Origin of the sequence: Streptomyces pratensis (assembly GCF_037137275.1) — a bacterium.
GTDB lineage: Bacteria > Actinomycetota > Actinomycetes > Streptomycetales > Streptomycetaceae > Streptomyces > Streptomyces pratensis_B.
In genome coordinates this window covers 49,873-165,215 of sequence record NZ_JBBBEN010000045.1, presented here as the reverse complement: position 1 = coordinate 165,215, position 115,343 = coordinate 49,873, and the positions used below count along the sequence as shown (strand labels likewise).

Genomic DNA, 115,343 nt, shown 5'->3' with positions numbered 1-115,343 from the left:
GCGGTCACCCAGACGCCGAGGCCGCTGACCAGGATGACGGTCAGGACGACGGCGGCGAATCTGCGCAGGCCCGCGAGGGCGGCGATGAAGCCGAGGACCAGCAGCGGCACGCTGTTGGAGGCGACGTGCTCCCAGCCGCTGTGCAGGAACGCGGCGGGCACCACGTCCCTCAGCTCGGCCGGGTCGCGCGGGCTGACGCCGTAGGTGTCCAGAGCGTTGCCCGTGGCGGCGTCGATCCCTTCGAGGACCCACAGCAGGGCGACCCAGCTCAGCATCACCGCCCCGGCCGTCAGGGCTCTGGAGCCGCTGCCGGTGGTGCGGTGCGCGGAGTGGTCGGTGATCCGGAAGTCGTCCATGGCCGTCCCCTGCCCCGGGTTGCCCGTCCTATGGGGAACGCCCGGGAAGCCCGAGCGGTTCCGGATGTGGCGTGCGGGGGCGTGCCGGATAGGCTCGCGCGTGTGAATTCCGGGACTTCAGAGACTCAGCAGCAGCGGCGGCCTTGGATTGTCGGGGTGTCCGGCGCTTCGGGTACCCCATTCGCGGCAGCCGTGCTGCGGGGGCTCCTGGCAGCCGGCGAGAGCGTGGATCTGGTGGTGAGCCGGGCCTCCCGCCTCACCCTGCTCGACGAGACCGGCATCGGCTTCCGCGACGGGCACTGGCAGGAGGATCTGCGGACCTGGCTGGCGCGGGGCGCGGACGGGCGGCCCGACACCTTCACGGTGGCCGGGGCGGAGCTGGACCGCGTGCGGCACTGGCCGGCCGGGGACCTGGCCGCCGGGCCGTCCTCCGGGTCCTACCCGGCGAAGGGGATGCTCATCGTGCCGGCCTCGACGGCCTGTGTGGCCGGGGTGGCGCTCGGGCTGTCGAAGGACCTGCTCCAGCGGTCCGCGAGCGTGACGCTCAAGGAGCGCCGCCCGCTGGTCGTCGCGGTGCGCGAGACCCCGCTGAGCGGTCAGACGCTGAAGCAGATGGTGGCCCTGGACGAGGCGGGCGCGGTCGTGCTGCCCGCCTCTCCGGCGTTCTACGCGGGCGCCACGCACATCCAGGACCTGGTGGACTTCGTCGCGGGCCGGGTGCTCGACGCGGCGGGGGCGCCGCACGGGCTCTACCGCCGCTGGGAGGGGGAGCTCGGCGGCGGCTCCCGCGCCGCGGGGGACTGACCCGGTGGGGACGAGGGTTCCGGTGGGGCGGCCGGAGCGGCCGCCCGGGTCAGCGCTTCTTGGGCGCGCGCGGGGCGCGGGTCCGGTCGACCCGGTGCGCGGCGGCGGGCTGGTGGGCACGCGAGCGGTTGGCCAGGTCCTGCAGCTCGCGCATCCGGGCGTAGGCCATCTCGATCGTGTACACGGTGAAGTTCACTCCTGAAGATTCGAAAGCTTTTCTTGGATGTTCTAGAAGATCCGCAGGGCTTCAGCCCTACATGCCTTAGATTCTACACGTAAACTCGCGGTACTGCTGAACAATGGAAGGTTCCAGTCATATGGACGCGGTGGACAGGCAGCTCATCCAGGCCCTCAGGGAGAACGGCAGGGCCTCGTACGCCGAGCTGGGGCGGCTCGTGGGGCTCTCCGGGCCCAGCGTCACCGACCGCATCAACCGGCTGGAATCCGCCGGTGTCATCACCGGTTACCGCGCCACCGTCGACTCCGCCTCGCTGGGGCTCGACGTCACCGCGCTCATCGGGATCTCGCTCTCGGACGCCGCCGACCACGAGGACGTGGCGCACCGGCTGAAGGACCTCGCGGAGATCGAGGACTGCTGGTTCATCGCCGGCGACGACTCTTACATGCTCAAGGTCCGGGTCGGCGACGTGGACGGGCTGGAGAAGACGATCCGCCGCCTCAGCGGCACCAAGGGCGTCTCCCGCACCCGCACCACGATCGTGCTCTCCACCAAGTGGGAGAACCGGGTCGGGGAGCTCCCGGAGGAGCCGTAGGCGCCGGGCGCCGGAGCGCCGCGAAGGGCGCGCCTCCCGTCCCGGGGGCGGGGGAGTACCGTAAGGCGGAGTCTGTTGTACGGAGATATGGGAGGCGCCCTAGTGGACGCGGGACTCAAGCGCGAGCTGGAGGAGAAGGTCCGGGCCGGCGAGCGGCTGACCCGCGAGGACGGGATCGCCCTCTACGCGTCCGACGACCTGGCGTGGCTCGGCGGGCTGGCCCACGAGGTGCGGACGCGCAAGAACGGTGACGTGGTGCACTTCAACGTCAACCGTCACCTCAACATGACCAACGTGTGCACCGCTTCCTGCGCGTACTGCTCGTTCCAGCGCAAGCCGGGCGAGAAGGACGCTTACACGATGCGCATCGAGGAGGCCGTCCGCCTCGCCAAGGCGATGGAGGGCGAGAACCTCACCGAGCTGCACATCGTCAACGGGCTCCACCCCACGCTGCCGTGGCGCTACTACCCGCGTTCGCTGAGCGCGCTGAAGGAAGCCCTGCCGGACGTGGCGCTGAAGGCGTTCACGGCGACGGAGATCCACCACTTCGAGACGATCTCCGGCCTCTCGGCCTCCGAGATCCTCGACGAGCTGATCGAGGCCGGTCTGGAGTCGCTGACCGGCGGCGGCGCGGAGATCTTCGACTGGGAGGTCCGCCAGCACATCGTCGACCACCGCACCCACTGGGAGGACTGGTCGCGCATCCACCGCCTCGCGCACGAGAAGGGGCTCAAGACCCCGGCGACGATGCTGTACGGGCACATCGAGGAGCCCCGCCACCGTGTCGACCACGTGCTGCGGCTGCGGGAGATGCAGGACGAGACCGGCGGCTTCCAGGTCTTCATCCCGCTGCGCTACCAGCACGACTTCGTGGACATGAAGGACGGCAAGGTCCGCAACAAGCTCCAGGCGCGGACGACGATGGCGACCGGCGCGGAGGCGCTGAAGACCTTCGCGGTCTCCCGCCTGCTCTTCGACAACGTGCCGCACGTCAAGGTGTTCTGGGTGATGCACGGGGTGCAGACCGCCCAGCTCGCGTTGCAGCACGGCGCGGACGACATGGACGGCTCGGTCGTCGAGTACAAGATCACGCATGACGCCGACGACTTCGGCACGCCGAACAAGCTCGGCCGCGACGACCTGCTGGACCTGATCCGCGACGCCGGTTTCCGGCCGGTCGAGCGGAACACCCGGTACGAGATCCTGCGCGAGTACCCGGGCCCTCAGGAGGGGCGGCGCGAGTCGCCGCAGCCGATGCGGGTCTGACGCCGTCGCCGGCCTCCTCCCCTGAGGAAGTCCCGGACCCCGAGAGCGCCCCGGCCGCCGCACGCGGCCGGGGCGCTCCGCGTTCCGGGCGTGCTGCGCGTTCCGCGTTGCGGACAGAGATTGAGCCCGCCAGCAGTAATGGTTAATCTGCGTCTATGGCGCTTACTTTCGAACTGGACCCCGCGTTCACGCCCGCCCTGCGCGACGGGGTCACCGCCCTGTGGGCCGACGTCAGCAACGCGGGCGGTGCCGTCGGATTCGTCCCGCCCGTCACGGCGGAGGAGATCCGGCCCGAACTGCTCAGGCACCTCGCCGCCATGGAGGACGGCCGCACCCGGCTGCTGGTGGGCCGCGACGAGGACGGGGCCGTCGCCGCCACCGCCTTCCTCGCCCTCAACACCCACCGGCTGATGCGGCACTGGCTGTGGCTCTACACCGTCATGGTCCACCCCCGCCACCAGGGCAAGGGATACGGCCGTGCGCTGCTGGCGGCCGCGGCCGACGCGGCCCGCTCCATCGAGGGCATCGAAGCGGTCCGCCTGACCTGCCGGGGCGGCACCGGGGCCGACCGTTTCTACGCCGCCTGCGGATACCGGGAGGTCGGACGGGTGCCCGCCGCGATCCGGGTCGCCGAGGGCGACGACCGCGACGACGTCATCATGCTGCTCCCGCTGGGACCCGCTCCCGCGCTGGTGTGAGCCGCCCTCGGTATCCCGACGCCACCCGCCCGGTAACCCCGTGAACCGAGTGAATTCGGACCATGCTTCACTGGTCGGGCAGGACCGTAGCGTGAGTTCGCAGGAAGTCACAGGGAGAAGGGGTCAGCCGTGTCCGCTGCCAAGCCGAACGCAATGATCCGTTACACGGCATTGCGACTGCTGATCTTCGTCGGCTGCTTCTTCGTCGCCGGTGTCGCCGTCCACTTCGGGCTGCTGCCCTCCGGTCTCGGAGGCTCCAACATCGTCTGGGTCGTGCTGCTGGGCCTCCTCCTCTCGGCCCCCCTCAGCTACGTGGCCCTGCGCAGGCAGCGCGACGAGATGTCCGCGCAGATCATCTCCACGGTCGACCGGACCAAGGCGCGCCTCGACGCCAACCGCACCCGCGAGGACGCCGTCCAGTAGCGGACGCCGAAGCCCCGGCCCCGGCGTCCGCGCGCCCGGGCCGCCTGTAGTCGCCACGTAAGTTTCCTCACACGCGTGCCGCGCGCACCCGCCGCACGTCGCGGCCCTTCCGCCGGGCCCCGGTACGGAGCAGACCGCTCCGCGCCGGGGCCTGCGGCGTTCCCGCGGGCGTCCGCCGAGCCGCGGAGCCCTGCCCCGCCCTCGCGGAGCCCCGCTCCGAAGCCAAAGAAGTGCTTTGAGGTTCTCAAAGTTCAAGTGTTAACGTGTTCGACGTGAAGACAGCTGTGCGCCTCCGTCATGCCGCGAGCATCCCGCTCGTGGTGCGCCTGCATGTCGATCTCTGCCGCTGTATGTCCGCGGTCTGTTGCCGCAACGTCTGATACGGCATCATGCAGCGGCGCCGCCCCTGACGCGGGCGCCGCGACCCCGTCCCCGTTCCACCGCACGACCGTCCGGGTGCCCCCGTACGTCCCGATGCGTCCCACTGGAGTGTGTCCGTGTCCGCGAACCCCGCGTCCGCCGCCCCCGAGGCCGAGCAGCCCACCGGCTCCGGCCCCGGTCTCCGCATACCCAAGGTCCCCTTCTGGGCCCAGATCGTCGCGGGTCTGGTCCTCGGCGTCCTGCTCGGCTGGCTGGCCCGCAGCCAGGACCTCGGCTGGCTCGTCACCACCCTCGACGAGATCGGCTCCCTCTTCGTCCAGCTCCTGAAGCTGGCCGTCGCCCCGCTCGTCTTCTTCGCGATCCTCGTGTCGATCACCAACCTGCGGCAGGTCAACAACGCCGCCCGGCTGGCGACGCGCACCCTGCTCTGGTTCATGATCACCTCGCTGATCGCGGTCGGCATCGGCCTGACCATCGGCCTGCTCACCAACCCGGGCTCCGGCACCGGTCTCACGCCGAAGGACGGCAAGCTCTCCGAGACCAAGGGCACCTGGATCGACTTCCTGACCGGCATCGTGCCGGACAACGTGATCTCGCCGTTCACCGAGCTGAACGTGCTCCAGATCGTCTTCATGGCCGCCGTCGCCGGCATCGCCGCCCTCAAGCTCGGTGACCGTGCCAAGCCGATCCTCACCCTCAGCCAGGCCGTCCTGGAACTGCTCCAGAAGGCCCTGTGGTGGGTCATCCGCCTCGCGCCGATCGGCACCGTCGGCCTCATCGGCTACGCCATCGCCGACTACGGCTGGGACCTGATCGGCAAGTACGCGACGTTCACCGCCGACGTCTACATCGGCTGCGCCCTGGTCATGTTCGGCGTCTACCCGCTGCTCCTGGCCACGGTCGCCAAGGTCAGCCCGCTCCAGTTCTTCAAGGGCGCCTGGCCCGCGATCCAGCTCGCCTTCGTCTCCCGCTCCTCCGTCGGCACCATGCCGGTCACCCAGCGGGTCACCGAGCGCCTCGGGGTCCCGAAGGAGTACGCCTCCTTCGCCGTCCCGTTCGGCGCCACCACGAAGATGGACGGCTGCGCCGCGATCTACCCGGCGCTGGCGGCGATCTTCATCGCGCAGATCTTCGACGTGCAGCTGGGCATCGGCGACTATCTGCTGATCGCCTTCGTCTCGGTGATCGGTTCGGCGGCCACGGCCGGCCTCACCGGAGCGACGGTCATGCTGACCCTCACCCTGTCCACGCTGGGCCTCCCGCTGGAGGGCGTCGGCCTGCTGATGGCCATCGACCCGATCCTGGACATGATGCGCACCGCCACCAACGTGGCCGGCCAGGCGCTGGTACCGGTGATCGTCGCGGCTCGCGAGAAGATCCTCGACCACGACGCGTACAACTCGGCCTCCGCCTCCCCGATCGACTCCCTCGGCCAGGAGGAGGTCCGCGAGACCGAGCAGAAGGCAGCCGTCCCGGTCGCTGTGTGACCGCACGGCCCCTGCCCACCGGCGCCCCCGACCCCCGCGTTCCGTATGCGGGCCGGGGGCGCCGGTGTGCCGAGAGGGGGCGCGCCGTGCGGGACGGCCGCCCTGCTCGACGGTCACCGGGAGGTCGGCGGACGTGGGGCGCCCCGGCCCAGGCTCCGCCCCGTCAGCCGGCGACGCTGCCGGTCGTGCGGCCGCTCCCGCCCCTGGTCCACGGGCGAGTCCTCGCCGACCGGCCGGTGCGGGCCCCGGCGGCCGCACGGCCTGTCCGGCCCGCTCCGGCGACGCCCGCCGCGTACGACGCCGGGCAGGTCAGCGCCGTACCCTTGCCGGGAGTGGGACCGGGGTGCAGGGCCGCGGGTCGGGGAGGAAGTCGGACGTGGGTGCTGTGAAGGGCAAGCGGATGCCGCGTGCCGTGCGGGAGCGGCAGATGATGGACGCCGCGGTGCGGACCTTCGGGCAGCGCGGCTACCGGGCCGCGTCGATGGACGAGATCGCGGAGCTGGCGGGCGTCTCCAAGCCCTTGGTCTACCTGTATCTGAACTCGAAGGAAGAGCTGTTCTCGGCCTGCATCCGGCGTGAGGCGAGGGCGCTGGTGGAGGCGGTCCGGGCCGGCGTGGAGCCGGGGCTGCCCGCCGACGGCCAACTGTGGGCGGGCCTGCGGGCGTTCTTCACCCACACCGCGGAGAACCCGGACGGCTGGGCGGTGCTGCACCGGCAGGCACGGTCGCACGGGGAGCCGTTCATCAGCGAGGTCGTCGCGATGCGGGACGAGATCGTCGCGTTCGTGACGGGCCTGATCGGGGCCGCCGCCCGCGAGGCGCACCGCGACCCCGCGCTCGTCGACCGGGACGTGGCCGGCCTCGCGCAGGCCCTGGTGGGGGCCGCGGAGTCCCTGGCGGGCTGGGCCAACGACACCCCGGGCGTCTCGGCGAAGGAGGCCGCGGCGACGTTGATGAACTTCGCCTGGGCGGGCCTGGAGAACCTGATGCACGCCCGGCCCTGGCAGCCCCCGGAGGCATGACGGCCCCCGGGTGGACCGGCCTGGCCTCCGGAAGGGGCCGAGGCGGCTCCGGAGAGCGGGCGGCCCGGCTCTCGGGAGGCCGCCTCTGGCCTGTTTCCCCCGGGGCCCGTCAGGGCCGGCCGTCGCGTGCCTGCCGTGCGCCGCTTCAGGAAGCCCGGCTCAGCGCCCCCGTGAGGTGGACGCGGCCACGCGGGCCGGGGCCCCGCAGGGCGAAGGCCGACCCGGACGGGCTCGCCGCGTACGCCACGGTGGCGGGCAGCAGGACGGGGGCCTTGAACTCCGCCCGTACAAAACGGATTCCGGCGGGCTCCCCGACTTCGGCCAGGCAGCGGGCCACCGTCCACATGCCGTGCGCGATGGCCCGGGGGAAGCCGAACAGCCGGGCGGTCAGCGGATACAGATGGATCGGGTTGCGGTCGCCGGACACCGCCCCGTACCGCCGCCCCAGATCGGCGGGAAGCCGCCATTCGGCGAGGGCGGGCAGGTCCGCCGACGGGCCGGGGCCACGGCCGTCCGGCGTGCGGGGCGGGCTCGTTCGCGGCGCGTGGCGGGACAGATAGCCGCTGCGCGACTCCCAGACCAGCTCTCCGGCCACCCGCGCCTCGGTCGCCATCGTGACTTCGGTGCCCCGCCTGTGGGGCGCTGACTCTGCCGCGTAGACGCACAGTTCCAGTGACTCGGTGGGCTGCACCGCTCGGCGCGGGACGATCTCTATCCAGGTGTGGACGAGCCCGAGGACGGGCAGCGGGAAGGACCGCCGCGTCATCAGCCGCATCGCGAGCGGGAAGCCGAGGACGTGCGGGTACGTGAGCGGCACCGGCCCGGACTCCGCGAAGCCGCAGATCCTGCTGTACGCGGCGAGGGGGCCCGGGGGCAGGGGCGCGGCCGGGCGGGTCAGGCGCTCGGCGGGCAGCGTGGCCCCCGGCCGCCCGGCCCGCTTGAACGGGGAGGTGACGGCCCCGCGCACGAGGGAGGCGTTCAGTCCGGTCATCGCGCTCACGCCCCGAGCAGGCTCTGGCCGCAGACCCGCAGCACCTGGCCGTTGACCGCGCCGGAGTCGGGCCGGGCGAACCAGGCGACGGCCTCGGCCACGTCGACCGGAAGGCCGCCCTGCGCCAGGGAGTTCATCCGGCGGCCCGCCTCGCGGATGGCCAGCGGCACCGCGGCGGTCATCCGCGTCTCGATGAAGCCGGGCGCGACCGCGTTGACCGTGATGCCGTGCTCGGCGGCGGCTCGCGGGCCGAGCGAGCGGACGAGGCCGATGATCCCCGCCTTGCCGGCCGCGTAGTTGGTCTGGCCGTTGTTGCCGGCGATGCCCGCGATGGAGGCGGTGGCCACGATCCGCCCGCCCCGGTTGAGGGCCCCCGCCGCCAGGAGCGCGTCGGTGGTGCGGAGCACGCTGTTGAGATTGACCTCGATGACCTGGGCCCAGCGGTCGGCCGGCATGTTGGCGAGCCGCCGGTCGCGGGTGATGCCCGCGTTGTGCACGAGGATGTCGAGCCCGTCCGGCGCGGCGTCGGCGATGCGGGCGGCGGCGTCGGGCGCGGTGATGTCCAGCGGCAGCGCGGTGGCCCCGAGCCGGTCGGCGGTGCGCACCAGCTCCTCGCCCGCTCGGGGCACGTCCAGGGCGATGACCTGGGCCCCGTCGCGGGCCAGCACCGAGGCGATGGCCGCGCCGATGCCCCGCGCGGCCCCGGTGACCAGGGCGGTGCGGCCGGTGAGCGGGGCGTCGGGGTCCCCGGCGGGGCCGGGGGCGGCGGCGGTCAGCTCGACCACCTGGCCGCTGACGTACGCGGACCGGGGGGAGAGCAGGAAGCGGAGGGTGGACCCGGCGCGGGCGACGGCGGTCCGGGAGGCGGCCGCGGTGTGGGGGCCGTCGGCCGCGGACGTGTCAAAGGAGGCGACGCCTGCGGCGGGCAGCCGCAGGAGCTGGACGGTGGACCCCCGCCCGACCTCCTTGGCCAGGGAGCGGACGAACCCCTCCAACGCCTGCTGGGCGGCGGCCTGGTGGTGGTCCTCGGAGGACGGCGGCGTACCGAGCACGACGATCCGGCCGCCCGGTGCGAGCGATCGTACGACGGGGTGGAGGGCGGCGTGCACCTCGGCGAGGCCGACGGCGGAGGCGATGCCGGTGGCGTCCAGCACGATCCCGGCAGGGCGGACGGTCCCGGTGGGGCGGTCGGCCCCGGTGGGGCGAGCGGTGCCGACGGACGGGTCGACTCCGGTGGGGCCGCCGGGGCCGGTGGTCCGGGCGTCGACGGTCGGACCGATCGCGGCGAGCGCTTTCGCCAGCTCCTCCGTGAGGGCCGATGTCCCGGCGGTCAGGTGCAGCAGCGGCCCGTCCAGGCGGGGTGTCTCCAGGGTCCAGCGGCGCAGCGGGGCGGGCTGGGGCAGGCCGAGCCTGCGGGTGAGGAAGCGGCCGGGTGCTGTGCCGGTGAAGTGCAGATAGCGATCGGCCATTGTCCTGACTCCCTGCTCGGTCGTAGATTTACCGTTGAGTAAGGTTACTCAAGAGTCAGGAGCTGGTCGAGATGCGCGATCCGGGACCGACCGAGACGGGACGGCCGCCGACCGACGCGGGGCGGCCGCGGGCCCACGCCGGGGGGTCGCGGTGACGGCTGCGACGCCCCGGGCGACTCCCCTCCCGCTGCCGCTCCCGCAGCCGCGCCGCGTCGCGGTCATCGGCGGCAGCCGCACCCCGTTCGCCCGTTCCGGCGGCCCGTACGCCGACGCCTCCAACCAGGACCTGCTGACGGCCGCACTCGACGGCCTGGTGGAGCGGTACGGGCTGGCCGGAAGCCGGGTGGGGGCGTTCGTCGCGGGCGCCGTCCTCAAGCACAGCCGGGACTTCAACCTGGCGCGGGAGACCGTGCTCGGTTCCTCGCTCGACCCGCGCACCCCGGCGTACGACATCCAACAGGCTTGCGGCACCGGGCTCCAGGCGGTGATCGCCGCCGCGAACGCGATCGCGCTCGGGTCGGTGGACTCGGCGATCGCGGGCGGCTCCGACACCACCAGCGACGCGCCGCTCGGCGTCAACGACGAACTGCGCCGCATCCTGCTCGCCGCCCGCCGCGCGAGGACCCCGGCGGGCCGCCTCAAGGCCCTGGCCGCCGTACGCCCCCGCCACCTCGTCCCGGACATCCCGCGCAACGCGGAGCCGCGTACGGGCCTGTCGATGGGCGAGCACGCGGCGATCACCGCGCGCCGCTGGGAGGTGAGCCGCGAGGACCAGGACCGGCTGGCCGCCACGAGCCACCAGCGCCTGGCGGCCGCGTACGACCGGGGCCTCCTCGACGACCTCGTGGTCCCGTACCGAGGCCTGGAGCGCGACCAGAACCTGCGTCCGGGCTCGACGGTCGAGAAACTGGCCGCGCTGAGACCGGTGTTCGGCCTGGGCCACCCCCACGCCACGATGACGGCGGGCAACTCGACGCCGCTGACGGACGGGGCGGCGACGGTCCTGCTGGCGAGCGAGGAGTGGGCGCGGGAGCACGGCCACCGCCCGCTCGCCCACCTCTCCCTCCACGAGACGGCGGCGGTGGACTACGTGGACGGCGACGACGGCCTCCTCATGGCCCCGGCGTACGCGGTACCGCGCCTGCTGGAGCGGGCCGGGCTGGCGATGGAGGACTTCGACCTGATCGAGGTGCACGAGGCCTTCGCCTCCCAGGTGTTGGCCACGCTCGCCGCCTGGGAGAAGCAGGGCCTGGCCCCGGTGGACCGGTCCCGGCTGAACGTGGCCGGCTCCTCCCTGGCCACCGGCCACCCCTTCGCTGCGACGGGCGCCCGGATCGTCGCCACCCTGGCCAAGCTGCTCGCGGAGCGGGACGGACCGGGCCGGGGCCTGGTCTCGATCTGCGCGGCGGGCGGCCAGGGGGTGACGGCGATTCTGGAACGGCCCTGACGAGCAAGGGCGGCGGCGGCCGTGCGGCCGGCCGGCCGTCCGCACGATGCCCCGGTCGCCGTCGGTGTGAGGGCACACCCGGCAGACGGCCGGGCCGCCCGGGAGGGAGGCCCGCCCACCCCGCACCCTCTGCCCCGCCCGCCCTCGCTCTTCCCTCCGGACCCGCCCTCGCCCCTCCGCCCGAGCCCGCTCCTTCTCCTCCACCAACCCGACCAGCACCGCCCGCTCGACCAGCACTGCCTGCCGGACGGACGACCGGCGAACCGACCCGCCCGACCCCCAGTTGAGGAGCCGCACGTGTCTACGCCCCCTTCCGTACCCGTACCCGCATCCACGGCCACGCCTGTCGCGCAGGCGTCGACGCCCGTCCTGGTGGAACCGACGAAGAGGAGGGGCCCCGACGGACGCGTCCGGGAGGTCTCCGTACCCGAGTTCGCGCCGAGCGTCGAGCGCGGCTCGCTGGCGGAGATCCCGTTCGACAACGCCAGGGAGGCGCCGGCGGACCCGGTGCTCAGCCGCAAGGACGTCGAGGGCCAGTGGCAGGACGTGAGCGCCGCCGAGTTCGCCGCCGAGGTGCTGGCGGTCGCCAAGGGGCTGATGGCGGAGGGGCTCACGGCGGGCGACCGAATCGCGATCATGGCCCGGACGACGTACGAGTGGACGTTGCTGGACTTCGCGTCCTGGGCGGCCGGGCTGGTGACCGTCCCCATCTACCCGACGTCCTCCGCCTTCCAGACCCGCTGGATTCTCCAGAACTCAGGGGCGGCGGCGTGCGTGGTGGAGACCAAGGAACAGGGCCGGCTGATCAGCCAGGAGCGCAAGCAGATCAGCGGCCTCGCGCACCTCTGGCAGTTCGACACGGGGGCGATCGGCTACCTCACGTCCCGCGGCAGGGACATCCCGGACGCGGCGGTCGCCGCCCGCCGGGCCACCCTGGAACCGCACAGCCCCGCCACCCTCGTCTACACCTCCGGCACCACGGGCCGGCCCAAGGGCTGCGTCCTGACCCACGGCAACTTCTTCGCCGAGGTCGACAACGCCATCGAACTCCTCTACCCCGTCTTCAAGTCGGTCTCCAAGGACCCCGCCTCCACGCTGCTCTTCCTGCCGCTCTCGCACGTGTTCGGCCGGATGGTCGCGATCGGCTGCCTGCGGGCCCGGGTCCGCCTCGGGCACGCGCCGTCGATCCAGACGGACGACCTGCTGGCGGACCTGGCGGGCTTCCGGCCGACGTTCCTCCTGGCCATCCCGTACGTCCTGGAGAAGGTCTACAACACGGGCCGGGCGACGGCCGAGAAGATGGGCCGGGCGTCGTCGTTCGACCGGGCGGCCCGCGTCGCCCAGCGTTACGGGAAGGCGGTCGAGGCCGCCGAGCACGGCACGGGGCCGGGCCCCGGCCTCGGCCTGCGCGCCGCCCGCGCCCTGTACGACCCGCTGGTCTACCGCCGCATCCGGGCGGCCCTGGGCGGCAGGGTCCGTTACGTCATCTGCGGCGGCTCCCCGCTGGGCCGCAGGCTCGCCGCGTTCTACGAGGGCGCGGGCATCGGCATCTTCGAGGGCTACGGCCTCACGGAGACCACGGCCGCGCACACGGCGACCCCGCCGCTCAAGCCCCGACTGGGCACGGTGGGCTGGCCGCTGCCGGGCGCGTCGGTACGGATCGCGGACGACGGCGAGGTGCTGCTGAAGGGCGGCCAGGTGTTCCGGGGCTACTGGGACGCCGAGCGGGCGGAGGTGACCCCGGCGGTCCTGGAGGACGACTGGTTCCCCACGGGAGACCTGGGCTCACTGGACGAGGACGGCTACCTCACGATCACGGGCCGCAAGAAGGACATCATCATCACGTCGGGCGGCAAGAACGTCACCCCGGCCCCCCTGGAGGACTGGCTGCGCGCCCACCCCCTGGTCAGCCAGTGCCTGGTGGTCGGCGACAACCGCTCGTACATCACCGCCCTGATCACCCTGGACCCGGACGGCATCCACCACTGGCGCCAGATGACGAAGAAGCCCGACGTGCCCCTGCGCGACCTCGTCCACGACGAGGAACTGCGCACATCGCTCCAGAAGGCGGTGGACGAGGCGAACCGCCTGGTCTCCCGCGCGGAGTCGATCCGCAGGTTCACGATCCTGCCGGTCGACTTCACGGAGGAGGCCGGCCACCTGACCCCGTCCCTGAAGCTGAAGCGGGACGCGATCGCACGGGACTTCACGGCGGAGATCGAGGAGCTGTACCGGAAGTGAGGGGGCCGGGCGGGGGCCGTCCACGTGCAGGTGGGGGCCGCCCGCCACCCGTTGTGGTTCCCGCGCGGGCGGGCGCCGTGTCGGGACGCGTCACCGGGCCGTCGGCGACAGCGGGTGCCCCCCGTGCGGCGGGGTTGCCGCACCGCCGGCGCCCCGTCGTCGAGCCCGGGGGCCGCGGCGCCCTGGCGGCCGGTACGCGACTCGCGTAGATTCCCCGGCACTCAGCGTCCCGCCCACCCGGCTGTCGACACGGAGGGAATCCCCGCCCATGCGCTCGACCCGTACCAGCCTGCTGGCCCTGCTGGCGCTCCTCGGAGGCCTGCTCACCGTCACGGCCACCGCGAGCCCCGCCGCGGCCGCGCCGAACTTCAAAGCGCCCTACGCCTGCGGCCAGCAGTGGACCTACAGCCACCACTCCGCCGAGGTCAGGCGGGCCCTGGACTTCGTCCGCACGGGCGGCGGGACCACCGCCGGCTCGCCGGTCCTCGCCTCCGCGGCCGGGACCGCCTATCGCTACTCGCAGCCGAGCGGCGCGGGGAACTACATCGCCATCGACCACGGCGGCGGCTGGAAGACGTACTACTTCCACCTCGCCGGGTTCTCCGTCGCCAACGGGGCGGGGGTCGCCCAAGGGCAGCAGATCGGCACCACCGGGTCCACGGGGAACAGCTCCGGAGCCCACATCCACTACGAACAGCTCTACAACGGCGTCGGCCAGAACATCGTCATCAACGGCCAGTCCCTCGCCCCGTATCCCGGCTCCTACTACAACAAGTACCTCACCAGCGACAACGGTTGCGGCGGCGGAGGCGGGAAGTACTGGGTCGACACCTTCGCCGACGCCACCGGCTACGCCGCACCCAACACGGCCGATGCCCAGGGCGTCCTGAACGCCGGCACCAACTACGTGTACTGCAAGGTGTGGGGCGCCCGGGTCGGCTCCGGCAGCCAGTACAACCACTGGTGGCTGCGCACCGACCTGGACACCGTGTACGCGGGCAAGAACGGCCGCAACGCTTACGTCTCCGCGTACTACCTCTCCCGGTGGGGCAACGACGAGGCACGCGACAACAACGGCACTGTCATTCCGAACTGCTAGCCCGGGGAGCACAGTTCGGGTCCGCGACCCCCTGATCGGTCGACACACGGTCCAGGCGTCCATCGCCCCCGGACCCAGACCCAGACCCTGGGCCTCCGAGGGCGTCCTCCCGTACGACGACGGGGAGGACCCCCTGGTGGCCTGGCGCAGGCGCGGCCCCGTTCGAACGCCGACGGACCCGTTAGGAACCCCGTGCCGACCTCGACCACGGTCTCCTGCGCCTGGCCTGCCGCATCGTCTGTCTCCGCCGACTGCGGGCACCGTCCCAGAAGGATCAGTAGGGTCGTCGGTGTGCGTGATGTACGAGTGGTCCTGATCGGCGGGACGTCGAACGTCGGGAAGTCGAACGTTGCCCAAGGGGTGGCGGAAGGACTCGGGTTCGAGTGCCTGAGTACTGACACGTTGGCCCGGCATCCTGGGCGACCCTGGAGAACCGCGGAGTGGGAGGTGCCGGCGCACGTCGCCGAGCACTACGGATCACTTACGGTGGACGAGCTGATCACGTCTGTACTCGACCATTACGATCGGCTCTGGCCCCGCGTCGAAGAGCTGATCACGGCTCGTGCGGCCGAAGACCGCGGCAGTCCGGGCCTGGTCCTGGAGGGGTCAGCGCTCTGGCCCGTCCGCGTCGCGAGGCTGCAGGTCCCGCATGCGGCCGCCGTGTGGCTCACCGCCGACGACTCCCTAGTACGCGCCCGCGTTCACGCTGCGGGCTCCTATGAAGCAGCCGCAGAAGCGGAACGGGTCCTGATGGACAAGTTCCTGGCCCGCACGGAGCGCTACCAGGCACTGATGGTCGAGGCCGTCGACAGGCTGGGCCTGGCTCGCATCGACGCGGGTGGTGGGCAGTCCGCCGAGGAAGTGGCTGGCACTGTGCTCGCGGCAGTCGACGCGCAGACCGTGCTGGGACGGTCGTCCACCGGTCGATGACCATGCGTGCCGACTCACCTACGGCGCACCCCGACGCCGAGCGCCCCACCGACCCATGTCGAAATGATCAGTAAAGGAGTTCCAGCTCTGTCAGGTCGCACAGCACGACGAGGCCGGCACCGTTTCTGCGGTCCCCTTGATCGGTGCTCCAGCCGGCCACGCTCATGCCGCGGAGCCTCCTCGGCAACGGCGCTTGTCGAGGAGGAAGGCCATGTCCAGGCCGCCCTCCCGGGCCACGTCCTGTAGCTCGTGCAGGGCGCGCAGACGTCGGTTGCGCTCGACGATCTCACGCAGCGCGGTGTTGATCGTGTCGCGTTTCGTCGTGGTCCCCAGCTCTTCGGCCGCGGCCTCGAGTGCTTCGTCGTCGAGGTCGATGACGGTACGGCTCATATCTCACCTGGCCCCGCGCGTGGCTCCCTATATGTCGATATACATGACCCGACGTATCGAGTGGGGTGTGCGAGCGGGCCGCCCCCCGCCCCCTCAGTGCGGCCAGATCGGCGGGTCGGTGACGAAGTGGCCGCCGAGTCGGGCCTGCGCCGGGTCGGCGGGGTCCAGCTCGCCCTGTTCCGCGATGAGCTTCGCCGCGTACGGCTCCGAGTCGTCCTGTGGTGCGTAGCCCAGGGCGCGGGCCGTCGACAGGTCCCACCACAGGCGGGTGTTGGCGGAGGAGCCGTAGACGACGGTGTGCCCGACGGCCTCTGCGGTGAGCGCCGCGTGGAAGAGGCGGGCGCCGTCGGCCGGGCTCATCCAGAGGGAGAGCATCCGCACCGAGGTGGGCTCCGGGAAGCAGCTCCCGATCCGCACCGAGACGGTCTCGACGCCGTGCTTGTCCCAGTAGAGCTGCGCCAGATCCTCGCCGAAGGACTTCGACAGGCCGTAGAAGGTGTCGGGGCGGTGCGGGGTGTCGGCCGGGACCGGCGGGCCCCCGGGGCGCGGGCGCGGCGTGTAGCCGACGGCGTGGTTGGAGGAGGCGAAGACGACGCGCCCGACGCCCTCTTCGCGTGCGGCCTCGTAGAGGTTGTACGTGCCCTCGATGTTGGCGCGGAGGATCTTGTCGAACGTCGACTCCAGCGAGATGCCCGCCAGGTGGACGACCGCGTCCACCCCGCGCACGGCCTCGCGCACCGCCGCCCGGTCGCCCAGGTCGGCGACGAGGGCCTCCGGTTCGCCCGCGATCGGGGCCAGGTCCAGGAGGCGCAGCTCGTATCCGTAGGCGGGCAGCAGCTCCCGCATCAGGGTGCCGAGGCCGCCGGCGGCGCCGGTGAGCAGGACGGTGCGGGGAGCGGTCATGCGGAGGTCTCCTCGGGGCGAGCGCCGGAGTGCCGGAACGCCGGAACACCCGGACGGGCCACCGGAGCGCCGGGAGGCGGCGTGCGCGGGGTACGGGGCGGACGGGCAGGGCTGAGACGCGCGAAGTGCGCGGGCGTACGGGCAGGGGCTGAAGCGCGAAGTGCGCGGGCGTGCGGGCGGCGGTGCGGTGTCCGGTAGTCGGAGGGGCTCGGGGGCCGGGGCGATGTGACCCCCGCCCTGTCAAAGCCGTGGACCGCATTCACATGCGTGGACAAGTTAGGAAGTCCTCACGGCCACGTCAAGTAGTTGATCCGCCCGAAATATTGTTCTGTCCCAAGCGTTGACGAACCGATCCGGGCGGCTCTAGCTTCATCGCGTCGTACTTCGTACGTCATATATGAGACGCGATATGCGAGATGTGAGAGCCCATCACCCATGACCTTCGCCCCCGCTCCGAACCCGTCCCGGACCCAGTACGTGCTGGAGGCCATCAAGCACGCCATCCTCACGGCGCGACTGCTGCCGGGGCAGGCACTGGTGGAGGCGGAACTGGCCGCGCAGTTCGGAGTGTCCAAGACGCCCGTCCGTGAGGCGCTGAAGACGCTCGCGGGCACGGGGCTCGTGGTGATGAGCCAGTACAAGGGCGTCACCGTGCGGCTCGTCGACGCGACGATGGCCCGCGAGGTGTACGACGTCCGCCTGCTCCTGGAGCCCGAGGCGCTGCGCCGGTCCATCCGGCGCGGGGCGTCGCTGGAGGCGGCCCAGGAAGCGCTGGAGCGGGCCGACTCGGCGCTCGACAAGGCCGACAAGTCGCTGGCCAACCGGGACTTCCACCGTGCTCTGTACCTGCCCTGCGGCAATCCGCTGCTCTCCCGGATGCTCGACGAGGTCCGCGACCAGGCGGCGCTCGTCTCGACCGTCGCCTGGTCGGCCGTCCCCTCCTGGGACCGGGAGGCGGACGAGCACCGCGAGATCCTGCGGCTCGCCCTCGCCTCCGACGAGGAGGCCGCCGCGGGAGCCCTGCACCACCACATCGCCTCCTTCGTGCGCCGCGCCTTCCCCGACGACGTGGACGGGGGCGGACCGGCGTGAACCACCCGCTGGACGCGCACTGCCAGCACCTCGACGAAAGGCCAGTCCGCATGGACCACTTCCCGCTGAAGGCGGCCCTCGCAGACGTGGTGGCGATCCCCGTCACCCCGTTCGCCGAGGACGGGAGCATCGACGCCCCGACGTACCGCGCCCTGCTGCGCCGGCTGCTCGACGGCGGTGTCCGCACGGTCACCCCGAACGGCAACACCGGGGAGTTCTACGCGCTCACCCCCGACGAGCGGCGCACCGTCACCGAGCTGACCACGCAGGAGGTCCGCGGCCGTGCCACCGTCCTGGTGGGGATCGGCCACGACGTGCCGACCGCCGTGGCCGACGCCGAGCACGCCCGGGACGCCGGCGCCGGCATGGTGATGGTGCACCAGCCGGTGCACCCCTACGTCGCGCAGGAGGGCTGGGTCGACTACCACCGGGCGATCGCCGAGGCCGTTCCGGAACTCGGGGTCGTCCCCTACATCCGCAACCCGCTGCTCGCCGGCGACCGGCTCTCCGCGCTCGCCGACAGCTGCCCCAACGTCATCGGCGTGAAGTACGCGGTGCCCGACGCCGCGCACTTCGGGGCGTTCGCCCGCGACGCCGGACTGGAGCGGTTCGTCTGGGTCGCCGGACTCGCCGAGCTGTACGCCCCCTCCTACTTCGCCACCGGCGCCACCGGCTTCACCTCCGGCCTCGTCAACGTCGCGCCCGGCGTCTCCCTCGCCATGCTGGAGGCCCTGCGCGCCGGTGACTACGGCGCGGCGATGAAGGTGTGGGAGCAGATCCGCGCCTTCGAGGAGCTGCGCGCGGAGGAGCAGTCCGCCAACAACGTCACGGTCATCAAGGAGGCCCTGTCCGGGCTCGGGCTCTGCCGCCGCGACGTGCGCGCGCCGAGCCGCGTCCTGCCGGAGGCCCGCCGGGCCGAGGTCGCCGGACAGATAGCCGCGTGGTCGCTGTGACGGCGGCCGGAACCGCGGCAGTCCCGGAGCCCCGCATCGCCCCGGAGGAGCTGCGCAGCCACCAGTGGTACGGCACGGACGGCCTGCGCACGTTCAGCCACCGGGCCAGGACCCGCCAGCTCGGCTACCTCCCCGAGGAGCACCTCGGCAAGCCGGTCATCGCGATCCTCAACACCTGGTCCGACATCAACCCCTGCCACGTCCACCTGCGGGACCGGGCGCAGGCGGTCAAGCGGGGCGTCTGGCAGGCGGGCGGTTTCCCGCTCGAGTTCCCGGTCTCCACTCTGTCGGAGACCTTCCAGAAGCCGACGCCCATGCTCTACCGCAACCTGCTGGCGATGGAGACGGAGGAGCTGCTGCGCTCCTACCCCGTCGACGGCGCGGTCCTGCTGGGCGGCTGCGACAAGTCGACGCCCGCGTTGCTGATGGGCGCGGCCTCCGTGGACCTGCCGACCGTCTTCGTGCCCGCGGGGCCGATGCTGCCCGGCCACTGGCGCAACGAGACCCTCGGCTCCGGCACGGACATGTGGAAGTACTGGGACGACAAGCGGGCCGGCCTCATCGGCGACTGCGAGATGGCGGAGCTGGAGAGCGGCCTCGCGCGTTCGCCCGGCCACTGCATGACGATGGGCACCGCCTCCACGCTGACGGCCGCCGCGGAGGCGCTGGGCGTCACCCTGCCCGGCGCCTCCTCCATCCCGGCCGTCGACTCCGGGCACGACCGGATGGCCGCCGGGTCCGGGCTGCGGATCGTCGAACTGGTCTGGCAGCGGATGAGGTTGTCCCGCATCCTCACCGCCGACGCCTACGAGGACGCCGTCGCCACCGTCCTGGCGCTCGGCGGCTCCACCAACGCGGTCATCCACCTGACCGCCATGGCGGGCCGCTCCGGCGTGGAACTCACGCTGGACGACTTCGACCGCATCGCCCGCACCGTGCCCGTCCTCGCCAACCTCCGTCCCGGCGGGAAGTACCTGATGGAGGACTTCCACTTCGCCGGGGGGCTGCCCGGCTTCCTGAGCCGGCTCACCGACGTCCTGCACCTGGACCGGCCCACCGTCGCGCACCGCACCCTGCGCGAACAGCTCGACGGGGCGCGGGTGCACAACGCCGAGGTCATCCGGGAGCGGACCGACCCGCTGGCGGAGGAGGGCGGGGTGGCGGTGCTGCGCGGCAACCTCTGCCCCGACGGCGCGGTCATCAAGCACATCGCCGCCGAACCGCACCTGCTGCGCCACACCGGGCCCGCGGTCGTCTTCGACGACTACAAGGAGCTCCAGCGCACGATCAACGATCCGGCCCTCGCGCTCACCGCGGACCATGTGCTCGTGCTGCGCAACGCCGGCCCCCAGGGCGGCCCCGGGATGCCCGAGTACGGCATGCTGCCCATCCCGGACTACCTGCTGAAGCAGGGCGTACGGGACATGGTCCGGATCTCCGACGCCCGGATGAGCGGCACCAGTTACGGGGCGTGCGTCCTGCACATCGCCCCGGAGTCCTTCGTCGGCGGCCCGCTCGCCCTGGTCCGCACCGGTGACCTCATCACGCTGGACGTCGAGGCCCGCCGGCTGCACCTGGACGTCGACGACGCGGAGCTGGAGCGGCGCCGGGCCGCCTGGACCCCGCCGCCCGCGCGCTACGGACGCGGTTACGGGGCCCTCTACCAGGATCAGATCACCCAGGCCGATACCGGATGCGACTTCGCGTTCCTGGCCCGGCAGGGAGAAGTGCCCGAGCCGTACGCGGGGTGAGTGGGGCGACGAGGGCTCCGCGCGGCGGGGCGTCCGGCAGACCCAGCGATATGTAGTAAGCGCTTGCTGTCGCGTGCGGCAGCAGGTCCGCACATCCAGCGCGTGAAGCGCGTACCAGAGAAGCGCGTGAAGCGCGTACCAGAGATCGGAGACGTGTCATGGCCCAATCCGCCGCCGTGGCCACACCGCCGCCCAAGGCGCCCCGGCGCCGCACGGCGACCCCCCGCCGCCTGCCGTATCTGCTGATCGCGCCCGCCGGCCTGCTGATGCTGGGCTTCATCGCCTACCCGGTGATCAGCGTCTTCTACTACAGCCTGCAGAACTACAACGTCACCAAGCCGTGGCGGAACGGCTTCGCCGGGTTCGACAACTTCCGGCGGATCTTCACCGAGGACGACCAGTTCTGGTCGACGCTCGCCTTCAGCGCCCAGTGGGTCTTCACCCAGGTCTCCCTGCAACTGGTGCTCGGCCTGGCGCTGGCGCTGATCGTCAACCAGACCTTCATCGGCCGGGGCATCTCCCGGGCCATGGTCTTCTCGCCCTGGGCCGTCTCCGGGGTGCTGACCAGCACCATCTGGATTCTGCTCTACAACTCCTCGACGGGCTTCAGCCGCTACCTCGCGGACGCCGGGCTCGGGGACTACGGCACCTCGGTGCTCTCGGACACCGGGACCGTCTTCTGGGCGGCCACCGTCACCGAACTGTGGCGCGGGGTGCCCTTCTTCGCCATCCTCATCCTCGCCGACCTCCAGTCCGTCTCCAAGGAGCTGTACGAGGCGGCGTCGGTGGACGGCGCGGGCCGGCTCCGGCAGTTCTTCCACATCACCCTGCCCCACCTGCGCGACGCGATCATCCTGGCCACCCTGCTGCGCGGGGTCTGGGAGTTCAACAACGTCGACCTGCTCTACACCCTCACCGGCGGCGGACCGGCGGGAGTCACCACCACGCTGCCGCTCTACGTCGCCAACACCGGCATCGAGGGTCACGACTTCGGGTACGCCTCCGCGCTCACCACCGTCGCCTTCGTGATCCTCCTCTTCTGCTCGATCGTCTATCTGCGCCTGAGCAAGTTCGGAGGCGACCACAAGTGACCGTCGTACTCACGGAGAAGAACGGCGCCGCCCAGCGGTCCGCCCTTCCCAGCGACCCGCCGCCCCCCTCGCGCCGCCGAACCGGGCGGGAGCGCGCCTACGACGACGTACCGCGCTGGCAGATCTACCTGCCGCTCGGCCTCTACCTGCTGTTCACGCTGATCCCGTTCTACTGGATGCTCCTGTTCGCCGTACGGCCCGCAGGCTCCACCTCGCTGGTGCCCTGGCCGATGACCGGGGAGCACTTCTCGAAGGTCTGGAACGAGCGCAGCTTCGCCGTCTTCTTCCAGAACAGCATGATCGTCGGCATCGCCACGCTGATCGCCACCACGCTGGTGGCCCTGGCCGGCGGCTACGCCCTCGCCCGGTTCACCTTCAAGATCAAGGGCGCGTTCATGCTGGCGCTGCTCTGCTCGCAGTTCATCCCCGGCGCGCTGATGCTCGTACCGCTCTTCGAGATCTTCCGGAACCTCCAGATGATCAACTCCCTGTGGAGCGTCGTCATCGCGGAGACCGTCTTCCAGCTTCCTCTGTCGATCATCCTGATCAGCGGGTTCATCAAGAACGTCCCGGTCACCCTGGAGGAGGCCGCCTGGGTCGACGGCTGCTCGCGCTTCACCGCCTTCCGCGCGGTCGTCCTGCCGCTGCTGCGTCCCGGGCTGATCGCCGTGGGGTCCTTCGCCTTCGTGCACAGCTGGAACCACTTCCTGTTCGCGTTGATGTTCCTCAGCGAACAGGACAAGCAGACGATCCCGGTCGGCCTCAACACCCTGATCGGCGCGGACAGCGTCGACCTCGGAGCGCTGGCGGCGGGCGGGGTCATCGCGGCGGTGCCCGTCGTGATCGTCTTCGCGTTCATCCAGAAGTGGCTCGTCACGGGCTTCAGCGCGGGCGCGGTGAAGGGATGAGCGACCTGACCTCCTCCAGCTCCGGCCTGAGGGTCCCCGCGACCGGCCAGAGGGCCCCCGCGACCGAGCTGACCGCCCCCGTGACCGACCCGGCCGCCACCGCCCGGACCGCTCCGGGCTCCGCCGCGCCCGTGCCCGTCGTGCTGGCCGGGGCCCGGGGGCACGGCCGCTGGCACCTCGCCAACCTGCGCCGGCTCCAGGACCAGGGCCGGGTGCGGCTGGCCGGGATCTGCGAACTGGAGCCGCTGACCGCCGACGAGCTGGCCGCCTTCGGCCTCCTGGGCGGCGACGCTCCCGAGCAGTCCGCCGACTTCGGCGCGCTCCTGGACTCCACCCAAGCCCGCGCCGCCGTCGTCTGCACCCCCATCCCGACCCACACCGGCCTGGCCCTGACGGCGGCGTCCCGCGGCGTTCATCTGCTGCTGGAGAAGCCGCCCGCCGCGAGCTGGGCGGACTACGCCCGGATGGCCGACGGCGTCCGGCGGGCGGGCGTGGCCTGCCAGATCGGTTTCCAGTCGTTCGGTTCGCACGCCGTGCCCGCCATCGGGGAGCTGGTCCGCTCCGGGGCGATAGGGGAGGTCACCGGCATCGGCGCCGCCGGGGCCTGGGTCCGCGACGACGCCTACTTCCGCCGGGCGCCCTGGTCCGGCCGGCGCAGGCTCGGCGCCGTGGACGTGGTCGACGGCGTGCTCACCAACCCGCTGGCGCACGCCGTGGCCACCGCGCTCGAACTCGCCGGCCGGGGCGCGGCCGAGGACGTCCTGTCCGTCGAGACCGAGCTGTTCCGGGCCCACGCCATCGAGGCGGACGACACCAGCTGCGTCCGCGTCACCACCGCCGACGGCCCGACCGTCGTCGTCGCCGCCACCCTCTGCGCGGCGCGGGCGGGGGAGCCCTACGTCATCGTCCACGGCGAGCGGGGCCGCATCACCTTCTGGTACAAGCAGGACCGCGTCCTGATCCAGCGCGCCGGCCACGGGCCCGAGGAGAGCGTCCACGGCCGGACCGACCTCCTGGAGAACCTGGTCGACCACCTGGAGCACGGCACGGCGCTCCTGGTGCCGCCCGAGCGCACGGGAGCGTTCATGCGGGTCGTCGAGGCCGTCCGGACGGCCCCCGACCCCGTCGCCCTGCCCGCCGACGCCTGGGAGACCCGCTACGACACCCCCGGCAGAAGCGCGCGGCGCACGGTGCACGGCGTCGACGACCTGGTCGCCGCCGGGGCCGAGTCCCTCGCCCTCTTCTCGGAACTGGGGGTCCCCTGGGCCCCCGGCAGCGAGGTGGCGGCCTCATGACCCGCCCCGCCGCGGCCCCGTCCGCCGCCCTGCCCCCGGAGCTCCTGGAGTGCGCCGGACGCACCGTCGCCCACTACGGCCACCGGTCGGCGGCCGACGGCCGCCCCCGCCTGCACCCCGTCACCACGCTCGCGGGCCGCACCGTCACCCAGGAGCGTCCCGCCGACCACCTGCACCACCTGGGCGTCTCCGTCGCCGTCCCCGACGTGGCCGGCCGCAACTTCTGGGGCGGACGGACCTATGTGCGGGGGCAGGGGCCCACTGCCCTCGACAACCACGGCGTCCAGCGCTGCGTCGGCCAGGAGCGGCAGGGCCCCGGCCGCCTGGCGCAGCGGCTCCTCTGGGAGGCGGACGGCGTCGAACTGCTGCGGGAGCACCGCACGGTGGAGGCCGTCGAACTCTCGGCGGCGGCCTGGGCGTTGGACCTCTCCTTCGCGCTCACCAACCACGGGGCGGACGCGCTGTCCATCGGCAGCCCCGCCACCAACGGCCGCCCCGGGGCCGGTTACGGCGGGTTCTTCTGGCGCGCCCCCAAGGAAGCCGCGCCGCCCGAGGTGTTCACCGCCGAGCGCGAGGGCGAGGAGGCGGTGCACGGCGCGGCGGCCGACTGGCTGGCCCTCGCCGGGGACGGCTGGACGCTCGTCTTCGCCGGGGCGAGCGCCGAGACCCGCCGCGATCCGTGGTTCGTGCGGACCTCCGAGTACCCGGGCGTCGGCTCCTCCCTCGCGGCGGACGAACGGCTCCCGGTGCCCGCCGGAGCCACCGTCGTACGCCGGATCGTCACCGTCGTCGCCGACGGCAGGCTGGACCGGGAGACCGCCGCCGGATACGTCCGACAGGCGGTGACCTCGTGAACCGGCCCTGGACCGCCGACCTCGGCGACGGCCTCTACCGCAACCCCGTGCTGAACGCCGACTGGTCCGACCCGGACGTCGTCCGCGTCGGCGAGGACTGCTATCTCACCGCCTCCAGCTTCGGCCGGGCCCCGGGGCTGCCGCTCCTGCACTCCCGCGACCTGGTCAACTGGACGCTCGTCGGGCACGCCCTGGACCGCGTCGGGCCCGCGGGCGACGCCTGCCCGCCCCGCCACGACGCCGGGGTGTGGGCGCCCTCCCTGCGCCACCACGCCGGCCGGTTCTGGATCTTCTGGGGAGACCCCGACCACGGTGTCCAGCAGATCAGCGCCGAGAGCATCGAGGGACCGTGGAGCGCCCCCCACCTGCTCAAGGCCGGCCGGGGCCTCATCGACGCCTGCCCCCTGTGGGACGAGGAGACCGGCGAGGCCTATCTCGTGCACGCCTGGGCCAAGTCCCGCTCCGGGATCAAGAACCGCCTCACCGGGCACCGCATGAGCGCCGACGGTCGCGAACTCCTCGATGAGGGACGGACGCTGGTCGACGGCGACCGGATACCCGGCTGGTTCACCCTGGAGGGGCCCAAGCTCTACCGCCACGACGGCTACTTCTGGATCTTCGCCCCGGCCGGCGGGGTGGAGACCGGCTGGCAGGGCGCGTTCCGCTCGCGCGACTTCTTCGGCCCGTACGAGGAACGCGTCGTGCTCGCCCAGGGCCGCACCGACGTCAACGGGCCGCACCAGGGCGGCTGGGTGCGGACCGCCGCGGGCGAGGACTGGTTCCTGCACTTCCAGGCGCGCGGGGCGTACGGGCGGGTCGTCCACCTCCAGCCGATGCGCTGGGACGCCGATGGCTGGCCCGTCATCGGCGACGCGGGCGAACCCGTCGCCACCCACCCCAAGCCGGCCGCCCCCGAGCAGCCCGTGGCGGCACCCGCCGTGGACGACGCCTTCCCCGGCGGCGCCTACGGCAAGCAGTGGCAGTGGACGGCCGCCCCCCGGTCCGACTGGTGGACCGAGCACGCCGGTGACGGGCTGCGGCTCACCTGCGTACGCACGGCTGACGCGCACGACTTGCGGCTGCTCCCCAGCGTCCTGGTGCAGCGGCTGCCCGCAGAGGAGTTCGCCGTCGAGGTGGACCTCGCGTTGCACAGCGACGAGCCGGGGGCCAAGGCGGGGCTCGCCGTCCTCGGGGACGCCTTCTGCTGGATCGGCCTGGAGGCGGGGGCGGACGGGACGCCCCGGCTCGTGCACCGCTACGCAGAGGGCGTCGCCGAGAGCGAACGGGACGCGGCGGAGGCCCGCGCGTCCCCCGGCGGGCGGGCCCGGCTGCGCATCGAGGTCACCGCGGGGGCCCGCTGCCGCTTCCTGGCCGACACCGGTGACGGATTCCGGCCCTCCGGACTGGTGTTCGCCGCCACCCCGTGGCGCTGGGTGGCCGCTCTCCTCGGCCTCTTCGCCACCGCGCCGGCCGGGTCGGGACCCGCCGGCACGGCGACCTTCACCGCGTTCCGCGCCACGCCCTGACCGCCCCGCGGTCGTTCCGCACCCCTCGTGCCATTCCGGAGAAGCTCCGCACCACCCCCTGAAACCCCCCGCAGAAGCACGGAACCACCCCGACACATCCGACAGAGAAGAGCCGACCATGAACATCTCGAAGACCCGGCGGGGGCGTACCGCATCCGCCGTCTCCCTCGTCGCAGCCCTCGCCCTGACGGCCGCCGCGTGCGGCGACGACGGCAGCGGAAGCGGGACGGAGGGCAGCGGCAAGGGCGAGATCACCTTCTGGGACAACAACGGCGGGCCGCGCACCGCCATCTGGACCGAGATCATCAAGGACTTCGAGAAGCAGCACCCGGACATCAAGGTCAAGTACGTCCCGATCCCCATCGCCGACGTCCAGTCCAAGTACGACACCGCGATCGCCGGCGGCGGGCTGCCCGACGTCGGCGGGGTCGGCACCGCCTACCTCGCCAACATGGTCTCGCAGGAAGCCCTGGAGCCGATCAACAAGCGGCTGGAGGGCTCCGCCCTGGAGGGCAAGCTCGTCGACACCATGGTCGAGAGCGTCAGGGCGGCCGCCGGCCGGGGCGACGACCTCTACTCCGTCCCGACCTCCGCGAACAACGGCGTGCTCTGGTACCGCACCGACCTGTTCGAGAAGGCCGGACTCGACGCGCCCGACACCTGGGCCAAGTTCTACACGGCGGCGGAGAAGCTCACGGACGCCCGGAACAACGAGTTCGGCTACACCATCCGCGGCGGCGCCGGCTCCATCGCCCAGGCGCTGGACGCCATCTACGGCCAGTCCGGCATCACGGAGTTCTGGGACGGCGACAGGACGACGCTCAACGACCCCAAGAACGTCGCCGCGCTGGAGAAGTACGCCGGCCTCTACAAGAGGACCACGCCCGCGGCCGACGTCAACAACGACTTCACCAAGATGGTGGCCCAGTGGGACACCGGCACGATCGGCATGCTGAGCCACAACCTCGGCTCCTACCAGGACCACGTGAAGGCCCTGGGCGTGGACAAGTTCGCCGGCATCCCGGCCCCCATCGGGGACAGCGGCACCCGTGTGCAGGTCTCCAACCCCGTCGACGGCCTCGGCCTCTTCCGGTCGAGCGACAACAAGACCGCGGCCTGGAAGTTCATCGAGTTCGCCGCCTCCCACGAGTCCAACAGCAAGTGGAACAAGTCGGCGGGCGCCATCCCGGCCAACACCGAGGCGGCCAAGGACCCGTGGATCAACGAGACCGAGCCGACCGCGCTCGCCGCGAAGGCCCTGACCGACGGCTCCACCAAGGTCGTCGACCTGCCGTACTACCTGCCCGACTGGAACAACATCAGCAAGGCGGACAACGAGCCGGAGTTCCAGAAGCTGCTCCTCGGCAAGATCACGGCCAAGCAGTTCCTGGACAAGATGGCCGATGAGCTGAACGCCGCCAACAAGGAGTGGGCGGAGCTGGGCAACGGCTGAGACCCGCCGTCCCGCACGCCCCGCCCCCGATGACGGGAGACCGGCGGCGGTCCGGGTCGCGCCCCGCCGCCGGTCTCTCTCTCCCCGCGCACACGCACACGCCCTTCGAGAGAGGCAGCCTCCCGTGTCACTCACCCGCAGACAGACGGCCACCGCACTGCTCGCCCTGCCCCTCGCCCTCACCGCCACCCCGGCGCTCGCCGACGGGGGCGGGGGCGGGGGCCGCCCCCGCCCCCGTACGCTGCACATCGCCGGCGACTCCACGGCCGCCGAGAAAACCGCCGACGCCGCACCCGAGACGGGCTGGGGCATGGCGCTCCCCTTCTTCCTCGCCCACCGCCTGCGGGTCGCCAACCACGCGGTGAACGGGCGAAGTTCCAAGAGCTTCATCGACGAGGGCCGGCTCACCGCCCTCCTGGACGGCGTCCGCCCCGACGACCTGGTCCTCGTCCAGTTCGGGCACAACGACGAGAAGACCGACGACCCGGCCCGCGGCACCGACCCGTACACCACCTACCAGGAGTATCTGCGCCAGTACGTGAAGGGCGCCCGCGAGCGGGGGGCCCGGCCCGTGCTGATCACCTCCGTCGAGCGCCGCCGGTTCGCCGCCGACGGCACCGCCCGCCCCACCCACGGCGCCTACCCCGCCGCCATGCGCGCCCTGGCGGCACAGGAGGGCGTCCCGCTGATCGACGTCCAGGCGCTCTCCCTCGCCCGCTGGCAGCAGCTGGGCCCGGACGGCACCCTGCCCTGCTTCCTGTGGCTGGAGCCCGGCGAGTCGCCCAACTACCCCGCGGGCGAGGAGGACAACACCCACTTCCGGCCGCCGGGCGCGGTCGACGTGGCCCGGATGACCGCACGCGCGCTGCTCGACGCGGGCGTCCTCGCCCACCGCGACCTCCGCCGCCTCGACGATCCGGTCCCGGGCGACTGGATCACCTGGGACCGGACGGCCTGACCGGGGACGCCGTCCCCTCTCTCCCCCCTTTCCCCTCACTCCGCTTCCTCTGACGACAGAGAAGGATTCGCCATGCCCGCACGCATGCGTCACACCCGGGCCGTCGCCGTCACGCTGGGCTGCGCCTCGATGGCCCTCGCCCTGGGCGTCCCCGCCCACGCCGCCCCGCAGCCGCGCCACCACGGCGCGGGGATCGAGCGCGCCGTCCTGCCCGCCGGAGACGGCTGGGCCTCCGCGGAAGGCTCCACCACGGGTGGCGCGGACGCCGCGCCCGAGCACGTCTACACGGTGTCCGACCGGGCCGAACTCGTCGCCGCCTTCGAGGAGGCGGGCGACGCGCCGAAGATCGTCCGGGTCTCCGGGACCGTCCACGGCAACTCCGACGCCTCCGGCGCCCCGATCGGCTGCGAGCAGTACCAGACCGGCGGCTACACCCTGGAGAAGTACCTCGCCGCCTACGACCCGGAGGTCTGGGGCGCCGACCGGACCCCCGAGGGCCCGCTGGAGGACGCCCGCGCGGCCTCCGCCAAGCTCCAGCAGGCCGCCGTCAACGTCCGGGTCCCGTCCAACACCACCCTGATCGGGGTCGGCGAGAACCCCGAGATCATCGGCGCCAGCCTTCAGGTCAGGGGCGTCTCCAACGTCATCATCCGCAACATCTCCTTCAAGGACACCTACGACTGCTTCCCCCAGTGGGACCCCACGGACGGCCAGGCGGGCGCGTGGAACTCGGAGTACGACAACCTCGTGGTGTACGGCTCCCGGCACGTCTGGGTCGACCACAACACCTTCAGCGACGGCGACCGCCCCGACTCCGAGCAGCCCCACTACTTCGGCCAGGTGTACCAGCAGCACGACGGCCTCTTCGACATCGTGCGCGGCGCCGACCTGGTCACCGTGTCGTGGAACGTCCTCAAGGACCACGACAAGACCATGCTCATCGGCAACAGCGACAAGGCCGGGGACACCGACCGCGGCAAGCTCCGCGTGACGCTGCACCACAACCTGTTCAAGGACGTCAAGGAGCGCGCGCCCCGCGTCCGTTTCGGCCAGGTCGACTCGTACAACAACCACTTCGTGGCCACGCGCGGCAGCTCCTACGGATACACCTACGGCATCGGGGCGGAGTCCCGCCTGGTCGCCGAGCACAACGCGTTCACGCTCGCCCGCGACGTGGACAAGGCCACCGTCCTGAAGAAGTGGTCAGAGGCCCCGCTCACCGCTCAGAACAACTACGTCAACGGGCGCGAGACCGACCTGATCGCCGTGCACAACGAGGGCGTGCCCGACGAGCAGCTCGCCGAGGGCGCCGGCTGGACCCCCGAACTGCGCACGACGGTCCACCACCCCCGGGCCGTCCCCCTGCTGGTCGGCCTGAAGGCCGGGGCGGGCAAGGCGCCCGGCCGCCGATGACCGACGCGCGGCCCGGCGTACGGGGGAACGCGCCCCCGGCTCCCGTGTGAGCCCGCCCCCGTGTCCAGGGGGCGGGGCCCGCGCCTGACCGCCCACTCTCCGTACCCGCGCACCTCTGAACCGGCCGGAGCGGCACCGCATGCTTTCCAGCACCCCGGAGAGCGCCGCTCCGGCCTTTCGCCGCCCACTTCGAGGAGTACCGCCATGCCCACCCGACGTACCGCCCTGTCCCTGCTCACCGGTGCGGGCGCCACGCTCGCCCTCGGTGCGCCGGCCGCCCACGCCCGGCCCGCGCACCCCCGCCCCTTCGGCCGCTACGGCTCACCGGCCCGGCGGCTGGACCCCCGCACGCTGTACGTCGACGCGCACGGGCGGGGCGACCACACCGACGTCCAGTCCGCCGTCGACGCGGCCACCGGGGCCGGACACACCGTCGTGATCGCCGCCGGGGTGCACCGGGCCACGCTCGTCGTCGGCGCGGAACACCGCGACCTCACGCTGGTCGGCGCGAGCCCCGACGCCCGCGACACGGTCCTGGTGTACGACAACGCGGCGGGCACGCCCCGGCCCGACGGCTCCGGGACGCTGGGCACCAGCGGATCGGCCTCCGTCACGGTCAAGGCCGCGGGCTTCACCGCCCGCGACCTGACCTTCGCCAACGACTGGCTGCGCTCCGACAACCCTGAGTACACCGGCGCCCAGGCGGTGGCGATCAAGGTCCAGGGCGACCGGTCGGCGTTCTACGGCTGCCGGTTCCTCGGCCACCAGGACACGCTGTACGCCGACTCCCCGTCCCTGGCCGTGCCCGCCCGGCAGTACTACCGCGACTGCTACGCCGAGGGCGACGTGGACTTCGTCTTCGGCCGCGCCTCCGCCGTCTTCGACCGCTGCCACTTCCGCACCCTCACCCGCACCGACCGGACCGCCGCCCCCCACGGCTTCGTCTTCGCCCCCAGCACGCCCGGGGCCAACCCGCACGGCTACCTGGTCGTGCGCTCCCGGGTGACCAGCACGGCCCCCGACGGCTACTACAAGCTGGCGCGCCCCTGGGTGCCGTCCTCCGACCCCACCGCGCACCCGATGCTCACCGTCCGCGAGAGCCACCTCGGTGCGGGCATCGACGCGTCGGAGCCCTACGGCACCATGTCCTCCGGCTTCCCGTGGCAGGACCAGCGCTTCGCCGAGCACCGCAACTACGGACCCGGCGCCCGGGTCACCGTCCCGGCGAACCGGCCCCAGCTCAGCGCCTTCGAGGCAAGCGCCCACACCCCGGCCCGCTGGCTGGGCGACTGGCGTCCGCGCGGGTGATCCGGGGGCGGTACGCCGGACAGGGCCCGCACTCCCCGTCGTACGGGGGGTGCGGGCCCTGTCCGGTTCGCCGGGCGGGCGCCGCCGGCGCGGCGGCAGGGGCGCTAGCTCGCGTAGGTCTCGTACTCGGCGATCTTCGGGGTGCCGGTAGAGCTGATGATCTCGAAAGTGATCTTGCGCAGCGTGGTCCGGGGGAAGGAGACGGCCCCCGCCCCGTCGCCGGAGGTCAGGACGGCCCCGGTGTCGGCGTCCCGGAGCCGCCAGGCCCCTATGGCGCCGGCGGAGCCCGCCGCCTCCCGGATGACGACCGCGGACACGGCGGTGGGGGAGTCCCACTTGATCGAGGCGTGACCGGTCGGGCCGGCGGGCGACCAGTAGGTGTTCAGGTCACCGTCCCGCAGGTTGCCGTAGCTCGTCCCGGAGGCCTTGCTCGACCCGTCGGAACCGGCCCCGATGCTGAGGTTGGTCCCGCTCGGCGGCGTGGGGTCGGTGGGGCCGGGCGTGGGGTCGGTCGGACCGGGGGTCGGGTCGGTGGGGCCGGGCGTCGGGTCGGTCGGCGGCTGCGTCGAGCAGTTGCCGTCCGACACCTTCAGCCCCTTGCCCGCGCCCGCCGTCCGGCTCACCACGTCCGGCACGCAGCCGGCCGCGTCGGCGGAGTAGGAGTAGGGGATGCTGACCGTGGTGGTCGACTTCATGTCGGGCCCGGCGGGCCTGTTGCCGCTGCCGGGGCTCGACCAGGTCACGTTGTCGAGCGTGTTGCCGCTGACCTGCCAGTAGCCGGCCGCGTCGGTGTAGAAGGTGCCCAGGACGTCCTTGGAGTCCTCGAAGTAGTTGTTCTCCACCTTGGCACGGGCGCCGGCGCGGGAGTTGATGCCGGAGCTGTTCAGCCTCACGTAGTGGTTGTTGTACATGTGGGCGATGCCGCCCCGCAGCAGGGGCGCGCGGGAGTCGATGTTCTCGTACAGGTTGTGGTGGTACGTGATGAAGCCGTTGGAGACGTCGCTCTCACTGGACCCCACCAGGCCGCCGCGCCCGGAGTTGCGCAGGGTGCTGTAGGACAGCGTCACGTACTTGGTGTCGGCCTTCATGTCGAAGAGGCCGTCGTACCCCTGCGACTCGCCGCCCGACGCCTCCAGCGTGGTGTGGTCGACCCAGACGTTGCGGACGCCGGACTCCATGCCGATGGCGTCACCGCCGTTGGACGTGGGCGAACCGGACTTCTTGACGTTCCGGACGGTCACGTTCTGGATGACGATGTTGCTGGACTCGCGTATGTGGATGCCGATCTGGTCGAAGACGGCTCCACCGCCGACGCCCACGATCGTGACGTTGCTGATCTGCTTCAGCTCGATCACGTCGGCGGCGGTGTTGCAGCTGGCGCCCGACACCTTGCTGGTGTTGCCGTGGTTGATGGTGCCTTCGACCTCGATGACGATCGGGGTGCTGGACGCGGCCCGGCCGCACAGGGCCGCGTGGATCGCGGTGCCGGTGGTGGCCCGCACGGTCTGTCCGCCCGCGCCGCCGGTGGTTCCGCCGTTCTGGGTGGCGTAGCCCGTGGCGCCGCTGGTCGCAGCCGCCGCGGTGGGCGCCGTCAGGGCCACGCCGCCCGCGGCCGCCAGGGCCAGGGTGGCCAGTGCCGCTTGCAGTCGCCGTGCGACTGGTTGCCTCATGTTCGTCTCCCCATGCGTCTTCGGATGGTCGGTGATGGCATGCCTGCCATGGGCATGACATATGGGAGCGCTCCTGGAGGAGCGGGTGGCGCCGTGCGGAAGGGGTGGGGCTGCGGCCGCCGGACCGAGGCCGGACGGGTCGCTGTCGAAGCCCGCACCGGATCGGCGGCCGGGGTGCGCGGTGTCACGGCGGGTGCCGTGGCGACCGCTCGATCAGGCCAGGTATCGGTGTGGCCAGAAAGCGCTTTCTCCGCTCTTCTTCAGTGAAGATAGAGGGGGTGGGTGGCTCTGGCAAGGTGCGTGCAGCTGTCGGATTCCCGCCGTCGCCGGGTGCGCTCAGGGCTGCGCAAGGGCGGTGACGGCCAGGTGAGTCGGGGTCGTCCGGGTGACGGGCAGGGGTGAGGCCCGCGCGAGGAGTCTCGGGCGCCGCTCGGGCCGGCGCGCGGGGCGGGGTGGGAAAGGCAGGGCCCCCGAGGGCGCGCATGAGGGCCCGCTGTGGAAGCGCTACCACTGGACTGGCGGGCGCGGTCGGCCCGGGGCGCGGCCTCGTGCGCTCGGCGCGCCCCGGCGTGAGGCGGGCGGCCGTCCGGTCCCGCGGGGGGCTCCCCGGAGGCCGCGCGGGAAAATTTTGAACCGCAACAAAACGGGCAGGGCTGCGATTACCGTACGGCGACACTTCCTCCGGGTCGGCCTGCATTGCAAGGTTTCACGCGAGCTTCACCTTGAATTAGGTGCGCAAGTCTCGCGAGTCGCCCGGCTATCCAAGGGTGAGACGTCGGAGTCTCATGCTCCGGATGTGGATATCGCAGCACATACGGTCCTCCTCATGACTCAGGTGGACGCGCGGCCACGGGCCGGAGACACGGTGACGGGAAGCTCCCCGGCCGACGGCGGTGTACGCGGCAAGGGGCTGGGCGGGAACTCCGTCGGCCTCATGGGCAGTGCCGTCATCGGCGTCTCCACCGTGGCCCCCGTCTACTGCCTGACCTCCACCCTCGGCTCCACCGCCGGAGAGGTCGGCGTGCGGATGCCCGCCGTCTTCCTGGCCGGGTTCCTGCCGATGCTGCTCGTCGCCTTCGCCTACCGGGAGCTGAACAGGGCGATGCCGGACTGCGGCACCTCCTTCACCTGGACGGTGAAGGCGTTCGGCCCCCGCGTCGGCTGGATGTGCGGCTGGGGTCTGGTCATCGCGACGATCATCGTCCTGTCCAACCTGGCGGGCGTCGCCACCTCCTACTTCTGGTTGCTGGCGGGCGAGATCACCGGCAGCGGCGCGGTCGCCGCCCTGGACGACAGCAAGGCCGTCCACATCGCCACCTGCCTCGTCCTCATCGCCGTCGCCACCGCCATCAGCTACCGGGGGATGACCGCTACCAAGGGCATCCAGTACGCCCTGGTCGGCCTCCAGCTCGCCGTCCTCGCCCTGTTCGTGACCATGGCCGTCGGCAAGGCGGACGGCGGCGGGGCCGAGTTCGCGACCTCGCTCGACTTCTCCTGGTCCTGGCTGAACCCGTTCGCCGTCCAGTCCTTCGCCGCCTTCACCGCGGGCCTGTCCCTGTCCATCTTCATGTTCTGGGGCTGGGACGCCTGCCTGACCGCCAACGAGGAGACCACCGGCAGCGAGAAGACCCCAGGCCGGGCGGCCCTGATCGCGATGGTCGTCCTGGTCGGCTCCTACCTGGCCACCGGCATCGCCGCCCAGATGGCGGTCGGCGCCGGCACGTCGGGGCTGGGCCTCGCCCACCCGGAGACCTCCGACAACGTCTTCGCCGCGCTCGCCGGACCGGTGATGGGCCCCGGCCTCGGCGTCCTGCTCTTCCTCGCGGTCCTCGCCTCGGCCGCCGCCAGCCTCCAGACGACGTTCATCCCGGTCGCCCGCACGGTCCTCGCGATGTCCGCGTACGAGGCGATGCCGGCCTCGTACGCCAGGGTCCACCCCCGCTTCAGGACACCCGGCCGGGCGACGGTCACGGCGGGCATCGGCACCGGCGTCTTCTACACCGTGATGACCCTGCTCAGCGAGCACGTCCTGGTCGACACCATCTACGCGCTCGGCCTCATGATCTGCTTCTACTACGCACTGACCGCCTTCGCCTGCGCCTGGTACTTCCGCGCCGAGCTGACCCGGTCCGGACGGGACCTGGTCTTCAAGGGGCTCTTCCCGGTCGTCGGCGGGGCCCTGCTCGCCGCCGTCTTCGCCAAGACCCTCTACGACATGTGGGACCCGGCGTACGGCTCCGGCTCCTCGGTCCTCGGCGTCGGCTCCGTGTTCGTCATCGGGGTCGGGCTGCTGCTCCTCGGCCTGGTGCTGATGGCCGGGATGGAGCGGCGCAGCCCGGCGTTCTTCCGGGGCGAGGTGCTGACGAAGGAGACCCCGGCCCTCGTGGTCGAGGACTGAGGTCTCCCCGGCCCCCCCGCCGTGCGCCGGCGGGCCGCGACGGCCGCCCCGTGCGGCGGCGCGGGCGCGGGGCTAGGGGCGCCAGTAACCCAGGGCGTGCACCCGGTCCTTGGGCAGTCCCAGCTCCTTGCGGAGGTACGCGGCCAGGGTCCGGGTGGTCGTCGTGTCGCAGGCGACCCAGACGTAGGCGTCGGAGTGGTCGTCGCCCAGCAGTCCGGGCAGGGCCGCCTTCACCTCGGAGACCAGGTGCGCGCCCCCCTCGCGGCGCTCCACGTAGTGCACGGTGTGGTGGGCCGGGTCGAGGCGGAAGGGGAGTTTCCGGTCGTCCTCGTGCGCTGTCTCGAACCAGAGCGTCGCCGGGATGCCGGGGACCGCGTCCAGCAGGGAGTTGATCGCCGGCAGCGCCGCCGCGTCACCGATGAGGAAGAGCCGGGACGGAGCAGGGTCGGGCAGGGTGAAGCCGGTGCCCTGGAGCGTCGCGTCGATGGTGTCGCCGGGCTTCGCCGCCCGCGCCCAGGTGCACGCGGCTCCCTCGTGCAGGGCGAACTCAAGGCTGAAGGCGCCGGCCTCCGGGTCCGGGTCGACCAGGGTGTAGGCGCGCTGATGCGGCTTGCCCGCGTTCTCGAACCACAGGCGGACCCACATCGTCGGATGCGCGCCGCCGGTCGCGGCGAGCAGCCCCCCGTCGCTCAGGTGCACCCGGTGGAACCGGTCGGTGACTTCCTCCGCACCGGTCACCGTGAACGTGAAATCACGCCCCCGGAGGATCTTGAGAACGACGCCTTCCCAGCCATGCCCCACGGTGTCTCCTGCCTCGCCCCGCCGCCCCGGCCCAGTGCCAAAAGGGCATTTTAGGTTAGGCTAACCTAAAACTCGAACGCTGGGGAGTGGCTGAAAAGCACCGGGAGTGGGAGAGGCAAGGCTATGACCGCTGATGTCGAGGGCGCCAGACCCGAGGTCACCTGGGATGCCGACGGGTCCTTCGAGGTCTTCCGGGACGACTGGGGGATACCGCATCTGCGGGCCGCCGACGCCATGGCCCTCGCCCACGCCCAGGGCCGCGACGTCGCCCTCGACCGGGCCTGGCAGCTGGAGACCGAGCGGTGCCGGGTGCTCGGCGCCACCGCCTCCCACCTCGGCGCGGAGGCCGTCGAGTGGGACCGGTTCGTCCGGCGGGCCCGGCTCGCCGACACCGCCCGCCGCTGCTTCGCCCGCCTCGCGCCGCAGACCGCGGCCTGGGTGGGCGCCTACGTCGACGGGGTCAACGCGGGGCTCGCGGAAGGGGCCGCCCGCGCCCCCGAATTCGCCGCCGCCGGCCTCGCCCCGGGCCGCTGGGAGCCGTGGACCCCGCTCGGCGTCTGGCTCTCCACACACATCCTGTTCGCCGGGTTCCCGACCAAACTCTGGCGTGAAGAAGTCGCTCGCAGGCTCGGCGAGGACCACATCACCCTCTTCGCGACGGACGGACCCCACACCGCGGGCAGCAACGGCTGGCTGCTCACCGGGGAGCGCACCGCCACCGGCGCCCCCCTCATCGCGGGCGACCCGCACCGCTTCATCGAGGACCCCGGCGTCTACCAGCAGATCCGGCTGGCCTGCCCCGAGTTCGACGTCGTCGGCCTCGCCGTGCCAGGCGTCCCCGGGATCGCCCACTTCGGTCACACCGGGGGAGTCGCCTGGGCGATCACCAACGCGATGGCCGACTACCAGGACCTCTACCGGGAGCGGCTGCGCCGCACCCCGGACGGCGGCGTGGAGGCGCTGGGCCCCGAGGGCTGGTACCGGGCCCACGCCCACACCGAGACCATCGAGGTCGCGGGGGCGGAGGCGGAGACGGTCGAGGTGATCGAGACGGACCGCGGGCCGGTGATCATCGGCGAGGCGCCCGGGGACATACCCGGTGGGGCGCCCTGCGGCCCGCGCGAGGCCCCCCGGCCCGGCTCCGACACCGACGCCGCCACCTCCGACGCGCCCGTCATCAGCCTCCGCTACCCGCCCCGCGTCACCGGCGACCTGGGGTTCGACGTGCTGCCCGCGCTCCTGCGGGCCCGTACGGTCGCCGATCTCGACACCGCCCTCGACCGCTGGGTCGAGCCCGTCAACGTGGTCCTGGCCGCCGACACCGCCGGGGCCACCCTGCACCGGACCGCCGGATACGTCCCCGTGCGCCCGCACGCGAACCGGCTGCGGGTCGTCCCGGCCGACGACCCCGCGTACGCCTGGCGCGAGGGCGCGTCCCTCCCTCTGCCCCGTGCCGGGGCGGACGGCCCCGACGGCATCGCCGTGATGGCCAACGAACGCGGTCTCGCCGCCCCGCTCGGCGTCGAGTTCGCCCCGCCGCACCGGGCCGAGCGGATACGCGAACTGCTCGCCGCCGGGCCGGGCCGGTCGGCCGCCGACATGGCCGCCGTCCACACCGACACCCACCTCGCCTCCGCCCGCCCGCTGCTGTCCCTGCTCGCCCGCGCCAGCGGCCTCGGGCCGAACGCCGAACGCCTCCGGGACCGGCTGCTGCGCTGGGACCGTCATATGGACGCGGACAGCACCGACGCGACGCTCTACGCCCGCCTCCGCACGGACGTCGTCCACCGGCTGGCCGGACACCCCGCCCTGCGCCCCGTCACGGGGGTGGACGACCCGTGGCGCTCGACCGCCTGTCCGCCGCTCTTCCGCCCCTGGCTCGCCGCCGTGCCCCGCATCGGCTACGCCCTGGAGAGCCTGCTCGGCGACGGGCTCCTGCCGCGCGAGGACCGGCTGGCGGTGGTCGCCGCCTCCGCGGAGGCGGTCGCCGCGACGGTCGAGGAGACCCCGCCGGGCCCGTGGGGCCAGCTGCACCGCCTGACCCCCTGGCAGGCGCTTCCCGACGCCGCCCCCGACGAGGTCTGGCCGGGGGTCGCCGGCGACCACGACTGCGTGCTGTCCACCTCCAGCGTGCCCGGCGTCACCGACCTGTTCGCCCGGGGCCCGGCCGCCCGCTACGTCTGGGACCTGGCCCGCCGGGAGGACAGCCGGTGGGTGGTGCCGTTCGGCGCGTCCGGCGTCGCGGGAACCGCCCACCACCGCGACCAGACGCCCCTGTGGGCGCGGGGCGCCCTCGCCCCGGTCGTCACCGACTGGAACCTGCTGCACCGCACCGAGCCGCCCGCCGGCCCCCGCACCGGGCGCCGCCCCGGACGGCCCACCGACTACCGTGCCGATCCCCGCCCGAAGGAGAGCCCCGCCATGACCGACGCCGCCCGAGCCGCCACCTCGCCCACGGACCCGGAATCCGCCGTTCCCGCCGCGTCCGCCGCGTCCGCCGCGTCCGCCGCGTCCGCCGCGCCCGACCTCCGTACCGCCGTGTACGAGCAGAAGGTCGAGGGCTTCGGCGCCGTGCGCCTGGTCCCCGTCGACCCTGCGGCCGACCTGGATCTGCTGTACGGCTGGGTCACCCAGGAGCGGGCCCGCTTCTGGGGCATGGGCGACCACACCCGTGAACAGGTGCGTGAGGTCTACGAGTTCCTCGACTCGCTCCCGACGCACCACGCCTACCTGGCGCTGCGCGACGGCGTTCCGGCCGCGCTCTTCCAGACGTACGAGCCGGACGCCGACCCGGTCGGAGAGTGCTACGACGTCCAGCCCGGCGACTTCGGCGTCCACCTGCTGGTCGCCCCCGCCGACGCGGCGGTGAAGGGGTACACGGACGCCCTGCTCACCGCGTTCATCGGATGCGTCTTCAGCGACCCGGCCCACCTGCGCGTCGTCGTCGAGCCGGACGCCCGCAACGACAAGGCCCTCGCCCGGATGGTCCGGGTCGGTTTCGAGCTGGGCCCGGAGATCCAGAAGCCGGAGAAGACGGCCCGGCTCGCCTTCCTGACCCGGACGGCGGCGCTGAGGCTCGTGTGAGGGGGGACCGGATCTCGTAGCAGGAGGAGGCGGGCACCGGACGCCGTGCGACGCGGACAGAGCAGCGCGGGACACGGGGGCTGCGCCGCCCGGACGGCTACGGCGGCCCCGCGCCGTCCGTGTGCAGGGCGCCGCCCGGCCGGAACAGCCGCTTGGCCACCGCGTGCCCCCGCTCCGCCGCCATCCGGAACCACGGCTCCGCCTCCGCCAGGCCGTCACGCTCCTGGACCAGGCGGCCCAGCTCCCACATGGACTCCACGTCACCGGCCCGCACGGCCTGCCGCAGCATCCGCTCCGCCGCCTCCGGACGCCGCTCCGCCCGCGCCGCCAGGGCCAGGGCCCGCAGCTTCCGCACCGCCCGCGCGTCTCCGGCGGCGGCGGCCGCGGCGACCTCCCGCACGGTGGCGGGACGGCGGCCGCGGTCCCGGAACAGCAGCAGGAGCCCGAGCACCCACATGATCCAGCTCAGACTGATCAGCGTGCCGTTGCCCGTGATCACGCCGGTCAGGCTCAGCGCGCCGCCCGCGGGCAGCAGGAAGTACCCCAGTCCCAGCCCCATCCCAGTCCTCTCCGTTCCGCGTGGTCCATCCCTTCCCGTCCCGCGGCCCTCCGTACCGGGCCCGCGCGCCCAGGAGCCGGGCGCGGAGGGTGGGGGGGCGCGCACCCGCGCGGGTGCGCGGCCGCACGCGGGACCATGGTCCCGTATCCGGCTGTCGCCCGACGCGTCGGCGGATGACGGAGGCGGGCGCCGGTGCGGGCCGCCACGACGCCCCTCCTCCGCGACGAGCGGCGACGCCGGCCCGGCTCGCCCGGGACCGGTTCCGGGCGCGTACCGGCGTACCTCGGGGACGACCGGCCGGCGGTCAGTAGTCGGGCGTCTTGATCAGGGCGTCCCGGCGGTCCGTGATCTCGGGGCGGTAGACCTGCTCGTCCCAGAGGTCGGGGTCGACGGGGTGGAGGGCGATGGAGACGACGCCCTCGTCGCAGGCGAACGCCTTTTGGACCGCTGCCGTCAGCGCGGCGGCCAGCTCGGCCCGCTGGTCGGGCGTGAGGGACTTCGGGAAGTGCTTGACGGTCAGGTGGGGCATGTCCGATTCCTTGTCTGCCGGGTGGTCTCGCGGTGGATGGCCTTGGCGAGTTCGTCGACGCCCGGGTCCTTGAGTACCCCGTAGTGGTCCGCGTCCAGGAGGACGAGGGCGGGGGCGGCGGACCCGTGGACGGGTGTGCGCTCGATGAAGGAGGGCGCGTCGCCGCGGGCCTTGAAGACCGTCACGGGCGCTTGTACGGGGAGCTGGCCCGGGACGGTGAGGTCGTAGGTGAACGGGTAGGTGAGGCACACCACCGCGGTCACCCGGCGGATCAGCTCCGCGTCGAGCTGCGGGAAGCGGCGGATCACGAACGCAGTGAAACTCTCCTGGTCGTGCGCGGCCCTCAGACAGGCGTCCAGGAGCGGGCCTCTGGTCGTGGCGCCGAAGACGGAGAAGAGGGTGGTGACGAAGGCCGGGTCGGTGAAGTCGGCCGCGGCCCGGTCGCGGGCGTCCCTGCCGGGCAGGTGCGGCGAGCCCGGCGCCAGCAGGAACAGCTGGTCCACCCGGGCGCCCGACTGCTCCAGCTGCCGGGCTGCCTCGAAGGCGACGCGGGCGCCGAAGGAGTAGCCCCACAGGGTGTAGGGGCCGTCCGGCTGGACATGGCGCAGCAGCTCGATGTCGGCCCGGGCCATCTCCTCGACGCTGGGGAACGGTGACTCGCCGCTGTTGACGCCGTAGGCCTGGACGCCGTGGAACGGGCGGTCCCCGGCGGTGCGGGCCGCGAGCAGGCGGAGGTTCATCGGGTAGCCGCCCAGACCGGGCCAGCAGAACACCGGCGGTGCGCAGCCCCCGGGGCTCAGGGTGATCAGCCGGGACGAGGCCGCGGTGTCCGGGGCGTCGACGCGTTCGGCCAGTCGCTCCACCGTCGGGGCCTCGAAGATCACCTGGAGGGGGAGCGAGCACCCGAACGCGCGGTTGATCCGGTTCACCAGGGCGACCGCCACCAGGGAGTTGCCGCCGCACGCGAAGAAGTCGTCCAGGACGGAGACGACGTCGCGTTTCAGCGCCGCCTTCCAGAGGTCGCAGATCCTCGACTCGGTCCGCGTGCGCGGGGGGACGACCCGCCGGTCCCCGCACGCCGCTGTCCGGTCGGCGTGCGCGGCCAGGGCTTGGGTGTCGCTCTTGCCGTTGGGCGTCTGCGGCAGCCGGTCCATGACCAGGATTCTGTTGGGCAGCATGAAATCGGGCAGCAGGGCGGCCAGGTCCTCCTTGATCAGCTCCGCGGGGCCCTTCATGTGGACGACGTCCTCGTTCATGCCCTCGTGGGCGAGCTGCTCGTCGGTCACCCGGCCGCCGACGAAGAAGTACGACGGCCCCACGGGCCGCCCGGCGCTCCGGAGGATGCCCCCCATCCGCCGGGCGGACGGCAGGTCGTTGCCGGTGCGCGAGCTGTAACCCGAGGACATGAAGCCGAGGTTGCCGGTGTTCAGCATCAGGTGCTGGAGCCTGCGGCCCAGGCCCAGGTAGCCGCGCCGCTCCTGGCCGGCCCGGCTGACGAGCGTGATGCCGAACGAGGCCCGCTCGTACACCGCCTGGTTGATGGCGATGACGTGGCGCTTGAGGACCAGCTCGTCGGAGAGCCGCTCCAGCCGCCCGTCCTGGTACAGGTACTGGCCGGGAGGCAGATCGGCCCCACCGCCCGGGTGGAACTGGACGTAGACGTCGGCCGCGTCCCTCTCCCGGTGGTCCGGCTCCGGGTCCCAGGGGGCCAGGGCGAAGCTGCCCAGGTAGTAGTCGTCCGGCGCACATCTCAGCCGCTCCCGCTCGCGGGGCTCGTCCAGGGCGTCGCCGACGGCGAGGCCGTAGGCCGGCAGGAGTTCGTCGAACAGACCGACCATGTGCCCGGCCTCGATCTCCAGGACCTCACGGATGTTGTTCCGGTAGACGGGCTCGATCGCCCGCCTGCGGCCGATGAAGTGCAGGCGGACCCCTGGAGCCGTGTCCGCCGCCTCCCCGGTCCCGGCCTCCTGCGTCAGGTACAGCTCGTGGCGGAGCGGGTGGTAGTAGTAGCGCCCCGGCCGCAGGCCGTCGACCCCCCGGATCTCCAGGTGCAGCTGGGTCGCGTAGAGCGATCCGGGCGAGGCGTAGGCGTATTTCGGCAGCAACCGCTCCCGGCTCAGGAAGGGCCCGAAGTCGCGGAGGAGTTCGCCCAGTTCGGCGCGTGTGATCTCCTCCGGGGCGCGGGGCGCCGCCCCCTCCACCCGGCGGCCCAGGGCCGCCAGCAGGTCCTGGGAGCCGACGGGTCCGCCCTCGTAGAAGCGGTACGTCTTGCGGGCGAAGGCGCGGCGGCGCTGGCGCGGGGTCGCCGCGGCGCCGGGCAGGGCGACCGCCGTCCAGGAGGACAGCTCCTCGGCGTCCCGGACCCCGGGGCTCGACAACTGGGCCCTGACCTGGAGCTTGGACTCCTTCGACAGGTGGTGGGCATCGTGGTTGCCCTGGTCCATCAGCGCGGCCTGGCGGGCGCTGAGCTCGATGCAGGCGACGAGGGTCTGGAAGCCGGTGTGCGGGTCGTCGCGCACCAGGACCGCCGCGTTCTTCACCCAGTCGTGGGCCTCGATGGCCAGCCGTATCTCGTCCAGCTCGATGCGGAAGCCGCGCAGCTTGACCTGGCTGTCCGTCCGGCCCGCGAACTGAAGGGTCCCGTCCGGGTTCCAGGACGCCAGGTCGCCCGTGCGGTAGAGCCGGTCGTGGGGGGCGGGGTCGCCGAACGGGTTCGCCACGAAGCGGTCGGCCGTGAGGTCGGGGCGGTGCAGGTATCCGCGAGCCAGCTGGACGCCGCTGATGTACAGCTCGCCCGTCCCGCCGGGCCCCAGCGGCCGGCGGTGCTCGTCCAGGACGTAGTGGCGCAGACCGTCCACGGGGGTGCCGATCGGGACGGACCGGGAGCCGTCGCCCAGGGCCGCAGGATCGACGGTGTGGGCCGAGGTGTTGATGGTGCACTCGGTCGGCCCGTAGACATTGACGAGGGCGCAGTCCGGCAGGATTTCCGCGCACTGCCGTGCGAGGCTGCGGGAAAGGGCCTCGCCGCCGCTGAAGATGTGCGTCAACGAGGTGCACCGGTGCAGTTCGTCGGTGTCCACAAGGGCTTGCAGCAGGGTGGGGACGCACTGGACCGTGGTGATCTTCTCGTGGACCACGGTCCGGATCATCAGGTCCGGGTCGCGGTGAATTCCCGGTGCTCCGAAAACGACCGTACTGCCGCAGGCTGGGGCCAGGATCTCCCACTGCGCGGCATCGAAACTCATCGGGGTCTTCTGGAGGACGACCTGCGCGGAGTCCAGGCGGTACGTCTGCCGGAGCCAGTTCATCTGGTGCACGATGCTGTGGTGCTCGATCATCACGCCCTTGGGTTTTCCGGTGCTTCCCGAGGTGTAGATGACGTAGGCGAGGCTCTGTGGATCGGGATGTGGCAGGGGAGTGCTCCGTGTTTCGTCGGAGCTCTCCTTCCGGAAGGCCGCCACGTCCTCCCACGTGATGATCGTCATGGCTGAGGGGGCGATTTCCTCCAGTCGTTCCCGGAGGGATTCCTGGCAAAAGGCGACCGTGACCTCGGCGTCCTCCAGCATGTATCGGAGGCGCTCGTCCGGGTAATCCGGTGAGAGAGGGAGATAGGTGCCGCCGGCGAAAAGCACCCCCCAGGCGCCGATCATGAGATCGAGCGAGGGGTCGACCAGGACGCCGACGCGGCCGTCCCTCGACACTCCGAGGTCCCGCAGGCGCCGGGCCAGGTCAAGACTGTCGGCGACCAGCTCGCGGTAGGTGAGGGTGTCGCTCCCGTGCCGGACGGCGATGTCGTCCGGGCGGGTCACCACCTGTTCGATCAGTAGATCTGTCAGACATTTATCGACGACACCCGGATTCCCCATCGTATTCCCCCATGGTAATCCGCCTTCCCGTCGACGGAATGCTGGAGAGTATGCGATCGGCCAACTCTTCTTGGCAAGTGGGTCCGCGCGGACGATGGGTGCGCTCCGGTGCCGGAGTGCGTTTGGCCGCACCTTGCGGCAGGCCGCGCACGCAGCTTCGGCAGCTCGAAATCTACGCCCGAAAGTGTCGCTTTGCCCCCCTATGTCAACCCCTGGATTGTGTGCAGTGCGGTGACCCGAGCCATGGAAGTCGTGGCGTACCCGCAGAGGGCCCGGCAGAATCCGGGGAAGCGGAATATCCGGGGGAGGGGCCAATCATGCTGGAAAATGACCCGGCAACAGAGCTGACTATTGATGAGCTGCGGGCGCGGCTCGACGTGATCGACGAACGCTTCCTTCAAGAGCTGCGCGCCCGCATCGAAATATGTGTGGAGATCGGTCACTTCAAGCGGGAGCGTGATGTGCCCATGATGCAGCCGCACCGCATCGGCATCGTCCAGGAGCGGGCGGCCCGGTTCGGTGAAGAGCACGGGATCAACCAGGAATTCCTCCGCCGGCTGTACGACCTGATCATCGAGGAGACCTGCCGGGTTGAGGATCTCGTCATCGGCGAGACCGTATGAGAACGCTGCTGATCGACAACTACGATTCCTTCACCTACAACCTCTACCAGCTTCTCGGTGAGGTGAACGGCTGCCCGCCGGTGGTCGTCCGCAACGGCGCCGACTGGTCGGACCTGCGCTTCGAGGAATTCGACGCGGTCGTCATCTCGCCCGGCCCCGGCCGGCCCGACCGGGAACGCGACTTCGGCGTCAGCGCCCGGGCCATCCTGGACAGCGGGCTGCCCGTGCTCGGGGTCTGTCTCGGCCACCAGGGCATCACCCACCTCTTCGGGGGCCGGGTCGACCTCGCCCCCGAGCCGATGCACGGCCGGATCTCACCGGTGCACCACGCGGGCGACGGCGTCTTCGCCGGCCTGCCCTCGCCCTTCGACGTCGTGCGCTACCACTCGCTGGCCGCCACCGAGGTCCCCGACGAGCTGGAGGTCACCGCCCGCACGGAGGACGGCGTCGTCATGGGCGTGCGGCACCGGACCCGCCCCCTCTGGGGCGTTCAGTTCCACCCCGAGTCCGTCAGCAGCCAGTACGGCCGCGAACTGCTCGCCAACTTCCGGGACCTCGCGCTCGCCCACGGGCGGACCCGGGAGCAGAAGGCCTCCTACGCCGTGCACGTCCGCAAGGTCTGGTCACAGCTCGACACCGAGGCCGCCTACCGGGAGCTGTTCGCCGGCAACGCCCACAGCTTCTGGCTGGACAGCGCCAACGTCATCGAGGGTCTGTCCCGGTTCTCCTTCCTCGGCGACGGCTCCGGGCCGCTGGCCGAGTACGTCACCTACCGGGTCGCCGACGGCGTCGCCACCGTCACCGCCCCGGGCCGCCCCGACCAGGGCGAGGAACTCATCGAGCAGGGCTTCTTCGACTATCTCGACGAGCAGTTGAGGGCGCGCGAGGCGCCGGTCCCCGAGGGGCTGCCCTTCGAGTTCAACCTCGGTTACGTCGGCTACCTCGGCTACGAGATGAAGGCGGAGACCGGCGGCGCCGCCGTGCACAAGTCCGAGACGCCCGACGCCGCCTTCCTGTTCGCGGACCGGATGCTCGCCGTCGACCACGTCGAGGGCGTCAGCTACCTCCTCGCGCTGTCCCGGGGCGACGACACCGAGGCCCTGCGGTGGCTGACCGAGACCCAGGCCCGGCTGCTGAGCCTGCCACCGGCCGCGGACACCGAGCAGCCGGCCTTCGACGGCGTCGGCATGACCGATCCGGCCGCGGTGGGCACTGCTGTGCCGCGCCACGACAAGGACGCCTACCTGGCCCGGATCGCCGAGAGCATGGAGGAGATCCGGCAGGGCGAGACGTACGAGGTGTGCCTGACCAACACGGTCACGCTCAAGGCCAGGATCGACCCGCTGCGCACCTACGCCCGACTGCGCCGCATCAGCCCCGTCCCCTACGGCGCGCTGCTCGACTACCCGGGGGTGGCCGTGCTCAGCGCCTCGCCCGAACGGTTCCTCACGGTCGGCACCGACAGGGTCGCCGAGTCCAAGCCGATCAAGGGCACCCGGCCGCGCGGCGCGACCCCCGAGGAGGACGCGGCGCTCCGCCAGGACCTCCTCGGCCACGAGAAGGACCGCGCCGAGAACCTGATGATCGTGGACCTGATCCGCAACGACCTGAACACGGTCTGCGAGATCGGATCGGTGCACGTGCCGCGGCTCTTCCACGTCGAGACGTACGCGCCCGTGCACCAACTGGTGTCCACGATCCGCGGCACCCTGCGGCCCGGGGAGACCGCGGTCTCCTGCGTCCGCGCGGCGTTCCCCGGCGGCTCCATGACCGGCGCTCCGAAGCTGCGCACGACGGAGATCATCGATCGCCTCGAAGAGGGGCCGCGCGGGGTCTACTCCGGATCGGTCGGCTGGTTCTCGCTCAGCGGTGCGACGGACCTGAACATCGTCATCCGCACTCTGGTCGTCACCGACGACCAGGCCAGCTTCGGCGTCGGCGGAGCGATCATCGCCCTGTCGGACCCCGAGGAGGAGTTCGAGGAGACGGTCGTGAAGTCGCGGGCGGTGGTCACCGCCGTCCTCTCGACAGCCCTGGACCCGGAGCAGGACCAGGACCGGACCGACCCGGGCGGCGACCGGTGATCCAGCACGTCGTCGTCGTCGGCGGGGCGGGCGCGGTCGGCGCCCTGTTCACCGAACGGCTCCTGGAAACGGGTGCGGCGGTCACCGTGGTGGACTCCGCCGCCTCCGGGCGGTCCGACGAACGGGTCCGCCGGATACAGGGCGACGTCACGGCCGCGGACCCGGCCCTGGCCGCCGAGCTGGGCCGGGCGGACCTCGTGGTCCTCGCCCTGCCCGACGCGGTGGCCCTCGCGGCCGTCCCCCGGATCGCGGACGTCCTGTCCTCCGGCGCCCTGCTCGTGGACACCCTGTCCGTCAAGCAGCCCATGACCGAGGCGGTCCGCACCCACGCGCCGAACGTCCAGGCCGTGGGGGTCAATCCCATGTTCGCGCCGTCCCTGGGCTTCCCGGGGCGCCCGGTGGCGGCCGTCACGGTCAACCCGGGCCCGCTCGCCGAGGAGTTCCTGACGCTCGTCGAAAGCTGGGGCGCCCGTGTCGTACGCGTCGACGCGGCCGAGCACGACCGCCTGGCCGGCGCCGCGCAGGTGCTGCCCCACGCCGCCGTCCTCGGCTTCGGGCTCGCCCTCGCCGGGCTCGGGGTCTCCGCCGCCGACGTGCGCGAGGTCGCCCCGCCGCCCGCGAACACCCTGTTGGCCCTGCTCGCCCGGATCGCGTCCGGAACCCCGGAGGTCTACCGGGACGTGCAGAGCGCCAACCCCGAGGCGGCGGGCGCGCGCGAGGCACTCGCCGCGGGTCTCCACCGGCTCGCCCACGTCGTCGAGGCCGGCTCGGAGGCCGACTTCGCCGCGATCCTGGCGGAGCTGCGCGACTATCTGGGCGGCGATCTCGCCCACCACCGCGACACCTGTGCCCGGCTCTTCACATCCGTCTGAGCCGACGCACTCCCGGCTTCATCACACATGCACGCGTGCTTTGGAAGGTGTACCCGTGAACAGTTTCGCCCCCAGCGTCCTGACGCCGCAGCAGCGGGCCGATCTCGCCGCCGACCCCGCCGTGGGCGGAGGCAACCTCCTGCGCTCCGCGATCGCCGCGAACCCGCGGCCCGACGAGCGGTTCATCCACTCCTCCCGCCCCATCGCCACCGCCACCGGTGAACTCCGCCAGGACTTCAGCCTGATCGAGTTCGACGCGCTCGCCCAGGCGTGGTCGGCCTGGTACCTGTCCCAGGGCGTGCAGACCCGCGACCGGGTCGCGGTCTGGTTCGAGGACTCGATCGCCTACTCCCTGCACTTCCACGCCCTCGCCCAGATCGGCGCCGTCGCGGTGCTGATCAACTCCAACGCCCCGCAGGCGATCGCCGCCTCCCTGCTGGAGCAGACCACCCCCGTCGGCCTCTACGCCGACCGGGCACGTCTGGACATCCTGGGCGACACCGGTGAACTGGGCCTCCAGTGGGTCCAGTCCCTGGAGGAGCTGCCGGCCCCGCCCGACGCCACGCTGGCCGAGTCCTCGTACTGGAACCACCACGACGAAGACCCGGTCGTGATCCTGCACTCCTCCGGCACCACCGGCCGCCCGAAGCCGACCCTGCACACCCACCAGTCGATCGTGGCGGGGCCGAAGTTCCGCCTGGTCGACCACACCGAGCAGCCCGGTGCGCTGATGATGACCGCGCTGCCGCAGTCCCACCTCGGCTGCGTGGCCTACACCGTGTACGCGGTCCTCGGCGGCACCCCGATCGTCGCCCTGAGCGACTGCAGCGGCACCGCACTGGTCGACGCCGTCAAGAAGTTCCAGCCGACCGCGGTGATGTCCTTCGCGCACGGCTACGCCGAACTCGCCAACCTCGACCTGCCCGTCGGCTCGCTCGACTCCGTCCAGGTGTGGACGTCCATCGGCGACGCCGTCCACCAGTCGCACATCACCAAGGTCCTCGCCCTGCGCAGCAAGGACCTCACGCCCTCGGCGTTCTTCGACCGCCTGGGCACCACCGAGCTGGGCTGGGGCGTGCTGCTCAAGGTCCGCACCCTGGAGACCGAGCGCAACGACCGCTGCGCGGGCAAGCCGGTCGGCGTCGCCGAGGTCGCCATCCTCCGCAAGGACGGCAGCCTCGCCGACGACAACGAGGTCGGCTTCCTCGCCGCCAAGGGCCCGGCCATCACCCCCGGTTACTGGGCGGACTCCGACACCACCTACCGCTACAAGCTGGCCGGCTACTGGCTGCCCGGTGACATGGCCTACCGGGACTCGGAGGGCGACCACTACCTGGTCGACCGGGCCGCGGACGCCATCGTGACCGAGGCGGGCACCGGTTACACGGTGTTCATGGAGGAGGTCATCCTCAACGAGGTGCCGGAGGTCGGCGACGTCGCCGTGATAGCCGGCCGACGCGGCGACACGGTGCTGCCGGTCGCGGTGGTCACCGCCGCCGAAGGCGTGGACGAGCCGGCGAAGCTGCTGCGGCGCGCCAACGAGGCGCTGGAGGCGGCCGGCCACCCGAAGCTGGCCGTCCTGGAGATCGCCCGCACCGAGGCGGACTTCCCGGTGGGCGTCACCGGCAAGGTCCTCAAGCGCGAACTGCGCAAGAAGTACGAGGACCTGCCCGCCTACGTCCGGCAGGCCGACAGCCGCTCCGTGGAGGCCACCGCGGAGGTCGGCGTATGAGCACCGGGACGACCGGTCCCGCCGGGACGGCGCGGGTCGACTTCTACTTCGACCCGGCCTGCCCGTTCGCCTGGATCACCTCGCGCTGGATTCTGGAGGTGCGCAACCACCGCGAACTGGACCTGCGTTTCCGCCTGATGAGCCTGTACGTCCTCAACGAGAAGCGGGAACTGCCGGACTGGTACCGCACGTTGGTGGACAATTCGCTCGCGCTGAACAGGGTCTGCACCGCTGCCGCCCACCAGCACGGAGAAGGGGTTCTGGGCGACCTCTACACCGAGCTCGGTACTAGGATTCACCCGGGAGGCGACAAGGACTACCTCGCCGTCGCCGCCCAGGCGCTCGACGCGGTGGGCCTCCCGTCCGGGCTGCTGGCGGCGGCGGACTCGGAGGAGTACGACGAGCAGCTGCGCCGCAGCCACCACGAGGGCATGGACCCGGTCGGGGAGGACGTGGGCACGCCCACGATCCACATCGACGGTGTCGCCTTCTTCGGGCCCGTACTCAACTCGATCCCCCGGGGCGAGGAGGCCGCGCGGATCTTCGACGCCGCGCGTGTCCTCGCGAACTACCCCGACTTCTTCGAGCTGAAGAGGACCCGGACCGGGAAGCTCAACTTCGGATGAGCCCCCACGGCGTGGCGGTCGCTTTCCACCGTGCGAGCGGCGGGAGCGGCCGCCACGCCGACCGCACAGTCACCGGACGGCCGGACAAGCGAACCGACGAGGGACCGAAGAAGACATGAACACAACGCCCCCTGCCGCAGCGGCCGCCCCCTCCCCCGACCGACCGGACGCCTTCGTGCTCACCGGCTCGTTCCTGGTGGTGTGCCGGGCGCCCCGATACCTGTCGGAACTGTCGCGCCGAGGGCTGAAGATCCTGCTGATCACGCCGTCCGCGTGGCGCGACGAGGCCCACCTCGCGATGAAGGACCCGGCCCATCCGGCCTCCGCCATCCACGAGATCGCCTTCGTCGACGGCGACGTCGCCCGGGAGAACTCCTACCTGCCCGGCGTCGTATCGGCCGGCCGCCGCTGGCGCGAGGCGTACACCATCGTCGGCGCCTACGCGGTGGGCGAGACCCAGGTCGAGCCGACCGGGCTGCTCGCCGACGCGCTCGGTCTGCCCACCCCCGGCCTGCGCGCCACCCGCGCCTGCCGGAGCAAGTACCTCCAGCGCTGGTACCTCCCGGACGTCAGCCCGGCCTCACTGATCGTCGCGGGCGAGGACCGCGACCTCCTCGACGCGCGGGCCGTGACGTATCCGGCCGTCGTCAAACCCGCCGGCCGCCACTCCAGCTCCGGCGTGGAGACCGTCGAGGGCCCCGACGCGCTGCGGTCCACGCTCGCCGGGTACCCGCCGCACGAGACGGTGCTGGTCGAGGAGCGGATCGCCGGCCAGGAGTACTCGGTGGAGAGCCTGGTGCAGGAAGGCCGCGTCGTCTTCGCCTCCGCCACCCGCAAGGAGACCACCGACTCGCACGCCCACACCTTCGTCGAGCTGTCGCACACCGTGCCCAACGACCGTCCGGACGCCGACGAAACGCTCCTGGACGCCAACGCGCGGATGCTGCGGGACCTCGGGTTCCGGGACGGCATCGCCCACTCCGAGTGGCGCATCGACGCCTCCGGGCGCGCCTACCTCATGGAGGTCGCCGCCCGCACGCCGGGCGACGGCCTGTGCGTCCTGTACGAACTGGCCACGGGGGTCCCGCTCGAACCCGAGATCCTCCGGATCGCCCTCGGCGAGCCCGCCGCCTATCCGGCCCCGCGCCGGGTGGCCCGGCAGGTGTACGTGGAGCACGTCCCCGGAGTCCTCGACGACGTGACGCTGGAAGGCTTCGACACCGTGCCCGCCTGGGTCGGCGACGGCGGACTGTGGCCGCGCGTCGAGCCGGGCGCGCCCGACGACGCGCCCACGCTGCGCGCCGTCTTCGTCCACAAGGACCGAGGCGTCCGGCTCGGCCCGCTGAGCAGCTCGGAGGACCGGGCGGTCTCGTTCTTCATCGACGCGCCGACGGTCCAGGAGCTCGACGCGCTGGAGGAGCGGGTGCGCGGGGCGCTGACCATCAGCACCACCCCCTCGGCGCCGGACACCGTCACCCACGTCCTGGTCGGTTACAGCCCGGTGATGCTCGGCCACCTCGACGGGCGGCTGCCGGCGGGCTCCGTGCTCGTCCTGGAGGAGCCGGCCGTGATCGCCGCCCGCGGGCTCGAAGGCCTCGCGGAGCGGCACCCCTGCGTCGGCGCGCTGCTGCCCGCGCCCAGCCAGGACGAGCGGCGCCCCGAACGGATCGTCACGAGCGTCCCGCGGCCGCCGCGGGTGCGCGTGGTCGTCCCCGTCGTCGAGTACGCGGTGGTGGTCGCCGCCGTGCTGGCCGACGCGTGGGGGCTGCCCGGGGCGGGCCCGGAGGCCGCCCGCGTCCTGCGCGACAAGAGTGTGCTGCGCGCCGCGCTGGCCGACGCGCCGATCGCCCAGCCCGTCTGGGCGATCGCGGAGAGCGCGGAGGACGTCGCCGCGTTCCGGGCCGCCCGGGGCGGGCGGTGCGTGCTGAAGCCGGCCGACCGGCAGGCCAGCCTGGGCGTCCAGCTGCTCGGCCCGGACGACGACGTCACCGAGGCGTGGGCGCACACCACCACCGCCGACGAGCCGACGCTGCGCGCCCCGAAGGAGCAGGAGGTGGGCCGCTGCCTGGTGGAGCAACTGCTGACCGGGCCCGAGGTGAGCGTCGAGGCCGTGGTCCACGAGGGCGTGGTCGGCTTCACCAACATCACCGCCAAGAGGGTCCGGGACTCCCGCCACCCCGTCGAGACGGGCCACACGGTCCCCGCCGACCTGCCCGGGGACACCGCGGACGCGCTGCGCGAGGCCCTCGTCCTCCTGGCCCGCGCCGTGGACTTCCGCTCCGGGGTGCTGCACTCCGAGTGGATTCTCCACGACGGCCGCCCCCACCTCGTCGAGTGCGCGGGCCGGCTCCCCGGCGGCGGCATCACCATGCTGATCGACCTCGCCTACGACACCGACATCCTGAACAACCTGCTGTACGTCCTGGAGGGCAAGGGCCGAATAGACGCCCTGCCCGCACGGCAGGGCGCGGCCGTCCGCTTCCTGGTCGCGGCTCCGGGGGAGGTCCGGGAGATCACCGGCGAGGCCCAGGCCGCGGCCGCCGACGGTGTGCACACGGTCCACCTCGCGGTCGCCCCCGGCGCGACGGTCCTGCCCACCGTCAGCTCCTGGGAGCGGGCCGGATTCGTCGTCGCCACCGGGGCGGACGGCGCGGCGGCCGGGCGGCACGCGGAGCGGGCGGCCGCGCTGATCGCCGTACGGACCGAGCCGGTGGCCGAGGAGTCCTCGTGAGCCGGGTGACCTGGCGGGACTATGTGCCCGCGAGCCCGGCGGGCCGTACCTTCGCCGTCATCTCCATGGTCAACGCGGTCGGGAGCGGCCTCTTCCTCGCCGCCTCCGCGGTGTTCTTCGTCCGCGCGGTGGGCCTGACGCCCGTCGAGGTGGGCGCCGGGCTGGCCGTCTCCGGCATCGTCGGCTTCCTGACGACGGTGCCGATCGGGGCGCTGGCCGACCGCTTCGGCGCCCGGCGCACCCTGATCGTGCTCCAGTTGTGGCGGGCCTGCGGTTTCGCCGCGCTGTGCCTGGTGCACGGCCCGGTCGGCTTCACGGTCGTCTCGTCCTGCCTGGCCATGGCGGAGGCCGCGACCCAGCCCATGACGCAGGCCGTGGCCTCCGCGACGGTGGCCCGCACCGACCGCACGCGCACCATGGCGATCATCCGCACGGTGCGCAACGTCGGCTTCTCCCTGGGCGCGCTGCTCGCGGCGCCGCTGCTGGCGGCGGACAGCCTCTGGGCGTACCGGAGCATCGTCCTCGGCACGGCCGCCGTCTTCGTCGCCTCCGCGCTGATGCTCACCCGGCTGCGCGTCGAAGGGGCCGACACGATCCAGCGCAAGGTCGGTCCGCTGGCGGCGCTCAAGGACTTCCGGGACTGGCGGTACTTGCTGCTGACCGGGCTGAACGGCGTGCTCAACCTGCACGTGACGATCCTGGCGGTGGGCATTCCGCTGTGGGTCATCTCCTCGACCTCGATGCCCGCGGGGCTGCTGCCCGGCCTGGTGCTGATCAACACCCTGATGTCGATCGCGCTCCAGGTCCCCATCGCCCGTGCGGCCGAGCGCGAGGGCGGCGCGAGCCGGGCCCTGCTGCTGGGCGGCTTCGCGATGGTCCTGTGCTGCGTCGCGCTCGCCGCCGCCGCGGGGCCCGCCTCCGCGTGGGCGGCGGCAGCGGTCCTGGTCACCGCCTGCGTGCTGCTGACGTTCGGTGAGATGTGGCAGGCCACGGGCGGCTGGGAGCTCTCCTACTCCTTCGCCCCCGAGGACCGCAAGGGCATCTACCTCTCGGTCTTCAGCCTGGGCGGCACCAGCCAGCGCATTCTCGGCCCCGCCCTCATCACCTCGGTGGTGATCGCGGCGGGCCCGGCGGGCTGGCTGGGCCTCGCGGTCGTGTTCTGCCTGGCCGCGCTTCTGGTCACCCCCGTGACCCGCCTGCTGCGGGTCACCCCTCCCGTGGAAGGGATCAGCTCATGAACGACTCCAGGGAGCTGCTGCTCGTCGGCATCGGCACGATGGGCCGTCCCTACCTCGACGCCGCCGCCCGGCTCGGCCTGCGGGTCCGCGCCGTCGAGTCGGCCGCCGTCTGGGAGAACCGCCCGGTCCATCTCGCCGAGCGCTTCTACCGGGTCGAGGGCGGCCAGGACGAGGCGTGGGCCCGGGGGGTGTCCGAGGCCGTCGCCGAGCGCAGGCCGGACGGTCTGGTCGCCTTCGCCGAGCCCCACGTGATCTCCGCCGCGCTCGCCCAGGACCGCCTGGACCTGCGGGGCCCCTCCCTCCACGCGGCGGTGATCTCCCGCAACAAGGCGCTGCAACGGGCCACGTTCGGCGCGTACGGCGTGCCGCAGCCGGCGTATCTCCAGGTTCCCGCCGTCGCGCGGGCCCGCGCGTGGATGCTGGAGCGGCTGCCCGTCGTGGTGAAGCCGCTGACGCTCGCCGGGAGCGAGGGCGTGGAGCTGGTCCGCACGGAGGCGGCGGTGGACGACGTCGTCGCGCGCCGCTCCGGCGAGGGCGCGGTGCTGGTCGAAGAGGCCGTCCAGGGGCCGGAATACAGCTGGGAGGCGCTGGTCCGGGACGGTGAGGTGCTGTTCGAGAACATCACCGCGAAGGAGACCACCGCGCCCCCGTACTTCGTGGAGTTGTGCCACCGCGTCGGCCACGTCTTCGAGCCCGCGCTCGCGGACCGGGTGGCCTCCCTCACCCGGTCGGTGCTCGACGCGATCGGGATGCGGACGGGCCTGGTCCACCTGGAGTTCAAGGTGGGCGCGCGGGGCCCGGTGCTGATCGAGATCGCGGTGCGCACCCCCGGCGACTACCTGCCGGACGCGATCGGCCTGGCGTACGGCTTCGACCTGTACGAAGCCGTTCTCCGGCTCTCCCTGGGGCTGCCCCTGGACGGCGTGGTGAACAGCCGGCCGGTGTCCTGGGCCGCCACCGTCTTCCCGACGGCGGAGCCCGGCACGATCAGCGGGATCACCGGGGCCGAGGAGGTCCTCGCGCACCCGGCCGTCGTACGGGTCCGGCTGCGCAAGGGGGTCGGCGACACCGTGCTGCCGCTGGCCTCCTCCTCCCAGCGCATGGGCCACGTCCTGATCAACGCCTCCTCGCCGGACGAACGCGAAGAGGCCCTGGCGCACGTGCACAAGACCCTGCATATCCATGTCGCGCAGAGCTGACCCGGAGGAACCCGTGGCGAACCCATCCATCACCGGCGTCGCCCACTCGTCCGAGGACCTCATCGGCGACACCCCGCTGCTGAGGCTCCGACTCGACGGGCTGCCCGCCGACGCCCACGTCCTGGCCAAGCTGGAGGCGGCCAACCCGCTCTCCAGCATCAAGGACCGGGCCGCGCTCTTCATGATGCGGGCCGCCGAGGCGTCCGGCGCGCTGCGCCCCGGTGCGACCGTCATCGAGTCGACGTCCGGCAACACCGGGATCGCCCTCGCCTCGCTGGCCACCGTGCGCGGCTACCCGTGCCGGATCGTGCTCCCCGACAACGCCTCCCACGAGCGGGTGCTGACCCTGCGGATGCTGGGCGCGGAGGTCGAGTTCACCGACCACGCCCTGGGCTTCGCCGGGTGCGTGGAGCACGCCGAGCGACTCCACGCGCGGACGCCGGGGTCCTGGTACGCGCGCCAGCACGAGAACCCCGACAACGTACGCGCCCATTACGAGTCCACCGGGCCCGAGATCTGGCGGGACTCCGGCGGCCGCGTCGACCACCTGGTGTGCACCGTGGGCACCGGCGGCACGCTCACCGGGATCGCCCGCTTCCTGCGCGAACGCAACCCTGGTCTCAACGTCGTGGCCGTCGAGCCGGAGGGCTCCGCGCTGCTGTCGGGGGGCCCGCCCGGCCCGCACCGCATCCCCGGCCTCAACGGCGGCTTCATCAGCCCGGTCACCGACACCGGCCTCATCGACGAGGTGGTCGTGGTCTCCGACGAGGACGCCGCGGCCACCACCCGCGCCATCGCCGCCACCAGCGGCCTGCTCGTCGGGGTCTCCTCCGGCGCCGCGGCACACGCCTGTGTCGAACTGGCCCGCCGCCACGACCTCGCGGGCGCCACCCTCGTGACCGTCTTCCCCGACACCGGCGAGCGCTACCTCAGTTGGTGGCCCGCAGAGGCCGAGCCGACCGGATGAGCGGCGGGCGGGGACTGTGCCGGCGGGTGCGGGAGACACTGGACGTCGTCGTCGCCCGCGACCCCTCGATCCGCTCCCGGAGCGAGGCGTTGCTGCATCCGACGCCGATCGCACTCGTCGGGCACCGTACGGGCAACTACCTCTACCGGCACCGTCGTTACCGCACGGCGCGACTGGTCTCCACGATGGTCAAGGCGCTCACCGGCGGCATCGAGATCCACCCGGGCGCGCAGATCGGGCAGCGCTTCTTCATCGACCACGGCTGCGGCGTCGTGATCGGGGAGACCGCCGTCATCGGCGACGACGTGTCCCTGTTCCACCAGGTCACGCTCGGCTCCACCGGCTGGTGGCAGGACCGCGGACGGGACGCGGCGGCCGGCGGCAGACGGCACCCCCGGCTCGGCAACGGGGTGACGGTGGGCACCGGGGCCACGCTGCTGGGGCCGATCACCGTCGGGGACGACGCCCTGATCGGCGCCCTGTCCCTCGTCCTGGACGACGTGCCCAAGGGCGCTCATGTGCGGATGCCGGCGGCCGGGGCCCGCACCGTCGCGTGCTCCCAGGCGCCCTCACCCGAGAATGGAACGGACCGATGAACCCCGAACGCACACTGCTGCTCGTCGGCGCCACCGACGAGACCCTCACCAAGGCCAGGGCGCTGGGCCTGCACGTGCTGCTGCTCCAGCACCCCACCAAGATCACACCGGAGCAGGAGAGTCTCGTCGATCTCGTCCGGGTCGTGGACTACACGCGGTGGGAGTCGGTGGAGCCGGTCGTCCGCGAGCTGTACGGGTCGCCCGGGTTCGCCGCGGCTCTCTCGCTGACCGAGCCGGGGCTGGAGGCCGCCGCGTCCGTCAACGACCTCTTCGGCCTCGGCGGCACCGGCCACGAGGTCGCCCTGCGGTTCCGGGACAAGGGGGTGATGCGCGGCCACTTCGCCGCGTCGGACCCCGACTCGGTCCGGTTCGCGCCGCTGCGCGACCGCGAGGACCTGGACGAGTTCGGTGACCGCCACGGCTACCCGTTCATCGTCAAGCCGACCAACGCCACCGCGAGCATCGGGGTGCGCCGGGTCGACGGCCCCGCGGACGCGGAGGAGGTGTGGGAGGAGGTGCGGCGGCTGTCCGGCACGCGGACCGACCGGGTCTCGACGCTCTTCGTGCTCCGGGACTTCCTCATGGAGGAGTACCTGGACGGCCCTGAGTACAGCGTGGAGTCCTTCAGCTTCGCGGGCCGCCACGTCGTCGTGGCGATCACCGAGAAGTTCACCGACCCCGCCCACTGCGCCGAACTGGGCCACGCGGTGCCCGCCCGGCTGCCCTCCGACGCACAGGAGGAGATACGGGCCGGTGTCGTCCGCTTCCTCGACCTGATCGGCTACCGGGACGGCGTCTCCCACACCGAGGTCCGGGTGGGCGAGAAGGGCCCGAAGGTGATCGAGAGCCACAACCGGGTCGCCGGCGACGTCATTCCCGAGCTCGTCCGCAGCGCGTACGGCGTCGACCTGATGACCCTCGCCCTCGGCTGGCCGTTCGGCCTGGTCGACGAGTTGCCCGACCGCCCGGTGGCCCACGCCGGCGCCAGCGTACGGGCCCTGGTGGGGGAGCCCGGGCGGGTGGAGTCGGTCGAGGGGGTGGCAGAGGCGCTGCGCCAGGAGGGCGTGATCGACGTACGGATCAGCGCCAAGCCCGGTGACACCGTCCGGGCCCTCCGGGACAACTGGGACCGGCTCGGCCTGGTGGCCGTGACCGGCCCCGACACCGCCGCCGCCGTCCGGCGGGGGGCAAAGGTCATCTCCGACACGATCAGAGTGCGGGTGGTGGGCGCCGACGGCCGGTCGGGCCTGGCCGAAGCCGCCCGGGTGACGGAGCGGACGGTGGAGTCGGCATGAGCGTCCTCATCCTGCACCGCAACCCGCTCGGCCCGTTCCCCTTCCGGGAGTGGCTGGCCGGCCGCACCGGCGACGTCGTCGTCCTCGCCGCCCGCGACCGGCTCGAACGGTCCGGCGAGGGGGTGTCCGCGAGCGACCTCGGATTCACGCTCCTGGAGATGTTCGACGACTTCGACCACGAGACGGTGACGGCCCGGGCGCTGGAGCTGGCCGAGGAGTTCGGCGTCACCCACGTCGTCGCCCACCACGAGGCGGACGTGGCCCGTGCCGCCTGGCTGCGCGAACGCCTCGGCCTCGACGGGGCCTGGCCCGCGGACGTCCGGCCCTTCCGCGACAAGGACCTGATGAAGCAGCTGGCGCGGCGGGCCGGCATCGAGGTCGCCCCGTACACCGTGGCGCGCACCGCCGACGAGGCCCGCGGGTTCGCCGGCCGGCACGGTTTCCCGCTGGTGTTCAAGGAGCGGGCCGGGTTCAACTCCGTGGGCCTGCGCATCCTCGGCGACGAGGACGCACTGGAGCGCTGCCTCGGGGAGGAGTTCTCCGGCCCCCCGCGTGAGGACGTGCTGCTGGAGGCGTTCGTCCCCGGCCGGATGTGCCACGTCGACGGGCTGGTGGTCGACGGCCGGACGGTGGCGGCGTGGCCCTCGCAGTACCAGTACGACCTGTCCTCGTTCGGGACCGACCCCGGGCCGCGCGTCGACCTCACCCTGGACGCGGAGGACCCGCTCACCCCGCGGCTGCTGGACCTGGTCGAGCAGACCCTGGCGGCGCTGAAGCCGCAGGGCTCCCGGTTGCGCGACCACGCGTTCCACGCGGAGGTCTTCCACACCCCGGACGGGCGGCTCGTCCTGTGCGAGATCGCCTGCCGGTCCGGCGGTGCGAAGATCCGCGAGGTGTTCCGGACGATGTTCGGCATCCACCTCGCCGAGTGCGTGACCCGCGCGGAGGCGGGCCTGCCGCTCCCCGGGTACGAGGAGGGCGCGGGCGACGGGCCGCTGCCGCGGCCGCGGTGCATGTCCGGCCAGGTGCTGACGATGAAGCGGCCGGGGCTGGTGCGCTCGCTGCCCGCGCCGCCGAAGGACCCCTGGGTGGAGGGCTTCTGGGTCTTCGCAGAGGTGGGCCAGGTGATCGCCCCCGCCTCCGGGTCGGCGGACTTCCTGACCGCGGCGGTGGCCTCGGCCCCCACCCGGGCCGAGTGCGAGCGCCGACTGCGCGAGCTCGGCGCGCGCGTGCAGGCTCGGACGGAGATCGTGGAGACGCCGTGAAGAAGCCCTCGAACCAGGCCAGGTACATGGCCGGGATGGTGGTCGACGCCACCGGCAGCGGCATGTACCTCCCGCTCTCGCTGCTGTACTTCCACCACGTCACCGGGCTGCCGATCACCCAGATCGGCGTCATCCTGACCTCGGCCGCGGTGGTCGGCCTGGTGAGCAACCCGGTCGCCGGGGTGCTCATCGACCGGTTCGGCGCCCGCACCGTCGTCGTCGGGGGGTACCTGCTGCGCGCCGCGGGGTTCTGCGCCTACCCGTTCGTGGACGGCGGGCTGGTCATGTTCCTCGTGGTGCTGCCGGTCACGCTGGGGGACATGTCCTTCCCGCCGGCGATCCAGTCCTTCGTGGCCGAGATCGTGCACGGCACCGACCGGGACAAGCTGCTCGCCGCCCAGCGCAGCCTGCGCAACGCCGGCCTGGGCGTGGGCGGGCTGCTCGCGGGTGCGGCGCTGGCCCTGGACAGCGACTCCGCCTATTACCTGATCGTGGTCCTGGTGGCCGTGGGGTATGTGACGGCCGCCGCGCTCATCCGGACGATCCCCACCGACCGGGGGGCCCCGCCCGCCGGGGGCCGGGTCTCCCGCAGGGGCGGCTACCGGCTGGTGGCGCGCAACCGCCCCTTCCTGAGCCTGACCCTGCTGAACGTGCCGACCGCCTTCGGGTACATGGTGCTCTCGGTGAGTCTCCCGGTGTACCTCACCCAGGAACTGGACGCGTCGAACTCCCTGGTGGGCGTCCTGTACGCGGTGAACACCGTGGGCATCGCCCTGTTGCAGATCCCGGTGACCCGCCACCTGACCGCCTACCGCAGGACGCGGGCCATGGCGCTGGGCACGGTCGTCTTCGCCTTCTCCTTCTGCTTCTTCGCGGTGCTCGGCGCCTTTCCGAGCGGCACCCTCGTGCTCGTCGGCGTCTTCGCCGCCACGCTGGCCTTCACCGTGGGCGAGCTGCTCCACGGGGCCACCGCGTCGGCCCTGGTGGCGCACGCGGCGCCGGAGGAGACGCGGGGCCGTCATCTGGCGGTCTACCAGCTCTCCTGGGCCGTCCCGACCGCCCTCGCCCCGGCGGTGCTGACCGCGCTGCTGTCGGTGTCCGCGGTCGGCATGTGGCTGCTGCTCGCGGCCGGCGTGACCGGTTCCGCGCTGGGGGTGCTCCGCCTGGAGCGGCGTCTTCCGGAGGCGGCGGTGCGTACGCGGCCGAAGGCTGCGGAGGAGACCGTGCCGGTGGAGGAGGGCGGGCCGGTGGAGGAGCGCCGCCCGGTGGAGTCCTGAACCGCTGAACGTCCGGACGGCCGTTCCCCAAGAGGGCGGTTCCGGTGAACGTGTCCATGATGAAGACCGCTCCGACGCTCGTCGGCGGCGGCATACGGAAGGGTTGTGTGGTTTCGGTGGGGGTTCGCAGTTGGCTGGTGCTGGGGGGCGAGGACCCGGAATACGCCGTCGCCGGGGCGGCGGGGCAGAGTGGTCTGGTCAGCCAGTTGAGACCGTTGATCGCCGAACTGAGCGCCCCCGGCGACCTGGTGTTCGACCCCTTCGCCGGCTGGGGGACGACGCTGGTGGCGTGCGCGGCCGAGGGCCGCCGGGGGGTCGGGCTGGAGATCAACGAGGCCCGCGCGGAGGAGGCCCGCCGACGGGTCGAGTCCTGTCCCGGGCAGCGGATGCTGTGCGGAGACGCCCGCAAGCCGCCGCTGGAGCCCGGCTCCGTGGACCTGGTCCTGTGCGATCTCCCGTACTTCGGCACCGACCTGGACGTCGATGCGGCGGGCACGGGACAGATGTACGCGCTGCGTGACTACGACGACTACCTGGCCGCGCTCGACGAGACCTTCGCCGCCGTCGCCGGCGTGATGCGGCCGGGCGCGTATGCGGTGATCGCCGTCCAGAACCGCCGTGTCGGGGGCTCCTTCGTCCCGCTCGCCTGGGACGCCTCACGGGTCCTCGGTCGCCATCTGACGCTGGGCGACGAGCGCGTCCACCTCTACGACCGGCCGGTGACCGGCGGCGACCCGATGCTGTCGAACCGTGCGCACGAGTATCTGCTGATGGCGATGAAGCCCGCCGTGTGACGACGGCCCGGTCGCTCCCGCCCCTCCCTCTCCTGCTCCGGCCCCGCCCGATGGGACGGGGCAGGGGCGGGGGTGGGAGGGGCGCATGCGATCACCCGGGCGGGGGCGGAGTCAGGACCCGGCGCCGCCGAAGCGGGCGGCCACGCCCAGCACGACGTCGTTGGCCTCGGGCTCGCCGATGGTGACGCGGGCCCCCTCGCCAGGGAACGCCCGGACGTGCGCCCCCGCGGCCTCGCAGGCCCGGGCGAAGTCCTCGGTGTCCGTGCCCAGCGGCAGCCACACGAAGTTGGCCTGGGAGACGGGGACGCCGAGCCCGGCCGCGCGCAGCCCGTCCTGGACGCGGTTGCGCTCCTCGACCAGTTCCTCGACCCGTGCCAGCAGTTCGTCCTCGGCGCCCAGCGAGGCGACGGCCGCGCTCTGCGCCATGCTGTTGACGCCGAACGGCACGGACGACTTCCGTATGCGGGACGCGATCGGCTCGTGGCAGACCGCGAAGCCGACCCGCAGCCCGGCCAGGCCGTACGCCTTGGAGAAGGTGCGCAGCACGATCAGCCGGGGGCGGTCCCGGTAGAGCGCGATGCCGTCCTGGACGGACCGGGCGTCGCGGACGAACTCCCGGTAGGCCTCGTCCAGGACGACGAGCACGTGTCCGGGAAGCCGGTCCAGGAAGCGCTCCAGCTCCGCGTGGTCCACGACGGTGCCCGTGGGGTTGTTGGGGTTGCAGACGATCAGCAGCCGGGTCCGGTCGGTCACCGCCCGGGCCATCGCGTCCAGGTCGTGGCTGTGGTCCGCCCGCAGCGGCACCTCCACGGCGGTGCCCCCGTAGAGCCGTGTGAGGTGCGGGTACGCCTCGAACGAGGGCCAGGCGTAGACCACTTCGCCTCCCGACTCGCCCAGGACGGAGTGCAGGAGATGCGCGGTGACCCCCACGGAACCGGCGCCGACGGCGAGGTGGGCGGCGGGCACGGAGAAGCGCTCGGAGAGCGCACCGGTCAGCTCGGTGACGAACCGGTCGGGATAGCGGTTGATCCGGCCGCTTTCCCGGTGGAGCAGTTCTTGGACCGAGGGCAGCGGAGGATAGGGGTTCTCGTTGGCGGAGAGGGAAAAAGGCGGCACGCGGCACCTTCCGGCACCGAAAGGCGCGGACCGGAATCCGGCGTCGCGCCGCGGTGCATACAAGGGGTAGGAGGAATGCGCGCCTGCATCCGAGGAGGTGACGGCTCGGGGGCGTCGCGGCGCCAACCCTACGAGGTGCGTCTGCGGCCCGCAAGATCCTTCCGTTGAACTGCCGCGTCCTTGTACCGGGCGGCGCGGGCCTCGACGGCCGGGTGCACGTCGGACTGCCCGGGGCAGGTCCCGGTCGCTTCGGCGCGTCCCATCAGATAGCCGAGCTGGAGCCGGTGCTGCGCGGAGTACTCGTCCTTGAGCCGCGCGATGTGCGACTGGAGCGAGCGCAGGCTGAGCCCGAGTCGGCGGGCTATTTCCCGGTCGGAGCGGCCTTCGATGAGCAATTTGCATATGACGTCGCGCATGTCGGGAATGACTTCCGCCGCGGCGTCGGCGGCCCGTACGGGGAGAAAGGGGTAGGGCTCGGCCCGGTCCCACGCCCGCTCGAACATGTCGGCCAGGAATCTCACGACGGCGGGCTCCGTGACGAGGGCCACCACCGTGCGCTCGGCGTTGGCCGGTATGAAGGCGGTGTGCCGGTCGACGATGATCAGGCGCTCGAAGAACTCCGCGAGGGTCCGGACCTGTCCGCCGTATCCGGCCACCGCCCGTACGTAGTCCTTCGTCGGCTCGTCGAACCGGGTGCTGTGCTGGTAGAGGGTGCGCATGAACACCCCCGAGTCGATCTGCTTGCGCACCCCGGCCAGCGCCTTCTCCAGGACGGCGCTGGGGCGCGGCCCGTCCGGCTGGGCCGTCAGGATCTCCTTCCTGGACTTGTCCACGACGCTCTGGATGGCCGCGCCGATCTCCGGCAGGCCGTGAACGTAGGTGAATCCGCAGGTCGACTGCTTCCGGGGCGGCGGGGCCTGCCAGGTGGGCTCGGGCTGGGGGGTGGCCTCGGCCACGAGGGTGCGGGACAGTTCGGCCAGTGTCTCGGCCAGGCGCAGCATCGTTCCGTGGCTGGATGTCGGGGTGCCGCCGGGCTCGCCCCCGAAGGTGTGGGCGGAGTGGTCCGAGGGGTCGGAAACGTCGTCCGGCCGCGCTCCTGTGTGGCTTTTTGTTCCCATTTGAATCCCCCGATTTACGGCATTGCACTGACCCGAAGTATCCGTGATCATTCCTGAATGCTCCAACGGTGGCAGGGTTGACGGAGGGATCATACGGCTGCGGCGGTGTGGCTGGATAGGGACTTCCCGGGGGGCTTCCGTGGGTTCTTCCCGTTCCGCCGGCCGGCCGGTCCTCGCCGCTAAGCGGGATTGTTTATTCCGCTTTCGGTCATGCAAGAGAGATCACTCTTCGCCCGTCCCGGTCGACGGCCGCGCGGGCGAAGCGGAAAGTACACCTATGCCTTGGGGGGCTTCTATGTTCGTATGGTCGATATCTGCGCCTTTGGCGGGCCGCGCTTTCGGTGCTGCTCCCGTTCCCGCGGTCGGCGGTTCCACCGTCGCGACGGCCGCTGCCGAGAGCGCCGGGGGGAATGCGACTCGGGCGTCGGCCGCCTATGACATCGGGTGGAACGGGATGTCGGTTTAAGGGCTGTCCGGGGCCTGCCCGTTCGATCTTCGTGGCACACGGAGCGAAAAGGCCGTCAGCGTCCCTCCATCCGTCCCCTGGCATGCGGAGATCGATACGTGAACAGCAGACACAGACACGCTCAATTCTCGGTCACCGGGGCCGGGTCCGCCCGCCGGCCGGTCGTCGCGGAGAGGCAGGCCCACGGGACGAGCACGGCCGGCCCCGCGGCCCTCGGCCCCGGGACCACCGCCCCGCCGGCGGCGCAGCAGCCCGTATGGCCCGACCAGGCGGCCCTGCGCGCCGTCACCGGCGAGCTGGCCACGCTTCCGGGCCTGGTGCTCGTCGAGGAGTGCGTGCGGCTGAGCGAGCGGCTGGCCGCCGTGGCCCGCGGCGAGGCCGTGCTGCTCCAGGGCGGCGACTGTGCCGAGACCTTCGACGGGGTGTCGGAGGAACACGTCCGCGGCACGTTCGGCACCCTGGACGAGATGGGGGCCCTGATCTCCGCCGGCGCGGCACTGCCCGTGGTGCGCCTGGGCCGCATGGCGGGCCAGTACGCCAAGCCGCGCTCCAGCCCGGTGGAGGTCCGGGGCGGGGAGACCCTGCCCGCCTACCGGGGGGACCTGGCCAACGGCCTCGCCTTCACCCCGGAGTCCCGCACCCCCGACCCCCGGCGCCTCCGGCGCGGTTACCAGGTCTCGGCGACCACGCTCAATCTGCTGCGCGCCCTCGCGGCGCGGCGGGGCGCCGAGTTCTGGACCAGCCACGAGGCGCTGCTCCTGGACTACGAGCGGGCGTTGACCCGCACGACCGCGTCGGGCGTCTACGACCTCTCCGCCCACCTGGTCTGGATCGGCGAACGCACCCGCCAACCGGACGGCGCCCACCTCGACTTCGTGGCGGGCATCCGCAACCCGGTCGCGGTGAAGCTCGGCCCCGGCGCCACCGCCGACGACGCCCTGGCGATCGTCGACCGCCTCGACCCCGACCGCACGCCCGGCAGACTGACCTTCATCTCCCGCATGGGCGCGGACGCCGTACGGGACACGCTGCCCGACCTGGTGTCCAAGGTGCAGGCGTCGGGCGCCCGGGTGGTGTGGGTGTGCGACCCGATGCACGGCAACACCTTCGTGGCGCCCAGCGGCCACAAGACGCGGGACCTCGACCGGATCATGGACGAGGTCCGTGGCTTCTTCGAGGTGCATGCCGCCCTCGGCACGCATCCGGGAGGAATCCACGCGGAACTGACGGGCGAGCACGTCACCGAGTGCTTGGGTGGTACGCGTCCGGTCGCTCCGGAGGATCTGCCCACCCGGTACGAGACCGCCTGCGACCCACGCCTGAACCGGTGCCAGTCTCTCGACCTGGCCAGGGAGCTGGCAGACCTGTACGCCCGTCATCCATCCAGCAGGAGGTAACCCATGGCAGCCCTGAAGGCCGCCGAGTCGTTCTTGGCCATGCACGACCGTACGGACCGCGACGATCCGCTGGTCATCCCCAACGTGTGGGACGCGGGCAGCGCGCGCGTCTACGCGGAGGCGGGGTACCCCGCCCTCGCCACCTCCAGCGCCGCGGTCGCGGCGTCGCTGGGATACGAGGACGGCGGCGGCACCCCCGCCGACGAGATGTTCGCCGCGGTCGCGCGGATCGTGCGGTCGGTCGACGTGCCGGTGACCGCCGACATCGAGGCCGGCTACGGGCTGGCGCCAGAGGAGATCGTCGAGCGGCTGCTGGAGGCGGGGGCCGTCGGCTGCAACCTGGAGGACTCCGACCCCCTGACCGGGCAGGTGAAGGACGCGGAGGAGCACGCCAACTGGCTCGCCAAGGTCAGCGTGGCCGCGGGCGACCGGCTCGTTCTCAACGCGCGCATCGACACCTTCCTGTACGGGGACAAGTCGGTGGAGTCGGCGGTGCGCAGGGCCCGCCTCTACATCGAGGCGGGAGCCGACGTGGTCTTCCCGGTCCTGGCGCCGGTGGGCCTCCTGCCCGACATCGCGGAGTGCGTCTCGCAGCCCGTGAACGCCCTCTACCTGCCGGGCGGCGCGCGGCCGAAGGAGCTGGGAGCGCTGGGCGCGGCCCGCGTCACCTTCGGCGGCAGCCTGTACAGCCGCGCCATGGACGTGGCGCTGAGCATGGTCAAGGAGCTGTGATCTGAGTCACCTGACGGCCGGGCCGCCCGCCGAGGACGGCTGCGCCGCGGGGGCGCGCCCGGGCGCCGGTGCAACCGGGCACGTCCACAAGGCATCCTTACCCTCTGGGGATCGTCTACGCGGGCCCGGTCGGCGCACGCGTCCGCGCGTGGGGACCGGACGCCCGCCCGGTTGGGGAGTGGAATGAACAGGCCGTTGCGGCACATAGCCATCTTCTGCGGGCTGCTGGTGCTGGCCCTGCTGCTGCGGGCGAACTGGCTGCAGCAGGTCGACCGCCAGGAGCTGGCCGAGCACAAGCACAACGCCCGGGTGCGGTTCGAGCGCTTCTCCTCCCCGCGCGGCGACATCATCGTCGGCGGCAAGGCGATCACCGGCTCGAAGGAGACCGGCAGCAAGGACTACGCGTTCCGGCGCACCTGGAAGAACGGACCGATGTACGCGCCCGTCACCGGTTACGCCTCCCAGGCCCAGGGCACCTCCCTGCTGGAGCGGACCTACGACAGTGTGCTCAGCGGCCAGGACGACCGCTTCGCCTTCCGGCACGCCAAGGACGTCCTGATGGGGGAGCCGCGGCGCGGCGGCAACGTGATCACCACCATCGACCCGAAGGCGCAGAAGGCCGGCTACCAGGGGCTGACGGACCTGGGCGCGCGGGGCGCGGTCGTCGCCCTGGACCCCCGTACGGGCAAGGTGCTGGCGCTGGTCTCCGCGCCCTCGTACAACCCGGAGGACTTCGCGGGGCTCTCGTTCAAGGAGGGCGACCGCTTCAAGGCGCTCCTCGACGACAAGAGCAAGCCGCTGGCCAACCGCCCGCTGCGGGAGACCTACCCGCCCGGCTCCACCTTCAAGATCCTCACGGCCGCGGCGGCGCTGGAGCACGGAGTGGTGACGGACGTGGACGCGAAGACGGACGCGGTCTCGCCGTATCCGCTGCCGCTCTCCTCGTCCAGGATCGGCAGCGAGGCGGGGGACGCGGTCTGCGGCAACGCGTCCATGAAGACCGCCATGCAGTACTCCTGCAACAACGTCTTCCTCGACGCGGCCTCGGAGCTGGGCGAGGACCGGATGCGCGAGACCGCGGAGAAGTTCGGCTTCAACGAGGACGTGTACGCCGACGAGTTCGGCGACATGCTCGCCACGAAGAGCCTCTACCCGGAGGAGCTCGACAAGCCCGGCACGGCCCTCACCGGCATGGGCCAGGGCAGCCTCACCAGCACCCCGATGCAGATGGCGATGGTGACCGCGGCCCTCGCCAACGACGGCAAGCTGATGCAGCCCTACATCGTCGAGGAGCTGCGCGGCCCTGACCTGTCGACGCTGGAGAAGAACGAGCCGATGGAGAAGAGCCAGGCCGTCTCGCCCGAGACGGCGAAGAAGGTCCAGGAAATGATGGAGTTCACCGCGAAGGAGGGCAGCGCCCAGCGCGCCCTGATCGACGGTGTCACGGTCGGCGGCAAGACCGGCACCGCCCAGCGTGGCGTGGACGTCCGCGACGAGGTCCCGTACGGCTGGTTCGTCAGCTACGGCAAGAAGGACGACGGCCGCTCGGTCGCGGTCGCCGTCTTCATCGACCCGACGGACATGGACATCTCCCGCTCCGACATCTCCGGCGGCCGGCTGGGCGCGCCGATCGCGAAGAGCGTGATGCAGGCGGTGCTGGGGGACTGAGGCGGCACACGCCGGACGCGCCCGGCGGCCCCGCGCGCCGATGCCCCGGGTACGGCGCGAGCGCCCCGCTCGTATGCTCGGTCCATGACCGATCTCCAGAGCGGACGCCCCACCTCCAACGCCATGCGGCGCGCCCTCAAACGCGCCCGCGACGGTGTCGCCCTCGACATGACCGAGGCCGCCGTCCTGCTCCAGGCGCGCGGAGACGATCTGACGGACCTCGCGGCGTCCGCCGCCCGGGTGCGGGACGCGGGACTGGCGGCGGCCGGACGTCCGGGCGTGATCACCTACTCGCGCAAGGTCTTCATCCCGCTCACCCGCCTCTGCCGGGACACGTGCCACTACTGCACGTTCGTCACGGTCCCCGGCAAGCTCCGCCGTGCGGGGCACGGGATGTTCCTCTCGCCCGACGAGGTGCTGGCCATCGCCCGGGAGGGGGCGGCGATGGGCTGCAAGGAAGCGCTGTTCACCCTCGGCGACCGGCCGGAGGACCGCTGGCCGGAGGCCCGTGAGTGGCTGGAGGCCGAGGGGTACGACGACACCCTCGCGTACGTCCGCGCCATGGCGATCCGGGTGCTGGAGGAGACGGGTCTGCTGCCCCACCTCAACCCGGGCGTCATGACCTGGAGCGACCTCCAGCGCCTCAAGCCGGTGGCCCCGTCCATGGGGATGATGCTGGAGACGACGGCGACGCGCCTGTGGTCCGAGCCCGGCGGCCCGCACTACGGCTCCCCGGACAAGGAACCGGCCGTCCGGCTGCGGGTGCTCCAGGACGCGGGCCGCTCCAACGTCCCCTTCACCACCGGCGTCCTGATCGGGATCGGCGAGTCGTACGAGGAGCGCGCCGACGCCCTCTTCGAGCTGCGCCGTACGGCCCGCGCCTACCACGGCATCCAGGAAGTCATCGTGCAGAACTTCCGCGCCAAGCCGGACACGGCGATGCGCGGCATGCCCGATGCGGAGCTGGAGGAGCTGGCCGCCGCCATCGCGGTCGCCCGCCACATCCTCGGCCCGTCCGCCCGCATCCAGGCCCCGCCGAACCTGGTGGACGCCCAGTACGCCCTCCTCATCGGCGCGGGCATCGACGACTGGGGCGGGGTCTCGCCGCTCACTCCCGACCATGTGAATCCCGAGCGCCCCTGGCCGCACATCGACGACCTGGCCCGGAGGACCGCCGACGCGGGCTTCACGCTCCGCGAACGCCTCACCGTCTACCCCGAGTTCATCCAGCGCGGGGAGCCGTGGCTCGACCCCCGGCTCCTGCCGCACGTCCGCGCCCTGGCCGACCCCGAGACGGGCCTCGCCCGCGAGGGCGCGCTCCCCGCCGGGCTGCCGTGGCAGGAGCCCGACGAGGGGTTCGCCGCGTCCGGCCGCACCGACCTGCACCGCACCATCGACACGGAGGGCCGCACCGGCGACCGGCGGGACGACTTCGACGAGGTGTACGGGGACTGGGAGGCGCTCCGGGAGGCCGCCGCGCCCGGCATGGCCCCCTCCCGCATCGACTCCGACGTGCGCCAGGCGCTGAGCCGGGCCGCCGACGACCCGACGACGCTCACCGACGACCAGGCCCTCGCCCTGCTCCACGCGGACGGCCCGGCGCTGGACGAGCTGTGCCGGATCGCGGACGCGCTGCGCCGGGACGTGGTCGGCGACGACGTCACGTACGTCGTCACGCGGAACATCAACTTCACCAACGTCTGCTACACCGGCTGCCGCTTCTGCGCCTTCGCCCAGCGCCGCACCGACGCCGACGCGTACACCCTCTCCCTGGACCAGGTCGCGGACCGGGCGGCGCAGGCGTGGGACGTCGGCGCGGTCGAGGTCTGCATGCAGGGCGGCATCCACCCCGACCTGCCGGGCACGGCGTACTTCGACATCGCGCGGGCGGTGAAGGAACGGGTCCCCGGCATGCACGTGCACGCCTTCTCGCCGATGGAGGTCGTCAACGGGGCGTCCCGCACCGGGATGTCCCTCCGCGACTGGCTGACCGCGGCGAAGGAGGCCGGGCTCGACTCGATCCCCGGCACGGCGGCGGAGATCCTGGACGACGAGGTCCGCTGGGTCCTCACCAAGGGCAAGCTGCCCGCGGCCACCTGGCTGGAGGTCGTCAGGACCGCGCACGAGGTGGGCCTGCGCTCGTCCTCGACCATGATGTACGGGCACGTCGACCAGCCCCGGCACTGGCTCGGGCACCTGCGCACCCTGGCCCGGCTCCAGCAGGAGACGGGCGGGCTCACGGAGTTCGTGACGCTGCCGTTCATCCACACCAACGCACCGGTCTACCTCGCGGGCATCGCCCGGCCGGGGCCGACCGACCGCGACAACCGGGCGGTCACCGCGATGGCCCGGCTCCTCCTCCACCCCCACATCACCAACATCCAGACGAGTTGGGTGAAGCTCGGGGCCCAGGGTGCGGCCGAAATGCTTCGTTCGGGCGCGAACGACCTGGGCGGAACGCTGATGGAGGAGACCATCTCCCGTATGGCGGGGTCGAGTTACGGCTCCTACCGGTCCGTTCGGGATCTGGTCGCCATCGCGGAGCTGGCGGGCCGCCCGGCCCGGGCGCGGACCACGCTGTACGGGCAGGTCCCCGACGAGCGGATCGCCGCCGCCGCGGCGTCGGACGGGCGGCTGCCCGCGCTGCTGCCGGTGCTGCCGGGCTGACCCCGTCGCGGGGCGGGGGCCGCCCGCCCCGCGACGGCCCCTCCCGCGGGCGCTCCACGCCCCGGCCGGCGGGAGAGGTGACTACGCGCCGATCGGCGGTGGCCTGATGTCCTACCGTCCCGGTCGGAGAACGCGCGGATCACAGGCAGTGTTCTCCCCGGAGTCCCGCAGGCCTGCGACCCGGGGATGGATGGGGGGAGAGGTGTCGCTGCCGTGGTGTGCCGTCGGTGGTTCAGCCCGTGTGGACCCGGGTCATGTTCTTCTCGGCCAGGGGCGCGTAGTACTCGGTGAACAGCTTGCCGACCAGCTCGCCGCGGCTGGACACCCCGACCTTCTCGAAGACGGCCTTGATGTGGTCCCGCACGGTGTGCGGGGACAGGTGCAGCTGGGTCGCGATCTCGCCGGTGGGCAGGCCGCGGGCGATGTACTGGGTCACCTCGGTCTCCCGGTCGGTGAGCTCGTAGGCGTCCACGATCAGCGGGACGATCTCCGAGGTCTTCGCCGGCTCGATCACCACCGCCGCCGCGCCCAGCCTGCCGTGGGCCTCCCGCAGGCACGAGGCGTGGCAGACCAGCCAGTGGCCCGAACGGTTGCGCACCCGTGCCCGCGCCTGCCCGCGGTCCCGTTCCTGGGCGACGGCCCGTGCCTTCATCGCGGTGGCCTGCACCCAGGCCGGCACGCGGATGCCCTGGGGGGAGGGCACGGCGGGCCCCTCGGGGAGGGTGTCGAGGTAGGCCAGGGCGTCGTCGTTGACCGACATCAGCTCGCCGCTCGCGTCGAACAGGAGCAGGCCGGGGCCGTGCGGGGCGTTGGCCAGCGGCTGGGGCGAGGGCTCGGCGAACGACCGCAGCTGTTTGGCGAGCGGGGTGAGCAGGGAGGCGATCAGCTGGGTCTCGGCGGCGCCGAAGGCCGGTCTGCCCTCCGCCCGGAAGAGGCTGATGTGGCCCTGCGGGCAGCCGCCGACGCGCAGGACCGCGCGCAGTTCGTCCTGGAGGCCGCGGGGGCGCATGAACGACTGGTAGAGGGTGCTGCGTGCGGGCAGGTCGCCGGTGGTCTGCCGGAGCCCGGCCACCGGTACGGAGGCCCGCGCCAGATCGCGGAACAGGTTGACGTTCTCGGTGAACAGCTCGGATTCCCAGTAGACGGCGCAGCCGCCCTCGTCCAGGTTCTCCGCGCGGATGGGCGCGGTCATCATGCCGGTCACCGGGTCGGTGACGCGCCAGACGGCCGCGTCGTAGGGCATGAGGCGCCGCAGTTGGGCCGAGGCCTCGGCGAACATGCTGAGCGCGTCGGTGGACTTCGCGGAGCGGGAGAGCAGTTCCGCCCGGCCGACAGAGGTTCGGGAGATCGTCGAACTGGTCATCCTCCGACTGTCCCAGCCCGGCGGGATTCTTCCAACCCCTCACCTGGGGGGAGCGGTTGCTCCGAACGGTCCCCCTTGTTTGCGGGATGGGAACGGCGGCCGTATCCCCCGATCGTCGTGTTCATGCGGATTGGGATTGTCGGAGCGGGCGAGTTGGGGCTGGCTGTGGCGCGCCGGGCGGCGCTGGCGGGAGCCGAGGTGATGCTGGCGGACCGGAGCATCGATCGGGCCCGGGAGGCGGCCCTCGAGGCGATGACGGCGCAGACGCCGGGGCTCGTGCTCGCCACCACTCTGGCCGCGGCGCTCCGCGCGGAGGTCGTGATGCTCGCCGTCCGGTGGCCCGAGGCGCTGGAGCTGACCCGGCTGCACGCCGCGCGACTGGCCGGCAGGGCGGTCGTGGACATGAGCGTTCCCGCGCACTGCGATCCGGCGTCGAGCGCGGTGCGGCAGTTGGCCGGTGTCGCGCCGGACGCGCTGTGGGTCAAGGCGCTGACGACCGCGGAGGCGGGCGCCGTGCACCACGGCGCCACCGACGGCCTCCCGGTGGACGTGTTCGTCGCCGCCGACGACGACCGGGCCAAGGTGATCGTCGTGGAGCTGTTCGACCGCTCGGGGCTGCGGGCCTTCGACGCCGGAGGACTGGACAACGCCTGGGTGCTGGAGGGCATGGGCCGGCTGGGGCGGGAGGTGGGAGAACGCCTTCAGCTGAGTGAGAGCTGGAGCTTCAAGTTCATGCCCAGTTGGTGATCTCCCGGACACTACGGTTGAGTTTCAGGAAGGCGTTCACGCATGTCTACGCACCATCAATTCTCCGTTCTCGGTCCACTCGTCGTCCAGGGCGTGCACGGGTCCGTGCGGCTCGGGGGGAATCGGCAACGCATCCTGCTGACCCTGTTGCTGCTGGAGGCCAACAGGGTGATCGGGGTGGGGCGGCTGATCGAGGCGGTCTGGCGCGAGGCGCCGCCCGCCACCGTCCGCAGCCAGTTACGGATCTGCATATCGGGTCTCCGCAGGCTTCTGGCGGCCGCGGGCGTCGCGGCCGTCATCGAGACGCACCCGTCGGGCTATCTGATCCGGGTGCCGCGTTCCCAACTGGACCTGGCCCACTTCGAGGACCTGCTGAGCCGCGCACGGGCCGAGTCGCGCGCGGGCGAGGCGGAGAAGGCCGTGGCCCTGTTCCGCCAGGCCCTCCAGCTCTGGCAGGGGCCGGTGGGGGCCGGGCTTGACAGCGAGCTGCTGGAGACCGTGGCCCTGAAGGTGAACGAGGACCGCCTGTCGGCGATCGAGGACCGCTTCGAGCTGGAACTGGCCCTGGGGCGGCACCGTGAGGTGCTGGGCGAGCTGACCCGGCACGTGACGGAGAACCCGTTCCAGGAGACCTTGTGCCTCCAGCTGATGCTGGCGCTGTACCGGTCCGGCCGCACCGCGGAGGCGCTCTCCGTCTACCGCGACACCCGAAGACAGCTGGCCTGTGAATTGGGCCTGGAACCCAGCGAGAAGCTGCGCGCGATGGAGCGGATGATCCTGGACGGGCGTTCGCCCGACGACGTCGCGCCGATGTTCGTACCGCCGGTGCGGGTCCCGGCGCGGATCGTGAGCGCGCCGGGTCCGCAGGACCGCATCGCCCATCTGGAGCGGGAGATCGCCCAGCTGCGCCACGCACAGCTCCACTCCGGCTGACCCCTCCGCTTCTCGCCCGTCTTCCCTCAGGTCGGGGCCTCTTTCGGGGGTGTCCTCCCCTCCCATACCCCCTAAGCAGGGGATGGGAGGGGAGGCCCCGGACGAGAAGACTCCTCCCCATCACCGCTGCGCTTCTGGAGCCGTCGCGCGGCATGGAGGAGGGACGTGATCGTGGCAGGACGACGTGGACACGCGGGTATCGACGAGAGTGCCCTGGACGGGCTCGTCGCGCGGCTGAAGGGCGAGCTCTTCACCCCGGAGGACCCCGGGTACGAGCGGGAGCTGGCGGGGTTCAACCGGATCGCGCGACACCGGCCGGACGTGGTCGTCGCGGCCCAGGCGACCTCGGACGTGTCCGCCGCGGTGTCCTTCGCCTCCGAGACGGGCCTTCCGGTGGCCGTCCAGGCCACCGGCCACGGCATCGCCGCTCCCGCGTCCGGAGGGGTCCTGATCTCCACCCGCAGGATGAACACGGTCGCCGTCGACGCCGCTGCCCGCACCGCGCACGTGGAGGCCGGGGCCCAGTGGCACCAGGTGATCGCCGCCGCGGCGCCGCACGGACTCGCCCCCCTCAACGGGTCCTCGCCGCTGGTCGGCGTCGTGGGCTACACCCTGGGCGGCGGTCTCGGCCCGATGGGGCGGCAGTACGGGTTCGCGGCGGACCACGTGACCTGCGTCGAGGTCGTCACGGCCGACGGCAGCGTCCGCAAGGCCGACCGCGAGCGGCACCCCGAGCTGTTCTGGGCGCTGCGCGGCGGCAAGGGCAACTTCGGCGTCGTCACCGGGCTCTGGTTCGACCTGATGCCGGTGAGCAGGCTCTACGGCGGCGGGCTCTACTTCCCCGGGGAACAGACCTCGCAGGTCCTGCACACCTGGCGGCAGTGGACCGCGACCGTGCCGGAGGAGATGAGCTCCTCGGTGGCGCTGCTGCGGCTGCCGGACGTGCCGGACGTGCCGGCCTTCCTCCGCGGCCGGCTCGCCGCGCACGTGCGGATCTCCTTCACCGGCGGGGCCGCGGAGGGCGAACGGCTGGTCCGCCCGCTGCGCGAGTGCGGGACCCCGCTGGCGGACTCGGTCGCCGAGATGCCGTACACGGCGGTCGCCGACATCCACGCGGACCCCACGCACCCGCTGCCGTACCACGAGCGCAACATCGTGCTGCGGGAGCTGGACTCCGAGGCGACGGAGCGGCTCGTGCGGGTGGCGGGCCCCGATTCGTCCTGCGGCGACCTGATGGTCGAGGTGCGCCACCTGGGCGGAGCGCTGGCCCGCCCCGCCCGGGTGCCCAACGCCGTGGGCGTCCGCGAGGGGGCGTTCACGCTCGCCACGCTCTCGCCCCCCGGCACGCCCGACACGGTCCTGGGGCGGATGGAGCCGTGGAGCGCGGGCCGCCGCTATCTGAACTTCCTGGCCGGGGCGGACACGGCCGGGGCGACGGGCGAGTGCTTCTCGCCGGAGACCCTGAAGCGGCTGGCGCGTGTGAAGGCCGCGTTCGACCCCGACAACCTCTTCCGCCTCAACCACAACATCGCCCCCCGGCCCTAGGGGCGCCCTTCTGCTCCGCCGGGGCCCGGTGGCTCCGGCGGCCTCCCTCCCCGCCCTGCCGGGATATTGGCAGGTACTCATCAATTATGGAGCTCTCGTGACCACACACCAGGCCGCGTCCCCCGCGGCCGCCGCCGACGCCCCACCCTCCGGAGCCCGCTCGGCCGGGCTGCTCTTCGGGGCCCTCTTCGGCCCGGTCGTCTTCGGCGTCACCGCCGCCGGCGTCGCCCTCCCCGACGTGGCGACCTCCCTGAACGCCTCGTCCACCGCCACCGCCTGGGTGCTCACCGCCCACGCGCTGGCCCTCGGCGTCGGCACGGCGCTGTTCGGACGGCTCGCCGACACCCGCGGCCTGCGGACCGCACTCCTCCTCGGCTCCCTCGCGCTCGCCGTCGGCGCCGCGATCTGCCTCCTCGCCCCCAACCTCGGCGTCCTGGTGGCCGGACGCTTCGTCCAGGCCGCCGGCTCCGGAGCGATGGCGGCCTGCGCCATGGCGCTGACGGCCTCCGTGCCCCCGGACCGCCGCCCCCAGGTGTTCGCCGGATTCGGCGCGACGATGGCGATCTTCTCGGCCAGCGCCACCCTCGCGGGAGGCGTCTTCACCGAGTGGGTGACCTGGCGCATCGCCCTGGTCCTGCCGGCGCTCTCCCTGCTGGTCGTGCCCCTCTGCATGGCCAGGGCGCCGGAGCGCAAGAACTCCGGCCGCTCCATGGACCTGCCCGGCGCCGCCCTGCTGACCCTGACCGCCATGTCGTTCCTCGTGCTGATCCAGTCCTCCGCCCTCGCCCTGAGCGCCCCGCTGGTCATCGTCACCGCCGCCGTGCTGCTCCTGGCCGGCGCCGGCCTCACCTGGCGCACCCGCACCAGTGAGACCTCCTTCGTCCCCCGCGTCCTGGTCACCGACCGCGTCTTCCTGAAGGCGGCCGTCATCGGCATCGGCGTCTACGGCGGGCTGTTCGCCGCCATGTACGCGGTGCCGCAGCTCCTCGTCCGCGACCACGGCTGGAGTGTGCTGGCCGTCGGCGTGTGGCTGCTGCCCGGCGCGGTCGTCGGCGCGGTGCTCTCCCGGCTGGCCGGCACCCTCACCGCCGGAGACCGGGGCAACAAGCTCCTGGGCGCGGTCGCCCTCGCCTTCGCGGCGGCCCTGGGCGGCGCGCTGGCCGGGTCGGGCGTCCTGCTGCTCCTGCTGGGCGCGTCCCTCGGCTTCGCCGCGTTCTCCGTCACCCAGGTCTTCACCACGGCCCTGATGTCGGCCCACATCGAGCCGGCGCGGCGCGGCGGCGCGATGGGGCTGCTCAACCTGACCTTCTTCGTCGGCGGAGGCGTCGGCAGCGCCACCGCGGGCGCGCTGGCCAAGTCGATGTCGCTCTCCACCGCCCTCGGCGTCATCGGGCTCTTCCCGCTGGTCGCCGCCGTCGTCGCGTTCGCCCTGTCCCGTCGCACCGCCTAGGGACACCGCCCGCCGCCGTCCGCCCGCACGGTCTCGTGCGGGCGGACCGCTGTCATGACACGCGAGCGATACGTGTCCGATAGGCGTCGCCCGCACGATGGGTTCCCGTACCGCCCTTGCCCGCGATCAGGAGAGCGGAAGACAGTCATGAGTCGCATCATTGATCCTGAATTCGACAGTCACGTACGCAAGTTGATGGCCTGGCACTTCGACGCCGCGACCGGCTCTCCGTTCTGGCTGGGGAAGCTGGACACGCTGGGGTTCGACCCGGTGACCGAGGTGCAGGGGCTCGATGATCTGACCCGGTTCCCGGACGTCAGCTCCGAACTCCGCTCCGTGCCCGCCCAGGACCTGATCCCGCGCGGCCTGGCCGACCGCCCCTTCCGGGTCTACGACTCGGGAGGCACGACCGGCTCCCCCAAGCGCATCGTGGACAGCGCCTACCGGTCCCAGGTGACCGCGTGGGCCCGCCAACGGCTGATCGCGTGCGGCGTACCCGCGGACGGCAACTGGCTGCACCTGGGCCCCGGCGGACCGCACGTCATCGGATTCGACACGGCCCGCTACGCCGCGCTCGGCGGCGGTGTCTTCTACAGCGTCGACCTCGACCCCCGCTGGGTGAAGCGGCTGCTGGCCGACGAGCGCGGCGAGGAGGCGGAGGCGTACGTCCAGCACCTGCTGGACCAGGCCGAGACGATCCTGGAGAGCCAGGACGTCGCGGTCCTCAACACCACCCCGCCCCTGCTGGCCGCCATCTGCCTCCGGCCGCGCCTCTACGAGCTGGTGCGCACCAAGATCCGGGCGATCATCTGGGCCGGGACGTCGATCAGCACCGAGAACCTCAAGCAGCTGCGCGAGGTCTTCTTCGCCGACGCCCGCGTGGTCGGGATCTACGGGAACAGCCTGATGGGCGTCGCCCCCCAGCGCCCCGCCCGGCCGGGCGACTCCCACCCCTGCGTCTTCGAGCCGTTCCCCGAGACCACCCGCCTCGAACTCGTCGACGAGAACGGCGAGCCGGTGGCGTACGGCGAACGCGGCCGGGTCCGGCTCCAGCTCGTCTCCGAGGAGATGTTCCTGCCGAACATCCTGGAGAGGGACACCGCGATCCGCGTCCGCCCGCAGGAGGACTCCTTCGTCGACGGCCTCGCCGACGTGCAGACGTACCGCAGCCTCGACGACGTCACCATCATCGAGGGGGTCTACTGATGAGCACGGCCGCGCCCGCCGCCATCGCCCTCGACCCGGTCGTCTGCGGCCGCCGGGTCGACAGCTCTGACCGGTCCGCGCTGCCGAGCGTCCTGGGCGGCGTCCTCGCCGACGTCGGGACCGCACCCCAGCTGCTCGCCGTCGCCGCGCTGCACGAGATACGCGCCCATGCGGACGGCAGGCCCCCCGCCCCCGCCGTGTTCACCGAGGCGGCGCGGCTCTTCGCCACCGCGGTCCTGGACGGCGAGAGCCCGCAGGAGTACGTCACCCGGGTCTGCCGCTCCACCGGCCTCACCGCCACCGCCGTCGACCAGGCCATCGCGGACCTGACGGCCGAGATGAGCGAGATCCCGGAGACGACCCTCGCGGAACTGCCCGCCACCGGCCTCGGCGACGGCTTCGACACCCGCTGGGTCCCGCGCGGACGGGTCTTCGCCGCCGTCATGGCGAGCAACCACCCGGTGCCGAACGTCTCCTGGGTCCAGGCGCTGTTCCACGGCTACAGCGTCCTCGTCAAGCCCGGCAGCCGGGACCCCTTCACCCCCGCCCGGCTGCTGGCCGCCCTCACCGCGGCGGGCCTGCCGCCCGCCAAGGCGGCGTTCCTGCCCTGCTCCCGGCAGGTCGGCGAACTCCTGCTGCGCGAGGCCGACCGCGGCATCGTCTACGGCGGCGAGAGCGCCGTCGCCACCTGGCACCAGCGCGAATCGGTCGCCGTACGAGGACCGGGGCGCACCAAGGCGTTCGTGGACGCCGACCCCGACGACTCCGTCATCGAGCACCTGGCGATGTCCGCGTCCTTCGACGGGGGCACCCGGTGCACCAACCTGTCGGCCGTCCTGACCACCGGGTCGGTGGACGACCTCGCCGACCGGCTCGCGGAGCGGCTCGGGAAGCTCCCCTCGATGCCCGCGACGGCCGACGGGGCCACGCTCCTGGTGGTGAGCCGGGACCGCGCCGGCCGACTGCGCGCACAGGTCGCCGAACTGCGCCGCTCGCTCACCGACCACAGCGCCCGCGCCGGCGAGAGCGAGACCGTCGTCGAGCTGGACGACGGGTCGTGCCTGCTGCGGCCCGTCGTGCTCTCCGCCGACCGGGCCGGACACCCGGCGGTGGGCACGGAACTGCCGTTCCCCTTCGTCGTGGTGGCCCCGTGGACGGAGGCCGACGGCGTGGAGCCGCTGCGCGACTCCCTCGTCCTCAACCTCCTCACCGACCGCGAGGACCTGGTGGAGGCCGTGATCCGGGAGCCGAGCATCCGCAAGGTGACGCGCGGCCGGGTCCTGCCCTGGACGGCGATCCCCGGCATCCCGCACGACGACAACTACACCCAGTTCCTGCTCGAACCCAAGGGCGTCGTGGCCCAGCGCTGACGCCCGCCGGGCCCCTCGCCCGGACCCCCGCCCCGGCGTCCGGGGCGCCGGTCCCGCGAGACCCGCCCCCGTGTCCGCCCACCCCCGTTCCCGTATCCGCAGGCATGAGAAAGGACCCCCTGTATGCCCATGAACCGGCGAGAGATGGTCATGGCCACCACCGGTGCGGCGCTCGTCGCCGCCGCGGCCGCCGTCCCCCTGATGAGCGGTGACGGCGAGAGCACCGCCCAGGCCGCCGCGCCCGCCGGCGCGGCGGAGCAGGAGCACGTCGAGCGCTACCGCGGCCGCACCATACGCGTCGCCACCGCGGCGGCGGGCGGCGGCGTCTACATCGACGACCAGCCCCTGCACCTCATGAAGTTCGCGGACGACGCCTACCTCAGCTCCATGTGCCACTACGAGATGGCGACCAGCCCGCTGGACGCCGCCCGGCGCGCCGTGGAGGAACTGCGTGGCGCCCAGCTCCAGCCGTCCACGCACGGCTCGCACGTCACCCACATCTGATCCCGGCCCCGGAGCGAAGGAAGCCAGCGATGGTCCACGTACGCAAGAACCACCTCGCCATGACGGCAGAGGAGAAGCGCCGCTTCGTCCACGCCGTCCGTGAGATCAAGAGACGCGGGATCTACGACCAGTTCGTCAAGCTCCACATACGCGTCAACTCCATGGACTACCTGGACAAGGAGACCGGCAAGCGCCTCGGGCACGTCAACCCGGGCTTCCTGCCCTGGCACCGGCAGTACCTGCTGAAGTTCGAACAGGCCCTCCAGCGGGTCGACCCGCGGGTCACCCTCCCCTACTGGGACTGGACCACCGACCACGGCGAGGACTCGCCGCTGTGGGCCGACGACTTCATGGGCGGCAACGGCCGGCCCGGCGACCGCCGCGTGATGACCGGGCCGTTCGCCCGCGACAACGGCTGGAAGCTGAACATCAGCGTGATCCCGGAGGGCCCGGAGGACCCCGCGCTGAACGGCAACTACACCCACGACGACCGTGACTACCTCGTACGGGACTTCGGCACCCTCACCCCGGACCTGCCCACCCCCCAGGAGCTGGAGGAGACCCTCGCGCTCCCGGTGTACGACTGCCCGCCCTGGAACCACACCTCCGGCGGCACGCCCCCCTACGAGAGCTTCCGCAACCACCTGGAGGGCTACACCAAGTTCGCCTGGGAGCCCCGGCTGGGCAAGCTGCACGGCGCGGCCCACGTCTGGACCGGCGGACACATGATGTACATCGGCTCGCCCAACGACCCGGTGTTCTTCCTCAACCACTGCATGATCGACCGGTGCTGGGCACTGTGGATGGAGCGGAACCCCGACGTCCCGCACTACCTGCCGGCCGTCCCCACCCTGGACGTCCCCGACCTCAACACCCCGCTCGGACCCTGGCACACCAAGACCCCCGCGGACCTGCTCGACCACACCCAGTTCTACACCTACGACCAGTAGTCCTCGGCCGAACGGTGCCGGGCAGCGGAGACCCGCTGCCCGGCACCGCTGCGTTGTGCGCACACCCCCGCCCCAGCAGCCGTGCGCGCACGCCACCGCGCCCGAGGCGGGAGGGAAAACCCCGTGTACGCAGTTCTCGCCCTGTGCTGGCTCGTCGTCTTCTTCGACGGCCTCGACGTCACGGTCTACGGCGCTGTCATGCCCTACATGCTCGACGACCCGGCCTTCGGGTTCGACGCCTCCGCGGCCGGCCGGATCGGCAGCTGGACCACCTTCGGCATGCTCATCGGCGCCCTCACCGCGGGCAACACCACCGACTGGCTCGGCAGACGCGCCGTCCTCGTCTGGTGCGTCCTGCTCTTCTCCGCCGGGTCCGGGGTCTGCGCCCTGGCCGGCGACCCCACGCAGTTCGGCGCGGGGCGGTTCCTCGCGGGCCTGGGGCTCGGCGGGCTCATGCCGATCTGCCTCACCGTCGTGGCGGAGTTCTCCCCGCCGCGCCGCATGGCCCTGGCCACCGGGGTGCTCATGACCGCCTACCACGCCGGAGGCATGGCGGCCACGGGGCTCGGCCTCGCACTGGCCCCCGACCACGGCTGGCGCTGGCCCTTCGCCGCGGGCGCGCTGCCCGCGCTCATCGCCGTACCCCTGCTCCTGCGCCATCTGCCGGAGTCGCCGGGCGTGCTGTACGCCCAGGGGCGGTTCGAGCAGGCCCGCGCCACCGCGGAGCGGTACGGGCTGCCGGCCCCGTCCGCGAAGGACGCGCCCGCGCCTGGAGCGGCCGGCCGGCTGCGGGCGGTGCGCGCCCTCGTCGCGCCGGGCCGCAGGCTGGCGACGCCGCTGCTGTGGGCGGCGTCCTTCTGCGGGCTGCTCCTGGTGTACGGCATCTCCACCTGGCTGCCCCAGCTGATGCGCTCCGCCGGATACGGCCTGTCGACCTCGGTCAGCCTGCTCATGGTCATCAACGCCGGAGGCATCGTCGGCATGCTCGTCGCGGGCCGGGTGGCCGACCGGTTCGGCGCGGTCCGGGTCGCGGCCTGTTGGTTCCTGCTCACCGCGGGGGGCCTCGCCCTGCTCGCCACCGGGCCGTCCCTGGCCTTCACCTACGGGGTCGTCGCCTTCACCGGCATCTGGCTCTTCAGCGCCAGCACCATGGTCTACGCGGTCGCCGGCCGCTTCTACCCCGGGGCCGACCGCGCCGCCGGCCTGGGCTGGGTCACCGGGGTGGGCCGGCTCGGCGCGGTCGTCAGCCCATGGCTGGGCGGGGTGCTGGTCAGCCGGGGGCTGGGCAGCGGCGGGTTCCTGGTCTTCGCCCTCGGGGCGGTGCTCGGAGCCGTCGCGGTGGTGCTGGTGCCGGCCGTCGCGGCGACCCGGCGGCGCCACGACGACGACCGCGCCGCCCGGAGGAACCCGGGCGGCGCGGCCACAGCGGGCGGGAAGCCCGCCGGTCGGTCCTACTTCTCCAGGCAGAACTCGTCGATCGGGTAGCCGACGTGGCGGTCCTCGACGGGCAGGTAGCCGAGGACCGTGTCGCCCGGCTTCAGCTCGGTGCTGTTGAGGACCACGCCACCGGGGCCGAGGACCCGCACGTGCCAGTCGTCCTGGAGGATCAGGTTGACCCGCCGCCCGTCCGGGGCCTCCGCGTCGATGGAGATGAGCGGCCGGGTCTCGATCTTCACCCGGCCCACCGTCACCAGCCGGGTGTTGCCCTTGATGTCGACGGCGGTGAGCTTGCTGCCCGTCTTCAGCTCGCTGAGGTAGTTGGTGCGCTCGTCCTTGCCCAGCGTGTACGAGTGGATGGCGCCGGCGTTGACCCGGAACGGCCGGGTGGGCATGTACGGCAGCGGGTGGGTCTCGCTGACGCACAGGATCATGCCCTTGGAGTGCGAGCCGACCAGGATGCCCTCGTCCTCGCCGAAGTGCGTGGTGGTGTCCACGCAGGCCCGCTCGCCCATGCCGATGTGGCTAGTCTCGACGACCCGCAGTTCGGTCAGGTTGAGGTTGGGGATGCCCGCCTCGGCGATCCGCTTGAGCTCCGCGGTGTCCCCGACGCCCTTCGGCGCCATCATCACGCCGTCAGAGCCGTGCTCCAGCACCCCGAAGAGGATCTCGGCCTCCTCCAGGTCCTGCGCGATGGTCACCATCGAACCGGTGGCCCGCGCGGCGGCGGCGATCACGATCTCCAGCGGGATCTTGGTCGGGTCGCGGAAGAGGAGCACGGACCACTTCTCGGTCCGCGAGGACTCGCAGGCGTCCTCCAGGGTCGGCGCGTCGATGATCTCGACGAACCGCCCGAACTCGATCTCGGGGTGCTTGATGGCGAGCTCGGCCGGCGTCACCCCGTGCTTGACCGGGTCGACGATGACGACCGTCGCGTCGCCGAACTGCTCCGGCAGCGGCTTGCCCTGGAGGAGCAGCACCTTGGTGACGGTGGGCGGCAGGTCCGCGAGGTCGGCCGGGTCGTCCGCGACCAGCGCGTCCACCCGGTGGTGCAGCGCCTCCTGCACGATGGCGGCACGGGCCTCACCCAGGGCGCGGATGTCGAGCCAGGTCAGTTTCGAAGACATGGGAGAACTCCTCAGAAGCGTTGGTACGGGCCAGAAGCGTTGGTACGGGTGGCGCGGAACCGGGTGGACCGCGGGCAGGGGGGAGATCAGGCAGCGGTGGACGCCATGCCGGCGGGAACCGGCGGCGCGTGCCTCTCGCTGTGGTGGATGAGGTCGGCGAGCTTGTCCGCCATCGCCCCGGGGTCGGCGGCCTGGAAGACGTTGCGGCCCATGGCGACCCCGGCGGCGCCGCCGCGCAGGGCGTCGTCGACGTAGGCCAGAATCCGGCCCTCGTCGTTGTCGCGCGGCCCGCCGACCACGACGACCGGCACCGGGGAGGACGAGGTGATCTCGGCCATCTCCGCCACCGAACCGACGTACAGGGTCTTGACGAGGTCGGCGCCGAGGTCGACGGCCACCTGCACGGCGTGGGCGACGAGCGCCGGGTCGCGCGGGTCGGCGATCTTGGGCCCGCGGGGGTACATCATGGCGAGCAGCGGAACGTTCCAGCGGTCGCAGGCGTCCGCGACCGCCGCCATGTCCGCGATCTGGGTGCGCTCCTCGTCTGAGCCGAGGTTGACGTGGACGCTGACGGCGTCCGCGCCCATCCGCAGGCTCTCCTCGACGCTGGACACCAGGTACTTGGCGTTCGGGTCGGGGGCGTGCATGGTGCTGGCGCTCAGGTGCACGATCAGCGAGGTCCGGGTGAACCACTCCGGGTTCACGTGGCGCAGGGAGCCCTTGTGCAGGACGATCCCGTCGACGCGGTGCGACGCGAGGTCGCGGACGAGGGAGTCGAGGCAGTGGGCGCGGGTCAGCGGGCCGTCGGTGATCGAGTGGTCCAACGGGACGATGAACAGCCGGTCGGGGGCGTGGTGGTGGAGCCGTTGGAGTCGCAGGCTCCTGCCGAAGGGTGCGTTGGGCGCCATCAGTGCTCCTGTCGGTTGTCGACGGATGCCGTACGCCGGGACGGCGGCATCAGGGTGGGGATGTACGGCGTCCGAGGTGGGTGAAGAGAGGGACGCGGGGTGCGGCGTCCGGGGCGGAGGGCGCCGGGGTGCGGCGTCAGGTCCTGGATGCGGGCCGGAGGTACGGCGTCAGGGCCGGGGCGCGGCGCTGGGGGCCATCGCGTCCGCTTCGGTGCCCAGCCCGAACTCGTCGTGCAGGAGGCCCACCGCGCGGACGGCCTCGCCGCTGGGCACGGTGACCGAGACCCGCAGCTGCGACGCGGACAGCGAACGGGCGTTGATGCCCGAGCCGACGAGCGAGGCGAGCATCCGGGAGGCGTACTCGGGCCGGCTGAGCAGCCCCTGGCCGACGATCGAGACCTTGGCGACCTTGTCCTCGACCTCGACCCCGCCCCGCCGCGCGGCCGTGAGGTCCCGGAAGGACCTGCTGACGTCCGCCACGTGCGAGCGGTGGACCGTGAGCCCGATCGAGTAGCCGCCGCCCGGCTCTGGGGAGACCGTGGCCATGTCGGCGGGGATGGACTCCCGGGCCAGGAACTGGAAGACGGCGGGTGAGGGGTCGGGGGTGTCGTGCGTGCGCAGGGTGACCCGGGCGATGTCGGCGTCGTGGACGACGGCGATCACCGGGGTCCTGTCCTCAAGCATGTCGCTTCCGTCTCGTCGATGGATACGGGTGCCTGTCTCGGTGGACGTCGACCGGCCCACGAGGATGTCGACGTCGTAGAGGGCGGCGAGTTCGACGGCCCGTGAGTGCATGACCCGGGCTCCGGCGAACGCCATCTCGGTCATGACGTCGATGTCGATGTCGGGCATGAGGCGGGCGGCGGGCACGACCCGCGGGTCGGCCGTGAACACCCCCGGCACGTCGCTGTAGATCTCGCAGTGGCCGGACCGCAGTTCGGCCGCGATCGCGACGGCCGTCGTGTCCGAGCCACCGCGGCCGAGGGTGATGATGTCGCCCTCGGCGGTGACGCCCTGGAATCCGGCGACCACCACGGTCCGCCCGGCGTCCAGAAGGCTGCGCAGTTGCTCCGTGTCGATCGCGACGATGATGCCCGCGCCGTGCGGGCCGGTGGCGAGAATGCCGCTCCGGGACCCGGACAGGGCGGTGGCGGCCAGACCGTCGCGTTGGAGAGCCATCGCCATCAGCGCCGCGGAGGCGGTCTCACCGGTGGCGAGAAGCTGGTCGAGTTCATGGCCGGCCGGGTGCGGGTTGACCGCGTCGGCCCGGCCGATCAGCTCGTCGGTGGTGTCGCCCTGTGCGGAGACCACGACGACCACGCGCCGCCCGGAGCGGGCGAGCGCGCCGACCCGGTCGGCGACCTGGCGTACCTGGGACATGGTGGCGAGCGAACTCCCGCCGAACTTCTGGACCACCACGTCGCCCGTGGGACCGCTGCCTTGCGTAGTCACGCGCTGCTTCCCCCCGCTTCGTCGGGCCCGGCTTTCCGAGCGCTGCGACGAGCTTCCAGGAGGGCGATATCGGGGCCGTGTCTCCGGTGCACCGCGGGCCTATTGGGCGTGTATCGGGCGCTCGAAACGGCGATACGGGCGCCCCCGGCCCCGTGACGACCCGGCCGGACCGGCGAAAGGAGAACAACGGGCGGCCCCGGCCCGTCCGGACGGAAGCCGGACGTGTGGAAAACGAGGAGGAAGCCGCCCGCCCGTCTCGGCCGCCGCCTCCTGGGTATCGACTTCCCGGACCCGCCGATTCCACCCCTGCCGTGCGTCCCCCCACCGGGACCGGCCCCGTGAGGAGCGAACCATGCGCATCCCGACCCCGCCCGCCCCCGCCCGCCGGGCGATACGTCTTCGGCCCCGGCGGCGGGAGACCGCCGGCCCTCGCCGCGGGGCGGTCTCCCGCGCCGGCGCGGTGCTCGCCGCCGCGGCCCTGTTCGTCCTGGTCCCCGCCTCCACGGCCCACGCCGACCCGCCGCACAACCTCCCCCAGAACGCCGGGGGTTACGAGCAGACCTTCTCGCCCGCCTACGACTACGACGGCGACGGCTGCTACGCCACCCCCGCCATCGGCCCGGACGGCACACTCGCGGGAGGGCTGAGGACGACCGGCGCGGTCAACGGAAGCTGCCGCGACCGGTGGGACCTGGACAACTCCCAGACGTACGCCCGCTCGCTGTGCAACAACGGCTGGTGCGCCATCGTGTACGCCAGCTACTTCGAGAAGGACCAGGCCGTCCACGGCAGCGGACTGGGCGGCCACCGGCACGACTTCGAGCACGTGATCTCCTGGGTCGACCAGGGCGCCGACCGGGTCGCCTACGTCTCGACCACCCAGCACAGCACGGTGAAGACCTACCCCCGCTCCCAGGTGCGGTTCGACGGGACCCACCCCAAGGCCGTCTACCACAAGGACGGCCCGAGCACGCACTTCTTCCGCCTCGCCAACGGCAACGACGAGCCGCCGGAGAACCACTACGGCAACTGGCGCTATCCCCCGCTCGTCGACTGGAACGGCTTCCCCAGCACCGCGTTGCGCGACCGCCTCATGAACGCCGACTTCGGCGCCGCGACCATCAAGATCACCGACAGGGACAACCGCTTCCGCAACCTCCTCGACAGCGCCAAGCCCGGCGGCGTCCCCTTCGACCCGTGGGCCTGACGGACGCCGACGACGACGGGCGTCCACCGTCTCCCCGCGTCCTGTCCCTGTCCCGGCAGACGGTGAGACGCCCAGGTCACATGCGCGACTCCCCGTCCCACCGTCCCACCGTCCCGCGTTCCCTTGTGGGCGTTGTGAGCCCCGTGGCAGCGTCCCTCCCGCCACCAGGACCGGACGAACGAAGGGGAGAACACATGCGACCGAGCGTCCTGACGAGGTCGATGGTCAGCGCCACCGCCGTGGTCGGGCTGGCGATCGGGACCCTCGCGACCGCGGGCACCGGCTTCGCCGCGACGCCCGCGCCGGCCGCCCCGCCGGCGGCGGGCGCCGAGGCCTTCGGCGCCCTCGCGACGAACAACCTCGGCCTCACCACCAAGCAGGCCGAGGGCTTGCAGCGCTCGTGGCTGAGGGGCTGGGGCTACACCGGAGCCATCGACGGCCGGCTGGGCGCCAACAGCTGGAAGGCGATCCAGCGCTGCCTGGAGACGGGGTGGGGCTACAACGACGCGATCGACGGGATCGTCGGACCCAACACGATCAAGGCGCTCCAGCGCTTCCTGAAGCAGTACTCCGGCTACTCGGGCCCGATCGACGGCATCGCCGGGCCGGGCACCAGGGCCGCGTGGTCGAACTGGGCCAACTACATCGGCTGACACGGACGACGGGGCCGATGGCCGGCGCCGCCGCCCGGGGAGGGCGGCGGCCGCCGGATGTCCCCGTGCGCTGACAGACTGTCCCCATGCCCGCGACCACGCCCCGCCGTCTGTCCCTCCAGCAGATCATCGAGGAGCGGCGCCGCGCCGACTTCGTCGGGCGTGAGGCCGAACTCGCCCTGTTCCGCGGCAACTTCACCGTGCCGCCGGAGGACCAGCGGCACCGGTTCGTCTTCCATGTGCGGGGCAACGCGGGGGTCGGCAAGACCTCGCTCGTACGGGAGTGGCGGCAGGCGGCGCGGGAGGCCGGGGCGCTGATCGCCTCGGCCGACGAGAGCGCGGAGTCGGTGCCGGAGGTGCTCGCGGCCGTCTCCGCGCAGTTCGCCGAGCAGGGCCGCCCGTTGAAGGCGCTGGACCGGCTGATCGCCGCATACCGCCGCGCGCTCCACGAGGCGGCCGACCGGCTCACGGCGGAGGGCGAGGCCGCGGCGGGGGCGTCCGGCGGGGGGAGCCCGTCGCCGGGTGCGCTGGCCGCCGCCCAGGCGGGGCTGATCGCCGCGGGGGCGATACCCGTGGTCGGGGCGCTGGCCGGGGGCATCGATCCGGCGGTCGTGGCACGCGGTGCGGGCGGGCTGCGGGCGGTGTTCGGGGGGCGGGCCCGGCAGCAGGAGGAGGCGCGGCTGCTGGCGGAACCGGTACGGGTCCTGAGCCCGGTGTTCGTCGCCGAGCTCGGGCGGGTCGCGGACACCGTGCCGTGGGTGGCCCTGTTCCTGGACGCCTACGAGCGCACCGCGCCCCTCCTGGACCGCTGGCTGTCGGACCTGCTGACGCCGGGGCGATACGGGGAGCTGCCGGCCAACCTCGTCCTGACCCTGGCCGGTCAGCGCCGCCTGGACCCCGTGCGCTGGGGCGACCGGGGCCGCCTGGTCACCGACGTACCGCTGGGGCCGTTCACCGAGGACGAGGCGCGACGGTTCCTCAGCGGGCGGGGTGTGGTGGAGGAGCCCGCCGTGCGGGAGGTGCTGCGGCTCTCCGGCGGGCTGCCGGTCCTGGTGTCGACGCTCGCCGCCAACCCCGGGGCGGCCGGTGAGGCGAACGCGACCGCCGTGGAACGCTTCCTGGCGGGCGAGAGCGACCCGGACCGCCGGGCGGCGGCCCTCGCGTGCGCGCTGCCCCGGCGGTTCGACGAGGACCTGGTCGCCGCCGCCGTACCGCAGGACGGGCCGCACACCGCGCGGGGGCTCTACGCGTGGCTGCACGAGCTGCCGTTCGTCGCCGAACCGCACACGGGCCGCTCCCGCTACCACGGGGTCGTCCGGGCCCCGATGCTCCGGCTCCAGCGCACCGGTTCCCCGCAGCGGTGGACCGAGACGCACGACCGGCTGGCCGAGGCGTTCGCCGCCCGCAGGGACGCGGCGGCCGAGGGCGTCGACCCGGAGCGCCTCTGGGCGCGGGAAGCGTGGTGCCGGGCGGCGCTGGACGTGCTGTACCACCGGCTCTGCGCCCGCCCCCTCGCCGCGCTGCCCGAGGCCCTGCGCACCGGGATCGAGCTCTGCGGGCAGCACCCGCCGGTCGCCCGCCACTGGGCCCGGACCCTCGCGGACGCGGGCGAGGACGCCGACAGCGCCGTCGTACGCGACTGGGGCCGGGACCTGCTCGCGGCCCTCACCGACCACGGCCCCGGCCCCGCCGCCGCCCTCGGGCTGCTGCTGACCCGCGCGGAGCTGGACGACCGGTCCAGGGCCGCCGCCCTCGTCGCACGGGCCTGGGACCGCTTCCGGGCCGGGGACCCCGAGGCGGCCCTGTCGGACCACGGGCGGGCCGTGGCGTTGGACCCGCGCAGCGAACGCGCCCACCAGGGGCGGGCGGTGGTGCTGCGGGCGCTAGGCCGGTACGAGGCCGCCCTCGCGGACCTGGACCGGGCGGAGGAGATCGCCCCCGCCTGGGCCTGGGCGGTGCGCGAGCGGGGTGAGACGTACCGCAGGATGGGGCGGCTGGAGGAGGCCCTGACCGTCCTGGACCGCGCCCACGCGCTGGGCCCGTCCGACGCGGTCCCCCTGGGCAGCCGGGGCCTGGTCCGCCACCGCCTCGGCCGTCACGAGGAGGCCCTCGACGACTTCGACCGGGCGATCGCCCTGTGGCCGGAGTACGTCTGGGCGCTGGTCCGCCGCGCCCGCGTCCGCAGCGTCCTGGGCGACCCGGTGGGCGCGCTCGCCGACCTGGACCGGGCGGAGGAGCTGTCGCCGGGCCTGGCGGGGACCGAGGGGGAGCGGGGCGAGGTGTACCGGGCGACGGGCCGGTACGAGGAGGCCGTCGCCTGCTACGACCGGGCCATCGCCCTGGACCCCGGCTACGCCTGGGCGCACGGCAGCAGGGCCCTGGCACGGGAGGCGCTGGGCCACCGCTCCCGGGCGCTGGCGGACCTGGACCGGGCGTTGGAGCTGGACCCGGAGTACGCGTGGGCCCGCGCGCAGCGGCAGCGGCTGGGGTCGGGCGAGGCGCCGTAGGGGCGAGGGCCCCTCCCGACCGGCCACCGACCACGGGTCAAAAACGACCTGCGGGACGTCCGTCGACATACCCGTACGTACCTCGGTCGCCCCTCTGCCGACCGTTCCCGTTCGAATACAGTGCTTGCGCGGTCGCCCGCAGAGGCCCGCACAGGCGCACGCGACACCGTCGAGCGCACCGGTGGAGGAGCGGCGACGGGGAGGGGGAGGGGTGAGCACGGGCACCACGGTGGTCTGGGGCCGGGCCGAGCAGCAGGACTTCCGCGGCCGGGTCCGCGGGGCCCTGCTCGGAGGGGCGCTGGGGGACGCGCTCGGCGCCGGGGTCAGCGGTCTGTCGCTGGAGGAGATCCGCGAGGCCCACGGGGCCGAAGGGGTCACCGACTACGTGGTCGCGCACGGCAGGCGCGGGGCCGTCACATCGCTCACCCAGCTCACCCTGTTCACCGTCGACGGGCTGATCCGCGCCCAGGTCCGCCGCGACACCGGCGCGTGGCACCCGCCCACCGATGTGCACCGGGCCCACCGCCGGTGGGCGGCCACCCAGCACGACTGGGGGCCCGACGAGCGGCGGGAGGACAACGGCTGGCTGGCCGTGGAGGAGTGGCTCTACGCCCGCCGCGCCCCCGCCCGCGCGTGCCTGGCCGGCTTCGGCGACACCGTCATGGGCACCCTCGACCGGCCGAAGAACCCGGCCGCCCGCGACGCGGGAGCGCTCACCCGGTCCGCGCCGTTCGGGCTGCTCGTCGGCTGGGAGCCGCAGCTCGTGCTGCAACTGGCCGTCGAGTGCGCCGCCCAGTCCCACGGGCATCCCGTCGCCCAGCTGGCGGCGGGAGCCTTCGCCGTCCTGGTGCACGGGCTGGCGCGCGGGGAGACCCTGGACGGTTCCGTCCAGCACACGCTGGCCCTCATCGCCGAACGGCCCGGTCACGAGCCGGTGACCGAGGCGCTGCGACGGGCCCTCGGCTCCGTACGGCAGGGCATCCCGGGGCCGGCTCTGATCGAGGCGCTGGGGGTGGACGACGCCGCGGAAGAGGTCCTCGCCGGAGCCGTCTACTGCGCGTTGGTCAGCGAGGACATCCGGCACGGGCTGCGGCTCGCCGTGAACCACGGCGGCCCCTCCCGCGCCACCGGGTCGGTCTGCGGCGCGCTGCTCGGTGCCCTGCACGGTGAGACGGCCCTGCCGCCGGCCTGGCTGGCGGAGCTGGAGGGGCGCGCCACTCTCCTCGAACTGGCCGACGACTTCGCGATGGAGATGACCCAGGGCCCCGCCCTGCACAGCCCGACGGCCGTCGCTCCGGGCTGGCTGGCCCGCTACCCGCGTGGCTGAGGGGTTCTGCCGGCTCGGCTGAGCGGCGGTGGCCGGGTCCACCGGGTCAGGGCCTGCGTCGTCACGGCCTTCCTGCCGCTTTCGTGCCGCCTACGTGGCGGTCTTCCCGCGAGTCTTTCGGGAGAGCGCGAGGCACTGTCCCGTCCACCGCGTCACAGCGTGCCGAGCCCCCTCGGCCAGGACGGCGAACCGGTCGAGAGGGCTCCATCAGGTGGTGCTGGGTGACCGACGGTCGCGTCGCGTGTCCGGTGACCGGCGGTCGTCGTGCGACCGGCCGACTGCCGGTCGTCCCTGGCCGAGCGGGATCAGGCGTCGACGGCGCCCGCCGCGACGTCGCGTACGAACGCGTTCCACGCACCGGGGACGAAGGTGAGCGAGGGGCCCTCGGGGGCCTTCGAGTCACGGACGGCGATGGACAGCGAGACGGGGGACTTGACCTCGACGCACGCGCCGTTGCCCCCGGAATAGGACGACTTGGTCCAGTGGTCCGTAGCACCCTGAAGAATTGCCATGTTCACTCCGGTTCAGAGAGTTGGGTGAGTCGCACCAACCTGATTCCGATTGGCGTGATCGACGCTACTCGCCAAGCCCCTTCCATGAGAGAGCCGTTCACTCGACCGGGTGGAATTCGCCGGGCAACCCTTCCGCGTTATGGCGGCGGCGGTGTATTGTGCCGCCGCCGCTTGCTCAACGTCCTGTTCGATGCGGTACGGGCGATCGGTCGGGTGTCCGGATTCCGCTGGTGGCACCGTGGCCGTCACCAGCCGCGACCGGCTGGTTCCGGCCGCACGCGGCACGGCGCCGCAACGGTGCGGGAGCATCTGCGCGTCGGCGGTCAGCTCGTGTACGACTTGGCGATCTCGCCGATGAACTCCCGTGTCTGGTCCACGTTCAGCGCCTGCGCCCTCAGGTGCTCGTACATCACGCTGTAGCGCTGCACGTCGTTCGCCTTCTCCAGGTACAGGTCGCTGGTGACGCCCTCGATGTAGACGACGCTGGAGTCCGCGGCGTCAGGGAACTCCAGGATCGCGTACTGGCCGTTGACGCCGGGGTGCGCGCCCATCTCGAACGGCAGGACCTGCACGGTCACATGGGGGAGGTGCGACTGCTCGACGAGGTGCTCCAGCTGGTCGACCATCACCTGCTTGCCGCCGACCCGTCGGCGCAGCGCCGACTCGTCGATCACGGCCCACAGGCGCAGCGGGCCGTCCGGCGCGTTGACCCGGTCCTGACGACGGGCCCGTACGTTGACGCGCTTCTCGATGTCCGCCGGCGGCGCCTCGGGCAGCGCGCCGCTGATCAGCGCCTCGGCGTAGGCGCGGGTCTGGAGCAGACCGGGGATCATCTGGGGCTCGTACACCCGCAGCGACTCCGCGTCGGTCTCCAGGCCGATGTAGACGCTGTACGGGATGTCGCCGAAGGCGTGCCACCAGCCCTGCTGACGCGAGTCCTTGGCCATCTGCATCAGGGAGTCGACGATGCGGTGGTCGTCGACCTCGTACACCCCGCAGAGGTCGCGCACATCGCGCTGGCTGATGGAGCGGCGGCCGTTCTCCAGGCGGCTGATCTTCGACTGGGAGACCAGCAGGCGCTCCGCCACCTCCTCCGCGGTCATGCCCTTGAGTTCGCGCAGGCGGCGCAGTTCCTGGCCGAGCCTGCGTCGCCTGACAGTGGGGTTGACATTGGACGCCACGGAAACGGCACCTCCGGCTATGTAGCTGTGCGTATCTACTGCTCAGCAGATTGCCACCCCCGGGGCCGGCCGCGCTGGGAAACGGCCACACGCGGACCGAGGGGGCGTACGCACCGGAGCGTGGACGGGCGCGCAGGCGCGCGGGGCAGCCGGTGGTGGGTGACCACCGGCTGCCCCGCGCGTGGTGCGGCTCCCGCCCCGGGTCCGAAGACGTCGGCGCGGCGGTGTGGCGGTTGTGCTTCTCAGGTCCGTCCCGACGGCTCAGGCCCGTCCGTCAGCTCGCGGCGGTGTGCACCATGCCGCCGCGCCGGGCCTGAGCTTGCGGCTGCAACGGAACGCCCGCTGCCTGCTGCGCACGGCGCGGCTGGACCGCCACGCCGTTCTGGACGTCCATCACGGCGTGCGCCACGAGGCCGCCCATCGGGTCGTGCCTGATCAGGTCCCGGAGCCGGGAGCGCGATGAGCGCCCCTCGTTCCCGGGGTACAGATGCTTGCCGAGTCCGACCGCGTGGGCCAGTGCGGCGAGTGCCGCGGTCCGCGGGTCCGGCGGTACGCCGGTGCGGATCGCTGTGTCCAGCCGGGCCCTGATGTCCCGGCTGATCGCCGTCTCCGTCGCCTGGTAGCGAGTCGTCGGCAGCACTCCGCACATCTGGCCCGCCACGGCATGGACCATGCCGCACCGCTCCAGATGCGCGAGATAGATCTGACGGAGCCCCAGCCGGGGTCCGCCGATCCAGTGGACCGCCCGTACCGGGCTGCCGCGACGGCGCAGCAGTTCCAGTGCGGAGTCCAGAGTCGGATCTCCTGTCGGCCGTGGCATCACCACGGCGATACGATCCCCGTCAGGGGCTATCCGTCCTGCCAGAGCCAGCTCTACTAGCTGTGCCCCGGCCAGGCCGAGGTCGAGCGACTGCGGCTGCGCTGTGGTACCCGTGGTCGGGTCCAGAGCGAGCAGCAGAAGCTCCTCCGGAATTGTTCTGCGGCTCCTGCCCATCCATGCCTCCCCGCGTGGATGTCTGACAGGGTGACCCCTCTCACATTCATCTGTCGAGAGCGCCTGACTGCTTTGCAGGGGAACCAGTAGGTATGTCGTTCTCGTCTAGCAGCTCGGCCAGGGGTTCACACAGGACACTGGTAGATGGTTCGGACAGCGCGGGGTGACCCCGCAGCGCATGAGGAGGCATCGGTGGCGGGCGAGTCCCCCGGCAATTCGGAGCAGCAGAAGTCGTCGGGGACGGCTGCGGAGGAACGCGACCCGAGGGTCGCCGTGTTCCGTGCCCCCGGCGCGGAGGCGGACGCGGACGGGGACACCGGTACGGACTCCGGGGCGGACGGGGGCACGGCCGCCGGTGCGACGTCCGACACCGCGACGGCTGTCTTCCGCCCCCGCCTCCCCGAGGGCGCGGCAGGACGGGCCGGCGGCGACGCGGGCGCCCCGGAGACCGCTGCGCGTGCCGAGTCCGAGGCTGAGGGCGACCCCGCGAATGAGGCCGGGCGCGAGCCGGGCGGCGAGCCCGATGCGGCCGTGACGGCCCCTGGAGAGCCCGCCACGGACCCGAAGAGCCCCGTGCGGGCTCCGGAGGCCCCCAAGGAGCCGGACGCGGCCACGGAGCCGGACGCGGACGGCACGGCCGGGTCGGCGGACTCGGAGGACGCTGCGGACGAGCCCGAGGACGTCCGGCTGCGCGCCGCCGTCACCGCGTGGGTCGATGCCGATTCCGACGCGGACGCAGAGGCCGACGCGAAGCGGTCGGGGGACTCGAGGGCTGCGGGGGGCTCCGGAGACGGAGCCTCGGAGACCGGGTCCGCGGCGGGCATGAAGCGGGAGCAGAGGCAGAAGCAGGGCCAGGAAGAGGCCGAGCCGAAGGCCGGAACCCCGGCAGAGGCCCGGAGCAGGGCTTCCGACGCCGGGCCGGCCGAGGGCGCAGCCGATTCGCCCGCTGCCGCGGCTGCCGGCTCCTCTGTCGCGGGCGCCGGCTCCGACCGGCGGGAAGTCGATCAGCCCACGGCTGTCTTCCAGGCGGTCAAGCCGGCGGGCCGGGTCGATCAGGCGACGACCGCGCTGAAGCTCCCTCCGCGCGAGAGCGGAGCCGACGACAAGACGGAAGGCCCGACCGGAGACGGCTCCCGGGGCACGTCAGAGGACGCGAAGGGCGCACCCGAATCCGCGTCCACGAGCACGTCGCAGGACCCGTCCGGGACCACGTCCGGGGCTGAGCCGGAGAAGGCGGCAGAGCGCACGAGCACCTTCGTGCCGCTGCGCTCCGACGACGTGCGCCCCGCGCCCCGCAAACCGGAGGCCGGGGCGTCGGCGGGCACGCCCGCCGCTTCGGGCTCTTCGGGCGCTCTGCCCGGTTCTGCGGCGACTCCGGCGGAGTCCGCCGCCCCGTCCTGGGCCGCGGCCGAGCGGACCCGGCAGCAGCCGATGCCGCCGAGGCCGCCGCTCGATCTGCTCGCCGAGCTGACGAACACCCCGCCGCCGCCACAGACCCCGGTCCGCACGGCGGTGCGCCGGGTCAAGATCTGGACCCCGCTGGTCCTCCTCCTGCTGATCGTCTTTGCGATCGTGCAGGTGATGCGCCCGCTGCCGGAGCCCGAGCTGAGGCTGACGGCGAAGCCGACGTACGTCTTCGAGGGCGGTGAGGCTGAGCTGGCCTGGCCGGGCCAGGGCCAGTCGGCGGTGATGGTGGACGGCGTGGGGTCGCTCGGCTCCGAGGGCGCGCAGAAGCCTGCCCCGATCGCCAGCGTCGCGAAGGTCATGACCGCCTACGTGATCCTCAAGGAGCACCCGCTCAAGGGTGAGGAGGAGGGCGAGACGATCACCGTCGACCAGCAGGCGGAGGACGAGTCCAAGCTCGCGGACGAGTCGACGGCCCCGCTGACCAAGGGGCAGAAGCTCAGCCAGCGCCAGATGCTCCAGTTGCTCATGATCCCCTCGGGCAACAACGCGGCGCGGCTGCTCGCGCGATGGGACGCCACCACAGAGGAGGCGTTCCTCGACAAGATGAACGACGCGGCCAAGGACCTCGGGATGACCGGGTCGACGTACACGGACCCGAGCGGGCTGAAGGAGACCACCGTCTCCACCGCCTCCGACCAGCTGAAACTGGCGCAGGCGGTCATGCGTAACGAGGTCTTCCGCGAGGTCGTGGACATGCCCCAGATCAAGATCGAGGGCATAGACGGCACGATCTACAACAACAACACCCTGCTCCTGGAGCCGGGCGTGAGCGGGATCAAGACCGGGTCCTCCACCCCGGCGGGCGGCAACCTGCTCTGGTCCGCGAACACGATCGTCGACGGCAAGAAGCTGTGGATCTACGGCGCGGTCATGGGCCAGCAGGCCGGCACCGGCCGGCTCTACGACAGCCTGACGCTGTCCCTGACCAACAGCCTGAAGCTGATCAAGGACGCCCAGAAGGCCCCCACCTCCGCGACGGTGGTGAAGGAGGGCGACGTCGTCGGGTACGTGGAGAACGGCTTCGGCGGGCGGACCCCGGTGGTCGCCACCAAGAACCTCAAGGCGGTCGGCTGGCCCGGACTGAAGGTCGAGCTGGAGGTCACGGACAGCGGCGAGGGCATCGATCACGCCGCGGAGGCCGGCAGCGAGGTCGGCATGGTGACCGTGGGCACCGGCCCCGGAAAGGTCACGGCGCCGGTGGTGCTCCAGGACGACCTGGCCGAGGCGTCCTTCGGCGACAAGCTGACCAGGATCAGCTGAGCCACCGGCCGGGACACCGGTGCGGAGGGGCGGGCCACGCCAGGAAGGGCGCCGCCCGCCCCTCCGCGGATATGACGGAGATACGTCTCGGGGGTACGTGTTAGCGTCCCCGGACAACGGAAGGGCCCTGGGACGCGTCCTCGAAGAGGTACGGGGCCGGCGCAGGACGGGGAGAGCCGTAGTGACCACCGCGGAGCCGAATCCGGGCCGTGAGACGGACGACACCGTCGGGGCCGGGACGGCGGGAACCGACGCCGCTCCCGCGAGCGGGCCCACCAGCGGGGACGAGGGGGCGGCGCAGTCCTCCGGGTGCGGGGGCACGGGGCCGGACGCGGTGCCCGGACCGACGCCGGACACGGAGCCCGGCGGTGCCGGGCAGGCCCCCGGCCCGGCCCGCGACGACGCCCCGCACCACCGCATACCGCCCTCCCGGCCCCAGGAACCCCGGACTCGTCAGGAATCCCAGGCTCCCCCGGAAGCACAGGCGCCCCCTGGGCCCCCGGCTTCCTCCGGCCTCCCGGAGCGGCCGCGGCCCTCCGCGGGCCCCGACGCCATCGAGCCGCCGGCCCGCGAACGGCGGCTGCTGCGGCACCCCGTCACCATCGCGACGGCCGTCGCCGCGGGCGTCCACCTCCTGTGGTTCTTCTTCTTCGCCAACACCGGCGGCGACATCGCGGCGCAGGACGCCTGGGCCGAGTTCGTCGGCAGGCATCCGGGCACCGCGTACAACCTCGCCTGGTACGGGGGCATGCACCCGGTCTCCTACAGCGTGGTGTCGCCCTACGTGATGTCGCTGCTCGGCGTCCGTACGACGATGATGATCGTCGGGACGGTCTCGTCGGCGCTGACCGCGCTGATCCTCGTGCGGGTCCCCGCCGTCCGCAATCCGCTGGCCTGCTCGCTCGCCGGGGTCTTCGCCTTCCTGTGCAACGCGCTGTCGGGCCGGGTCACGTTCGGGCTCGGCATGATGTTCGCCGTCGGGGCCGTCGCCGCGGTGTTCTGCTGGCCCCACCGGTGGCGGTACAAGCGGTGGGCCAAGGCCGCCGTCGCCGCGCCGCTCGCCGCGCTCGCGACCGCGTCCAGCCCGGTCGCCGGGCTGTTCCTCGGGGTCGTCGCGGCAGCGCTGTTCCTGCACAGACGACGCCCGGGGGCGTACGCCATCGGACTCGCCCCGGTCGCCGTGGTGGCGCTGTCCGCCTGGCTCTTCCCGTTCTCCGGCACCCAGCCGATGTCGTTCGGGACGCTCTCGCTGCCGTTCGTCTTCGCGGCCCTGGTCTACGTCCTCGTACCGCGTGACTGGAGCACGGTGCGCACCGCGTCCGCCGTCTACGGGATCGGCACGCTTCTCACGTACGTCATCGACTCGCAGATCGGGTCGAACATCACCCGCATGGCGATGCTGTTCGCCGGGGTGGCCCTGCTCGCCGCCCTGCCGTACGCCGCGCCGCGCAGCCGCCGCTGGTACGCCCTGGTCCTCGCGTTCGCCGGGCTCAACTTCTGGATCGGCTTCAAGAGCGTCGACGACATCGTCCGCACCGCCCCCACCGCCTCCTGGAACCGCGAACTGGCCCCGCTCGTGCACCAGCTCCAGCAGGTGAAGGCCGAGCGCGGCCGGGTCGAGGTCGTGCCGGCGAGCAGCCACCGCGAGGCCTCCGCCCTCGCCCCGTACGTCAATCTGGCCCGCGGCTGGAACCGTCAGGCGGACATAAAGCGCAACCCGATCTTCTACGACGACACGCTGGACCCGGTGAACTACCGGGAGTGGCTGGACCGCTGGGCGGTGCACTACGTGGTGCTGCCCAAGGGCAAGCCCGACTCCTCCGGGGCGGTCCAGGAGGCCGAGCTGGTGGAGGCGGGGCAGCCCTACCTGCGCGAGATCTGGGGCGACGCCAACTGGAGGCTCTTCCGGGTCCTGGACCCGGTGCCGCTCGCCGACCCGCCGGCGACGGTGGAACGGGCGGGCGCCGGGGAGCTGACGATCCGGGTGCAGTCGGCGGGGCGGGTGCTGATCCGCGTCCCCTACACCCGCTGGCTCGCCCTCGTCGACGAGGAGGGCAACAGCCTGGAGCGGCCGCAGGAGACCGAGGAGTCCAAGAAGCGTTCCCAGGCCGACGAGGACGCGCCGAAGACCTTCGTCAACACCCACGGCTGCCTGATCAAGGTCGAGGAGAGCCCGTACGGCGACGAGTGGACCGAACTGCTCGCCCCCCGCCCGGGCGTCTACCGGCTGACCGCCCCGTACCAGTTCCAGCCGGGCACGCCCTGCCCGGAAGAGCTGAGCTGAAGCGGCGGCCACGGGAGTCCGCGGCGCCGCCCGTCGCGGGTGACCGTGGTCGAGGCGTGCGGGAAGGGCGCGAGCCGGGAAGCCCTCCCGCCCTTGCGGGCGAGAGGGCTCCTGAACCGCTGCTGTGCCCCCGGCAGGATTCGAACCTGCGACACCAGCTTTAGGAGAGCTGTGCTCTATCCCCTGAGCTACGGAGGCCGGGGCTTGCCGAAGACCCTGCCGGAGACCCCAGGGGGAAATGCCGGCGGAGTAAGACAAACGCCCTGGTCATGCGACGTTGTGGCGGTGCCGCGGTAGGTATCCGGAAGGACGCCTTCCCGGGCAGGCGCACTGGAGATCGACTGACCGCTGACAGCCTAGCGGATAGGCGTTGCTGAGGTCGCCCCCGTTGCCGCAGTGCGCCGCGATACCTCCGCGCCGGGCTCGACACGGCGCCCGGGACGCGGGCCGGACCTCGAAACGCCCGAGGGCGGCGCCCCGACCGGGGCGCCGCCCTTCGATGCGTACGGTCGCGCGGGGGCGCTCCGTGTCAGGGCGAGCCGACCGGCATCCGCTCCTGCGGCGTGGCGTCCTGGTCCGACGGGCCCCAGCACTCCACCTCGCCGCGCAGGCCCGGCACCTGGTCCTTGCGGAAGACCGGGTCGAGGCCCTGGCGGCGCTGGGCCAGGTAGTCGTCGAGGAGGCGGAAGGCGACCGCACTGAGGGGGATGATCGCGATCAGGTTGACCAGGACCATCGCGCCCATCGTGACGTCCGCGAGGCTCCAGACCAGCGGGACGGAGCCGATCGCGCCGAGGACGGCGCAGGCGATGACCACCGCGCGGTACGTGCTCATCACGTTCTTGCTGCGGGTGATGAACTGGATGTTGGACTCGCCGTAGTAGTAGTTACCGATCATGGAGCTGAAGGCGACCATGAAGACCACCAGGGTCAGCAGGTGACCGGCCCAGTCGCCGAGCGCGCTGGTGAAGGCGGCCTGCGTGACGTCCGCGCCACCGCGCTCACCGAGGGTCGGGTTGGCGGAGAGGATCACGAAGGCGGTCATGGTGCAGATGACCAGGGTGTCGAAGTAGACGCCGAGGGTCTGGACCAGGCCCTGCTTGACCGGGTGCGTGGTCTCCGCGGCCGCGGCGGCGTTCGGGGCGGAACCCATGCCCGCCTCGTTGGAGAACATGCCGCGCCGCACGCCCTGGAGGATCGCCGTGCCCACGGCGCCGCCCGCGACCTCGCGGAAGCCGAAGGCGCCGCCGATGATGTCGCCGAGTATGCCCGGCACGTTGCCGAGGTTGAGGAGCACGATGACCAGGCCGACCAGCAGGTAGAGCGCGGCCATCGCCGGGATGATGACCTTGGTGACGGCCGTCAGGCGCTTCACGCCGAAGAACACCGCGAGCGCGAGCAGCACGGCGAGCACGACGCCGAGGACGGGGTTGAACCAGGAGGGGTCCGAGCCGAAGGAGCCCTTCGCGGCCACCGTGATCGTGTTGGACTGCACCGCGGTCAGCACGAACCCGAACGTCAGCGTGATCAGAACGGCGAAGACCACGCCGAGCCAGCGCATCCCGAGCGCCTTCTGCATGTAGTAGGCCGGGCCGCCCCGGTATGTACCGGGCTCGGTGTCGCGCACCTTGTACAGCTGGGCCAGGACCGACTCGACGAACGCCGAGGCGCCGCCGACCAGGGCCATCATCCACATCCAGAAGACGGCTCCGGGGCCGCCCAGGGTGATCGCGGTGGCCACACCGGCGATGTTGCCGGTGCCGATCCGCGCGGCGGCGGAGATGGTGAAGGCGCCGAAGGGGCTGACGCCGGACTGCGGCTTGTCCCTGAAGACCCGGAACATCTCCGGGATCAGGCGGATCTGCACGCCCTTGGAGCGCAGCGTGAACCAGATGCCGGCCACGGCGACCAGCGGAATCAGCAGGTATGTCCAGAAGGCGTCGTTGAGCTCGACGACCCAGGTTTCCAACGTGCCCATGCAGATGTTCCCGGTTCCTTGTGAGTCGGGGAATCGGCCCGGTCTCCGCGTACGCGTACAGGTCGTGCACGGAGCGGAGGGCTGGGCCGGACGGAGCGGAGTCGAATACTTCGCAAACGACAGGACTGTAGGCCGGGGCGACCGCCCCTGCCTATGGCCCCCGAAAGTGGTCTATCTCACATAAGCCCGATATGTGCGGGAAATCCCTGGCAGCGGCCGTCGTCATCGCTGGTCGCCGCCGCCCGTTCCGCCGTCGGTCACCGGTGCCGACACCGTCCACGCATACGGGCCGGGCGCGGCAGCGGCGGGGCCGTCCGCCGGGGAAGAAGGCGATCGCGGGCCGTGTGAGCACGGTGTGCCGGTCTGTTCTGTTCGACGGGACGTGCCCGCGGCAGTGGACTGCGAAGGATGCCGAGGCGTGCCGCCGTCCGGGGGCGCACTGGTCGCGGGCCGCGCCGAAGGCCTCGTCCTCGTCGTGGAGGTCGATGACGGCCGGGAGGGCGCCCGAGGGCCTCCGTACGCCTCCCGCCGTCACGGGTGCCGGGGCGGGCGACGCCGCCCGGCGGACGGCCGCGGAGGTCCTGCTTCACGGCCCGCTGTGCGGGGCCGTCACGAACTCCAGCGTGGCCTCGACCACGCCGGGGTCGTCCAGGATTCTGCGGTGGCCCAGGCCCCGGGTGGTGACCAGCCGCGCCTGGTCGCCGAAGACCTCGGCCATCCGCCGCGCCTGGTCGACGCCGGCCATCCGGTCGTCCTCGTCGTGGAGGATCAGGATCGGCACGGTGACGCCGGACGGCTCGTACGTGGTGGAGAAGCGCTGCCAGATGTCCTTCTCACCGGGGAAGACGCGGTCCTCCATCCGCTGCCGCAACTCTTCCCTCAGCCGCGTCCGCAGCGCCAGTCGGCCGCAGAACTGGTCGAAGAGGAAGGTGAACTCGCCCACTTGGCTGATCGCGACGAGACGCCGCGCCGCCACCCCGGACCTGAGCGCGAGCACGGAGGCCATGACACCGGCCGAGTGGCTGATGACGGCCTCGAACTCGCCGTGTTCCGCTGCCAGGTGGCTGATGACCTCGCGGAAGGCGAGGACGTGTGTGGTGGAGCCGGTGGCGTCGCCGTGGGCGGGCGCGTCGTAGGCGACGGGGCTGTATCCCGCGGCGAGCAGTCCCGGCACGAACCGGGCGAAGCAGGTGCCGCGCGACTGCCAGCCGTGGGCGAGCAGCACCGGCCGCTCCCCGCTGCCCCAGCGGTAGGTGAGGGCCGTCTCGCCGTCCACGCGGACCTTCTCGATATGGGCCCGGTCGATCAGCCGGCGTTCCTCCTCGCGGGGGGCGGCCCGCTTGAGGGGGAGCCGGAAGAGGCGGTACGTGGCTTCGCCCGCCAGCCGCGGGCTCACGAGGGAAAGGGCGTTGAGGGTCCTGCCGGTCAGTGCCGTGGCCTGGTCCATGTTCATCCTGCCCATGTCGTCGCGGCTCCGCCGGGCGGCGGCCGCCCTGGCGGATCTTCTCCTCGCCCCCGTGGCGCGCTTCGTCAGCGGGCCGTGCGTGCCGCCTTCCGCCTGCTCACGCGCGCCGCGGTGAAGGTGAGTTCGGCCAGCTCGTCCCGCTGCCAGCTGAGCGCTCCGGCCGGGCTCATGCCGTCCCCCTCGTTGTTGTGCGCCAGCTCCACCGAGTACAGGTCGACGGCGCCGCGCCGCAGCAGCCGATCGCGAAGCGCCTCCCGGGGCACGTCGGTGAGGTGGTGGTGGGAGACGGTCAGCGGTCCGTAGTCGCACGTCCACTCCGGCTGCCGCAGATGCAGCACCTGGGTCTGCCGGTCGGCGGCGACCGCGGTCCGGGTCTCGCGGTACGTGCGGATGACGGAGTGGCCGCCGTCGATCAGCCGGAAGACGCTGACGTTGCCGGCCGGGCGCCTGCCGTACTGCACCGCCTGCTGCACCAGGGTCGGCACGATGTCGGGGACGAGGGCGTTGGCGCCGTCGCCGACGAAGGCCAGGACGTTGTCGTCCCGGGTGAGGGCGACCGCGGGGACCGCCTGGAGGGCGTCGCCCATGAGGGCCCTGCCGTACCAGCCGGAGAATCCGGGGCCGGTGCGCGGCAGGTTCCGTACGGCCGAGACGCCGCCGCGGCCCACGTCGTACAGACCGGTGTAGGTGTAGCCGTGGTCGGTGATCAGCTCGGTGAGGAGGTCGCCCAGCCGGTGGAAGAAGTAGTTCGGGCTCATGGGCCGCAGCGGCAGCCGGTGCAGCACGTCGGACGCGCTGTCCTGGGTGGCGGCGATGGCCGCGCGGCGGGTCGCCAGCACCTCGGGGTCGACGGCGAGCCCTTGGTGCAGGGCCCGGAGGAAGTCGCGGGCGTCGGCGACCACCGGGTGGTCGGTGAACGGCGCCATGTGTTCAGGGGTGTGCGTGATCTGGACGATCCGTAACTGGCGCGCCAGGTCGCGTGGCGTGAAGGGCGTGGACTGCTCGGTGATCCTGCTCTTCAGCATGAACAGCGCCTGGTCCGCGCGGCGGCGCAGCCGCTCCTCGTGGTGCAGGAAGGCGTGGACCCGCGCCGAGCAGCCCATCATGCCGAGAGTGCCCAGGTACTCGGGTACGTGGGCGCCCTCGTGGTAGCGGCTCACCGTGCCGGGGCGGGTCAGCGAGTCGGCGAGCGCGATACCGGCCGTGCGCGCCAGGGCGTGGGTGAGCGCGCGCTCCTCCTCGTCGAGGCTGCCGCACTGCCACAGCAGCCGGGCGGGCTCCTCGTTGACCAGGCGCAGCACCGGTTCCATGGCGCTCTCGGTGACCTGGGCGCGGACGGCCGGGGCAGCCGGGGCGGCCGGGCCGGGCGCGGCGTCGGTGGCGGGCGCGTTCAGTGCGGACTCGGCGGTCAGCAGGACGACCGGGCCCTCACCGGCGTCGTAGGCCGCCCCGGCGGCGGCGAGGTCTTCGGCCAGGCGGCCGGGATCGTCCAGGTGGAAGGTGTGCAGGCCGCGGGCCCGGAACACCTCCCGGGAGTCCTCGCCCCCGTGGACGGTGCCCTGGAAGGGGAACCAGCCGCCCGGGTCGGGATCGGCGCAGACGATGAAGCCGCGGGCGCGGGTCTCGCGCAGGTTGGCGAGCGTGCCCTTGAACTCGTCCACCATGCCGTTGGTGACGACGATGAGGAACGGCGCCTCGTCCAGCTGCCAGCGGGCCATCGCCCCGCAGGCCAGGCCGTGTTCGCTAGGGCCGCGCAGTACCGGGTTGCCGGACTGCTCGGCGGTGTGCTCCAGTTCGCCGATCAGCCCGGTCACGATGGAACCGGTGTAGTAGTGCAGCCCCCAGGCGGTCCCGGAGCGGGCGGTCAGGAAGGAGTGCAGCCACTGGGCCAGCATGCGCCGGGGCGCGGCCTCGGCGCGGATGACCTGGGCGACGTGCCGGAACTGGGCCTGGTCCGCGAAGGCGCAGATGACGTCGGAGGCCAGCAGCCAGGGCTGCTCCGGCAGTTGTTTGAGCGCGTAGGACCGGCCGAGCCGCACCGGTGACCGGTCGAGTTCGTCGTAGACGTGCACGGTGTAGGCCGACAGGTCGGCCGCGACCTCTTCCGGGAGCGAGGCGTGGAACGCGGCCAGCGCCGCGTCCATGGTGTCCGCGAGCGGGTCCGTGCTCAGCCCGGCCGCCGGGGCGTCCACCAGCAGCAGGGCGAGGGTGGCGGTCGCGGACCCCGTGGCCGCCGCGCGCAGGGCGGCCGCGGCTTCGGGGAGCGTGCCGGCCGTCACGAGTGCGGTCTCGTCGCCCTCCAGCGTGCGGGCCAGGAAGCGGTGCGCGCGGTGGGCGGTCTCCCGGTAGAGCTCCGGCCAGTCGCCGCCGTGAGAGGGGCCGTCTCCCGCGTCGTCCAGCGCGGTGCGTACGGTGGCGTGGAACTCCGGGCGCGAGCTGACGCTGAGGACGAGCAGCCGGTCCGTCGCGGTGGCGTCCCGGCGGGGCGCCGCGTCGGCCGTGGGGGCGCTCATCGCGCCTCTCCCGCCGCCGCGCCGTCCGTGACGGCCGGCACCGCCTCGATGACGTGCTCGGCGCGGTCGGACCGCGCCCGGGGGGAGTGCACCGTCCTGACCGTGAAGCCGGCGGCCTCCAGCAGGCCCCGGTACTCCTCCTTCGACCTGTCCCAGCCCTCCAGCATCACCAGCATCAGCAGGTCGATCAGCCGCCCCTGGGCGGCCTGCGGGGAGAGCTCGTCGCCCTCGGGCACCGGTGTGTCCAGTCGCTCCAGGACGAGCAGCCGCCCGTGCGCGGGCATGGCCTCGCGGACCCGGCGCAGGATCTGCACGGCCCGCTCGTCGTTCCAGTTGTGCAGCACCCGGGAGAGCGTGTAGACGTCGCCGCCCGTCGGCAGCGGGTCGAAGAAGCTGCCCGCGGTGAAGTCCACCCGGTCGGCCAGTCCCAGGGCGCCCAGTCGCTCGCGGGCCCCTTCGAGGGCCTCCGGCAGCTCGGCCAGCGCTCCGCGCATCCCGGGGTGCCGGGGCAGCACCTTGGCGAGCAGGCTGCCGTCGCCGCCGCCCACGTCCACCAGGGTGTCGACGCCGGCGAGGTCCACGCTGTTCAGCGCGGCCGGCACCGGTGCGGTGCCCATCGCCGCGGTGAACACGGCGGCCGTCTCCGGCTGGCTGTCGAGGTAGTCGTAGAACGGCATGCCGTAGAGCGCGTCGAACGCCGGCCGGCCGGTGCGCAGTGTGTGGGTGATCTCGCCGAAGGAGCGGTGTACCTCCTCGCCGAACATGATCGCGGCCGATCGGCTGGACCGTACGGTGTCGGTGCACAGCAGCCGGCCGGTCGGCGTGAGGGCGAAGACGCCCGGTTCGGGTTCGGTGAAGAGGCCGCCGGCGGCCAGGCCGCGCAGCAGGCGGCGGACCGCGCGGGCGTCGGCGCCGGCCTCCGCGGCGAGGTCGGCGGCCGGACGGGGGCCGTCGGTGAGCAGATCGGGGATGCCCGACTTGGCCAGCGCGTAGCAGCCCTGGGCCAGCCAGCCGCCGGTCAGGATGGTCGCGAGCGTCATGCGGTCGCGTATCGAGGGGGCGGTGCCCGCCCGGTCGGGGGCCGTCGTCATGCCGCACCGTTCCTGTGCTCGGGCCGGGCCAGGTGTGCGCCGACGGCGCGCACCGCCTCGGCGGCGGCGATGGCGTGACCGCGCCGGTTGGCGTGCCGGCCGTCGGCGCTCAGCAGGTCGTCCGCGTCGGCGACCGGGTGGTCGAACAGGTCGATGTGGAGCGTGCCCAGGTCCCGGGCGATCGCCGAGGTGGCGTCGGCCAGGGCGCGCAGCCGCCCCGCGAACCGTTCGCGGACGGCGGCCGGGAGCTGCGGCGACCGCGAGCTGTCGATCATGCTCACGGTGATCACCGTGCTTCCGCGGTCCTGCAGCGCGCTCACGATGGCCCGTAGTTCGGAGCCCACCCGGTGTTCGTCGAATCGGGCGACGAGGGTGTCGAACCCGCCGCAGGCGACGAGTGCGAGATCCGGCTCGAACGCCAGCGCCTTGTCGAGCTGGGTGGACCGGACCAGGGCGGCGCGCGTGTTGCGCCGGCCCAGGTTGCGGTACACGAGGTCACCGGCGTGCTGGTGGAGGGCGGCGGCCAGTCTGTCGACCCAGGGCTGGTCGAGATAGCCCGGTACGGGGTCGCCGAGCCCCTCCGCCATGCTGTCCCCCAGCGCCACGAACCGCCGCCAGGGATGGCCCGCCAGCAGCTGGTCCGCCTCGCCTTCCTTGAGGCAGTACGGATCGGCGCGCTCCGCCTCCGCCTGCTCCACGTTCCCGCTCTCGTTGCCCATCACGTGTGCGGCTGTCCCTTCTCACGTGTGCGCGGATGGCCGCCCACAAATGAGCACGACCGTGCATATTGTTTACCACACCAAGGGCATGATGAATACGATCGGCCGCGCTCCTGCTGTGCCTTCACCTTCGCTTCACTGTCCGTACGTCATTGCGGAGGCGCTTTATCGCCACGGAATCGGTGAATAAAAGCCAAGTCGAAGGCGGCGGGGCGTAATCGTGCACGATCGTTCAGATAGTTTTATGCTCGACCCATGACAGCGACCGGAACGGACATCGTCGGGCTCGACCGGCTCGCCGTCCACGAAGCCATGCGCGTCGTGGACCTGGCGAAGGACAGCGATTGGCAGCGGGACACCCCCTGCGCGGGGTGGGACCTGCGCAGGCTCGTCGCGCACATGACCGCGCAGCACCACGGGTTCGCGGCGGCCGCACGCGGCGCGGGGCAGGAGGCGTCGCACTGGCGCGAACCGCAGGACATGAGCGATCCGGCCCGGGCGCACCGGGAGGCCGCGGCGGTGGTTCTGGACGCCTTCGCCGAACCCGGGGTCATGGAGCGCGAGTTCGCCATCCCCGAGCTCGGCCGGGACTTCCCGGGCGTGCAGGCGGTCGCCTTCCACTTCATCGACTACGTGGTGCACGCCTGGGACGTCGCGGCCGCGCTCGGCGTCGACCTCCAGCTGAGCGACGAGGTCCGGGGCGCCGCCCAGGCGATCGCCCGCCTGGTGCCCGCGGAGCCCGAGGACCGGGCGCCGGGCTCCGTCTTCGCCCCCGCCCTGGAGGTGCCGGACGGCTGCGGCCCCCTGGAGGAGGCGCTGCTGCTGCTGGGCCGGTCGCCGGAGTCCTCGCGGGTGGGGTGAGCCGCGGGAGGGCGCCGGGCGCTGCCGGCCCACGTCGCGGGAGGGGCGTACGCCCGGTCCGGGCACGGCCTCCCCGGGCCGCCGGCCTCCCGGCGCCGCTGCCCGTCCGGCGTGCGTTTCCGGCCGTCCGCGTGCCGGGGGCCTTGGCGCGCGGGCTCCGCCCGCATAGCGTCTCGCGTACCCGTCAGCGCGAGAAAGGCCTCCCGTGCCGCACACCCGCCCGTCCCCGGGCCCCGAAGACGCGGCGGCCGCCGCCCGCGCGGAGTGCGCCGCCCGTGTCGCCGCCGCCCTCACCGGCCCCGGCGCGCCCTTCGCCGTGGTCCGGGGCGAGCGGGGGACATCGGAGTACGCCGACGGCCCCCGGACCCTCCGCGAGTTCGTGGAGACGACCTGGGCCTTCGGCGACACCCCGTTCCTGATCGCCGGGGAGCGGAGCTACTCGTACGCCGAGTTCTTCGCCGCCGCCTCTGCCCTGTCACTCCGGCTGCGCGATCACTACGGGCTGCGCCCCGGCGACCGGGCCGTCATCGCGATGCGGAACCACCCGGAGTGGCAGATCGCCTTCTGGGCCGCCCAGTTGGCGGGCCTGGTCGCCGTGCCCCTGAACGCCTGGTGGACCGAGGGCGAGTTCGCCCATGCTCTGGACGACTGCGAGCCCGGGGTGCTCCTGGTGGACGGGGAGCGGCTGGGGCGCGTCGCCGGCTGGGCGCGGCGGACCGGGACCCGGGCAGTCCTCTTCCACGGGGACGGGGCGGCCGGGCCCGGGGTGCGCGTGGAGCGTTACGAGGACTTCCCCACGCCCGATCCGCTGGCCGCGCCGCCCGACGTGGAGCCCCGGCCGGAGGACGACGCCACGATCCTCTACACCTCCGGCACCACCGGCCGCCCCAAGGGCGCGGTGGCCACCCACCTCGCCCAGGCCGGGGCCGCGCTCAACGCCCGCTACCAGGCGGCGGCCTCCGCCCTGTCGAGGGGCGTCGTTCCGGGGCGGGGCCCCGCCCCGGTCCTGCTGATGACGTTCCCGTTCTTCCACGTCGCCGCGTTCAGCGCCCTCTACGGGGTGATGGCCGCGGGCGGGACCCTGGTCCTGATGCACCGGTGGGACGCCGACGAGGCGCTGCGGCTGATCCGCGCCCACCGCGTCACGCGCTTCTCCGGCGTCCCGTCCACCGGCCTCCAGCTGCTGGAGGCCGCCGAGCGGGCCGCGGTCGACGACCTGGAGGGGCTCACCCTGTTCAGCACCGGCGGCGCGCCCGCCCCGCCCGCCCTGGTGGCCCGCCTCGCCGCCCGGTACGGCGAGCGCGTCGAGCCCCGCACCGGCTACGGCCTCACCGAGACCAGCGGCGGGGTCCTCGCGCACTTCGGGGCCGACTACCGCGCGGAGCCCGGCGGCGCGGGCCGTCCCACCCCGGTCACGGAGACCAGGATCGCCGGTCCGTCGGGCGAGGAGCTGCCCGACGGGGAGCCGGGCGAGCTGTGGCTGCGCGGCCAGTCGCTGTTCCGCGGCTACTGGCGGGACCCGGCCGCTACCCGGGAGGCGGTTCAGGACGGCTGGTTCCGTACGGGAGATCTAGCCGTGCGCCGGGAGGGGCGCATCCACATCGTCGACCGGCTCAAGGACGTGGTGCTCCGGGGCGGCGAGAACGTGTACTGCACCGAGGTCGAGGGCGTCCTGCACGACCATCCCGACGTGGTGGACGCGGCCGTCCTCGGCGTGCCGCACCCGGTGCTGGGGGAGGAGGTGGCCGCCGTCGTCCGGCCGCGCGCCGGGGCCCGCCTCACCGCCGAGGCCGTGCGCGAGCACGTCGGCCGGGTGCTCGCCGCGTTCAAGGTGCCCGCCCATGTGGTGCTCACCGACGAGCCGCTGCCGCGCAACGCCACCGGCAAGGTCCTCAAGCACGCCCTGCGGGCCCCGGCCCTGGCGTCCGCCAAGGCGGCGGACCCGCTTGCGGCGGACGCGGCCGCGCCGGGGACGGGGGAGGCGAAGGGGCAGGTCAGGGGCGGGTGACCCGTACCCGGTAGGCGCCGTCGTCGTCCTCGTCGAGCACGGATATCCGTACGCCGTTGGCCCGGTCGGTGAACGTCTGGCCGGGCCGGAACGCGGCGTCCGACAGTTCGGCGTGCACGTTGGGAAGCCGGGTGCAGCCGCCACTGTCCTCCGTGGCGTCGGCGACCGACACCGGGCCCTGCCCGGTGTCCACGTCGGAACTGACCTTGTAGATCAGCACCCCGGGCCGGCAGACCGCCTCGTCGTTGCCCGCGGCCGTCCGGACCTCCACGGCGTAGCCGGACTCGGCGCTCAGTGGGACGAAGGCGAGCTTGGCGCCGCCCCCGGTGGCCAGCGGGCCGAGCGTGTGCTCGCTGACGCCGGGCCGGGAGGCGCAGCTGACCTGGTCGTTGTCGAGCCAGCCGAGCTTCCACTTGTGCCAGGCCAGGAAGTCGTTGTTGGCGCCCCAGTCCTCGGACATGATGTCCCAGTGGCCCACAGAGCCGCCGCCCTCCCGGGTGTAGAGGTCGGGGAGTCCGAACACATGGCCGTTCTCGTGCGGCAGGACGCGGTAGCCGGTCTCGGCGTACGACCCCGACCCGTCGTCCTGGCGGCTGTAGACGAACGACGTGTTCGAGAGCGGGACGCCGTCGGCGGTGGGGGCCTCGTCGTTGCCGGAGAAGGTCACCGAGAGCACGGTGTCCAGCGCGGAGGGCCCGGCGTTCGGGGTCACCAGGACGTTGACCAGGTCGTACGCGGAGAAGTCGACCTTCGGGTCGGCCGCCGCGACGATGTCCCCGACCAGCTGCCGGTAGCCGGGCTCGAAGGGCGAGCCGCGCTCTATCCCGTACTCCGCGAACGGCAGCGGCATCCGCAGCCAGTCCTTCACCGGGGCCTCCGGCCGGTAGACGAGCCGGCCGTAGGAGCTGGTCCGGAACCAGTCGGAGGTCTGCGGGAAGAACTCCGCGAACCGGTCCGCCGCCGGTCCCTCGCCCTCCGCGTCCGGGAAGTCGATCATCAGGTTGAGCGCTCTGACCTCTCCGGTGGACCGGACGTAGCCGGGCGGGGTCGGCAGCCCCTCGGACATCTGGACGCCCAGAGCGGCGGTGATCCGGCAGGGGGCGAGCGCGGACTCCCGGGTGGCCGCCGCCGGTCCGGCGGAGGCGGGGCCGGCGGCCGGGAGGCTGGTGCTGGCGGAGGCCACGGCCGCGATGACCAGGGCGGTCGCTCCGGCCAGGGCGGCCGGGCGGCGGTGTCTGCGTATCCGGTGGCGAGGCTGCTGCATGGAGGCGCCTTCGGGTCCGCGGCAGTCGGCCGACCCTGACTGCGCTCTGGCGATCAGCCTGTGCCGGGCGCCCGGGCGGCGCTCGCTGGGTGCGCCGATCGGAGGATTCCCCCACCGGGGAGCAGTGACGCAGGTCACAGGAGGGTGAGAAATAAGCGGGGAGCCTCTCCCCGTTTGCACTCGTGTCCCCCGAAGCGGGGAGAAGGTCCCCGGTTACCGGTGGGGGCCGACCGGTGACACAGAGGCAAGGGAAGGGCTGTCGTCGTGGCGAGTGCCGTCGAGAACACCGCACCGGCAGCGCGGTGCCGTACGCCCCGGCCGCGGGCCGACGCGCTGCGCAACCGCGAGCGGATCGTCACGGCCGCCCGCGAGCTGTTCGTCGAGTTCGGCCCCGAGGTGCCGCTGGACGACGTCGCGCGGCGGGCGGGCGTCGGAAACGCCACGCTCTACCGGAACTTCCCCGACCGGGCCGCCCTCACCCACGAGGTCGTGCTCGCGGTCACCTCCCGCGCCACCCGCCGGGCCGAAGAGGCCGTGGCGGCGGAGTCGGACCCGTTCGCCGCGCTCAGCCGCTTCGTGCACGCGGCCGCCGACGAACGGATCGGCGCGCTGTGCCCGCTGCTCTCCGGCGTCTTCGACAAGGACCACCCCGATCTGCTCGCCGAGCGCCGACGCCTCGAAGAGGCCGTCGAGGGGCTCGTCGCGCGCGCCATGTCCGCGGGGCGGCTGCGCACCGACATCGCCGTCGGTGACGTACTCGTCGCCCTCTCCCAGCTCACCCGGCCGCTCCCCGGCATCGCCTGCCAGGGCATCGACCGCTTCACCCACCGTCATCTGCAACTGTTCCTGGACGGCCTGGAAGCCCCGGCCCGCTCCGAACTGCCCGGGTCGGCGGCGACCTTGGAGGATCTGCGGCGCCCCTGAGGCCCGCGCCTGCCCGACCCGACGCCACGCGCGCCCTGAGCAGGCGCTGATCACCAAGACGACGCTCACCGCACCACGACGCCCATTTCACGACGCCGCCCGCTTCTCTGTGCCCCGGCGCGCCGTCCTATGTCCTTAGGTGGCTACACCCATGTCCAAAACGGCTGACACCGTGCTTCCCGATCCGAGTCGCTGGAAAGCCCTGGCCTTCATCGCGCTCGCCCAGCTGATGGTCGTCCTCGACGCGACCATCGTGAACATCGCGCTGCCCTCGGCCCAGACCGACCTCGGCATCTCCGACGGCAACAAGCAGTGGGTCATCACCGCCTACGCCCTCGCCTTCGGCGGACTCCTCCTCTTCGGGGGCCGGATAGCCGACCTCTGGGGCCGCAAGCGCGCCTTCGTCGTCGGCCTGATCGGCTTCGCGCTGGCCTCCGCGCTCGGCGGCGCGGCACAGAACGAGGCGATGATGTACGGCTCCCGGGCGCTCCAGGGCGTCTTCGGGGCCCTCCTCGCCCCGGCCGCCCTCTCGCTGCTGGCCGTGATGTTCACCGACGCCAAGGAGCGGGCCAAGGCCTTCGGCATCTACGGGGCCATCGCGGGCGGCGGCGGCGCGGTCGGCCTGATCCTCGGCGGCTTCCTGACCGAGTACCTGAACTGGCGCTGGACGTTCTTCGTCAACATCCCGTTCGCCGTCGTCGCCGCCGTGGGCGCGTACCTCGTCATCCGCGAGCCGTCCGGCAGCCGTAACCGCTCGCCGCTGGACATCCCCGGCGTCGTGCTCTCCACGAGCGGTCTGGTCGCCCTCGTGTACGGCTTCACCCGCGCCGAGTCGGCCGGCTGGTCCGACGGGCTGACGGTCTTCATGTTCATCGCGTCCGCCGTGCTGCTGGCGGCCTTCGTCCTGGTCGAGTCGCGGGTCGAGTCGCCGCTGCTGCCGCTGCGGGTGCTGCTGGAGCGCAACCGGGGCGGGGTCTACCTCTCGCTGGGTCTCGCGATCATCGGCATGTTCGGGCTGTTCCTCTTCCTGACCTACTACCTCCAGATCGTGAAGGGCTACTCCCCGGTCAAGACCGGCTTCGCCTTCCTCCCCATGATCGTGGGCATGATCACCGGCTCCACCCAGATCGGGACCCGGCTCATGACCCGGGTCCCGCCGCGCCTGCTCATGGGCCCCGGCTTCCTGGTCGCCGCAACCGGCATGCTGCTCCTCACCCAGCTGGACCTGGACACCAGCTACGCGGCGGTCATCCTGCCCGGCCAGCTGCTGCTCGGCCTCGGCATGGGCACGGCGTTCATGCCGGCGATGTCCCTGGCCACGCACGGCATCGAGCCGCGTGACGCGGGGGTCGCCTCCGCGATGGTCAACACCTCGCAGCAGGTCGGCGGCGCCATCGGCACCGCTCTGCTCAACACCATCGCGGCGAGCGCCACCACCGCCTACATCGCCGACCACGCGTCCCGTGCCGCCGACCCGCGGCTGCTGGAGCTCCAGGCCATGGTCAACGGCTTCTCCAGCGCGATCTGGTGGGCGGTGGGCATCCTCGTCGTCGCCTCCGCCATCGCGTTCGTCCTGATCGACACCGGCCGGCCCGGAACGGGCACGGGTCCCACGGGCGAGGCGTCGGAGACGGGCGTCGAGGACGAGATCAGGATTCCGGTCGTCGCCCACTGACCCTGCGGGGCCGCCGTCCGGCGGCCCCGCAGGGCCGCTCGGCCTGCCCCGGCTGTGCCTGCCCTGGCTCCGCTCAGCGGAGCCAGGGCAGGTCCGCGTCCGGGCCCTCCGGTTCGAGCCCGGCGGCGAGCACCCGCATGATCTCCCCGAGGTGGTCCACCTGTTCGGGGGTGAGCCGGTCGAACATCGCCTGCCGTACGGCGTCGACATGGCCCGGGGCCGAGTCGCGCAGCATCGCCTGACCGTCGTCCGTGAGCACCGCGTTCTGGCCCCGTTTGTCGGAGGGGCAGTCCTCACGCCGCACCCAGCCGCTCTTCTCCAGTCGTGCGATGGCGTGCGAGAGCCGCGAACGGGTGATCTTCGCGTTCCGGGCGAGCTCCGTCATCCGCATCCGGCGCCGGGGGGCCTGCGAGAGCTGGACGAGCAGGCCGTAGTAGATGTGCGGCATGCCGGCGTCGCGCTGGAGCTGCCGGTCGAGGTGGTCCTCCAGCAGCGTGGTGGCCTGAAGATAGGCGCGCCAGACGCGCTGCTCCTCGTCGGTGAGCCAACGCGTCGCGCCGGTGGATGCCGTGGTCATGTACTCCACTGTACGACCTTTTCTTGAAAGTTGAACTAGATAGGGCTAGGGTCTCCGAGGGCTGGAACTTGAAGATTCAAGAACCTTGTTCGGGTGGATTCCCGCGGAAGTCCGGGGGAGTTCCGCGGGGCCCCTGGACAACGATCTCCCGGACGACCTCTGCCATTAACGCCCGGACCGGCTCGTGACCGGATCTGAAGCCCTTGCGCCCAGATCCCGGCGGGTCCCGTCTCCCACGGAAGGGGAGTGCCATGACCGTCACCGCGGAGCGCATGCCCGCCCTCTATCTCTCGCACGGCGCGCCACCGCTCGCCGACGATCCCGTGTGGCCCGGCGAGCTGGCCGCGTGGTCCGCCGCGCTGCCCCGCCCCCGCGCGATCCTCATGGTCTGCGCCCACTGGGAGGAGGCGCCGCTCGCGGTCGGGGCCACCGGCGCCGCGCCGCTCGTCCACGACTTCTGGGGATTTCCCGAGCGGTACTACCGGGTGCGGTACGGGGCCCCCGGCGCCCCGCGGCTCGCCGACAGCGTCCGCAAGCTGCTTCGGAGGGCCGGGACGCCGATCCAGGACGCACCGGACCGCGGGCTCGACCACGGGGCGTACGTGCCGCTGATGGAGATGTACCCGGACGCCGACGTCCCCGTGCTCCAGATGTCCCTGCCCACGCTCGACCCGCGGAAACTGATGGCCGTCGGACGCAGGCTCGCCCCGCTGCGCGACGAGGGCGTGCTCATCGTCGGCAGCGGCTTCTTCACCCACAACCTGGCCGCCCTGCGCCACCCCGGCGGCGGCGTGCCCGGCTGGTCGGCGGAGTTCGACGACTGGGGCGGCCGGGCCCTGCACGACAGGAACGTCGACGCCCTCCTGAACTTCGAGCAGGCCTCGCCCGCCGGGCGGCTGGCCCACCCGCGCACCGAGCACTTCGCCCCGCTGTTCGTGACGCTCGGCGCGGCCGAGGACGAGCTGGACCGGGGGCGGAGCGTCATCGACGGCTTCTGGATGGGGCTGGCGAAGCGGTCGGTGCAGTTCGGCTGAGCCGCCCCGCCCCGCCCGGCGGGTGCGTCCTCGGCCGGGATGGCTCAGCGCGCGTCGGCCGGAGGGATCAGCGCGATCGAGCGCAGGGCGGCGGCGAACGCGGGCGCGTCGCCGACGTCCAGGGCCGTGTCGACGAACTTGATCGCGTGGTCGTCGCCGTGCGCCGCCGCACGGGCGAACAGCTCCCCGCCGTCCGCCG

General features: G+C 72.7%; 90 protein-coding genes, 1 tRNA gene and 1 pseudogene (1 of these 92 running past the window's edge). 63 read left to right on the top strand and 29 right to left on the bottom strand.

Going from position 1 to position 115,343, the window contains the following annotated elements; genetic code table 11:
* A protein-coding gene (locus tag V9U70_RS01190) for a rhomboid family intramembrane serine protease (RefSeq protein WP_336672505.1) crosses the window boundary here: on the bottom strand, nt 1-356 show its 5' portion. The gene continues 271 nt to the left of window position 1, outside the view; the window shows 356 of its 627 coding nt (coding positions 1-356); it begins with the start codon at nt 354-356; its stop codon lies beyond the left edge, outside the window.
* A 156-nt stretch (nt 357-512) separates the two neighbouring features.
* On the opposite strand from V9U70_RS01190, the gene V9U70_RS01185 reads away from it, so the two are divergent.
* Nucleotides 513-1,160, top strand: coding sequence for a UbiX family flavin prenyltransferase (locus V9U70_RS01185; protein WP_336672504.1), 648 nt, complete (start codon nt 513-515; stop codon nt 1,158-1,160).
* Nucleotides 1,161-1,209: 49 nt separating this feature from the next.
* Here the strand turns inward: V9U70_RS01185 and V9U70_RS01180 are convergent, their stop codons facing one another.
* On the bottom strand, nt 1,210-1,356 hold the full coding sequence (locus V9U70_RS01180; RefSeq protein WP_336672560.1) for a hypothetical protein: 147 nt from the start codon (nt 1,354-1,356) through the stop codon (nt 1,210-1,212).
* A 121-nt stretch (nt 1,357-1,477) separates the two neighbouring features.
* On the opposite strand from V9U70_RS01180, the gene V9U70_RS01175 reads away from it, so the two are divergent.
* From V9U70_RS01175 to V9U70_RS01150, 6 genes are all read left to right on the top strand, one after another.
* The gene (locus V9U70_RS01175; protein WP_336672503.1) at nt 1,478-1,933 is read left to right on the top strand and encodes an Lrp/AsnC family transcriptional regulator; all 456 of its coding nucleotides are present in this window, start codon (nt 1,478-1,480) and stop codon (nt 1,931-1,933) included.
* Nucleotides 1,934-2,035: 102 nt separating this feature from the next.
* Nucleotides 2,036-3,199, top strand: a complete 1,164-nt coding sequence (gene mqnE, locus V9U70_RS01170; protein WP_336672555.1) for an aminofutalosine synthase MqnE — start codon at nt 2,036-2,038, stop codon at nt 3,197-3,199.
* Nucleotides 3,200-3,354: 155 nt separating this feature from the next.
* Nucleotides 3,355-3,897 (top strand): GNAT family N-acetyltransferase, encoded by a 543-nt coding sequence (locus V9U70_RS01165; protein WP_336672502.1) that lies wholly within the window; start codon nt 3,355-3,357, stop codon nt 3,895-3,897.
* A 129-nt stretch (nt 3,898-4,026) separates the two neighbouring features.
* Entirely contained in the window at nt 4,027-4,320 is a 294-nt protein-coding gene (locus V9U70_RS01160; protein WP_336672501.1) for a DUF4229 domain-containing protein, read from the top strand.
* Between the two features lie 497 nt (nt 4,321-4,817).
* Complete coding sequence (locus V9U70_RS01155) at nt 4,818-6,188, top strand: dicarboxylate/amino acid:cation symporter (protein ID WP_336672500.1); 1,371 nt, start codon at nt 4,818-4,820, stop codon at nt 6,186-6,188.
* A 376-nt stretch (nt 6,189-6,564) separates the two neighbouring features.
* Nucleotides 6,565-7,209, top strand: coding sequence for a TetR/AcrR family transcriptional regulator (locus V9U70_RS01150; RefSeq protein ID WP_336672499.1), 645 nt, complete (start codon nt 6,565-6,567; stop codon nt 7,207-7,209).
* 145 nt (nt 7,210-7,354) lie between these two features.
* Here the strand turns inward: V9U70_RS01150 and V9U70_RS01145 are convergent, their stop codons facing one another.
* A complete protein-coding gene (locus V9U70_RS01145; RefSeq protein ID WP_336672554.1) occupies nt 7,355-8,200 on the bottom strand; it encodes a MaoC family dehydratase in 846 nt (281 codons plus the stop codon).
* A gap of 5 nt (nt 8,201-8,205) precedes the next feature.
* Nucleotides 8,206-9,669, bottom strand: a complete 1,464-nt coding sequence (locus V9U70_RS01140; RefSeq protein WP_336672498.1) for a 3-oxoacyl-ACP reductase — start codon at nt 9,667-9,669, stop codon at nt 8,206-8,208.
* A gap of 151 nt (nt 9,670-9,820) precedes the next feature.
* On the opposite strand from V9U70_RS01140, the gene V9U70_RS01135 reads away from it, so the two are divergent.
* The 4 genes from V9U70_RS01135 to V9U70_RS01120 all read left to right on the top strand — a co-directional run bounded on the left by V9U70_RS01135 (nt 9,821) and on the right by V9U70_RS01120 (nt 15,386).
* On the top strand, nt 9,821-11,116 hold the full coding sequence (locus tag V9U70_RS01135) for an acetyl-CoA C-acetyltransferase (protein WP_336672497.1): 1,296 nt from the start codon (nt 9,821-9,823) through the stop codon (nt 11,114-11,116).
* 297 nt (nt 11,117-11,413) lie between these two features.
* Nucleotides 11,414-13,357 carry an AMP-dependent synthetase/ligase gene (locus tag V9U70_RS01130; protein WP_336672496.1) on the top strand — a complete coding sequence of 648 codons (1,944 nt, stop codon included), beginning with the start codon at nt 11,414-11,416 and terminating at the stop codon, nt 13,355-13,357.
* Nucleotides 13,358-13,625: 268 nt separating this feature from the next.
* Nucleotides 13,626-14,456 (top strand): M23 family metallopeptidase, encoded by an 831-nt coding sequence (locus V9U70_RS01125; RefSeq protein ID WP_336672495.1) that lies wholly within the window; start codon nt 13,626-13,628, stop codon nt 14,454-14,456.
* Nucleotides 14,457-14,762: 306 nt separating this feature from the next.
* Nucleotides 14,763-15,386, top strand: coding sequence for a hypothetical protein (locus V9U70_RS01120; RefSeq protein WP_336672553.1), 624 nt, complete (start codon nt 14,763-14,765; stop codon nt 15,384-15,386).
* A 162-nt stretch (nt 15,387-15,548) separates the two neighbouring features.
* Here the strand turns inward: V9U70_RS01120 and V9U70_RS01115 are convergent, their stop codons facing one another.
* A complete protein-coding gene (locus V9U70_RS01115; protein ID WP_336672494.1) occupies nt 15,549-15,776 on the bottom strand; it encodes a type II toxin-antitoxin system VapB family antitoxin in 228 nt (75 codons plus the stop codon).
* A 93-nt stretch (nt 15,777-15,869) separates the two neighbouring features.
* Nucleotides 15,870-16,679 (bottom strand): NAD-dependent epimerase/dehydratase family protein, encoded by an 810-nt coding sequence (locus tag V9U70_RS01110; RefSeq protein ID WP_336672493.1) that lies wholly within the window; start codon nt 16,677-16,679, stop codon nt 15,870-15,872.
* Between the two features lie 435 nt (nt 16,680-17,114).
* Here V9U70_RS01110 and V9U70_RS01105 point away from each other — a divergent pair, with 435 nt between their 5' ends.
* The 12 genes from V9U70_RS01105 to V9U70_RS01050 all read left to right on the top strand — a co-directional run bounded on the left by V9U70_RS01105 (nt 17,115) and on the right by V9U70_RS01050 (nt 31,281).
* The gene (locus tag V9U70_RS01105) at nt 17,115-17,771 is read left to right on the top strand and encodes a GntR family transcriptional regulator (protein WP_336672492.1); all 657 of its coding nucleotides are present in this window, start codon (nt 17,115-17,117) and stop codon (nt 17,769-17,771) included.
* Between the two features lie 50 nt (nt 17,772-17,821).
* A complete protein-coding gene (locus V9U70_RS01100) occupies nt 17,822-18,724 on the top strand; it encodes a dihydrodipicolinate synthase family protein (RefSeq protein WP_336672552.1) in 903 nt (300 codons plus the stop codon).
* Nucleotides 18,721-20,475, top strand: coding sequence for an L-arabinonate dehydratase (araD, locus tag V9U70_RS01095; protein WP_336672551.1), 1,755 nt, complete (start codon nt 18,721-18,723; stop codon nt 20,473-20,475). The genes V9U70_RS01100 and araD overlap by 4 nt, the downstream gene beginning before the upstream one ends.
* A gap of 158 nt (nt 20,476-20,633) precedes the next feature.
* The gene (locus V9U70_RS01090; protein ID WP_336672491.1) at nt 20,634-21,566 is read left to right on the top strand and encodes a carbohydrate ABC transporter permease; all 933 of its coding nucleotides are present in this window, start codon (nt 20,634-20,636) and stop codon (nt 21,564-21,566) included.
* Nucleotides 21,563-22,474 carry a carbohydrate ABC transporter permease gene (locus V9U70_RS01085; RefSeq protein ID WP_336672490.1) on the top strand — a complete coding sequence of 304 codons (912 nt, stop codon included), beginning with the start codon at nt 21,563-21,565 and terminating at the stop codon, nt 22,472-22,474. Before V9U70_RS01090 ends, V9U70_RS01085 begins: the two co-directional genes overlap by 4 nt.
* The gene (locus V9U70_RS01080; protein ID WP_336672489.1) at nt 22,471-23,769 is read left to right on the top strand and encodes a Gfo/Idh/MocA family protein; all 1,299 of its coding nucleotides are present in this window, start codon (nt 22,471-22,473) and stop codon (nt 23,767-23,769) included. The genes V9U70_RS01085 and V9U70_RS01080 overlap by 4 nt, the downstream gene beginning before the upstream one ends.
* Complete coding sequence (locus V9U70_RS01075) at nt 23,766-24,623, top strand: DUF6807 domain-containing protein (RefSeq protein ID WP_336672488.1); 858 nt, start codon at nt 23,766-23,768, stop codon at nt 24,621-24,623. The genes V9U70_RS01080 and V9U70_RS01075 overlap by 4 nt, the downstream gene beginning before the upstream one ends.
* A complete protein-coding gene (locus tag V9U70_RS01070; RefSeq protein ID WP_336672487.1) occupies nt 24,620-26,149 on the top strand; it encodes a glycoside hydrolase family 43 protein in 1,530 nt (509 codons plus the stop codon). The genes V9U70_RS01075 and V9U70_RS01070 overlap by 4 nt, the downstream gene beginning before the upstream one ends.
* 118 nt (nt 26,150-26,267) lie before the next feature.
* On the top strand, nt 26,268-27,602 hold the full coding sequence (locus V9U70_RS01065; protein WP_336672486.1) for an ABC transporter substrate-binding protein: 1,335 nt from the start codon (nt 26,268-26,270) through the stop codon (nt 27,600-27,602).
* 124 nt (nt 27,603-27,726) lie between these two features.
* On the top strand, nt 27,727-28,560 hold the full coding sequence (locus tag V9U70_RS01060) for a rhamnogalacturonan acetylesterase (RefSeq protein WP_336672485.1): 834 nt from the start codon (nt 27,727-27,729) through the stop codon (nt 28,558-28,560).
* Between the two features lie 72 nt (nt 28,561-28,632).
* Nucleotides 28,633-29,973: a pectate lyase family protein gene (locus V9U70_RS01055; RefSeq protein WP_336672484.1), complete on the top strand. Its 1,341-nt coding sequence runs from the start codon at nt 28,633-28,635 to the stop codon at nt 29,971-29,973.
* 204 nt (nt 29,974-30,177) lie between these two features.
* Complete coding sequence (locus V9U70_RS01050) at nt 30,178-31,281, top strand: pectinesterase family protein (RefSeq protein WP_336672483.1); 1,104 nt, start codon at nt 30,178-30,180, stop codon at nt 31,279-31,281.
* A gap of 104 nt (nt 31,282-31,385) precedes the next feature.
* Here the strand turns inward: V9U70_RS01050 and V9U70_RS01045 are convergent, their stop codons facing one another.
* A complete protein-coding gene (locus V9U70_RS01045; RefSeq protein WP_336672482.1) occupies nt 31,386-32,951 on the bottom strand; it encodes a pectate lyase family protein in 1,566 nt (521 codons plus the stop codon).
* Nucleotides 32,952-33,777: 826 nt separating this feature from the next.
* On the opposite strand from V9U70_RS01045, the gene V9U70_RS01040 reads away from it, so the two are divergent.
* Nucleotides 33,778-35,349, top strand: a complete 1,572-nt coding sequence (locus V9U70_RS01040; RefSeq protein ID WP_336672481.1) for an APC family permease — start codon at nt 33,778-33,780, stop codon at nt 35,347-35,349.
* Between the two features lie 72 nt (nt 35,350-35,421).
* On the opposite strand, the gene V9U70_RS01035 is transcribed toward V9U70_RS01040, so the two are convergent.
* Nucleotides 35,422-36,150: a siderophore-interacting protein gene (locus V9U70_RS01035; RefSeq protein ID WP_336672480.1), complete on the bottom strand. Its 729-nt coding sequence runs from the start codon at nt 36,148-36,150 to the stop codon at nt 35,422-35,424.
* Nucleotides 36,151-36,273: 123 nt separating this feature from the next.
* Here V9U70_RS01035 and V9U70_RS01030 point away from each other — a divergent pair, with 123 nt between their 5' ends.
* A complete protein-coding gene (locus tag V9U70_RS01030; RefSeq protein ID WP_336672479.1) occupies nt 36,274-39,234 on the top strand; it encodes a GNAT family N-acetyltransferase in 2,961 nt (986 codons plus the stop codon).
* 97 nt (nt 39,235-39,331) lie between these two features.
* Here V9U70_RS01030 and V9U70_RS01025 read toward each other — a convergent pair whose 3' ends face one another.
* The 3 genes from V9U70_RS01025 to V9U70_RS01015 form a co-directional block, all read right to left on the bottom strand.
* Nucleotides 39,332-39,793, bottom strand: a complete 462-nt coding sequence (locus V9U70_RS01025) for an SEL1-like repeat protein (protein ID WP_336672478.1) — start codon at nt 39,791-39,793, stop codon at nt 39,332-39,334.
* A gap of 304 nt (nt 39,794-40,097) precedes the next feature.
* Entirely contained in the window at nt 40,098-40,322 is a 225-nt protein-coding gene (locus V9U70_RS01020) for a tautomerase family protein (protein WP_336672477.1), read from the bottom strand.
* Entirely contained in the window at nt 40,310-44,188 is a 3,879-nt protein-coding gene (locus V9U70_RS01015) for a non-ribosomal peptide synthetase family protein (RefSeq protein WP_336672476.1), read from the bottom strand. The genes V9U70_RS01020 and V9U70_RS01015 overlap by 13 nt, the downstream gene beginning before the upstream one ends.
* A 317-nt stretch (nt 44,189-44,505) precedes the next feature.
* Between V9U70_RS01015 and V9U70_RS01010 the strand changes: the two genes are divergently transcribed.
* The 14 genes from V9U70_RS01010 to V9U70_RS00945 all read left to right on the top strand — a co-directional run bounded on the left by V9U70_RS01010 (nt 44,506) and on the right by V9U70_RS00945 (nt 61,487).
* Nucleotides 44,506-44,811 (top strand): chorismate mutase family protein, encoded by a 306-nt coding sequence (locus tag V9U70_RS01010; protein ID WP_336672475.1) that lies wholly within the window; start codon nt 44,506-44,508, stop codon nt 44,809-44,811.
* A complete protein-coding gene (gene pabB / locus V9U70_RS01005) occupies nt 44,808-46,895 on the top strand; it encodes an aminodeoxychorismate synthase component I (protein WP_336672474.1) in 2,088 nt (695 codons plus the stop codon). Before V9U70_RS01010 ends, pabB begins: the two co-directional genes overlap by 4 nt.
* The gene (locus V9U70_RS01000) at nt 46,892-47,767 is read left to right on the top strand and encodes a prephenate dehydrogenase/arogenate dehydrogenase family protein (RefSeq protein ID WP_336672473.1); all 876 of its coding nucleotides are present in this window, start codon (nt 46,892-46,894) and stop codon (nt 47,765-47,767) included. Before pabB ends, V9U70_RS01000 begins: the two co-directional genes overlap by 4 nt.
* A 55-nt stretch (nt 47,768-47,822) precedes the next feature.
* On the top strand, nt 47,823-49,499 hold the full coding sequence (locus V9U70_RS00995) for a class I adenylate-forming enzyme family protein (protein WP_336672472.1): 1,677 nt from the start codon (nt 47,823-47,825) through the stop codon (nt 49,497-49,499).
* Complete coding sequence (locus V9U70_RS00990; protein ID WP_336672471.1) at nt 49,496-50,125, top strand: mycothiol-dependent nitroreductase Rv2466c family protein; 630 nt, start codon at nt 49,496-49,498, stop codon at nt 50,123-50,125. The genes V9U70_RS00995 and V9U70_RS00990 overlap by 4 nt, the downstream gene beginning before the upstream one ends.
* Nucleotides 50,126-50,240: 115 nt before the next feature.
* Nucleotides 50,241-52,856 (top strand): ATP-grasp domain-containing protein, encoded by a 2,616-nt coding sequence (locus V9U70_RS00985; protein ID WP_336672470.1) that lies wholly within the window; start codon nt 50,241-50,243, stop codon nt 52,854-52,856.
* On the top strand, nt 52,853-54,094 hold the full coding sequence (locus V9U70_RS00980; RefSeq protein ID WP_336672469.1) for an MFS transporter: 1,242 nt from the start codon (nt 52,853-52,855) through the stop codon (nt 54,092-54,094). Before V9U70_RS00985 ends, V9U70_RS00980 begins: the two co-directional genes overlap by 4 nt.
* On the top strand, nt 54,091-55,293 hold the full coding sequence (locus tag V9U70_RS00975; protein ID WP_336672468.1) for an ATP-grasp domain-containing protein: 1,203 nt from the start codon (nt 54,091-54,093) through the stop codon (nt 55,291-55,293). Before V9U70_RS00980 ends, V9U70_RS00975 begins: the two co-directional genes overlap by 4 nt.
* Nucleotides 55,294-55,306: 13 nt before the next feature.
* Nucleotides 55,307-56,260 carry a PLP-dependent cysteine synthase family protein gene (locus V9U70_RS00970; protein WP_336672467.1) on the top strand — a complete coding sequence of 318 codons (954 nt, stop codon included), beginning with the start codon at nt 55,307-55,309 and terminating at the stop codon, nt 56,258-56,260.
* A 26-nt stretch (nt 56,261-56,286) separates the two neighbouring features.
* On the top strand, nt 56,287-56,856 hold the full coding sequence (epsC, locus tag V9U70_RS00965) for a serine O-acetyltransferase EpsC (protein WP_336672466.1): 570 nt from the start codon (nt 56,287-56,289) through the stop codon (nt 56,854-56,856).
* On the top strand, nt 56,853-58,151 hold the full coding sequence (locus V9U70_RS00960; protein ID WP_336672465.1) for an ATP-grasp domain-containing protein: 1,299 nt from the start codon (nt 56,853-56,855) through the stop codon (nt 58,149-58,151). Before epsC ends, V9U70_RS00960 begins: the two co-directional genes overlap by 4 nt.
* The gene (locus V9U70_RS00955) at nt 58,148-59,416 is read left to right on the top strand and encodes an ATP-binding protein (RefSeq protein WP_336672464.1); all 1,269 of its coding nucleotides are present in this window, start codon (nt 58,148-58,150) and stop codon (nt 59,414-59,416) included. The genes V9U70_RS00960 and V9U70_RS00955 overlap by 4 nt, the downstream gene beginning before the upstream one ends.
* Nucleotides 59,413-60,693 (top strand): MFS transporter, encoded by a 1,281-nt coding sequence (locus V9U70_RS00950; protein WP_336672463.1) that lies wholly within the window; start codon nt 59,413-59,415, stop codon nt 60,691-60,693. The genes V9U70_RS00955 and V9U70_RS00950 overlap by 4 nt, the downstream gene beginning before the upstream one ends.
* A 107-nt stretch (nt 60,694-60,800) precedes the next feature.
* Nucleotides 60,801-61,487, top strand: a complete 687-nt coding sequence (locus V9U70_RS00945) for a DNA methyltransferase (protein WP_336672462.1) — start codon at nt 60,801-60,803, stop codon at nt 61,485-61,487.
* Nucleotides 61,488-61,598: 111 nt separating this feature from the next.
* On the opposite strand, the gene V9U70_RS00940 is transcribed toward V9U70_RS00945, so the two are convergent.
* Together V9U70_RS00940 and V9U70_RS00935 are read right to left on the bottom strand one after the other, a co-directional pair.
* Nucleotides 61,599-62,603 (bottom strand): histidinol-phosphate transaminase, encoded by a 1,005-nt coding sequence (locus tag V9U70_RS00940; RefSeq protein WP_419723909.1) that lies wholly within the window; start codon nt 62,601-62,603, stop codon nt 61,599-61,601.
* A 128-nt stretch (nt 62,604-62,731) separates the two neighbouring features.
* Complete coding sequence (locus V9U70_RS00935; RefSeq protein ID WP_336672460.1) at nt 62,732-63,721, bottom strand: hypothetical protein; 990 nt, start codon at nt 63,719-63,721, stop codon at nt 62,732-62,734.
* 564 nt (nt 63,722-64,285) lie between these two features.
* Between V9U70_RS00935 and V9U70_RS00930 the strand changes: the two genes are divergently transcribed.
* From V9U70_RS00930 to V9U70_RS00915, 4 genes are all read left to right on the top strand, one after another.
* Nucleotides 64,286-65,584 (top strand): 3-deoxy-7-phosphoheptulonate synthase class II, encoded by a 1,299-nt coding sequence (locus tag V9U70_RS00930; protein ID WP_336672459.1) that lies wholly within the window; start codon nt 64,286-64,288, stop codon nt 65,582-65,584.
* Between the two features lie 12 nt (nt 65,585-65,596).
* Nucleotides 65,597-66,316, top strand: a complete 720-nt coding sequence (locus tag V9U70_RS00925; RefSeq protein ID WP_419723914.1) for an isocitrate lyase/PEP mutase family protein — start codon at nt 65,597-65,599, stop codon at nt 66,314-66,316.
* Between the two features lie 183 nt (nt 66,317-66,499).
* Nucleotides 66,500-67,984, top strand: coding sequence for a peptidoglycan D,D-transpeptidase FtsI family protein (locus tag V9U70_RS00920; protein ID WP_336672457.1), 1,485 nt, complete (start codon nt 66,500-66,502; stop codon nt 67,982-67,984).
* A gap of 84 nt (nt 67,985-68,068) precedes the next feature.
* Nucleotides 68,069-70,651, top strand: coding sequence for a bifunctional FO biosynthesis protein CofGH (locus tag V9U70_RS00915; RefSeq protein ID WP_336672456.1), 2,583 nt, complete (start codon nt 68,069-68,071; stop codon nt 70,649-70,651).
* Nucleotides 70,652-70,883: 232 nt separating this feature from the next.
* Here V9U70_RS00915 and V9U70_RS00910 read toward each other — a convergent pair whose 3' ends face one another.
* Complete coding sequence (locus V9U70_RS00910; protein ID WP_336672455.1) at nt 70,884-72,014, bottom strand: response regulator transcription factor; 1,131 nt, start codon at nt 72,012-72,014, stop codon at nt 70,884-70,886.
* Nucleotides 72,015-72,137: 123 nt separating this feature from the next.
* On the opposite strand from V9U70_RS00910, the gene V9U70_RS00905 reads away from it, so the two are divergent.
* From V9U70_RS00905 to V9U70_RS00865, 9 genes are all read left to right on the top strand, one after another.
* The gene (locus tag V9U70_RS00905; RefSeq protein WP_336672454.1) at nt 72,138-72,761 is read left to right on the top strand and encodes an NADPH-dependent F420 reductase; all 624 of its coding nucleotides are present in this window, start codon (nt 72,138-72,140) and stop codon (nt 72,759-72,761) included.
* Between the two features lie 42 nt (nt 72,762-72,803).
* Nucleotides 72,804-73,694: an AfsR/SARP family transcriptional regulator gene (locus V9U70_RS00900; RefSeq protein WP_336672453.1), complete on the top strand. Its 891-nt coding sequence runs from the start codon at nt 72,804-72,806 to the stop codon at nt 73,692-73,694.
* Nucleotides 73,695-73,865: 171 nt separating this feature from the next.
* The gene (locus V9U70_RS00895) at nt 73,866-75,239 is read left to right on the top strand and encodes an FAD-binding oxidoreductase (protein WP_336672452.1); all 1,374 of its coding nucleotides are present in this window, start codon (nt 73,866-73,868) and stop codon (nt 75,237-75,239) included.
* Nucleotides 75,240-75,336: 97 nt separating this feature from the next.
* The gene (locus V9U70_RS00890) at nt 75,337-76,689 is read left to right on the top strand and encodes an MFS transporter (protein ID WP_336672451.1); all 1,353 of its coding nucleotides are present in this window, start codon (nt 75,337-75,339) and stop codon (nt 76,687-76,689) included.
* 147 nt (nt 76,690-76,836) lie between these two features.
* Nucleotides 76,837-77,895: a phenylacetate--CoA ligase family protein gene (locus V9U70_RS00885; RefSeq protein ID WP_336672450.1), complete on the top strand. Its 1,059-nt coding sequence runs from the start codon at nt 76,837-76,839 to the stop codon at nt 77,893-77,895.
* Nucleotides 77,895-79,265, top strand: a complete 1,371-nt coding sequence (locus V9U70_RS00880) for an aldehyde dehydrogenase family protein (RefSeq protein WP_336672449.1) — start codon at nt 77,895-77,897, stop codon at nt 79,263-79,265. Before V9U70_RS00885 ends, V9U70_RS00880 begins: the two co-directional genes overlap by 1 nt.
* Nucleotides 79,266-79,388: 123 nt before the next feature.
* Nucleotides 79,389-79,769, top strand: coding sequence for a tyrosinase family oxidase copper chaperone (locus V9U70_RS00875; RefSeq protein ID WP_336672448.1), 381 nt, complete (start codon nt 79,389-79,391; stop codon nt 79,767-79,769).
* Nucleotides 79,770-79,798: 29 nt separating this feature from the next.
* Nucleotides 79,799-80,719, top strand: coding sequence for a grixazone synthase (gene griF / locus V9U70_RS00870; protein ID WP_336672447.1), 921 nt, complete (start codon nt 79,799-79,801; stop codon nt 80,717-80,719).
* 123 nt (nt 80,720-80,842) lie between these two features.
* Nucleotides 80,843-82,204: an MFS transporter gene (locus V9U70_RS00865; protein ID WP_336672446.1), complete on the top strand. Its 1,362-nt coding sequence runs from the start codon at nt 80,843-80,845 to the stop codon at nt 82,202-82,204.
* Here the strand turns inward: V9U70_RS00865 and griH are convergent.
* From griH to V9U70_RS00850, 3 genes are all read right to left on the bottom strand, one after another.
* Complete coding sequence (griH, locus tag V9U70_RS00860) at nt 82,171-83,283, bottom strand: 3-amino-4-hydroxybenzoic acid synthase (protein WP_336672445.1); 1,113 nt, start codon at nt 83,281-83,283, stop codon at nt 82,171-82,173. The genes V9U70_RS00865 and griH overlap by 34 nt on opposite strands.
* An 86-nt stretch (nt 83,284-83,369) precedes the next feature.
* The gene (gene griI, locus V9U70_RS00855; protein WP_336672444.1) at nt 83,370-84,191 is read right to left on the bottom strand and encodes a 2-amino-4,5-dihydroxy-6-oxo-7-(phosphonooxy)heptanoate synthase; all 822 of its coding nucleotides are present in this window, start codon (nt 84,189-84,191) and stop codon (nt 83,370-83,372) included.
* 168 nt (nt 84,192-84,359) lie between these two features.
* The gene (locus V9U70_RS00850) at nt 84,360-85,643 is read right to left on the bottom strand and encodes an aspartate kinase (protein ID WP_336672443.1); all 1,284 of its coding nucleotides are present in this window, start codon (nt 85,641-85,643) and stop codon (nt 84,360-84,362) included.
* Between the two features lie 352 nt (nt 85,644-85,995).
* Here V9U70_RS00850 and V9U70_RS00845 point away from each other — a divergent pair, with 352 nt between their 5' ends.
* The 4 genes from V9U70_RS00845 (at nt 85,996) to V9U70_RS00830 (ending at nt 91,337) form a co-directional block, all read left to right on the top strand.
* Nucleotides 85,996-86,850: an NPP1 family protein gene (locus V9U70_RS00845; RefSeq protein ID WP_336672442.1), complete on the top strand. Its 855-nt coding sequence runs from the start codon at nt 85,996-85,998 to the stop codon at nt 86,848-86,850.
* A 194-nt stretch (nt 86,851-87,044) separates the two neighbouring features.
* Nucleotides 87,045-87,503: a peptidoglycan-binding domain-containing protein gene (locus V9U70_RS00840; RefSeq protein ID WP_336672441.1), complete on the top strand. Its 459-nt coding sequence runs from the start codon at nt 87,045-87,047 to the stop codon at nt 87,501-87,503.
* A gap of 86 nt (nt 87,504-87,589) precedes the next feature.
* Nucleotides 87,590-90,010 carry a tetratricopeptide repeat protein gene (locus V9U70_RS00835; RefSeq protein ID WP_336672440.1) on the top strand — a complete coding sequence of 807 codons (2,421 nt, stop codon included), beginning with the start codon at nt 87,590-87,592 and terminating at the stop codon, nt 90,008-90,010.
* A gap of 211 nt (nt 90,011-90,221) precedes the next feature.
* On the top strand, nt 90,222-91,337 hold the full coding sequence (locus tag V9U70_RS00830; RefSeq protein ID WP_336672439.1) for an ADP-ribosylglycohydrolase family protein: 1,116 nt from the start codon (nt 90,222-90,224) through the stop codon (nt 91,335-91,337).
* A 305-nt stretch (nt 91,338-91,642) separates the two neighbouring features.
* Here the strand turns inward: V9U70_RS00830 and V9U70_RS00825 are convergent, their stop codons facing one another.
* From V9U70_RS00825 to V9U70_RS00815, 3 genes are all read right to left on the bottom strand, one after another.
* Nucleotides 91,643-91,849, bottom strand: coding sequence for a DUF397 domain-containing protein (locus tag V9U70_RS00825; RefSeq protein WP_336672438.1), 207 nt, complete (start codon nt 91,847-91,849; stop codon nt 91,643-91,645).
* A 323-nt stretch (nt 91,850-92,172) separates the two neighbouring features.
* The gene (locus V9U70_RS00820; RefSeq protein ID WP_336672437.1) at nt 92,173-93,030 is read right to left on the bottom strand and encodes a helix-turn-helix domain-containing protein; all 858 of its coding nucleotides are present in this window, start codon (nt 93,028-93,030) and stop codon (nt 92,173-92,175) included.
* Between the two features lie 274 nt (nt 93,031-93,304).
* Nucleotides 93,305-94,024: a GOLPH3/VPS74 family protein gene (locus tag V9U70_RS00815; protein ID WP_336672436.1), complete on the bottom strand. Its 720-nt coding sequence runs from the start codon at nt 94,022-94,024 to the stop codon at nt 93,305-93,307.
* Between the two features lie 192 nt (nt 94,025-94,216).
* Here V9U70_RS00815 and V9U70_RS00810 point away from each other — a divergent pair, with 192 nt between their 5' ends.
* Together V9U70_RS00810 and V9U70_RS00805 are read left to right on the top strand one after the other, a co-directional pair.
* Nucleotides 94,217-96,751 (top strand): D-alanyl-D-alanine carboxypeptidase, encoded by a 2,535-nt coding sequence (locus V9U70_RS00810; protein ID WP_336672435.1) that lies wholly within the window; start codon nt 94,217-94,219, stop codon nt 96,749-96,751.
* 181 nt (nt 96,752-96,932) lie between these two features.
* On the top strand, nt 96,933-99,035 hold the full coding sequence (locus V9U70_RS00805; protein ID WP_336672434.1) for an MFS transporter: 2,103 nt from the start codon (nt 96,933-96,935) through the stop codon (nt 99,033-99,035).
* A gap of 125 nt (nt 99,036-99,160) precedes the next feature.
* Here V9U70_RS00805 and V9U70_RS00800 read toward each other — a convergent pair.
* From V9U70_RS00800 to V9U70_RS00775, 6 genes are all read right to left on the bottom strand, one after another.
* Nucleotides 99,161-99,233: transfer RNA gene (locus V9U70_RS00800), tRNA-Arg, on the bottom strand.
* A 331-nt stretch (nt 99,234-99,564) separates the two neighbouring features.
* Nucleotides 99,565-101,013, bottom strand: coding sequence for an alanine/glycine:cation symporter family protein (locus V9U70_RS00795; protein WP_336672433.1), 1,449 nt, complete (start codon nt 101,011-101,013; stop codon nt 99,565-99,567).
* A 586-nt stretch (nt 101,014-101,599) separates the two neighbouring features.
* A complete protein-coding gene (locus tag V9U70_RS00790; protein ID WP_336672432.1) occupies nt 101,600-102,475 on the bottom strand; it encodes an alpha/beta hydrolase in 876 nt (291 codons plus the stop codon).
* A 68-nt stretch (nt 102,476-102,543) separates the two neighbouring features.
* Nucleotides 102,544-104,991: a hypothetical protein gene (locus V9U70_RS00785; protein ID WP_336672431.1), complete on the bottom strand. Its 2,448-nt coding sequence runs from the start codon at nt 104,989-104,991 to the stop codon at nt 102,544-102,546.
* Nucleotides 104,988-106,082: a methyltransferase gene (locus V9U70_RS00780; protein WP_336672430.1), complete on the bottom strand. Its 1,095-nt coding sequence runs from the start codon at nt 106,080-106,082 to the stop codon at nt 104,988-104,990. Before V9U70_RS00780 ends, V9U70_RS00785 begins: the two co-directional genes overlap by 4 nt.
* A complete protein-coding gene (locus tag V9U70_RS00775; protein WP_336672550.1) occupies nt 106,079-106,801 on the bottom strand; it encodes an SGNH/GDSL hydrolase family protein in 723 nt (240 codons plus the stop codon). The genes V9U70_RS00780 and V9U70_RS00775 overlap by 4 nt, the downstream gene beginning before the upstream one ends.
* A gap of 255 nt (nt 106,802-107,056) precedes the next feature.
* Between V9U70_RS00775 and V9U70_RS00770 the strand changes: the two genes are divergently transcribed.
* Nucleotides 107,057-107,662 carry a TIGR03086 family metal-binding protein gene (locus V9U70_RS00770; RefSeq protein WP_336672429.1) on the top strand — a complete coding sequence of 202 codons (606 nt, stop codon included), beginning with the start codon at nt 107,057-107,059 and terminating at the stop codon, nt 107,660-107,662.
* A 205-nt stretch (nt 107,663-107,867) separates the two neighbouring features.
* Nucleotides 107,868-109,670, top strand: a complete 1,803-nt coding sequence (locus V9U70_RS00765; RefSeq protein ID WP_336672428.1) for a class I adenylate-forming enzyme family protein — start codon at nt 107,868-107,870, stop codon at nt 109,668-109,670.
* On the opposite strand, the gene V9U70_RS00760 is transcribed toward V9U70_RS00765, so the two are convergent.
* Entirely contained in the window at nt 109,657-110,934 is a 1,278-nt protein-coding gene (locus V9U70_RS00760; protein WP_336672427.1) for a M6 family metalloprotease domain-containing protein, read from the bottom strand. The two genes, V9U70_RS00765 and V9U70_RS00760, sit on opposite strands and share 14 nt — an antisense overlap.
* 264 nt (nt 110,935-111,198) lie before the next feature.
* Here V9U70_RS00760 and V9U70_RS00755 point away from each other — a divergent pair, with 264 nt between their 5' ends.
* Nucleotides 111,199-111,858: a TetR/AcrR family transcriptional regulator gene (locus V9U70_RS00755; RefSeq protein WP_336672426.1), complete on the top strand. Its 660-nt coding sequence runs from the start codon at nt 111,199-111,201 to the stop codon at nt 111,856-111,858.
* A gap of 151 nt (nt 111,859-112,009) precedes the next feature.
* The gene (locus V9U70_RS00750; protein WP_336672425.1) at nt 112,010-113,533 is read left to right on the top strand and encodes an MFS transporter; all 1,524 of its coding nucleotides are present in this window, start codon (nt 112,010-112,012) and stop codon (nt 113,531-113,533) included.
* A gap of 73 nt (nt 113,534-113,606) precedes the next feature.
* Here V9U70_RS00750 and V9U70_RS00745 read toward each other — a convergent pair whose 3' ends face one another.
* Nucleotides 113,607-114,119, bottom strand: a complete 513-nt coding sequence (locus V9U70_RS00745; RefSeq protein ID WP_336672424.1) for a MarR family winged helix-turn-helix transcriptional regulator — start codon at nt 114,117-114,119, stop codon at nt 113,607-113,609.
* 242 nt (nt 114,120-114,361) lie between these two features.
* Here V9U70_RS00745 and V9U70_RS00740 point away from each other — a divergent pair, with 242 nt between their 5' ends.
* Nucleotides 114,362-115,144 (top strand): dioxygenase family protein, encoded by a 783-nt coding sequence (locus tag V9U70_RS00740; RefSeq protein WP_336672423.1) that lies wholly within the window; start codon nt 114,362-114,364, stop codon nt 115,142-115,144.
* 44 nt (nt 115,145-115,188) lie between these two features.
* Here the strand turns inward: V9U70_RS00740 and V9U70_RS30685 are convergent.
* A pseudogene (locus tag V9U70_RS30685) lies at nt 115,189-115,343 on the bottom strand (questin oxidase family protein); the annotation flags it as partial.

Excerpts from the sequence above, each read along its gene's own strand:
- V9U70_RS00790 (WP_336672432.1), bottom strand. The coding sequence starts at position 102,475 with ATGGGCAGGATGAACATGGACCAGGCCACGGCACTGACCGGCAGGACC.
- V9U70_RS01165 (WP_336672502.1), top strand. The coding sequence starts at position 3,355 with ATGGCGCTTACTTTCGAACTGGACCCCGCGTTCACGCCCGCCCTGCGC.
- V9U70_RS00905 (WP_336672454.1), top strand. The coding sequence starts at position 72,138 with ATGCGGATTGGGATTGTCGGAGCGGGCGAGTTGGGGCTGGCTGTGGCG.
- V9U70_RS00985 (WP_336672470.1), top strand. The coding sequence starts at position 50,241 with ATGAACACAACGCCCCCTGCCGCAGCGGCCGCCCCCTCCCCCGACCGA.
- V9U70_RS00740 (WP_336672423.1), top strand. The coding sequence starts at position 114,362 with ATGACCGTCACCGCGGAGCGCATGCCCGCCCTCTATCTCTCGCACGGC.
- V9U70_RS01080 (WP_336672489.1), top strand. The coding sequence starts at position 22,471 with ATGAGCGACCTGACCTCCTCCAGCTCCGGCCTGAGGGTCCCCGCGACC.
- griH (WP_336672445.1), bottom strand. The coding sequence starts at position 83,283 with ATGTCTTCGAAACTGACCTGGCTCGACATCCGCGCCCTGGGTGAGGCC.
- V9U70_RS01040 (WP_336672481.1), top strand. The coding sequence starts at position 33,778 with ATGACTCAGGTGGACGCGCGGCCACGGGCCGGAGACACGGTGACGGGA.
- griI (WP_336672444.1), bottom strand. The coding sequence starts at position 84,191 with ATGGCGCCCAACGCACCCTTCGGCAGGAGCCTGCGACTCCAACGGCTC.
- V9U70_RS01090 (WP_336672491.1), top strand. The coding sequence starts at position 20,634 with ATGGCCCAATCCGCCGCCGTGGCCACACCGCCGCCCAAGGCGCCCCGG.
- V9U70_RS00875 (WP_336672448.1), top strand. The coding sequence starts at position 79,389 with ATGCCCATGAACCGGCGAGAGATGGTCATGGCCACCACCGGTGCGGCG.
- V9U70_RS01145 (WP_336672554.1), bottom strand. The coding sequence starts at position 8,200 with ATGACCGGACTGAACGCCTCCCTCGTGCGCGGGGCCGTCACCTCCCCG.
- V9U70_RS00910 (WP_336672455.1), bottom strand. The coding sequence starts at position 72,014 with ATGACCAGTTCGACGATCTCCCGAACCTCTGTCGGCCGGGCGGAACTG.
- V9U70_RS01050 (WP_336672483.1), top strand. The coding sequence starts at position 30,178 with ATGCCCACCCGACGTACCGCCCTGTCCCTGCTCACCGGTGCGGGCGCC.
- V9U70_RS01140 (WP_336672498.1), bottom strand. The coding sequence starts at position 9,669 with ATGGCCGATCGCTATCTGCACTTCACCGGCACAGCACCCGGCCGCTTC.
- V9U70_RS01055 (WP_336672484.1), top strand. The coding sequence starts at position 28,633 with ATGCCCGCACGCATGCGTCACACCCGGGCCGTCGCCGTCACGCTGGGC.
- V9U70_RS00990 (WP_336672471.1), top strand. The coding sequence starts at position 49,496 with ATGAGCACCGGGACGACCGGTCCCGCCGGGACGGCGCGGGTCGACTTC.
- V9U70_RS00780 (WP_336672430.1), bottom strand. The coding sequence starts at position 106,082 with ATGACGACGGCCCCCGACCGGGCGGGCACCGCCCCCTCGATACGCGAC.
- V9U70_RS00770 (WP_336672429.1), top strand. The coding sequence starts at position 107,057 with ATGACAGCGACCGGAACGGACATCGTCGGGCTCGACCGGCTCGCCGTC.
- V9U70_RS01175 (WP_336672503.1), top strand. The coding sequence starts at position 1,478 with ATGGACGCGGTGGACAGGCAGCTCATCCAGGCCCTCAGGGAGAACGGC.
- V9U70_RS00750 (WP_336672425.1), top strand. The coding sequence starts at position 112,010 with ATGTCCAAAACGGCTGACACCGTGCTTCCCGATCCGAGTCGCTGGAAA.
- V9U70_RS00825 (WP_336672438.1), bottom strand. The coding sequence starts at position 91,849 with ATGGCAATTCTTCAGGGTGCTACGGACCACTGGACCAAGTCGTCCTAT.
- V9U70_RS00935 (WP_336672460.1), bottom strand. The coding sequence starts at position 63,721 with ATGGGAACAAAAAGCCACACAGGAGCGCGGCCGGACGACGTTTCCGAC.
- V9U70_RS00915 (WP_336672456.1), top strand. The coding sequence starts at position 68,069 with ATGACCGATCTCCAGAGCGGACGCCCCACCTCCAACGCCATGCGGCGC.
- V9U70_RS00815 (WP_336672436.1), bottom strand. The coding sequence starts at position 94,024 with ATGGGCAGGAGCCGCAGAACAATTCCGGAGGAGCTTCTGCTGCTCGCT.
- V9U70_RS01020 (WP_336672477.1), bottom strand. The coding sequence starts at position 40,322 with ATGCCCCACCTGACCGTCAAGCACTTCCCGAAGTCCCTCACGCCCGAC.
- V9U70_RS00900 (WP_336672453.1), top strand. The coding sequence starts at position 72,804 with ATGTCTACGCACCATCAATTCTCCGTTCTCGGTCCACTCGTCGTCCAG.
- V9U70_RS00920 (WP_336672457.1), top strand. The coding sequence starts at position 66,500 with ATGAACAGGCCGTTGCGGCACATAGCCATCTTCTGCGGGCTGCTGGTG.
- V9U70_RS01015 (WP_336672476.1), bottom strand. The coding sequence starts at position 44,188 with ATGGGGAATCCGGGTGTCGTCGATAAATGTCTGACAGATCTACTGATC.
- V9U70_RS01010 (WP_336672475.1), top strand. The coding sequence starts at position 44,506 with ATGCTGGAAAATGACCCGGCAACAGAGCTGACTATTGATGAGCTGCGG.
- V9U70_RS00785 (WP_336672431.1), bottom strand. The coding sequence starts at position 104,991 with ATGAGCGCCCCCACGGCCGACGCGGCGCCCCGCCGGGACGCCACCGCG.
- V9U70_RS00960 (WP_336672465.1), top strand. The coding sequence starts at position 56,853 with ATGAACCCCGAACGCACACTGCTGCTCGTCGGCGCCACCGACGAGACC.
- V9U70_RS01115 (WP_336672494.1), bottom strand. The coding sequence starts at position 15,776 with ATGAGCCGTACCGTCATCGACCTCGACGACGAAGCACTCGAGGCCGCG.
- V9U70_RS00955 (WP_336672464.1), top strand. The coding sequence starts at position 58,148 with ATGAGCGTCCTCATCCTGCACCGCAACCCGCTCGGCCCGTTCCCCTTC.
- V9U70_RS01105 (WP_336672492.1), top strand. The coding sequence starts at position 17,115 with ATGACCTTCGCCCCCGCTCCGAACCCGTCCCGGACCCAGTACGTGCTG.
- V9U70_RS00795 (WP_336672433.1), bottom strand. The coding sequence starts at position 101,013 with ATGGGCACGTTGGAAACCTGGGTCGTCGAGCTCAACGACGCCTTCTGG.
- V9U70_RS01110 (WP_336672493.1), bottom strand. The coding sequence starts at position 16,679 with ATGACCGCTCCCCGCACCGTCCTGCTCACCGGCGCCGCCGGCGGCCTC.
- V9U70_RS01045 (WP_336672482.1), bottom strand. The coding sequence starts at position 32,951 with ATGAGGCAACCAGTCGCACGGCGACTGCAAGCGGCACTGGCCACCCTG.
- V9U70_RS00885 (WP_336672450.1), top strand. The coding sequence starts at position 76,837 with ATGAGTCGCATCATTGATCCTGAATTCGACAGTCACGTACGCAAGTTG.
- V9U70_RS01025 (WP_336672478.1), bottom strand. The coding sequence starts at position 39,793 with ATGGGGCTGGGACTGGGGTACTTCCTGCTGCCCGCGGGCGGCGCGCTG.
- griF (WP_336672447.1), top strand. The coding sequence starts at position 79,799 with ATGGTCCACGTACGCAAGAACCACCTCGCCATGACGGCAGAGGAGAAG.
- V9U70_RS00975 (WP_336672468.1), top strand. The coding sequence starts at position 54,091 with ATGAACGACTCCAGGGAGCTGCTGCTCGTCGGCATCGGCACGATGGGC.
- V9U70_RS00880 (WP_336672449.1), top strand. The coding sequence starts at position 77,895 with ATGAGCACGGCCGCGCCCGCCGCCATCGCCCTCGACCCGGTCGTCTGC.
- V9U70_RS00835 (WP_336672440.1), top strand. The coding sequence starts at position 87,590 with ATGCCCGCGACCACGCCCCGCCGTCTGTCCCTCCAGCAGATCATCGAG.
- V9U70_RS01125 (WP_336672495.1), top strand. The coding sequence starts at position 13,626 with ATGCGCTCGACCCGTACCAGCCTGCTGGCCCTGCTGGCGCTCCTCGGA.
- V9U70_RS00760 (WP_336672427.1), bottom strand. The coding sequence starts at position 110,934 with ATGCAGCAGCCTCGCCACCGGATACGCAGACACCGCCGCCCGGCCGCC.
- V9U70_RS01030 (WP_336672479.1), top strand. The coding sequence starts at position 36,274 with ATGACCGCTGATGTCGAGGGCGCCAGACCCGAGGTCACCTGGGATGCC.
- V9U70_RS00840 (WP_336672441.1), top strand. The coding sequence starts at position 87,045 with ATGCGACCGAGCGTCCTGACGAGGTCGATGGTCAGCGCCACCGCCGTG.
- V9U70_RS01100 (WP_336672552.1), top strand. The coding sequence starts at position 17,822 with ATGGACCACTTCCCGCTGAAGGCGGCCCTCGCAGACGTGGTGGCGATC.
- V9U70_RS01075 (WP_336672488.1), top strand. The coding sequence starts at position 23,766 with ATGACCCGCCCCGCCGCGGCCCCGTCCGCCGCCCTGCCCCCGGAGCTC.
- V9U70_RS00775 (WP_336672550.1), bottom strand. The coding sequence starts at position 106,801 with ATGGGCAACGAGAGCGGGAACGTGGAGCAGGCGGAGGCGGAGCGCGCC.
- pabB (WP_336672474.1), top strand. The coding sequence starts at position 44,808 with ATGAGAACGCTGCTGATCGACAACTACGATTCCTTCACCTACAACCTC.
- V9U70_RS01065 (WP_336672486.1), top strand. The coding sequence starts at position 26,268 with ATGAACATCTCGAAGACCCGGCGGGGGCGTACCGCATCCGCCGTCTCC.
- V9U70_RS00845 (WP_336672442.1), top strand. The coding sequence starts at position 85,996 with ATGCGCATCCCGACCCCGCCCGCCCCCGCCCGCCGGGCGATACGTCTT.